This is a genomic window from Commensalibacter melissae (assembly GCF_003691365.1).
Taxonomy (GTDB): Bacteria; Pseudomonadota; Alphaproteobacteria; order Acetobacterales; family Acetobacteraceae; genus Commensalibacter; species Commensalibacter melissae.
On sequence record NZ_CP033087.1, the window covers coordinates 1,885,344 to 2,000,686 of the forward strand.

General features: G+C 39.3%; 102 protein-coding genes and 3 tRNA genes (2 of these 105 cut by a window edge). 41 read left to right on the forward strand and 64 right to left on the reverse strand.

The features are described 5' to 3' along the window. On the forward strand, positions 1 to 2,590 hold the 3' portion of the coding sequence (locus D9V35_RS08565; RefSeq protein WP_231504025.1) for a DNA translocase FtsK. 95 nt of this gene lie to the left of the window's left edge; the window shows 2,590 of its 2,685 coding nt (coding positions 96–2,685); its start codon lies beyond the left edge, outside the window; its stop codon occupies positions 2,588 to 2,590. A gap of 17 nt (positions 2,591 to 2,607) precedes the next feature. Next, a complete protein-coding gene (locus D9V35_RS08570) occupies positions 2,608 to 3,273 on the forward strand; it encodes an RluA family pseudouridine synthase (protein WP_240993367.1) in 666 nt (221 codons plus the stop codon). Positions 3,274 to 3,304: 31 nt separating this feature from the next. Here D9V35_RS08570 and rfbD read toward each other — a convergent pair whose 3' ends face one another. From rfbD to rfbB, 4 genes are read right to left on the reverse strand one after another with little or no spacing between them, the layout of a single operon-like run. Further along, positions 3,305 to 4,183 carry a dTDP-4-dehydrorhamnose reductase gene (rfbD, locus tag D9V35_RS08575; protein ID WP_122124136.1) on the reverse strand — a complete coding sequence of 293 codons (879 nt, stop codon included), beginning with the start codon at positions 4,181 to 4,183 and terminating at the stop codon, positions 3,305 to 3,307. A 12-nt stretch (positions 4,184 to 4,195) separates the two neighbouring features. Continuing rightward, a complete protein-coding gene (rfbC, locus tag D9V35_RS08580) occupies positions 4,196 to 4,756 on the reverse strand; it encodes a dTDP-4-dehydrorhamnose 3,5-epimerase (protein WP_122124137.1) in 561 nt (186 codons plus the stop codon). 29 nt (positions 4,757 to 4,785) lie between these two features. Then, on the reverse strand, positions 4,786 to 5,691 hold the full coding sequence (gene rfbA, locus D9V35_RS08585) for a glucose-1-phosphate thymidylyltransferase RfbA (RefSeq protein WP_122124138.1): 906 nt from the start codon (positions 5,689 to 5,691) through the stop codon (positions 4,786 to 4,788). Further along, entirely contained in the window at positions 5,688 to 6,743 is a 1,056-nt protein-coding gene (gene rfbB, locus D9V35_RS08590; RefSeq protein ID WP_122124139.1) for a dTDP-glucose 4,6-dehydratase, read from the reverse strand. Before rfbB ends, rfbA begins: the two co-directional genes overlap by 4 nt. Positions 6,744 to 6,901: 158 nt before the next feature. Between rfbB and D9V35_RS08595 the strand changes: the two genes are divergently transcribed. Next, positions 6,902 to 7,561, forward strand: coding sequence for a histidine phosphatase family protein (locus D9V35_RS08595; RefSeq protein WP_122124140.1), 660 nt, complete (start codon positions 6,902 to 6,904; stop codon positions 7,559 to 7,561). Between the two features lie 129 nt (positions 7,562 to 7,690). After that, the gene (locus D9V35_RS08600; RefSeq protein ID WP_110439134.1) at positions 7,691 to 9,019 is read left to right on the forward strand and encodes a lipopolysaccharide biosynthesis protein; all 1,329 of its coding nucleotides are present in this window, start codon (positions 7,691 to 7,693) and stop codon (positions 9,017 to 9,019) included. Between the two features lie 194 nt (positions 9,020 to 9,213). Here D9V35_RS08600 and D9V35_RS08605 read toward each other — a convergent pair. After that, positions 9,214 to 9,289, reverse strand: a tRNA-Lys gene (locus D9V35_RS08605). Between the two features lie 77 nt (positions 9,290 to 9,366). Beyond that, on the reverse strand, positions 9,367 to 9,840 hold the full coding sequence (moaC, locus tag D9V35_RS08610) for a cyclic pyranopterin monophosphate synthase MoaC (protein WP_122124141.1): 474 nt from the start codon (positions 9,838 to 9,840) through the stop codon (positions 9,367 to 9,369). Positions 9,841 to 9,896: 56 nt separating this feature from the next. On the opposite strand from moaC, the gene D9V35_RS08615 reads away from it, so the two are divergent. Genes D9V35_RS08615 through mog form a run of 5 tightly spaced genes read left to right on the forward strand, consistent with a single transcriptional unit; the run spans position 9,897 to position 12,995 of the window. After that, entirely contained in the window at positions 9,897 to 10,145 is a 249-nt protein-coding gene (locus D9V35_RS08615; RefSeq protein ID WP_110439136.1) for a MoaD/ThiS family protein, read from the forward strand. Position 10,146: 1 nt separating this feature from the next. Then, a complete protein-coding gene (locus D9V35_RS08620) occupies positions 10,147 to 10,605 on the forward strand; it encodes a molybdenum cofactor biosynthesis protein MoaE (protein ID WP_110439137.1) in 459 nt (152 codons plus the stop codon). Further along, positions 10,598 to 11,212, forward strand: a complete 615-nt coding sequence (mobA, locus tag D9V35_RS08625; RefSeq protein WP_122124142.1) for a molybdenum cofactor guanylyltransferase MobA — start codon at positions 10,598 to 10,600, stop codon at positions 11,210 to 11,212. The genes D9V35_RS08620 and mobA overlap by 8 nt, the downstream gene beginning before the upstream one ends. Beyond that, complete coding sequence (locus D9V35_RS08630; RefSeq protein WP_110439139.1) at positions 11,196 to 12,404, forward strand: molybdopterin molybdotransferase MoeA; 1,209 nt, start codon at positions 11,196 to 11,198, stop codon at positions 12,402 to 12,404. Before mobA ends, D9V35_RS08630 begins: the two co-directional genes overlap by 17 nt. A gap of 24 nt (positions 12,405 to 12,428) precedes the next feature. Further along, a complete protein-coding gene (gene mog, locus D9V35_RS08635) occupies positions 12,429 to 12,995 on the forward strand; it encodes a molybdopterin adenylyltransferase (RefSeq protein ID WP_122124143.1) in 567 nt (188 codons plus the stop codon). A 10-nt stretch (positions 12,996 to 13,005) separates the two neighbouring features. On the opposite strand, the gene moaA is transcribed toward mog, so the two are convergent. The 9 genes from moaA to D9V35_RS08680 form a co-directional block, all read right to left on the reverse strand. After that, positions 13,006 to 13,995, reverse strand: a complete 990-nt coding sequence (moaA, locus tag D9V35_RS08640) for a GTP 3',8-cyclase MoaA (RefSeq protein WP_240993368.1) — start codon at positions 13,993 to 13,995, stop codon at positions 13,006 to 13,008. A gap of 130 nt (positions 13,996 to 14,125) precedes the next feature. Continuing rightward, positions 14,126 to 14,758, reverse strand: coding sequence for an ABC transporter ATP-binding protein (locus D9V35_RS08645; RefSeq protein WP_240993369.1), 633 nt, complete (start codon positions 14,756 to 14,758; stop codon positions 14,126 to 14,128). 32 nt (positions 14,759 to 14,790) lie between these two features. Further along, entirely contained in the window at positions 14,791 to 15,468 is a 678-nt protein-coding gene (gene modB, locus D9V35_RS08650) for a molybdate ABC transporter permease subunit (protein WP_205910300.1), read from the reverse strand. A gap of 6 nt (positions 15,469 to 15,474) precedes the next feature. Next, complete coding sequence (modA, locus tag D9V35_RS08655; protein ID WP_122124146.1) at positions 15,475 to 16,251, reverse strand: molybdate ABC transporter substrate-binding protein; 777 nt, start codon at positions 16,249 to 16,251, stop codon at positions 15,475 to 15,477. Between the two features lie 18 nt (positions 16,252 to 16,269). After that, positions 16,270 to 16,956, reverse strand: coding sequence for a respiratory nitrate reductase subunit gamma (gene narI, locus D9V35_RS08660; RefSeq protein WP_122124147.1), 687 nt, complete (start codon positions 16,954 to 16,956; stop codon positions 16,270 to 16,272). After that, positions 16,940 to 17,596: a nitrate reductase molybdenum cofactor assembly chaperone gene (gene narJ, locus D9V35_RS08665; RefSeq protein ID WP_122124148.1), complete on the reverse strand. Its 657-nt coding sequence runs from the start codon at positions 17,594 to 17,596 to the stop codon at positions 16,940 to 16,942. Before narJ ends, narI begins: the two co-directional genes overlap by 17 nt. Beyond that, positions 17,596 to 19,152, reverse strand: a complete 1,557-nt coding sequence (narH, locus tag D9V35_RS08670) for a nitrate reductase subunit beta (RefSeq protein ID WP_122124149.1) — start codon at positions 19,150 to 19,152, stop codon at positions 17,596 to 17,598. Before narH ends, narJ begins: the two co-directional genes overlap by 1 nt. Positions 19,153 to 19,162: 10 nt before the next feature. After that, positions 19,163 to 22,861, reverse strand: a complete 3,699-nt coding sequence (locus D9V35_RS08675; RefSeq protein WP_122124150.1) for a nitrate reductase subunit alpha — start codon at positions 22,859 to 22,861, stop codon at positions 19,163 to 19,165. Positions 22,862 to 22,893: 32 nt separating this feature from the next. Further along, on the reverse strand, positions 22,894 to 24,276 hold the full coding sequence (locus D9V35_RS08680) for a NarK family nitrate/nitrite MFS transporter (protein WP_122124151.1): 1,383 nt from the start codon (positions 24,274 to 24,276) through the stop codon (positions 22,894 to 22,896). A gap of 276 nt (positions 24,277 to 24,552) precedes the next feature. Between D9V35_RS08680 and D9V35_RS08690 the strand changes: the two genes are divergently transcribed. The 3 genes from D9V35_RS08690 (at position 24,553) to D9V35_RS08700 (ending at position 29,360) form a co-directional block, all read left to right on the forward strand. Next, entirely contained in the window at positions 24,553 to 26,733 is a 2,181-nt protein-coding gene (locus D9V35_RS08690) for a TonB-dependent receptor (protein ID WP_122124153.1), read from the forward strand. A gap of 62 nt (positions 26,734 to 26,795) precedes the next feature. Next, entirely contained in the window at positions 26,796 to 28,685 is a 1,890-nt protein-coding gene (locus D9V35_RS08695) for a histidine kinase (RefSeq protein ID WP_122124154.1), read from the forward strand. An 18-nt stretch (positions 28,686 to 28,703) separates the two neighbouring features. Then, positions 28,704 to 29,360, forward strand: coding sequence for a response regulator (locus tag D9V35_RS08700; RefSeq protein WP_122124155.1), 657 nt, complete (start codon positions 28,704 to 28,706; stop codon positions 29,358 to 29,360). On the opposite strand, the gene D9V35_RS08705 is transcribed toward D9V35_RS08700, so the two are convergent. After that, the gene (locus D9V35_RS08705) at positions 29,357 to 30,109 is read right to left on the reverse strand and encodes a HesA/MoeB/ThiF family protein (RefSeq protein ID WP_122124156.1); all 753 of its coding nucleotides are present in this window, start codon (positions 30,107 to 30,109) and stop codon (positions 29,357 to 29,359) included. The two genes, D9V35_RS08700 and D9V35_RS08705, sit on opposite strands and share 4 nt — an antisense overlap. Before the next feature lie 206 nt (positions 30,110 to 30,315). On the opposite strand from D9V35_RS08705, the gene D9V35_RS08710 reads away from it, so the two are divergent. Then, positions 30,316 to 32,016, forward strand: coding sequence for an alginate export family protein (locus D9V35_RS08710; RefSeq protein ID WP_122124157.1), 1,701 nt, complete (start codon positions 30,316 to 30,318; stop codon positions 32,014 to 32,016). A 97-nt stretch (positions 32,017 to 32,113) separates the two neighbouring features. On the opposite strand, the gene D9V35_RS08715 is transcribed toward D9V35_RS08710, so the two are convergent. The 5 genes from D9V35_RS08715 to mnmE are packed head-to-tail and all read right to left on the reverse strand — an operon-like array spanning position 32,114 to position 37,684. Continuing rightward, a complete protein-coding gene (locus tag D9V35_RS08715) occupies positions 32,114 to 33,016 on the reverse strand; it encodes a ParB/RepB/Spo0J family partition protein (protein ID WP_110439155.1) in 903 nt (300 codons plus the stop codon). A 16-nt stretch (positions 33,017 to 33,032) separates the two neighbouring features. Continuing rightward, positions 33,033 to 33,821, reverse strand: coding sequence for a ParA family protein (locus D9V35_RS08720; RefSeq protein WP_122124312.1), 789 nt, complete (start codon positions 33,819 to 33,821; stop codon positions 33,033 to 33,035). Position 33,822: 1 nt separating this feature from the next. Further along, positions 33,823 to 34,443: a 16S rRNA (guanine(527)-N(7))-methyltransferase RsmG gene (gene rsmG, locus D9V35_RS08725; protein WP_240993370.1), complete on the reverse strand. Its 621-nt coding sequence runs from the start codon at positions 34,441 to 34,443 to the stop codon at positions 33,823 to 33,825. Further along, complete coding sequence (gene mnmG / locus D9V35_RS08730) at positions 34,433 to 36,328, reverse strand: tRNA uridine-5-carboxymethylaminomethyl(34) synthesis enzyme MnmG (RefSeq protein WP_122124158.1); 1,896 nt, start codon at positions 36,326 to 36,328, stop codon at positions 34,433 to 34,435. The genes rsmG and mnmG overlap by 11 nt, the downstream gene beginning before the upstream one ends. 21 nt (positions 36,329 to 36,349) lie before the next feature. Then, positions 36,350 to 37,684: a tRNA uridine-5-carboxymethylaminomethyl(34) synthesis GTPase MnmE gene (mnmE, locus tag D9V35_RS08735; protein ID WP_122124159.1), complete on the reverse strand. Its 1,335-nt coding sequence runs from the start codon at positions 37,682 to 37,684 to the stop codon at positions 36,350 to 36,352. A 199-nt stretch (positions 37,685 to 37,883) separates the two neighbouring features. Between mnmE and D9V35_RS08740 the strand changes: the two genes are divergently transcribed. After that, the gene (locus tag D9V35_RS08740; protein WP_122124160.1) at positions 37,884 to 38,201 is read left to right on the forward strand and encodes a hypothetical protein; all 318 of its coding nucleotides are present in this window, start codon (positions 37,884 to 37,886) and stop codon (positions 38,199 to 38,201) included. Positions 38,202 to 38,322: 121 nt separating this feature from the next. Continuing rightward, a complete protein-coding gene (locus D9V35_RS08745; RefSeq protein WP_110439159.1) occupies positions 38,323 to 38,775 on the forward strand; it encodes a methylated-DNA--[protein]-cysteine S-methyltransferase in 453 nt (150 codons plus the stop codon). A gap of 78 nt (positions 38,776 to 38,853) precedes the next feature. Here D9V35_RS08745 and rho read toward each other — a convergent pair whose 3' ends face one another. Next, positions 38,854 to 40,125 (reverse strand): transcription termination factor Rho, encoded by a 1,272-nt coding sequence (gene rho, locus D9V35_RS08750; protein WP_110439160.1) that lies wholly within the window; start codon positions 40,123 to 40,125, stop codon positions 38,854 to 38,856. 383 nt (positions 40,126 to 40,508) lie between these two features. Between rho and trpB the strand changes: the two genes are divergently transcribed. The 7 genes from trpB to glpK all read left to right on the forward strand — a co-directional run bounded on the left by trpB (position 40,509) and on the right by glpK (position 48,800). Continuing rightward, entirely contained in the window at positions 40,509 to 41,735 is a 1,227-nt protein-coding gene (gene trpB, locus D9V35_RS08760) for a tryptophan synthase subunit beta (RefSeq protein WP_122124162.1), read from the forward strand. Beyond that, entirely contained in the window at positions 41,732 to 42,544 is an 813-nt protein-coding gene (gene trpA / locus D9V35_RS08765; protein ID WP_122124163.1) for a tryptophan synthase subunit alpha, read from the forward strand. Before trpB ends, trpA begins: the two co-directional genes overlap by 4 nt. A 41-nt stretch (positions 42,545 to 42,585) precedes the next feature. Further along, positions 42,586 to 43,446 carry an acetyl-CoA carboxylase, carboxyltransferase subunit beta gene (gene accD, locus D9V35_RS08770; RefSeq protein ID WP_122124164.1) on the forward strand — a complete coding sequence of 287 codons (861 nt, stop codon included), beginning with the start codon at positions 42,586 to 42,588 and terminating at the stop codon, positions 43,444 to 43,446. Positions 43,447 to 43,451: 5 nt separating this feature from the next. Next, the gene (locus D9V35_RS08775) at positions 43,452 to 44,756 is read left to right on the forward strand and encodes a bifunctional folylpolyglutamate synthase/dihydrofolate synthase (RefSeq protein WP_122124165.1); all 1,305 of its coding nucleotides are present in this window, start codon (positions 43,452 to 43,454) and stop codon (positions 44,754 to 44,756) included. A 192-nt stretch (positions 44,757 to 44,948) separates the two neighbouring features. After that, on the forward strand, positions 44,949 to 46,457 hold the full coding sequence (gene glpD / locus D9V35_RS08780; protein WP_122124166.1) for a glycerol-3-phosphate dehydrogenase: 1,509 nt from the start codon (positions 44,949 to 44,951) through the stop codon (positions 46,455 to 46,457). 27 nt (positions 46,458 to 46,484) lie between these two features. Then, positions 46,485 to 47,273 (forward strand): MIP/aquaporin family protein, encoded by a 789-nt coding sequence (locus tag D9V35_RS08785; protein ID WP_110439166.1) that lies wholly within the window; start codon positions 46,485 to 46,487, stop codon positions 47,271 to 47,273. Positions 47,274 to 47,300: 27 nt separating this feature from the next. Continuing rightward, a complete protein-coding gene (glpK, locus tag D9V35_RS08790) occupies positions 47,301 to 48,800 on the forward strand; it encodes a glycerol kinase GlpK (RefSeq protein WP_122124167.1) in 1,500 nt (499 codons plus the stop codon). A 36-nt stretch (positions 48,801 to 48,836) separates the two neighbouring features. Here the strand turns inward: glpK and D9V35_RS08795 are convergent, their stop codons facing one another. The 4 genes from D9V35_RS08795 to D9V35_RS08810 form a co-directional block, all read right to left on the reverse strand. Next, complete coding sequence (locus D9V35_RS08795) at positions 48,837 to 49,694, reverse strand: DMT family transporter (RefSeq protein ID WP_240993371.1); 858 nt, start codon at positions 49,692 to 49,694, stop codon at positions 48,837 to 48,839. 204 nt (positions 49,695 to 49,898) lie between these two features. Beyond that, the gene (locus D9V35_RS08800) at positions 49,899 to 51,428 is read right to left on the reverse strand and encodes an efflux transporter outer membrane subunit (RefSeq protein ID WP_158523887.1); all 1,530 of its coding nucleotides are present in this window, start codon (positions 51,426 to 51,428) and stop codon (positions 49,899 to 49,901) included. A gap of 4 nt (positions 51,429 to 51,432) precedes the next feature. Continuing rightward, on the reverse strand, positions 51,433 to 54,594 hold the full coding sequence (locus tag D9V35_RS08805; protein WP_122124169.1) for an efflux RND transporter permease subunit: 3,162 nt from the start codon (positions 54,592 to 54,594) through the stop codon (positions 51,433 to 51,435). A gap of 23 nt (positions 54,595 to 54,617) precedes the next feature. Next, positions 54,618 to 55,787: an efflux RND transporter periplasmic adaptor subunit gene (locus tag D9V35_RS08810; RefSeq protein ID WP_122124170.1), complete on the reverse strand. Its 1,170-nt coding sequence runs from the start codon at positions 55,785 to 55,787 to the stop codon at positions 54,618 to 54,620. Between the two features lie 379 nt (positions 55,788 to 56,166). Between D9V35_RS08810 and D9V35_RS08815 the strand changes: the two genes are divergently transcribed. Beyond that, positions 56,167 to 56,892: a helix-turn-helix transcriptional regulator gene (locus tag D9V35_RS08815; protein ID WP_122124171.1), complete on the forward strand. Its 726-nt coding sequence runs from the start codon at positions 56,167 to 56,169 to the stop codon at positions 56,890 to 56,892. Positions 56,893 to 56,932: 40 nt separating this feature from the next. Here D9V35_RS08815 and D9V35_RS08820 read toward each other — a convergent pair. Next, positions 56,933 to 57,008 (reverse strand) — tRNA-Ala (locus tag D9V35_RS08820). A 109-nt stretch (positions 57,009 to 57,117) separates the two neighbouring features. Between D9V35_RS08820 and D9V35_RS08825 the strand changes: the two genes are divergently transcribed. After that, positions 57,118 to 57,420 (forward strand): YggT family protein, encoded by a 303-nt coding sequence (locus tag D9V35_RS08825; protein ID WP_110439173.1) that lies wholly within the window; start codon positions 57,118 to 57,120, stop codon positions 57,418 to 57,420. Positions 57,421 to 57,515: 95 nt separating this feature from the next. Here the strand turns inward: D9V35_RS08825 and D9V35_RS08830 are convergent, their stop codons facing one another. The 8 genes from D9V35_RS08830 to D9V35_RS08865 all read right to left on the reverse strand — a co-directional run bounded on the left by D9V35_RS08830 (position 57,516) and on the right by D9V35_RS08865 (position 63,361). Next, positions 57,516 to 59,201, reverse strand: a complete 1,686-nt coding sequence (locus tag D9V35_RS08830; protein ID WP_122124172.1) for an ArnT family glycosyltransferase — start codon at positions 59,199 to 59,201, stop codon at positions 57,516 to 57,518. A gap of 33 nt (positions 59,202 to 59,234) precedes the next feature. After that, on the reverse strand, positions 59,235 to 59,960 hold the full coding sequence (locus D9V35_RS08835; protein WP_122124173.1) for a glycosyltransferase family 2 protein: 726 nt from the start codon (positions 59,958 to 59,960) through the stop codon (positions 59,235 to 59,237). 23 nt (positions 59,961 to 59,983) lie between these two features. After that, positions 59,984 to 60,493: a F0F1 ATP synthase subunit B gene (gene atpF, locus D9V35_RS08840; RefSeq protein ID WP_230873476.1), complete on the reverse strand. Its 510-nt coding sequence runs from the start codon at positions 60,491 to 60,493 to the stop codon at positions 59,984 to 59,986. A 15-nt stretch (positions 60,494 to 60,508) separates the two neighbouring features. Then, on the reverse strand, positions 60,509 to 61,120 hold the full coding sequence (locus D9V35_RS08845) for a F0F1 ATP synthase subunit B family protein (protein WP_122124174.1): 612 nt from the start codon (positions 61,118 to 61,120) through the stop codon (positions 60,509 to 60,511). Between the two features lie 13 nt (positions 61,121 to 61,133). Further along, on the reverse strand, positions 61,134 to 61,367 hold the full coding sequence (locus tag D9V35_RS08850) for an ATP synthase subunit C family protein (RefSeq protein ID WP_110439176.1): 234 nt from the start codon (positions 61,365 to 61,367) through the stop codon (positions 61,134 to 61,136). Positions 61,368 to 61,412: 45 nt separating this feature from the next. Then, positions 61,413 to 62,180 (reverse strand): F0F1 ATP synthase subunit A, encoded by a 768-nt coding sequence (locus D9V35_RS08855; protein WP_110439177.1) that lies wholly within the window; start codon positions 62,178 to 62,180, stop codon positions 61,413 to 61,415. 28 nt (positions 62,181 to 62,208) lie between these two features. After that, entirely contained in the window at positions 62,209 to 62,520 is a 312-nt protein-coding gene (locus tag D9V35_RS08860; RefSeq protein ID WP_122124175.1) for an AtpZ/AtpI family protein, read from the reverse strand. 76 nt (positions 62,521 to 62,596) lie between these two features. Continuing rightward, entirely contained in the window at positions 62,597 to 63,361 is a 765-nt protein-coding gene (locus tag D9V35_RS08865) for a hypothetical protein (protein ID WP_122124176.1), read from the reverse strand. A gap of 145 nt (positions 63,362 to 63,506) precedes the next feature. Here D9V35_RS08865 and D9V35_RS08870 point away from each other — a divergent pair, with 145 nt between their 5' ends. Next, positions 63,507 to 65,000, forward strand: coding sequence for a peptide MFS transporter (locus D9V35_RS08870; protein WP_122124177.1), 1,494 nt, complete (start codon positions 63,507 to 63,509; stop codon positions 64,998 to 65,000). A 9-nt stretch (positions 65,001 to 65,009) separates the two neighbouring features. Here D9V35_RS08870 and D9V35_RS08875 read toward each other — a convergent pair whose 3' ends face one another. Together D9V35_RS08875 and D9V35_RS08880 are read right to left on the reverse strand one after the other, a co-directional pair. Continuing rightward, the gene (locus tag D9V35_RS08875) at positions 65,010 to 66,311 is read right to left on the reverse strand and encodes an MATE family efflux transporter (RefSeq protein ID WP_122124314.1); all 1,302 of its coding nucleotides are present in this window, start codon (positions 66,309 to 66,311) and stop codon (positions 65,010 to 65,012) included. 131 nt (positions 66,312 to 66,442) lie between these two features. Next, the gene (locus tag D9V35_RS08880; RefSeq protein ID WP_240993372.1) at positions 66,443 to 67,243 is read right to left on the reverse strand and encodes an SDR family NAD(P)-dependent oxidoreductase; all 801 of its coding nucleotides are present in this window, start codon (positions 67,241 to 67,243) and stop codon (positions 66,443 to 66,445) included. Positions 67,244 to 67,310: 67 nt separating this feature from the next. Between D9V35_RS08880 and gmk the strand changes: the two genes are divergently transcribed. From gmk to D9V35_RS08900, 4 genes are read left to right on the forward strand one after another with little or no spacing between them, the layout of a single operon-like run. Next, positions 67,311 to 67,967, forward strand: a complete 657-nt coding sequence (gene gmk, locus D9V35_RS08885) for a guanylate kinase (RefSeq protein WP_122124179.1) — start codon at positions 67,311 to 67,313, stop codon at positions 67,965 to 67,967. A gap of 7 nt (positions 67,968 to 67,974) precedes the next feature. Continuing rightward, the gene (gene rfaE1 / locus D9V35_RS08890) at positions 67,975 to 69,420 is read left to right on the forward strand and encodes a D-glycero-beta-D-manno-heptose-7-phosphate kinase (RefSeq protein ID WP_122124180.1); all 1,446 of its coding nucleotides are present in this window, start codon (positions 67,975 to 67,977) and stop codon (positions 69,418 to 69,420) included. Between the two features lie 34 nt (positions 69,421 to 69,454). Then, positions 69,455 to 70,666: an AGE family epimerase/isomerase gene (locus tag D9V35_RS08895; protein WP_122124181.1), complete on the forward strand. Its 1,212-nt coding sequence runs from the start codon at positions 69,455 to 69,457 to the stop codon at positions 70,664 to 70,666. 49 nt (positions 70,667 to 70,715) lie between these two features. After that, a complete protein-coding gene (locus D9V35_RS08900; RefSeq protein WP_122124182.1) occupies positions 70,716 to 72,176 on the forward strand; it encodes a replicative DNA helicase in 1,461 nt (486 codons plus the stop codon). Between the two features lie 29 nt (positions 72,177 to 72,205). Here D9V35_RS08900 and D9V35_RS08905 read toward each other — a convergent pair whose 3' ends face one another. The 15 genes from D9V35_RS08905 to D9V35_RS08970 form a co-directional block, all read right to left on the reverse strand. Next, a complete protein-coding gene (locus tag D9V35_RS08905) occupies positions 72,206 to 72,751 on the reverse strand; it encodes a hypothetical protein (RefSeq protein WP_122124183.1) in 546 nt (181 codons plus the stop codon). A 14-nt stretch (positions 72,752 to 72,765) separates the two neighbouring features. Then, positions 72,766 to 74,340: a bifunctional phosphoribosylaminoimidazolecarboxamide formyltransferase/IMP cyclohydrolase gene (gene purH / locus D9V35_RS08910; protein WP_122124184.1), complete on the reverse strand. Its 1,575-nt coding sequence runs from the start codon at positions 74,338 to 74,340 to the stop codon at positions 72,766 to 72,768. Between the two features lie 49 nt (positions 74,341 to 74,389). After that, positions 74,390 to 75,316, reverse strand: a complete 927-nt coding sequence (gene rapZ, locus D9V35_RS08915) for an RNase adapter RapZ (protein WP_122124185.1) — start codon at positions 75,314 to 75,316, stop codon at positions 74,390 to 74,392. A 90-nt stretch (positions 75,317 to 75,406) separates the two neighbouring features. Next, positions 75,407 to 76,216, reverse strand: coding sequence for a metal ABC transporter permease (locus tag D9V35_RS08920; protein ID WP_162988619.1), 810 nt, complete (start codon positions 76,214 to 76,216; stop codon positions 75,407 to 75,409). Between the two features lie 23 nt (positions 76,217 to 76,239). After that, a complete protein-coding gene (locus D9V35_RS08925) occupies positions 76,240 to 76,998 on the reverse strand; it encodes a metal ABC transporter ATP-binding protein (RefSeq protein WP_110439190.1) in 759 nt (252 codons plus the stop codon). Further along, complete coding sequence (locus D9V35_RS08930) at positions 76,998 to 77,900, reverse strand: metal ABC transporter solute-binding protein, Zn/Mn family (protein ID WP_122124186.1); 903 nt, start codon at positions 77,898 to 77,900, stop codon at positions 76,998 to 77,000. Before D9V35_RS08930 ends, D9V35_RS08925 begins: the two co-directional genes overlap by 1 nt. Positions 77,901 to 77,948: 48 nt before the next feature. Beyond that, complete coding sequence (locus D9V35_RS09510) at positions 77,949 to 78,080, reverse strand: hypothetical protein (RefSeq protein ID WP_255412377.1); 132 nt, start codon at positions 78,078 to 78,080, stop codon at positions 77,949 to 77,951. 97 nt (positions 78,081 to 78,177) lie between these two features. Then, positions 78,178 to 79,125 carry an electron transfer flavoprotein subunit alpha/FixB family protein gene (locus D9V35_RS08935; RefSeq protein WP_122124187.1) on the reverse strand — a complete coding sequence of 316 codons (948 nt, stop codon included), beginning with the start codon at positions 79,123 to 79,125 and terminating at the stop codon, positions 78,178 to 78,180. A gap of 2 nt (positions 79,126 to 79,127) precedes the next feature. Beyond that, on the reverse strand, positions 79,128 to 79,877 hold the full coding sequence (locus tag D9V35_RS08940; protein ID WP_122124188.1) for an electron transfer flavoprotein subunit beta/FixA family protein: 750 nt from the start codon (positions 79,875 to 79,877) through the stop codon (positions 79,128 to 79,130). Positions 79,878 to 79,916: 39 nt separating this feature from the next. Next, on the reverse strand, positions 79,917 to 81,563 hold the full coding sequence (locus D9V35_RS08945; protein ID WP_122124189.1) for an electron transfer flavoprotein-ubiquinone oxidoreductase: 1,647 nt from the start codon (positions 81,561 to 81,563) through the stop codon (positions 79,917 to 79,919). 84 nt (positions 81,564 to 81,647) lie between these two features. Then, complete coding sequence (locus D9V35_RS08950) at positions 81,648 to 82,304, reverse strand: 2OG-Fe(II) oxygenase (RefSeq protein ID WP_122124190.1); 657 nt, start codon at positions 82,302 to 82,304, stop codon at positions 81,648 to 81,650. A 14-nt stretch (positions 82,305 to 82,318) separates the two neighbouring features. After that, complete coding sequence (gene hemN / locus D9V35_RS08955; protein ID WP_122124191.1) at positions 82,319 to 83,683, reverse strand: oxygen-independent coproporphyrinogen III oxidase; 1,365 nt, start codon at positions 83,681 to 83,683, stop codon at positions 82,319 to 82,321. Positions 83,684 to 83,701: 18 nt separating this feature from the next. After that, positions 83,702 to 84,568, reverse strand: a complete 867-nt coding sequence (locus D9V35_RS08960) for an OmpW/AlkL family protein (RefSeq protein ID WP_122124192.1) — start codon at positions 84,566 to 84,568, stop codon at positions 83,702 to 83,704. 367 nt (positions 84,569 to 84,935) lie between these two features. Next, positions 84,936 to 86,639 (reverse strand): ATP-binding protein, encoded by a 1,704-nt coding sequence (locus D9V35_RS08965; RefSeq protein ID WP_240993373.1) that lies wholly within the window; start codon positions 86,637 to 86,639, stop codon positions 84,936 to 84,938. A 100-nt stretch (positions 86,640 to 86,739) separates the two neighbouring features. After that, a complete protein-coding gene (locus tag D9V35_RS08970; RefSeq protein ID WP_240993417.1) occupies positions 86,740 to 87,384 on the reverse strand; it encodes a response regulator transcription factor in 645 nt (214 codons plus the stop codon). Between the two features lie 325 nt (positions 87,385 to 87,709). On the opposite strand from D9V35_RS08970, the gene D9V35_RS08975 reads away from it, so the two are divergent. The 6 genes from D9V35_RS08975 to trmB all read left to right on the forward strand — a co-directional run bounded on the left by D9V35_RS08975 (position 87,710) and on the right by trmB (position 94,647). Beyond that, on the forward strand, positions 87,710 to 88,327 hold the full coding sequence (locus D9V35_RS08975) for a nucleotide exchange factor GrpE (protein WP_122124195.1): 618 nt from the start codon (positions 87,710 to 87,712) through the stop codon (positions 88,325 to 88,327). A 235-nt stretch (positions 88,328 to 88,562) separates the two neighbouring features. Beyond that, complete coding sequence (dnaK, locus tag D9V35_RS08980; protein ID WP_122124196.1) at positions 88,563 to 90,500, forward strand: molecular chaperone DnaK; 1,938 nt, start codon at positions 88,563 to 88,565, stop codon at positions 90,498 to 90,500. 129 nt (positions 90,501 to 90,629) lie between these two features. Next, positions 90,630 to 91,766 (forward strand): molecular chaperone DnaJ, encoded by a 1,137-nt coding sequence (gene dnaJ, locus D9V35_RS08985; protein WP_122124197.1) that lies wholly within the window; start codon positions 90,630 to 90,632, stop codon positions 91,764 to 91,766. Between the two features lie 34 nt (positions 91,767 to 91,800). Continuing rightward, entirely contained in the window at positions 91,801 to 92,598 is a 798-nt protein-coding gene (gene dapB / locus D9V35_RS08990; protein ID WP_122124198.1) for a 4-hydroxy-tetrahydrodipicolinate reductase, read from the forward strand. 97 nt (positions 92,599 to 92,695) lie between these two features. Beyond that, a complete protein-coding gene (gene metK, locus D9V35_RS08995; RefSeq protein WP_122124199.1) occupies positions 92,696 to 93,883 on the forward strand; it encodes a methionine adenosyltransferase in 1,188 nt (395 codons plus the stop codon). 11 nt (positions 93,884 to 93,894) lie between these two features. Further along, the gene (gene trmB, locus D9V35_RS09000; RefSeq protein ID WP_122124200.1) at positions 93,895 to 94,647 is read left to right on the forward strand and encodes a tRNA (guanine(46)-N(7))-methyltransferase TrmB; all 753 of its coding nucleotides are present in this window, start codon (positions 93,895 to 93,897) and stop codon (positions 94,645 to 94,647) included. Here trmB and D9V35_RS09005 read toward each other — a convergent pair. Further along, on the reverse strand, positions 94,642 to 95,220 hold the full coding sequence (locus D9V35_RS09005; RefSeq protein WP_205910301.1) for a DedA family protein: 579 nt from the start codon (positions 95,218 to 95,220) through the stop codon (positions 94,642 to 94,644). The two genes, trmB and D9V35_RS09005, sit on opposite strands and share 6 nt — an antisense overlap. A 168-nt stretch (positions 95,221 to 95,388) precedes the next feature. Here D9V35_RS09005 and D9V35_RS09010 point away from each other — a divergent pair, with 168 nt between their 5' ends. Further along, on the forward strand, positions 95,389 to 97,320 hold the full coding sequence (locus D9V35_RS09010; RefSeq protein WP_122124202.1) for an alpha/beta hydrolase family protein: 1,932 nt from the start codon (positions 95,389 to 95,391) through the stop codon (positions 97,318 to 97,320). A 50-nt stretch (positions 97,321 to 97,370) separates the two neighbouring features. Here D9V35_RS09010 and D9V35_RS09015 read toward each other — a convergent pair whose 3' ends face one another. The 8 genes from D9V35_RS09015 to dalD form a co-directional block, all read right to left on the reverse strand. Then, positions 97,371 to 98,063 carry a pirin family protein gene (locus D9V35_RS09015; RefSeq protein WP_122124203.1) on the reverse strand — a complete coding sequence of 231 codons (693 nt, stop codon included), beginning with the start codon at positions 98,061 to 98,063 and terminating at the stop codon, positions 97,371 to 97,373. Between the two features lie 74 nt (positions 98,064 to 98,137). After that, positions 98,138 to 98,407, reverse strand: coding sequence for a putative hemolysin (locus D9V35_RS09435; protein WP_197037451.1), 270 nt, complete (start codon positions 98,405 to 98,407; stop codon positions 98,138 to 98,140). A gap of 159 nt (positions 98,408 to 98,566) precedes the next feature. Then, positions 98,567 to 99,682, reverse strand: coding sequence for an N-acetylglucosamine-6-phosphate deacetylase (gene nagA / locus D9V35_RS09025; protein ID WP_122124204.1), 1,116 nt, complete (start codon positions 99,680 to 99,682; stop codon positions 98,567 to 98,569). Positions 99,683 to 99,684: 2 nt separating this feature from the next. Continuing rightward, entirely contained in the window at positions 99,685 to 100,986 is a 1,302-nt protein-coding gene (locus D9V35_RS09030; RefSeq protein WP_122124205.1) for a sugar MFS transporter, read from the reverse strand. A gap of 36 nt (positions 100,987 to 101,022) precedes the next feature. Then, on the reverse strand, positions 101,023 to 101,811 hold the full coding sequence (gene nagB / locus D9V35_RS09035; protein ID WP_122124206.1) for a glucosamine-6-phosphate deaminase: 789 nt from the start codon (positions 101,809 to 101,811) through the stop codon (positions 101,023 to 101,025). Beyond that, complete coding sequence (locus D9V35_RS09040) at positions 101,811 to 102,704, reverse strand: BadF/BadG/BcrA/BcrD ATPase family protein (protein WP_122124207.1); 894 nt, start codon at positions 102,702 to 102,704, stop codon at positions 101,811 to 101,813. Before D9V35_RS09040 ends, nagB begins: the two co-directional genes overlap by 1 nt. 142 nt (positions 102,705 to 102,846) lie before the next feature. Continuing rightward, positions 102,847 to 103,749 carry a glycosyltransferase family 2 protein gene (locus D9V35_RS09045; RefSeq protein ID WP_122124208.1) on the reverse strand — a complete coding sequence of 301 codons (903 nt, stop codon included), beginning with the start codon at positions 103,747 to 103,749 and terminating at the stop codon, positions 102,847 to 102,849. Between the two features lie 99 nt (positions 103,750 to 103,848). Next, positions 103,849 to 105,225 (reverse strand): D-arabinitol 4-dehydrogenase, encoded by a 1,377-nt coding sequence (dalD, locus tag D9V35_RS09050; RefSeq protein ID WP_162988620.1) that lies wholly within the window; start codon positions 105,223 to 105,225, stop codon positions 103,849 to 103,851. A 278-nt stretch (positions 105,226 to 105,503) separates the two neighbouring features. Here dalD and D9V35_RS09055 point away from each other — a divergent pair, with 278 nt between their 5' ends. Further along, positions 105,504 to 110,483: a DEAD/DEAH box helicase gene (locus D9V35_RS09055; RefSeq protein ID WP_122124209.1), complete on the forward strand. Its 4,980-nt coding sequence runs from the start codon at positions 105,504 to 105,506 to the stop codon at positions 110,481 to 110,483. 257 nt (positions 110,484 to 110,740) lie between these two features. Here the strand turns inward: D9V35_RS09055 and D9V35_RS09060 are convergent. Then, positions 110,741 to 110,816, reverse strand: a tRNA-Ala gene (locus tag D9V35_RS09060). 216 nt (positions 110,817 to 111,032) lie between these two features. After that, positions 111,033 to 111,473, reverse strand: coding sequence for a carboxymuconolactone decarboxylase family protein (locus D9V35_RS09065; RefSeq protein ID WP_110439215.1), 441 nt, complete (start codon positions 111,471 to 111,473; stop codon positions 111,033 to 111,035). Between the two features lie 468 nt (positions 111,474 to 111,941). Here D9V35_RS09065 and hemE point away from each other — a divergent pair, with 468 nt between their 5' ends. From hemE to hemJ, 3 genes are read left to right on the forward strand one after another with little or no spacing between them, the layout of a single operon-like run. Then, positions 111,942 to 113,006: a uroporphyrinogen decarboxylase gene (hemE, locus tag D9V35_RS09070; protein WP_122124210.1), complete on the forward strand. Its 1,065-nt coding sequence runs from the start codon at positions 111,942 to 111,944 to the stop codon at positions 113,004 to 113,006. Positions 113,007 to 113,020: 14 nt separating this feature from the next. After that, entirely contained in the window at positions 113,021 to 113,755 is a 735-nt protein-coding gene (locus D9V35_RS09075; protein WP_122124211.1) for an HAD family hydrolase, read from the forward strand. Positions 113,756 to 113,757: 2 nt separating this feature from the next. Then, entirely contained in the window at positions 113,758 to 114,207 is a 450-nt protein-coding gene (hemJ, locus tag D9V35_RS09080; RefSeq protein ID WP_110439218.1) for a protoporphyrinogen oxidase HemJ, read from the forward strand. A gap of 78 nt (positions 114,208 to 114,285) precedes the next feature. On the opposite strand, the gene D9V35_RS09085 is transcribed toward hemJ, so the two are convergent. Beyond that, complete coding sequence (locus tag D9V35_RS09085) at positions 114,286 to 115,065, reverse strand: hypothetical protein (RefSeq protein WP_122124212.1); 780 nt, start codon at positions 115,063 to 115,065, stop codon at positions 114,286 to 114,288. A 225-nt stretch (positions 115,066 to 115,290) separates the two neighbouring features. On the opposite strand from D9V35_RS09085, the gene D9V35_RS09090 reads away from it, so the two are divergent. Continuing rightward, positions 115,291 to 115,343, forward strand: partial view of a hypothetical protein gene (locus D9V35_RS09090; protein WP_110439220.1) — the beginning only. 220 nt of this gene lie beyond the right edge of the window; only the first 53 of its 273 coding nucleotides appear in the window; the start codon lies at positions 115,291 to 115,293; its stop codon lies off the right edge, out of view.

Sequence of the window (115,343 nt, forward strand, 5' to 3'; positions counted from 1 at the left end):
GATATTTGCCTTGTTACTTATGCTGGCATTGATCAGTTACAATCCTTATGACCCTTCATTCAATACCTCGTCAAACCAGCCTCCCAGCAACTTGCTCGGTTATATTGGATCCCATTTGTCAGATATTTTAATTCAATGGGTTGGAATAGCCAGTTTTTTCCCGGTGCTCGTTTTTATTGCATGGGGTTGGCGCATCATACGATTTCAATATTTAAAAGGGATAATTATCCGTTTTATAGCCATGATTATTGCCATACCAGTCATGGCTGCGCTAATTGTGGCAACCATCCTACTATTTTCAGGCAACAAAGTTCCTACGCTTGTTATTCCACCTGGATTGGGGGGATCAATTGGTTACGTGATCGCGAGAACATCTTTGATAGCGGCTCAGGATACACTTGGCATTATGGGAAAAATCTTGATCTGGGTTTTAAGCGCCATATTTTGTTTGCTGTTAATCCCTCTAACAATGGGATTGTCAAAACAGGAATGGAAAAAAATCATAGGTTTTTTCAAAAAGATCTTTCAATTTTTCTATTATACTTTACTCAGGAAATCTAAACCTGCCGAACCAGAAACTGATCATTATATCAATAATTCTTATAATGTCCCTCCACGAACCTACAACCATTCGCCTTTTAAATCCAATCCAGATATCCTGAAGGAAGAACAAACCTATACCCCTCCCGCCTATCAGGATTCTGTCAGGGAAACAACCCATGCCATTCAGCCTTATGCAAAAAAACAGAAACCCTCTTCACTGGCACCAGACAACACACCTATTTTCAACCCGGAGGACGATCAGGAAGATGCCCAGAATAATTATCGGCCGGCATCGCAGTCCTTGATAACAAAGCAAGAAACAACAGTATCCACCACAGTTAATAAAAATGAGCAACCTCTGAGAGAATTAACAAAACCCACCGAATCAATAGAATATGGAGATACCCGGCAACCTGACAAACCTTATGAAAAAAGGGAAACTACGCCCATAAAAAATAAAGGTATTTTTTCCCTGCTCCATAAACCTCTTAAGGAACACTTTGTATCTTCCAATAATGCATCTGAATCTCACCCTCCCTCATTTGAAGAACAATCAGGAAACAGTTGGTCTTTTCCTTCCCTTTCCCTGTTAAAACCCAATTTAAATCACGAAAGCAATAAACCTACACCTGAAATGCTTCATGCCAATGCTCGCATGCTGGAAACCATTTTGGATGATTACGGGGTAAAAGGCACTATAGGTAATATTCTACATGGCCCAGTAGTAACTTTATATGAATTGGAACCGGCTCCAGGTATCCGGTCTGCTCGTGTCATTGGCCTGTCCGATGATATCGCCCGCTCTCTTTCCGTTATATCAGTGCGCATTGCCACCGTTCCAGGCAGAAATATCATCGGGATTGAGGTTCCCAATAATATTCGTGAAATTGTATATTTTTCCGAACTGCTTAATACAGAAAACTGGTACAGAAATTCTGCACGTTTATGTCTGGCTTTGGGGAAAAACATTTTTGGTGAGCCAATTTATGCAAATCTTGCAAAAATGCCACATCTATTAATTGCTGGAACCACCGGTTCAGGGAAATCAGTGGGCGTTAATGCCATGATTCTATCCTTATTATATCGCCTGTCTCCTGATGAATGCCGTTTGATCCTAATTGATCCAAAAATGCTAGAGCTTTCTGTATATGAAGGTATTCCCCATCTTTTGACCCCTGTTGTCACCGATCCGCACAAAGCCTTGTCTGCCTTGAAATGGGCGGTAAGGGAGATGGAAAGACGTTATCGTCTTATGTCCCAGCTTGGAGTCAGGAATATTGATGGTTATAACCAGCGCATAACCAATGCAAAAAATCAAAGCAAGGTCATGACAAGACGCATACAAACAGGCTTTGATCCTGAAACTGGTAAACCAACATTTGAGGAACAGCAAATTCCCCTTGAACATTTTCCCTATATCGTTATCGTCATTGATGAAATGGCTGATCTCATGATGGTGGCCGGCAAAGATATCGAAGCTGCCGTTCAACGTCTTGCGCAAATGGCTCGAGCTGCCGGAATACATGTTATCATGGCAACACAGCGTCCTTCCGTTGATGTAATTACCGGGACCATTAAGGCCAATTTCCCCACTCGTATCTCTTTTCAGGTAATCAGCAAATTTGACAGCCGAACTATTCTTGGTGAACAAGGAGCCGAACAATTATTGGGACAGGGAGACATGTTATTCATGCAGGCGGGTGGACGTATTGAACGCATTCATGGTCCCTTTGTCTCTGATGAAGAAGTTGAACGGGTTGTTCAGCATTTACGCACACAGGGTGAACCGATTTATGTTGAAGATGTTACCGTTGACCCTGTGGAAGATAATAATGGACGTTCAGGCGGTAATAATGATGAATTATATAACCAGGCAATCAATCTTGTTTTAAGAGAGGGAAAGGCTTCCACCTCATTTATTCAACGTCATTTATCCATCGGGTATAATCGAGCAGCCAAAATTATTGAACAAATGGAAAAAGAACGGATTGTCAGTCCTGCCAACCATGTTGGTAAACGTGAGATCCTTATTAAAAGATCAGAATAAGGGGAAGATTCTTTACCTTGCTTCCTTTTAGAATTCTTTATCAAGATAACTATTATATTATCATTGACAAACCTGCTGGAATGCCTGTGTATTCGAGCGATAAAAATGATTCCATTCCCTCTGTCGAAAAATTTTTTCCCCTGTTATCAAGACGAAAGGAAGGGCCATGGCTAGTGCACCGTTTAGACCAGGATACAGCTGGATGTTTATTAATAGCCCTACGCAAGCAAGCCCTAATCAAGGCCCAAGCCTGTTTTGCGCAACATAAAGTAAATAAAGTCTATTGGGCCATTGTTCAGGGTAGACCGAAAAAATATTCCGGTATCATTACATCACCCCTTTTAAAAATAACACAAAAGGGCCAATGGAAAATGATACAAGATAATAAGGGTCAGAATGCACTGACAAAATGGAAATTTTTGAAAGGCGATAATACATGCAGTTTAATTGAACTTAATTTACAAACGGGTAGAACCCATCAGGCCAGAGCCCATTGTTCCATTATGGGACATCCAATTATCGGTGATACAATATATGGTGCCAAGAAATATTCATCCATTCCATTATCATTATTGAGTCGAACCCTAACGCTTCAATTGGAAACAGCCATTTCTGCTACGGCTCAGCCACCACAACATATGCTACATTACATAAATAAATTCAGCATATATAAAAAGTCTTAACCCTCAAGATCAAGACTTTTATATTTAAATTCTATGTCGAGAAAATTTTTTTAATGACATTATCAACACTTTTATGCCAATCCGGTAACCGTATGGCAAAAGTTTTATAAAGCTTGTCCGTATTCAACCTTGAATCCTGCGGTCTTTTTGCAGGAGTTGGCCAATCTTCAGTTTTTATAGAAGTAATGGAAGGCATTTTTTGTCCATAACGCTCTGCCTGTCTCAATGCATATACAGCCAAATCATACCAGGTCGCATCACCCGTTCCAACAGCATGATAAATACCGCTCCAATTATCCTGCCATTTTTGACCGACAATCCGATCTGCTATTTTCATAATCGTCCAAGCCAAATCATCAGAACAGGTTGGATTTCCCTTCTGATCCCCTACAACACGAAGCGCTGGATTTTTGGCTCCCGCATTAATGATAGTACGAACAAAATTTTTTCCGTGTTCCGAATAAACCCAAGCTGTCCTCAATATAATTGCATGAGGATGAGCCTGTAAAATAGCCTTCTCTCCTGCAACCTTACTTGCCCCATATACTGTTTCGGGAGAAATTGGATCCGTTTCAACATAAGGAGTCCCCTTTTCACCAGAAAATACATAATCTGTTGAAATATGAATCATGGGAATATTACATCCTGCACATAATTCAGCTAAATAGGCAGGCCCATCGCTATTGACCAAATAGGCTTCATCTCGATGATCCTCTGCCGCGTCAACAGCCGTCCATGCTGCCGTATTTACAACAAGGTCAGGTCTATCTTGCTCAAAAACTCCGCAAATCGTATTATGTTGTGTAAAATCAAACTGTGGACGGCCGATGAACTTTAAGCGTTTATCATGCAAATTCCGTAAAGATTCTGCCAATTGTCCATTTTTCCCGCCAATTACTAGAATTGTCACCAGTTTATCCTTTTATGAATATGAAAACCAATTCTTTGCTGCTGAAAATGATGGATTTTGCATATCTTTTTCTGATAAAATCGCATCATTTCCAGCGATTGGCCATTCAATGCCAATTTCTTTACAATTCCATAAAACAGCACGCTCACTGGCTTTATTATATAAATTTGTACATTTATATTGTACCATAACGTTTTCTGTTAACGTACAAAAACCATGTAAAAATCCTGGTGGTATCCACAATTGAGACCAATTGTCAGCTGATAATTCCGCAGCAACCCATTTCCCATATGTCGGAGAACCCGTTCGCGCATCAATAGCCACATCCCAAATCGAACCTTGCGTACATCTTACCAACTTCCCTTGTTCATAAGGGCCTAACTGACAATGCAAACCCCTCACAACACCTTTCTGAACAGAAAGGCTTTGATTATCCTGCACAAAAGGCAAATCAATCCCGACTTCTTTTAATCGCTGTGCATTATAGGTTTCTGAAAAAAATCCGCGATTATCCTGAAAGCGAGGAGGTGTTATCAATAATACTTCTGAAATGGCTAATTTTTCTATTTTCATGACAAATATTTCTTACTTTTAATAATTAATTACTTTTGATTAAAACCTTCGTTTGCAACATCCATCAACATTCTCCCAAGGTCTGTTTTATTCAATTTTTTTGCAATTGCACGTAATTGCTCCGCATTAATAAATCCTCTATGATAGGCCACCTCAGCAGGAGATCCCACCAAAATCCCTTGTCTTGCCTGAATCATTTGCACAAAATTTCCCGCCTGCATCAAACTGGCGGGAATACCGGCATCCAACCAAGCACAACCCCGACCCAGACGCTCTACATGTAAATTGTTATTTTCAAAATAAATTTTATTTAAATCCGTGATTTCATATTCACCACGTGCTGATGGTTTAATTTTTTTTGCATATTCTGTAACCCTTGAATCATAAAAATACAGTCCTGTCACAGCCCAGTTTGAAGGAGGATCTTTCGGTTTCTCTACAATCTGGGTTACCTTGCCATTTTCATCAAATGTCACAACACCATACCGTTCAGGATCACTAACCTGATAACTGAATATCGTTGCACCGGATTTTCGTTGAACCGCCTTTTGCAACAGCTGACTTAAATGTGAAGCAAAGATCAAGTTATCCCCCAGCACCAGGGCACAAGGGGAAGCATCCAACCACTCTTCAGCTAAAACAAAGGCTTGTGCAATACCTTCAGGTTTGGGTTGAACACAATAGTCAAATTTCATTCCAATATCAGAACCGTTTCCCAATAATCTTTTGATTTGTGGTATATCATGAGGGGTAGAAATAATCATGATTTCCCGAATACCCGCCAGCATTAATGTTGTCAGCGGATAATAAATCATGGGTTTGTCATATATAGGCAATAACTGTTTACTGGAAACAGCTGTCAAAGGATATAACCTTGTACCTGATCCACCAGCCAGTAATATACCCTTTATTGATTTTTCATGCTGATTTGTCATTGTTTTATTCCCAACCGTTGTCCAGCATAATGTTTTTGACGAATATTTTTCCACCAATCCTCATGATTCAAATACCATTGAATCGTTTTACGAATTCCTTCTTCAAAATTGTGTTTTGCTTTCCATTTTAATTCGGTTTGTGCATGGACTGGATTTATTTCATATCTAAAATCATGACCTGGACGATCCGTCACAAAATGAATCAACCGCTCATATTTTCCCTGAGGATCAGGCTTCAGTTCATCAAGAATATGACAAATCGTTTGCACAACCTCCAGATTAGTTCTGGGTTGTTGGGCACCAATTGCATAAGTTTCTCCCGGAATTCCAAGCTCTATAGCTTTTACAAGCGCTTCAGCATGATCCTCAACATACAGCCAGTCTCTTATATTATCTCCCTTACCATAAACTGGTAGAGCCTTGCCTTCCAAGGCATTGATAATCATTAACGGGATTAACTTTTCTGGAAAATGCCAAATGCCATAATTATTTGTTGTGTTTGTCACAAAAGTTGGAAGTCCATATGTATGAAACCAAGCCCTAACCAGATGATCTGAAGCTGCTTTTGAAGCAGAATAAGGACTGCGCGGATCATAAGGGGTTTGTTCTGTAAATGGGGGATCTCCAGACTGTAAAGTACCAAAAACTTCATCTGTTGAAATGTGATGGAAACGGAATTTTCTTTGTCTATCTACTGACATTGCTCTCCAATATTCATAAGCAGCCTGTAATAAACAATATGTTCCATGAATATTGGTCCGAATAAACACTTCAGGCCCATCAATCGAACGATCTACATGAGATTCTGCAGCCAGGTGCATTACTGCATCAGGCTTGAATTGGTTAAATATTTTTTTTAATGAAATAAAATCAGTAATATCAGTTTTGCAAAAAGAATACCGGCTATTTCCAGCTATTTCTGCCACATTATCAAGAGAAGCCGAATACGTTAGGATATCGATATTAACCACTTCATGCTGCGTATTTTTTATAAGATGTCGAATCACAGCTGAACCAATAAAACCACATCCTCCAGTGACTAAAATCAACATTATTAATGTACCTTAAATAATTTTTTTGTATTTTATATTATAAATTTATTGAATATCTTCAAAATATCTTAAAAATTTATAATAATTAAATCAAACCAATTTGCAATTTATGATATAAATACCCATATTTTTTGACTATATAAAGTATATCATTGCTTATGTCTAACAATAATTTTAGTTTCATAGACCATCCTGATTCTATTGGTGATACGACACGTTTCTGGTTTATTCGTCATGCAATTGTTAATGAAAAGGATCGTTCTTATCTTTATGGTACTAAAGATGTTCCAATCTGTCCTACACATTTAAAAAAACAACAAACATACTATCAGTTTCTGGCCAAGAAATTACCCAAGACACAACTTTGGTTCATTACCAGCCTTTCCCGTACAAGAGATACGGCCTTACAAATTCAAAAGGCGGGTTATGGATCTGAGAATTTACAAATCGAAAATGCTTTTCTGGAACAGAATCTTGGAGCCTGGCAGGGTCTATCACATGTTACAGTTGAAAAACACCGAAAATTTTCTGCGCATCCTTTTTGGCCCTTCTCAGCCGAAGAAACTCCACCCAAAGGTGAAAACATGAATGATGTCCATCAAAGAGTCAGTTGCAAAATGGAGGAATTTAGCAGAATATACACAAATAAAGATATTATTGTCATATCTCATGGCGGGGCTATTCGGGCTGCCCTTGCCTATGCTTCAAAAATCCCGGTTAATTCAGCATTATCCTTTGCCATTTATAACCTTTCCATTACTCTGATAGAAAAAACACGTGAACATTGGCATATTATTACGGTAAATGATATGATTTAGCCTTTTATTTTTCTAAAAAAAATTACTATATATTTTAACTTAAAAAAAAATTGCTAAGGCATTATCTCTTTAATGCCCTGAAAAACTGAAAATAACAAAATCTGTTTACTTGAAACTATGGAATAAAGAGTGCCAAAGAATAAAATCCCTTCCTATAGAGGCAGTTTAAGGCGGTCAGGATATAACGTATTAAAATTATTAAGCGGAAAGATCATCAATGTTCCTCTTGGTTTAGCCCAAATTTATTTAACAACCCGACTCATTGGTGATAAAGGATACGGTTTTCTGGTTCTTATATACGCTTTTGGCCAGCTTGTGGGCGATGTGGCAGAATTTCAATCATGGCAGACTGTCTTGCATTACGGTCTTAAACCCTATCAAAATAAAGATCTTCCCCTTTTTCAACGAGTGTTGCGATTTTCTTTTTTACTTGATGCATGCAGTGCTACCTTTGCCTTGGTCGTCAGTGTTCTGATTGCCATAAATTTCAGCAATATTTTGGGGTGGCCACCTGAATGGCATTATCTGGGTATCATTTTCAGTTTTTCTGTTTTATTTACGACAAGTGCAACAGCCAATGGCGTTTTATTATTATTGAACCGTTATGATTTACTGGCCATTCAAGGGACAACAACAACAACAGTTCGGTTCTTGGGCATCGCTTTTCTTACCCTTATTCATGGTGGTATGTTGGGAGCAGTTATTGTCTGGACTTTTGCCACTTTCATGAATTTCATTACTATTTTGGTCACCGCTTTGTACCAACTTTACAAGCAAGGTTTTTTAAAAGGATTTTTCAATCGTATTAATGATGGGCTTACCAAAGATTTACCCGGGATATGGAAATTTGCCTGGAATACCAATATAAACATGACTTTTTCCCTTGTTTCCGCCCATATAACCGCTCAAATTATTGGAAGTATGCTTGGTACTGTTCAAAATGCACGCTATTCGATTGCCAATAAAATTTCAGAAGCGATTGCAAAACCTGTCATTATGCTACAATCTACATTATATCCGGAAATGACCCGCTCATGGCAGGGCAGCAAACCATCGCACCTTTATAAAATGGCCTTGCAAATCACTCTTTTAACCGGCGGTATCATTTCCGTTATTTTTCTCATTCTACCTTATATTGCACCATATATCATTTCATTATTACTTCATAAATCCACCACACCTGAAACCCTTCATTTACTATATTGGTTGGCTGGTGCAAAAGCAGTTATCCTATGGGGGATTTCCTTGGAACCCATTTTAATCACAACAGGAAATACCAAAGGGGCATCCATTTCTCGTGGAATAAACAGTTTCATTTATATACCAATGTTGATTATTTTTATTCAAAAATGGGGGATACAGGGGATTGGACCAGCCACCCTAATTTCATCTGTATTACTGGTTATTTCCCAAATCCTTTTTGTTATAAAATATAAAAAGAAAACTATAACACAATAATAAATCCTGCATTATTATGAATAATATTTTTATTAAATATTATAATATTGTTTAATGCTCATTAATTTTTTTATTATTTAAATAACCAAAATTCTAAAACATGAATTTTAAACTCATAATATGGGGCTTTTAACTTAAAAATACATATTTCTCAAAATTATATTTGATAAATAAAAATTTCTGTATCAAGAAAATGGTGGGCGCACAAGGGTTCGAACCTTGGGCCCGCTGATTAAGAGTCAGCTGCTCTACCAACTGAGCTATGCGCCCCACACAGAACTTTTATCAAGAAGCGATCAAAAATACAAGATGAATTCAGTAATTAGACTGAACTTTCCTTATAAAATTTAAAAATTAAATTCTCCGCTTTTCCCACCCTTTTTAAAAACAAGATGAATGTTATGCATGACCATTCTTTTATCTACCGCTTTAAGCATATCATAAACGGTTAACAATCCTACAGAAACCCCTGTCAACGCTTCCATTTCAACTCCTGTTTTGCCCTCTGTATCAACAGTAACCCGCATATGCACAATATGTTTGCTTTCTTCCAATTCAAATTCCACTTTTAGATGATTTAGCGATAATGGATGACATAAAGGGATCAAATTTGAAGTCTGTTTGCTGCCCTGTATGGCGGCAATTCTTGCTATACCTAGTATGTCACCCTTATGACTGTTTCCTTTTTTCAAAAGTTCAAAAGCTTCCTGAGACATCTGGATTGACCCCCCAGCCATGGCAGTTCTTTTCGAGATTTTCTTATCTGCGACATCAACCATGTGAGCTTGCCCAGACTCATCAAAATGCGTCAATTTACTCATGATATTCTTCCTATATTAATCTTTAAACTCATTCTAGCAGATGCTATATATATAATATGATAAAAATCCGTTATTTTGGTTTTCTTAAAGATATTTTACAAATTGAAGAGGAAGAAATTACCTGGGACAACGGTAATTCACAAGATTTACTCAATTTTTTAAGAAGCCGCAATGCCTCTTGGTCGGACGCCTTGGCAGAAGAAAACATTTTCCGCCTGGCCATTAATCAACGCATTATCTATCAACCCACTCCCCTTCATCCTGATGATGAAGTTGCCATTCTACCTCCTGTTACAGGAGGTTGAATTGTTCTCTGTCAAAATACAGACCCAACCTTTTTCACAAGAGGAATTTCGAAAAAAGATTCACGCTTTCAATTGCGGCGCAATTGTCAGCTTTACCGGTATCGTCAGGGGGTTTGATGAAAAAGAACCGCTTGATTATCTTTATCTTGAACATTTTCCGTCTGTAACTGAACAAGAAATTGAACGAATAATTCATTTGGCAAAAAAACGATGGGATATACAGGGTTGTCAGGTTATACACCGCGTGGGGAATTTACGGGTAGGAGAAGAAATCGTTTTGGTTCTGACAGCGGCCAGTCATAGAAAGGCTGCATTTGAATCTGCTGAATTCATAATGGATTATTTAAAATCAGAAGCTCCATTCTGGAAAAAAGAATTTTTTAGAAACGGACAGTCAAGATGGGTCAGGGCCAAATCATACGATTTAAAAGAAAAAGAACGATGGTCCAGTCATGAATGATAAAAATATTGCCGCCTTTATTCTGGCAGGTGGGGAAGGTCGGCGTGTAGGACGTCAAAACAAAGGATTGCTTTCTCTTAATGGTCATCCCCTTGTCAATCATGTTATCCAACGTATTCAACCACATGTTCAAAACATTTTGATAAGCGCAAACAATCATATTGAAACTTATCAATCTTTTGGTTTTCCAGTCTACCAGGATCTCCCCCAATGGAAAGGAAAAGGTCCCCTGGCTGGCATTGTCAGTCTTTATTCCTTTATTCCCGCTCATACAGATTACATATTGGTTGTTCCCTGCGACACTCCCTTTTTACCCGCGAATCTAGTTTCCTCACTTTATCACGCATTGATATCAAATCCAGACTTGCTAATTGCGTACGCAGCGACACCAAAACAGATTCATCCAAGTATCTTCTTATGCAAACCCTGTACGAATGACTATCTTGCCAATCATTTAAATCATCAGCATTATAGCCTTAAATCATGGATATCTGCACACCCAAATATAAAAGTGAATTTTCATGATGAACATGAATTTACCAATATTAACGACCTTGACACATTAACCCGTTATCAACAAGGCAGGCACCATGCTAAAAAACTATGATGAGGCCCTTGAAGAACTTCTGCAAAGAACCTCTATTAAACAACCCATAGAAGATTATCCCCTTTTAAAGGCAAATCATCTAGTTCTTGCTGAAAATATTTATGTTCAATATGACACACCTTTTTTCAGCAATAGTGCCATGGATGGCTATGCTCTGGGTGGTGATCCTTGTCAATGTTCTGAATGGCAAATTACAAACCGGATTGCAGCAGGAGATCCCCTGTCCAATGCCACCCTTCAAACTGGTGAAGCCGCCCGAATTTTTACCGGAGCTCCAATTCCCCCCGGAACCAGCGCTGTAATCCAGCAAGAAAATACAAAAATTGAAAACAACACCCTAACTCTTACCTCGCAGATCAAAAAAGGACAAAATATACGCTATCAAGGGGAAGAACTAAAAAAAGGTGATATACTGCTTACACAAGGCCATAGGCTTACGCCCGCAAGTGTTGCCTTACTGGCAAGTCAAGGCTATCAAAATGTCAAAATATATAAACCTTTAACCATTTGGGTTTATTCCACAGGAAATGAATTGATCAATCCAGGTCAGCCTCTATCTTCTGGCAAGATTTTTGATGCAAACCGTTATCTTTTGATAACCTGGCTTCAAAAAACCAGACATCATGTCATTGATGCAGGCATTCTTCCCGATAATCGGGATAAAACTGAAATCGCATTAAAAAAAGCCGCTAAAGAAGCAGACATCATTATCTCATCTGGTGGAGTTTCGGTTGGTGAAGAGGATCACGTTCATGCCGCCTTACAACAGCTTGGCCAACTCATTTTCTGGAAACTTGCCATTAAACCCGGCAAACCTTTTGCCTGGGGACAAATCAATAGCAAAATATTCTTTATGTTACCCGGTAATCCTGTCAGCACCCTTGTCACCTTTCAACAACTTGTTATTCCCGCTTTACGACATCTTGCCGGCGAAACATTACAGAATTGCCTGCCAAAAACTATTCTTGCTCAAGCCCAATTTGAAAAAAGGAAAACCCAAGCAAGACGGGAGTTTTTACGGGTGCGGGTTGATTATTCTCAATCACCTGCTCATGTTAGTCTTTTAAATAATCAGGGTTCTGCCATGTTGGCAACATTTTCCCAGGCAAATGGATTGGCAGAAATTCCGGAAAATACCCCTGTTCATAAAGGAGACTTTATAAAAATTTATCCACTTGACTATTCTCTTTAGACTTTATTGATAGGAAAATATAAAATGACAGCAATAAAAATTGGTTTGGTTTCTGTCAGTGATAGAGCCAGTCAGGGTATATATGAAGATAAAGGTTTACCTGCCTTGAAAAATTGGCTGAATAAAGCGGTTCTTAACGAAAAACAATATATTGAGCATTTAATTCCTGATGAACAGGATCTGATTGAAAAAACATTAATTGATCTGGTCGATCATCAAGATTGTCCCCTTGTTTTAACCACGGGCGGTACAGGGCCTTACATCCGAGATGTGACACCTGATGCAACTCTGGCCATCGCAGATAAGGTTATGCCCGGTTTTGGTGAGCAAATGCGTCAAGTCAGTTTATATTTCGTGCCAACCGCCATTCTGTCACGACAAGTGGGCGTAATCCGTAAAAAAAGCCTGATACTAAACCTGCCCGGACGTCCGAATGCCATTCGTGAAACGTTGGAAGGGGTAAAAGATCAAGATGGCAAGGTTCTTATACATGGAGTATTTGCCGCGGTTCCAATGTGTATCGATGTAATTGGTGGACCCAGGATTGAAACAGATGAAAAAGTCGTAAAAGCTTTTTTACCTAAAAAATAGGACTGTCAACCTATCCTCCTGTCTTTGACATAATACGCATAATTTTATTGGGCTGTTTTAAAAAATCATGTTCTTTTGGCTTTAGTTCTATCGCTTCTTGAATGACCTGATCCAGTTCTTTATCACTACAATGATTTCTTAATAACGGCCTTAACGCAAAGTTGTTATCCTGTCCCAAACACATATAAAGGGTTCCATCAACCGACAATCTAACCCGATTGCATGTCGCACAAAAATGCTGTGATAACGGTGTAATTAATCCCAGACATACATTACCTGTTGATGTTTCCCAGTAACGCGCCGGACCATTTCCTATTATCTTCATCGTTGAACGCAAATCGTAATGTTTCCTTAATTCTTGTATAATGGGTTGTAGCGAGACAGTTGTCATATTTTGCCCGGTTTTTCCCATTGGCATGACTTCAATCAAACACAGAATAAACCCGTGTTCAATACAAAATTCGAGCATTCGTTCAATTTCTGCCATATTCTTGTCTGGCAATACAACCATGTTAATCTTTATTTTATGAAAACCCAGTTGTTTTGCTGTTCGCAGACCCTCCATAACCTGCTCTAGACAATCCAGACCTGTAATATCCTCTATATTTTTACGATTCAAGGAGTCAAGACTTATGTTCAAACGATCTAAGCCAGCCTCAAACAATGATTTGGCATGGGATGTCAGCAAGGTTCCATTCGTTGTAATGGATAAATCCTCCACCTCATCAATTTTTTTAATTCGATGCACCAGATCTGTTAGGTTTTTGCGAACCAACGGTTCACCACCAGTCAAGCGAAAACGTTTTGTACCTAATCTTACAAACGCACGAACAACACGCATTAATTCATCAAAAGTGAGCCAATGGTCTGGAGTTTCAAAATCATTAAATCCTTTCGGAATACAATAAGAACATCTTAAATTACAGCGATCCGTAACAGAAATTCTTAAATAATCAATTGTTCTACCAAATTTATCAATCAGCATCAGAAGCTCAGCCACGTCATAATTGCAATAAAGACTTTGTAGTTATGAATTTTATATATGTGTTTAAAAATCAAAAAAAAGACTTAAATATTTCTAAAAAATCATTATAGATAAAATACAATCAAACTATTATTTATTAATTCATCTAATAATTACTATTTTTTCCCAAATGTAAGATATCCTCACCAAAACACTCTACATCCTCATCATCGTGCGATATAACCATCATCAAGCATTGTAACCGTTGTTGAATATCTCTTATTTCATACCGCAATTTGCGTCGCAAGCGACTATCAAGCATTGAAAACGGTTCATCTAGTAACAACAAATCGGGTTGCGCAACCAATGCCCTGGCCAATGCAACCCGCTGTTGTTGCCCCCCCGACAATTGATATGGATAATATTCAGCATAGTTCAGGATTTCCAAGCGATTCATCCAGTCCTTAACAATTGCAAAATCCTGACTGACACGGGGATTAAATATTCCCTTGACAAGTGAGAAGGAAATATTCTGTTTGACTGTTAAATGCGGAAAAAGACTATAACCTTGGAAAAGATAAGCAAGTTTTCTCTCCTGAGGGGCCAGATTGATTTTACGTTTCTGATCAAAAAAGATTTTATTATTAATTTTTATCAACCCGCAATCTGGTGAATTTAATCCCGCTATTATTTTAAGCAATGTTGTTTTTCCAGATCCAGATGGGCCAAATATCACCACTGAACGATTTTGAGAATAAAAATCAACATTGAGCTGAAACATATGATGATGATTTTTCATTATTTTTTTGAGATTTATTTGAAATATCATGATCAATAAATTGAATTATGCATAACATTCAGCCGTTTAGCCATAAATAAAACAAAAATGCAAACAGCGGATAAAATCAAGACGGATATATTTGCGGCATGATCCTGTCCCGCTTCAACGGCTTCATAGATTGCCAAAGATAGGGTTTGCGTTTTTCCGGGAATATTTCCGGCAATCATCAGGGTTGCACCAAATTCACCCAAAGCTCTGGCAAATGCCAGTAATAAACCTGCCATAATACCACGCCAAGCCAAAGGTAAGGTTATACGGAAAAAAATCGCCATATCAGAAATAGTCAATACCCGTGCAGCCTGTTCATAACAAGGATTGATTGATTCAAAGGCACTTCTGGCGGGTTTGAATATCAAAGGAAAAGTCACGACAATAGCGGCTAAAACAGCCCCCTGCCACGTAAATATAAGACTAAGATGAAAATATTTTCCCAATATTTGTCCTATCCAACCATGCTGTCCAAACAATACTAACAAATAGTATCCCAATACAGTCGGCGGCATAACCATTGGCAATGTAAAGACAATATCTAAAAATTCCTTACCATAAAAACGATACCGAGCAATAAAATATCCTGCAGGTATTGCCAGAAACATATTGATCGAGACTGCGAAAACTGCAATTTTCAAGGATAGAAAAAGAGCCGTCCAGGTAAAATTTATTCCCATGAACAATTACCGAACAGCAAATCCGTATTGTCTAAAAATTCTCTGACCTTTAACTGAAAATAACAGGTCCATGAACGCCTTAGCCTGATTCGGGTTTTGAGTATTTTTAACCAAGGCAACTGGGTACTGAACGGGTTTTGGCAAAGGAACCCGATAAAGTATTTTAACTTTATCTGAAAAAAGTTTTGCATCACTTTCATAAACAAAACCGACATCCACTTCATTACGGGCAACATAATCCAGAACCTGACGGACATTTTGCGCAGGAATGAATTTACCTTGTAATTTTTGCCATAAACCTGCAGCCTGCAATGCATGTTTTGTATAACGACCCGCTGGAACAGTTACAACTTGTCCCAACGCGATCCACTTAATCAAGGGTTTATCTAAATCTGCCAGTTCACGTATCTGTAACTTGCTATGAATAAAAGTCACAAGAACCAAATGATTATTAATAAAATCCTGTCTTGATCCAGGAAAAATCAATCCTTTTTGCTCTGCCATATCCATTGTGCTTTCATCGGCACATGCAAAAAGATCAACCGGGGCACCCTGTGCTATTTGATTCAACAGACTGCCCGAAGAACCAAAATTAAATAAAATTTTATCCTGAGGGTGCGATGTTTCATAGATTTTAGCTATATCTTTAAAAGCATCGCTTAAACTAGCCGCCGCAGAAACAACAATCTCTTTTGCCTGAACGGAATGAAAAAATCCAAAACAAGCCAGAACAACAGCCAATAGTTTAAGCAATCTTAATTCCAGTATTTTGGGATTTTTCATCAATTCACATCTTCACGTTCATGAACGTGGTCTTACCAACTGCCAGCGTCGAGTTACATAACTGACCATGGCAAAGCCACTAAATACATGAACCAAACGAGTAAATGGGAAAATAGCAAATACTGTCATTCCCATAAAAAGATGGAATTTGAAGATTGATGACGCATTCATGATATAGGCCACGGCATCACCTTGAAAGGTAATTGTATGCTGTACCCATGTCATAAGTTGAACCATTTCATGACCGTCCGTATGCTGAGCCGAAACAAAAATTGTTGATAAACCAAGTAACAAAGTCAATAATAACCAGACTAACAACAATTTATCACGCCAGGTACTATTTGCCAATATACGGGCTGAAACAAATCTTCTGTGAATAAGGATCAAAATCCCAACCAAACAGATACTACCCATGATGCCGCCAGCCATCATGGCGAAAATCTGTTTTGCTGAATGGGTAACTCCCAGTGTATCCCAAACCCAGATGGGTGTTAAAAGACCGAAAAGATGCCCAAAAAACAGACCTAAAATACCAATATGAAAACAGATATTTCCAAATCTTAATTGTCCACGATATAAAATCTGGCTGGAATCACTTTTCCATGAATATTGTTCACGTTCAAAACGTACCAAGCATCCAACAACAAAAATTGTTAATACGATATACGGATAAATTCCAAAAATAAATTTATCGAGATAATGCATGACTTGCCCCTTTATTTTCATTGTCTACAGAACAGAGATTACAGGCATTCGTTTGTAAAAGAGGTTCAACTCCCTCAATATTTGGACCAAATTTCTCCATTGCCTCCTCCATATCTTTAACTGGGGGAACTTTTAAAGGTTGAGGTTGAACAGAAGAATAATTGACAAGTAAAGTGAAAATACCCGTATAGACAGACTGACTTTCCCGCAATTTTGACCCGATGTGATCAATCACGTCAATTGATGCCGCCAGTAAATCCTTTGCTTCACCTTCATTACAGACAGATAAAAACTCTAAAAATAAAGGCAAATAATCTGGTAACTCATCAATTACTGAAATATCATAACCGTTTGCCTTATATTCTGACATGAGATTGACCAGGGCTTGCCCCCTTAGACGGTCCTCACCGTGAATATGCTCAAATAAATGCAATGAACATGATGGATTACGATCGAAAAGTGAAACATACTCTTCTTGCAAATCAATCAAATCTTTTTCTTGCAAATGTTCCAATAAGGGAGAAAGCAAGCTCCATTCAACCTCAAGCGTTTTTAAACGTCCCAGGATTGAAGGGAGTGCATCAACCAATTCTTGCTCTGGATAACATAATAAAACTGAAAGTATCTTGAAAATTTCCATCAGCTATTGCTTTCTTTTGCCTTGTTCTGTTCACGATCCTCTACAGCGTCGTGAAAGATAATTGGAGAAACCTTTTTGCCAAAAAGACTTGCCTTATTCACCCCGTCAGAACATCCATTCCCGAAAGTAAATCCACAAGAAGCCTTATCCTGGAATGCGTTTTCAACCATTTCCTTGTGGGATGATGGAATGACAAAACGATCTTCATAATTCGCAATCGCCATAATCTGATACATTTCTTCAATCTGGACTTCAGTCAAAGCCGTATCTTTCAAGACAGAACGATCAGGACGTTGATCAACAGACTTGCTACGCATATAACGACGCATCGCGATCATGTTTTCCAAGGCGTTAATAATGGGTTCTTCTTTCCCCGCCGTAAGCAAATTAGCCAAATAGCGAATTGGAATACGTAAATCCTTAATACCAGGAATAATTCCATTCTTGCCAATCATGCCATTCGCTACTGCAGACTGAATAGGCGATAAAGGTGGAATATACCAAACCATTGGTAAGGTGCGGTATTCTGGATGCAGGGGGAAAGCAACTTTCCATTCTACTGCCATTTTATAGACCGGTGAATTTCTTGCCGCATCCAACCAGCTTTGGGGTATACCCTGTTTGAGAGCTTCCGCAATAATTGCCGGATCATTGGGATCTAAAAAAACATCCAGTTGGGATTCATACAAATCCTGGGTATCTTCCGTAGATGCAGCCTCTTTAATTTTATCTGCATTATAGAGTAAAACGCCCAGGTAACGAATACGCCCTACACATGTTTCGGAACAAACGGTTGGCTGTCCACCTTCAATACGTGGATAACAGAATATACATTTTTCTGCTTTACCAGAAACCCAGTTAAAATATATCTTTTTGTAGGGACAACCCGAGACACACATCCTCCAGCCGCGACATTTATCCTGATCTATCAGGACAATACCGTCATCCTCACGTTTATAAATTGAACCTGAAGGACAACTTGCAACACAGGCTGGATTTAAACAATGCTCGCACAATCTTGGTAAATACATAAGAAACGTATTTTCAAAAGTTGACAGCATATCCTTTTGAATACCATCAAAAAGCTTGTCTTTTGCACGCTTTGAAAATTCTCCACCAAGATCATCCTCCCAGTTTGGTCCCCAGTGTATTTTTTCCATTTTTTGTCCGGTTAGGACCGAAACTGGTCGGGCAACAGGGGGGGTTTTTACATCCGGAGAATTTTGCAAACGTTCATAATCATATGTAAAGGGTTCATAATAATCATCAATTTGCGGAAGATTGGGATTGGCAAATATATTTGCCATAATGTGCAACTTGCCACCCTGACGGGGACGCAACTTGCCACCTTTTAAAACCCATCCACCATTATATTTATCCTGGTTTTCCCATTCCTTGGGATATCCAACCCCTGGTTTTGATTCAACGTTATTGAACCATGCATATTCAACACCATCTCGACTGGTCCATACATTTTTACATGTCACGGAACAAGTATGGCATCCTATGCATTTATCCAGATTCAATACCATGCCAATTTGAGCTCTAATTTTCATTGGTAATCTCTTATGCCTCAACTTTTGGGTAATTAACGCTAACAGTCTCTTCAAGCCAATCGACATGCTTCATTTTACGTACAACAACAAATTCATCACGATTTGAACCAACTGTTCCATAATAGTTAAAACCATAGGAATATTGCGCATAACCGCCAATCATATGTGTCGGTTTTAAGACTGTTCTTGTTACCGAATTATGAATGCCGCCGCGTTTTTTTGAAACTTCTGCACCGGGAACATTGATGATCTTTTCCTGAGCATGATACATCAAGGTCATTCCTTCTGGAACACGCTGACTTACAATTGCTCTGGCCGTTAAAGTTCCATTTAGATTGAAAACCTCAATCCAGTCATTATCAATGATACCAGCCTTTTGTGCATCAATTTCGGAAAGCCAGACATGTGGCCCGCCACGGGATAATGTCAACATCCGTAAATTATCGGAATAAGTACTGTGGATGCCCCATTTTTGATGTGGTGTGATAAAATTCAGGACTATTTCTGGATTTCCGTTACCATGCTGTCCCAAAACCTTTTGAGTTGTTTTCAAGTCAACCGCTGGACGATAGACACACAACATTTCACCAAATGCACGCATCCATTGATGATCCTGATAAAACTGCTGTCGACCAGTCAGGGTTCTCCAAGGAATCAATTCATGAACATTTGTATAACCAGCATTGTAACTTACCGTTTCACTTTCCAGGCCAGACCAGGTTGGGGAAGATATAATCTTACGTGGCTGAACTTGTATATCACGAAAACGAATGGAATCATGTTCACGAGGGGTGGCCAAATACGTATGGTCAATACCTGTTACTTTTGATAATGCCCCCCATGCCTTGACAGCGATATGACCATTTGTTTCAGGAGCAAGATTCAGGATCATTTCAGCCGCATCAATAGCAGTATCAAGTCTCGGCTGTCCCTTTGCAATACCCTGACCAATAACCTTGTTTAAATTACGTAATTGATCAACCTCATGCTTGGTATCCCAACTTATACCTTTACCACCATTACCGAGTTTTTCAAGTAAAGGACCAATTGATGTAAACTGTTCATAAATTGCTCCATAATTTCGCTCGATAACTTTCATGGCTGGCATTGTTTTACCAGGAATAGGATCACATTCACCCTTTTTCCAGTCTTTAACGTCAAAAGGCTGTCCCAACTCTTGTGGAGTGTCATGCATTAAGGGTGTCAAGACAAGATCTTTTTGATTTCCAAGATATCCTGCGGCGAGTTCAGAAAATTTTCCAGCCAGTCCTTTGAAAATTTCCCAATCACTTTTACTTTGCCATAAAGGTTGTACAGCCTCGCTTAAAGGATGAATAAAGGGATGCATATCCGATGTATTCAAGTCATTTTTCTCGTACCAGGTGGCCGTCGGAAGAATTACATCTGCATATAAACAAGTCGTTGACATACGGAAATCCAAGACGACCAAAAGATCCAGTTTACCTTCTGCGGCTTCTCTTACCTTGATTTCCTTCGGTTTAATACAATTTTGCTCTTCACTTAAAACTGCATTCTGAGTACCCAAAAGATATTTAAGGAAATATTCATGTCCCTTACCTGAAGAACCAAGAATATTGGAACGCCATACAAACATGTTACGTGGAAAGTTCACTGGATTATCAGGGTCATTACAAGACATGTCAATTGCACCTGATTTCAATCCTTCAACCGCATAGTCAATGGGATCTTTATTTTGAGCAATTGCATTTTGTGTCAACGTCAACGGATTCATTGACAATTGCGGTGCAGAAGGTAACCATCCCATCCGTTCAGCCTTGGCATTACAATCAATCAGCGCCATACCTTCAAATTCACTCAGGCTATTTTGTGAAGCAACTTCATTGATAGCCAGCTTTTCATGACGCCATTGACTTGTATGATTGTAAAAAAAGGATGTTCCGTTCATCTGACGAGATGGACGATTCCAATCCAATCCAAATGCCAATGGAGCCCAACCGGTTTGTGGCCTCAGTTTTTCCTGACCAACATAATGGCACCAGCCACCTCCACTTTGACCTATACATCCACAAAGCATTAACATGTTGATAATGCCACGATAGGACATATCCATATGATACCAGTGGTTTAATCCGGCACCCACTATGACCATGCTTTTACCATGAGTTTTATCGGCATTTTGGGCAAATTCACGAGCAACCTGAATAACCAATTCTGGTTTTACACCAGTATGTTTTTCCTGCCATTTAGGAGTATAGGGAACATCATCCATATAATCCATAGCGCCATCACCTAGACCACGGTCAATACTGTAATTGGCAGCCATTAAATCAAAAACTGTAGTAACCTTTACCTGATTACCATCAGCCAAGGTAATGGTTTTAACCGGAACCTTTCGGAGCATCTGCTCATTTTTGCTTTCTCCAGCAAAATAATTGAACACAACCTCCGCAACATTATCATGCTTACCCAGCAGACTAAGTTGGGCCTTAACGGTCTGTCCTTTGCTATCCTGTTCCTTAAGATTCCATTGACCTGTTTCACCCCAGCGAAAACCAATTGATCCTTTGGGGGTTACAATCTGTCCCGTCAATTCATCAATAACAAGCGTTTTCCATTCAGGATTGTTTTTTTCATCAAGCTGATCTGCCAAATGACTGGCACGCAAGAAATATCCGGGAAACAGTTGGCCATTCTTTTCATCAAGCATAACCAGCATTGGCATATCTGTATATTGACGGCAATATGACGTAAAATATTCAGAGGGACGATCCAGATGAAATTCTTTGAAGATTACGTGTCCCATCGCCATGGATAAGGCAGCATCCGTACCTTGTTTAGGAGAGAGCCATATATCACTGAATTTTACCATTTCACCATAATCTGATGAAACAGCGACCGTTTTTGTACCTTTATAACGAACTTCGGCATAAAAATGAGCGTCTGGCGTACGAGTCATGGGGATATTTGATCCCCACACTAGTAAATAGGTTGAATTATACCAATCTGCTGATTCCGGAACATCGGTTTGCTCGCCCCATACTTGTGGGCTTGCTGGTGGCAGATCACAATACCAATCATAAAAAGATAGCGGAACACCCCCAATAAGAGAAAGATAACGAGATCCGGAAGCGTAGCTGACCATCGACATAGCCGGAATAGGAGAAAATCCAATAATACGGTCGGGACCATATTTTTTGATGGTAAAGTTATTTGCCGCGGCAACAAGCTCGTTGACTTCCCGCCAGGTTGATCGGACAAATCCGCCCAATCCACGTCTTTTCTTGTAAGAACTGGCCAATTCTGATGTTTGACTGATATATTCCCAGGCGGATATCGGATCCATCTTCTGACGTGCATCACGCCATAATCTAGCCAGCTGTCCACGCAGCATTGGATATTTAACACGTTGGGCAGAATAAACATACCAGCTGTAAGATGCCCCGCGAGGACATCCCCTGGGTTCATGATTAGGTAGATCCGCACGAGTTCTTGGATAATTTGTCTGTTGGGTTTCCCAGGTAATCAATCCACTTTTAACATAGATTTTCCAACTGCAGGATCCGGTGCAATTCACACCGTGAGTTGATCTTACGATTTTATCCTGTTGCCAACGTTGTCTATACGCGTCTTCCCATTTTCTGTCCTCGTTAACAACAGCGCCATGCCCGTCAGCAAAACTGCTTTTCGTTTTTTTAAAAAAGTTTAAACGATCTAATATATGGCTCATAATCAATTTCCAAATTCTAAATCAAATTTGTCTTAACAACGTATTTCCGCATTTTTGCGAAGGTAGTACCAACGATTTATCAAAAGGCAAAATACGTAAAATCCAACAAAAATATAAAAAGCTAAATTATACGATCCGGTATAACTTAAAGAGGTTCCATACAGTTTTGGAATTATAAATCCACCATAGGCACCAATAGCCCCCATAAAACCAAGAACCGCACCGGTTTCCTTGGCAGCATCCTCATTCATCTGCTCTTCAGATTCAGCTTTTTGTTTTTTAAGGTATTTCTGGTAAAATATTGTAAATATTCCGGGAACCTGGGCAAATACAGATCCATTTCCCAATCCAACAAAAATGAACAGGATCATAAAACTTATCAGGAAGCCGACAAAACTTCTTGATTCTTCCGGGGCTGAGATGAAAAAAACGATACATAAGGAAAAAACAATCATACCCAGGAAACTGATTTGAGTTACCCGTGTCGCCTTGAATTTGTCAGAGGCAATTCCCCCAACAACTCTAAATATGGACCCCAGCAAAGGACCTAAAAAAGCGTATTTTATAGGATTAACATTAACGAATTCATGCTTTATCAACAGGGGCAATGCCGCTGAAAAACCGATAAAGGATCCAAATGTACCCAGATAAAGCAAACAGGCAACCCAGGTATGTTTACGCTTGAAAATTATTGATTGCTCTGAAAAAGATGCCTTGACCGTGGCAAGGTCATTCATCCCAAACCAGGCAGCGATAACGGTTACCGCAATAAAAGGTACCCAAATATAGGTGATATTCTGTAACCAGACAAGACTCTGCTGACCGTTATGAATACGTGTTTCTGGTCCACCCCCCAAAACACCAAAGATACTGATGCCAATGACCCACAAGGTAACAAATTGTACAAACGGTACACCAAGATTTCCCAGTCCAGCATTTACCCCCGTGGCAAATCCCTTTCTTGATTTAGGGAAAAAATATCCGATATTTGCCATAGAGGAGCTGAAATTTGCCCCACCAAATCCACACAACAGGGCCAAGATCACCATTGTTGCAAAACTGGTATTTGGATTTTGTATGCATATACCAAAACCAATGGTTGGAATCAAAAGGGTGGCTGTTGAAAAAACCGTCCATCTTCTTCCACCAAAAATGGGAACCATAAAGGCATAGATGATTCTCAGGGTTGCCCCTGACAATGCAGACAATGCCGTTAAAAGCATTAGTTGATTTTGAGTATATTTAAACCCAACTTCTGGTAGATAGACAACAACGACACTCCATAATTGCCATACAACGAAAGCAAGTAAAAGAGCAGGAACGGAAATCCATAAATTCCGTAAAGCAATAACACGTCCTTGCTTTTCCCAAAACTGTTGATTTTCCGGTTCCCATTTTGTTAGTAAATGAGACATTTTTTTTCCTTGGTTGATGAACCAATACGTTTATATCTGTATTGTTTTTGATCTTTATTGTATAAGTTAAATAAAACGCATAATTGTTTTAATAATATTTACATCTTCCGCAAGATCGAACCAATTAGTCAAAAGCTTATAGAAATCTGGAGTAATGGCTAGGTTGTTTATAGCCATTTGGCTAAGTATAATTAGTCGTTTTCCTACTATTAATATATCATATTCATTTCCATTATTAGAATAATTTCTTGAATTATTAATCCATGAAGAATTTGCATGAATAGAAAACAAAAATATATTCTACCTCTGCTTCTTCTTTTCCCTCTTCAAACAATGGCACAAAAGATTTCAACCTCGACCAATATGGAAAGAGATGATGAAAAATCCGAAAAAATTACAGTAAGGGGGCAAAGAAGGGCTGACGGATCAGTTGCGGTAATGAGTACTTCAGACGTTACCTTGGGCCCCTTGGGTTCCATGAAATCTGAAGACGCGCCTTTTTCAATCATGTCAGTTCCTCATGACGTTATTGCCAATCAACAGGCAAGAAACGTTAATGATCTAATGAAATACCTTCCTTCCGTACAACTCGAGGCCCGTGGATCTGCAGGCATGGCCAGGCCGCAATCCAGGGGGTTTGAGGGGGACGTGACAGCAAACAGCCGTATTGACGGGCTCAATATGACAACCACCACCCCCTATCCAACTGAAATGTTTGAAAATTTGCAGGTTCTGAACGGGTTGGCCGGGGCTATGTATGGCCCACAAAATCCAGCCGGCATTTTCAGTTACCAGCTCAAACGTCCCACTGACCGTCGTACGGAACATCTTTCAATCAATTACGATTCAATTGGTGCCGTGACGGAATATGCGGATGTGTCTGGTCGAGTCGGTAAAAATGGGTGGTTTGGATATCGTTTAAACCTTCTGCATGATGAAGGTACCGCCTATGTGGAACACAGTCAGTTAAAACGTAATCTGGTCAGTGGTGATTTTGATATTCATCTTTCCTCCAAAACCGTTATTGAGATAGATGCCAGCCATTATACCTATAATGAAAGGGGAACAGCGACGAATTTTTCGTTTGATAATTCCATTAAACTGCCTTCCGCACCCAATATGGGCAAGGCCTATCTTGGGCAAAAATATGCCGGCTTTAATACGGAAACAAATACCTTTCTCGGAAAAATCAAACACCAAATCAATAAAAAATGGAGATTTACTGCGGGAGGGCTCTATCAGGATGCCAAACGAGAGATGTTCAACAACAGCAATCGACTCCTAAACAGCAAGGGTGATTATCAACAATCTATTTCGGTAGCCGGTCAGGCAAACGTTTTTCAGGTAGGGAGCAATTTTGCCTATGTGAATGGAGAAGTAAATACAGATTTTGTAAAACATGAACTTGTTTTGGGCACCAATGGATATATGAGAGGTAATTACAACCCCACTCATACTGAAACAATCAATCTTGGAACCAGCAACATACACAATCCTCGTCCATTACCGGGTCATAGACCAAAAGGATGGGGACGTTATCAATCGGCCTTGATCCAGCAACAAGCCCTGATTGCAGGCGATACAATCCATTTTAATCAACAATGGGCCATTATGGGTGTTTTCAGTTGGAGCTGGTTAAGCAATGACAGCTGGAACATGAAGGGAAAGAAAACCGCACACAATTCACATGATGCGGCATTTAGTCCAACAACAAGCCTGATTTATCATCCTCTTGAAGGTCATACCGCCTATTTCACTTGGGCAAGAAGTCTGCAGGCGGGAGATATTGCCCCAGCGACGGGAGTAATTAATCCAAACCAGATCATGGCTCCCTATCGTAGTGAAGAATATGAAGTGGGCTATAAGGTCAAATTCAACCGCCTGTGGTTAAATGTTGCGGCATTCCGTATGACACGTCCATATGCATTTATCAATCCAACAACCCATATTTTTGCCGTCGCAGGACAACAACGCAATTATGGGGTTGAATTTCAGGTCGCAGGACAGATATGGGATAGTCTGTCTATTCTTGGAGGTGTTACATGGCTTGATGCACAACTGGGAAAAACAGGAAATATTGCCACCTCTCATAAACAAATTGTTGGTGTCCCCCCTGTTCAGGCCAACCTGCTGATTGACTACCAATTACCTGTCGCAAAAGATCACATCCTGTATGGTATGGCATTCAACATCAATCTTCACTATACAGATCGTCGGGCTGCCAATAATTACAACACCACTTTTGCCAAGGGTTATTTTACGACAGATGTCGGGATGCGCTACGCCTTCAATGTCTTTAACACCCCACTTGCGGCACGATTTAATGTCAATAATGTAACCAATAAACATTATTGGATGTCTGTATATCCATCCTCAATTAACGGAGGCACCGCAAATAACAGTGCTTATGCTGGATTACCCAGAACATATCAATTTTCATTGGCAGTTGATTTCTAATATTTAATTCAAATATATGTTAAAATAATCTTATCATAATATTTACGAACAATTATCAAATAATGAAAATCACGCGGTATTTTAACAAGCTTTCAACCAAACTGCTTACCTGTACTATCGCATGGGTTGTATGTGCCATATTCTTTACGGGATATGCACTCTCCCTGCTTTGGCAGCTTGAAAATGCTGGAATTGCCATCAATTATACAGGCAGTTTGCGCATGCGTGTCTATTACATGATGTTACTTTCTAATCAAAACGATTATGTAAACCTGCAGCATGAACAAACGAAATTTATTACAATCCTTAATAAATTAAAAAAATACGATAATAATACCCTGATTTTTTCAAATAATAAAAAAATAAACCTGCAAATAAAATATATTGAAAAAACCTATAATAACCAGATATTGCCGCTTATAAACCAGTCCTCTGGATATCATAGACTAACTGACAAAAATTATTATCATCTCAACACATTCGTAGAAGACATTGATCTTTTAGTCAAACTGATCGAAAACCAAAATACGCAAGACATCATTTGGCTTCGATACATAATCACAACAATTATCCTGATGATACTGATAACTGCCTTTTCGAGCATATCCCTGTTATATAAATCAGTCATCAATCCGTTGAAACATCTTGAATCAAGTATCAAAGCCCTAAGTCAGGGTAATCTATCCAGACGTATTCCTGTAAATGGCAATAGTGAATTTGATATTGTCTCCTCCGGTTTTAACCAGATGGCACATAATTTGCAGGACTTATACAATAACCTTGAACATAAAGTTTCAGATAAAACACTTGCATTAAAGAAAAAGAATCATGAATTAACTATTCTTTATGACATGATCACCTTTTTACATACCTGCCTGACTCCCAATATGGCAACCGAGAGATTCCTTGAAAAAATTATTGATTTAAGTCAAGCGGATGCCGGATTTATCGGCTTTCTTAACGAAGAGAAAGACGCCATGAATTTTATTTGTAGCCAAGGTTTTCCAGCACAATTAAACACCATTGAACAATGTTATTTTTCTGCCAACTGTTTTTTTGATATTTCTTCCCTGCCCAAAAATTCCTATCCTATTTGCGTCAAAACTGATCAGCAGGAAAACTGTCTTATACCCTCGTGCGTTAAAAAATTATTTAGTCATTTTATCATTTTTCCTATTTGGCATAATAAAAATGAAATAGGGTTAATGGTTCTATATTTTAAAAAAAGGGAATCTACTTTTTCTCCAGAAACCTATCACTTGATTGAAACATTGACCTGTCAACTTGGTGTATCCATTGAAAATTACCAATTAACCGCCAAAGAAAAACAGCTTGCCATTATGGAGGAACGCAACTTAATTGCACAGGGGTTGCATGATAGCATAGCACAAGCATTGTCCTTTCTTAACTTGCAAGCTCAAATGCTTGAAAAGGCAATCAATAAGAATGACCTTGACAAAGCCAAGCAAAATCTGGATTTTATTCAGCGTGGCGTGCAAGAATCCTATGACGATGTTCGTGAACTGTTGATGAATTTTCGAACCAAGATTGGCAAGGAAGATTTTGAGACTGTTGTTAAGAAAGTCGTGAACCGTTTCAAAACCCAGACAAAAATACCTGTAAAATTAATTAATCTGCAAAAATTTTTATTTATTACAAAACAACAGCAATTACAGATCATTTTTATTCTTCAAGAAGCTTTATCCAATATTCGTAAACATTCAAAATGCAAGCTTGCAACAATTGAATTTAGTTATAATAATTCTTTCATGATGCGTATTCATGATGATGGTGTCGGATTTGACCTTAATACCTTGCAAAAAAAACAACAGAACCATATCGGTTTATCAATTATCCAAGAGAGGGCAGAAAATATTTCCGGAAAAATAAACATTACCTCAACACCTAATCATGGTACAACCTTGGAACTGACTATTCCGATAAACTTATAGAACGGTAGTATAAAGAAAATGCAAACAAAAATTAAAATTCTGCTTATTGACGATCATTCTTTATTTCGTTCAGGATTGAAATTTCTTCTTAACAATCAGGAAGATATAGAGGTTATTGGAGAGGCGCAAAATGGATCAGAAGGTATAAAACTGGCCCAGAAACTTAACCCTGATATCATCCTCCTTGATCTGGATATGCCAAGAATGGGTGGAAAGGAAACACTCCAAAACCTTTTAAATATTAATCCGGACCTTAATGTCCTAATTTTAACTGTTTCGGAAGATAATGATGACCTTATTCAATGTATGACACTTGGAGCAAAAGGCTATCTTTTGAAAAATATCAATACCGATTTCCTATTGGACAGTATTCACAAAGTTTATGAAGGGAATAATATTCTCTCCCCAGCCATGATATCAACCCTTATCGATCAATTCCGACCCAATGAAAAGGAAAAGGACGAAGATCTCTATGATTCTTTAACACCAAGGGAAAAAGAAATATTGGCTTGGCTGACCAAGGGAATAAGTAATAAAGAAATTGCCCGTTTTTTGAGCGTGTCAGAAAGTACAATCAAGTTGCATGTTCAGAACATATTACGAAAACTTAATTTACACAGCAGGGTTCAGGCAGCAATTTATGCCCTAGAACATGGTTTTGACAAAACACCCTAGTTCCTCGAACAACCACACACGTTACAATGCGGATTGCGATCACATTCCAGCATATGAAAAGAAAAATTCAAAGCATTATAATGCAGTATCCTGCCCGTAAGAGCTTGACCCATCCTGGATATTACCTTCAAAGCCTCTGAAGCCTGCATAGCTGCCATTGTATTGACCAATGGGGCGTAAACACCGGTAAATGAACAAAGGTCCTGTTCTGTTTCCGCTCCATCAAATAGACAGGCGTAACATGGTGATCGATCATTATTCGAGTCAAATACACTTAATTGCCCTTCAAACCGTATGGCCGAGGCATAAATTAAAGGTATTTTACTAGAATATGCAACCCGCCCGATCATTTGTCGGGTTTTTAAATTGTCACTACAATCCAAAATCACATCATAATCATGAATTGATGAAGATAATTCATCCTCGGATAAACGGTAAGGCACAGTATCAACAGTAATATCCGGATTTTGTCTATGAATGAAATCAGCCATTACATGATTTTTGAATTTACCAATATCATCAGGTGTATAGTATGTCTGTCGTTGTAAATTGGACAGTTCGATCCTGTCATTATCAACCAGCATTAAACTGCCAATACCCGCAGCAGCAAGAATAGGAATTGCTGCACAGCCCAGTCCCCCACATCCTATAACCATAACACGGCTATTTAAAAACCGTTTTTGTCCATCCAAATCAATTTGCGGCAAAAGGATATGGCGACTGTATCTTACCAATTGATCTTCATGCATTATTTGAAATAACCCAAATAAATAACCATATAATGATAAACGTCATAAAGAATACTAGCCATAAGACTAGCAACAAAATATTCACAAAGATTAATATAATCTTATTCTTAATATAAATAATACTATACATGTGGATAATATAAATTCTTTCCTTAAAAGAATAATATAATTAAATAAAACAATAATATTAGTATGAATGATAAACTATGAATAAATCAACTATTCTGGCTAGTTTAAAAGTAGTTAATCATATTTGTTTCTCATTACTACTTTTAACTTCAATACATACTTACGCTAAAGATCAAACAAAACAAACATTACTTCCAACAGATTCAAAAATTCAAAATAAAACCGATTCTACATTTACTGATTACTCAAATCTTAATAACCGTTGTGCAAAAGTTGTCACAGCGGCTGGTAAATATGGAAATACACGACATCCGGATTGGGGTGTCTTCAACAAACACAGCGGTTTTGGACCTGTTGGTAATTATTCTTGGTATGCTTTTGGACAATATGCCCCATACGCACAAGCAAGATGGGCAGAAGACTGGAGCGGATTATGCAATGATCCCCATAAAAATGATGACTGGTTTAACCGACTCAAGTACATTCCCCTGAATGATTCTGGGGATATCTGGCTGAGTTTAAACGGCAATGAGCGGTTTCGTCATGTTTTCGACAGCAAACCATATATGGGATTTGGAGCCAAAACAAATTCCAACCGTTTATTGATTCGTAGCGTTTATGGTGCTGATTTGCATATTGGTTCCCACGTAAGAGCTTATGCCGAACTCATTAATGGTGTTGCTGGTGGCAGCAACACTTTTGGCTATCAAACAGGTTTTCAACGTAAACGACTTGATATGCAGCAAGGTTTTTTAGAAATAAAGGGGAACGTGCTTGGTGCAAAAATGGGGGCAATGGGAGGACGTCAATATTTTGTTGATGCACCACTCTCCATGACTTCCGCACGGGAACTGACTAATATTCGTTACAGTTGGGATGGATTCCGAGGCTATGCTTTCTGGAAAAATTTCAGGGTCGACATTTTTGACTTCTGGCAAACTGACTTTTCCAAAGATCATGTTTTTGGTGCAGGGCCAAGTTATAATGCTCGCATGTTTGGTGGTTTGGCCAGTTATGCTCTTCCCAGCTTTAAAGTGCAGAATGTGAATAGCCAATTATTTCTTGATGCCTTTTATATTGGTTACCTTTATAACGGTAATGCTGCAGGTCTTCCCACACCAACACCCGGAAAAAACCGTCAAGGATCTACAAGACGTGATAATATCGGCGGAAGGTTGAACGGAAATATTGGCAATTTCACCATTGATGTTACAGGTATATATCAGGGTGGTGAATTCCGTCCCGCAAATTCTGGTAGTAAAACACGTCCAGTCAGAGCCTATGCATTTGATGCGATTTTTGCTTATAACTTTAAAAACGTGCCGGGAAATTTGTCATTGGGCTTGCAAAGCGACTATTTTTCTGGTGGTAACTATCACAAAGATCACGGTGCGGTCAGAAATTTTGCTGTTCCCTATTTTACAACAGCAAATTATCAGGATATGACGCTATATCTGGCAACTTCCAATACAGTCAGTACAGGTCCTTTAATCACTTACAATCCAACAAAAAAAGCACTTGTCAAATTGCACGCACCTGTAATTTGGAGAGCCAATACCAATGATACGATTTACGGTGTCGGATTCAACTACCCTTTGCGTGACAATTATTCTGGTGGATTTGTTGGTGCAATTCCCCAGTTTACTCTCGCTTATGCAATTGCTCCCCATCTTGTTTTAACTGGAGACTTTGGCGGTGTTCTAGCCTCACAATCTATTAAAAAAGCTGGTGGCAATGACAGCGCTTTCCTTATGGAAACACTCGACTTCAGGTTTTAACCTTTTTCATTCTATACTTTACTTATTATTTTGTCGCTTATTTTTAATAATAAGCGACTTTTTTTATGTATGGGTCTATAAAGTATCAATATTTCATTTAATTTTTTAACAGCGTCAAAATCTCATCAAACTGTTCAAGGGATTTATAAAATATTTTTAAGGACCCACCTTTACCATCAAATTGAATTTTGACATTAAACCCTAATCTGCCACGCAAATCTTTTTCAAGTGACTCTATCTCAGGATCGATTGGCTTTTTTTTCAAGTGTAAATTTTTATTAACCGCTTTGGCATTTTTAACTAGGGCTTCTGTTTGTCTTACCGTTAAGTCATCTTGAATAATTTCTTTTGCTGCTGATACAGGATCGGGATGCATAAGCAGGGCTCTTGCATGTCCCGGGGTTAATATCCCGTTTTTCAAATAATTTATAATCTCATCCGGCAATTGTAATAGACGGATTATATTTGCAATATGTGAACGTGATTTACCCAATGCAGAAGATAATTCATCCTGAGTAAGATTGAACTCATTTAATAATCTTGAAAAACCTTCAGCCTCTTCAATAATATTTAAATCAGTACGCTGTAAATTTTCCACTAATGCGACAGCCATTGCATCCTTGTCAGTGAAAGAGCAGATCCTAACCGGCACCTCATCAATCATGGCCAGTTGGGCAGCACGCCAGCGACGTTCCCCAGCAACAATTTGGTATTGACCCTTTTGGGTATCTTTTTCCTTAACCAGCAGAGGTTGTAAAATACCATGTTGTCTGATTGAGTCCGCCAGCTCTTGTAAAGCTTCAGGCTGCATAATTTGTCGAGGTTGAAAAGGACCAGGCTCAATTATGTCAATAGGTAAAATCTGCATTTTCAAATCTGAAATCCCAAGATCGGATCCGATATCTTTCTGATTATCCTCATCTTTAACCGACTCCCCCAATAAAGCGGCAAGTCCTCTTCCCAAACGAATTTTACCCTGATCCCTTTTCTTACCCTTCATATTTCCTACCCTCAAATTAAGCAAATCGACGATTCAATTCCTTAGCCAAGTTTATATAGGCTTGCGCTCCAGTTGATTTAGGATCATACACCATTATTGGCTTTCCATAACTTTGTGCCTCTGAAATACGGATATTGCGTGGAATAACTGTTTTACAGACCTTATCCCCAAAAAAATTCCTGGTATCTTCAGCAACAAGCTCTGAAAGTCTGTTGCGTTTGTCATACATCGTTAAAACAATTGCCTTTATATCCAGATCAGGATTTACCTTTTTCTGCAAATGTGTAACCGTTTTAACCAGATGACTTATTCCTTCAAGTGCCAGAAATTCACATTGCAACGGAACAATAACACCAGTAGCAGCCGCCAAGGCATTTACCGTTAACAGTCCTAGGCTTGGAGGACAGTCAATCAAAATATAATCATATATACCTATAAATTGCTTAATTGCCTCCTTGAGCCGAAATTCACGTTTTTCAATATCAATCAACTCAAGCTCTGCAGCCGCAAGGTTGCCATCAGCTGTAATCAACGATAATCCTGGAATCATGGACTCCTTGATCATTCCATCAACCACTTTGCCATTAATTAATAAATGATAGGTTCCTTTATCACGATCTCCATATTCAATTCCCAATGCAGTTGAACTATTTCCTTGAGAATCAAGATCAATTAATAGAACCTTCTTTTTTTCAGCGAATGCGGTGGCAAGATTAATTGCTGTCGTTGTTTTACCCACCCCACCTTTTTGGTTTGCAATTGCCAAAATATAAGTATTTTTTGATTTTGTCTTTTTAAGCGCCATTTTATTCAACACGTTCAAATTGATTAATCTTAACTATTACCCCATCGGCATTCGTTTGACTGGAAAAGGTTTTATAATTTATTTTCCAATTCTTTTGTGCCTCTTCAATTTCCAGATTAACAGACCGGCCTTTCAAAAATAAACAATAACCATTTTTATTTAAAATATTTTTTGAAAATTCTAAAAGCTGAGTCAATGAAGTCAATGCCCTTGCCGTCACAACATCTACACTGATAGCATTCACATTTTCAATCCTCTGGCAAAGCACAGTTGCTTGTGTTTTGGTCTGTCGCAGAACTTCTCTTAAAAAAATTGTCTTTCTCATATCGGATTCAATCAATATTACAGGAATATCTGTTGACAATGCTAGGATCAGGCCGGGAAATCCTCCACCTGATCCAAGATCAGCAATAGATTTTACAGATGAATCAAGATACCGAATCAATTGAAAGCTGTCATGCACATGACGTTTCCAGACCTGATCCATACCCTGTTGCGATACCAAATTTATTTTTTTGTTCCATTGCTGAAGCAAAGAGATATAAATTTCCATTTTCTCTATTGTTTCACGTGAAACACTCTTCAAAAACGGATAATTTTTCATATAACCGTCAAGATTCATAACTATTATCCTTTTCCCCTTTTTGCGGGGTTCGGATATATGCCAATATGGCCATCAATGCAGAGGGTGTTACCCCCGGTATCCTTTGGGCAGCACCAAAAGAAACAGGGCGAACCGCTTCTAGACGTTCCTGCATTTCACGACTTAATCCGCCAATTTTCCTATAATCAAGATCCAATGGCAAATTGATTCTGGACTCCTGGTCAAGCTGCCTGATTTCCCTGGCCTGTCTAACAAGGTAACCTTCATAACGGGCCTCGGTACGAATATATTGTTGAACTCTTGATGTTAATTGATGAAACCAAGGAGCGACTTTCTCAATTACCTCCTCAGAAGGGCATAATGATAAAATTTCAAATAATGACCGCCAGCGTCCATCGGACGAAATCTGCATTCCATAACCATTCAGGGTTTTAGGCAGGTATTTCTCTCCCTTCGCTCTCTGAACAGAATTTTTGATATGATCTATATCCTGAAGATATAAAGCCAATCGTTCAGCCCCCAAACACCCCAACTGTTCAGCCAAAGGGGTTAATCGTATATCTGCATTATCTGCCCGTAAAGTCAAGCGATATTCTGCCCGTGAGGTAAACATACGATAAGGTTCAGTCACCCCTTGCGTTGTCAGGTCATCTATCATGACACCAATATAACCTTGGCTACGATCAATTATAATTTTTTCTGATCCAGAAGCATGATTTGCGGCATTAATTCCAGCCAACAAACCCTGAGCTGCGGCTTCCTCATACCCTGTTGTACCATTGATTTGTCCGGCAAGAAACAATCCGGAAAAATTTGGCAATTCCAAGGTCGGATTCAAGGATCTCGGATCAATATAATCATATTCCACGGCATAACCTGGCCTGACAATCACGGCATTTTCCAGACCTGGAATTGAATGAACCATTCGTTCCTGAACATCTTCTGCAAGACTGGTTGATATTCCATTCGGATAAACCAAATCCCCACCTTCATGTCCAGGCAATGCTTCAGGCTCAATAAAAATCTGATGACGCTCCCGATCAGCAAAACGAACAATTTTATCCTCGATTGACGGACAGTAACGAGGTCCTTTTCCAGTAATTGCACCCCCATAGACTGCAGAAGTATGAATATTATCCCTTATTATCCGATGAGTTTCAGGAGTGGTCGCAGTTATCCGGCAGGAAACAAATTCATTAAAAGCGTTATCAGTCAATCGGCTAAAAAACTCGGGAGATTCATCCCCCTTATCTTCTGTCAACCGCTCCATATCGATACTTGATCGCAACAGCCTTGGAGGGGTTCCTGTTTTTAAGCGACCCATACGCAGTCCCATCGCCTCCAATCGGTTTCCCAATATTGTGGCAGGTTTATCTCCAACTCTTCCAGCTGGCTGACTTTTATTGCCAACATGGATAACTCCACGCAAAAAAGTTCCCGTCGTTAAGACAACCGCTCCTGACAGAAATTCACGACCATCCTCGCAAATAACACCACATATTTTATTGCCAATATCGACATTGAGATCAGCAACCGCACCCTCCACAATAGTCAGATTACTTAATTCTTTTAAAAATTGTTGAACCGCATTACGATATAACATCCGATCAGCCTGAGCCCTAGGTCCATGTACTGCTGGACCTTTGGAACGATTAAGCAGCTTGAAATGAATACCCGCCCGATCCGCTGCTTTTGACATGATACCATCAAAAGCATCAATCTCCCGAACAAGATGTCCCTTGCCTATTCCACCAATTGCCGGATTACATGACATGATCCCAATCGTGTTAAGAGAATGGGTCAGCAATAAAGTTCTTGCCCCCATCCGGGCAGAAACTGCAGCCGCTTCACTTCCAGCATGTCCTCCACCAACGACAATTACATCGTATTTTACATTTATCATTAATCTTTTCTCAACTCGACCTTACTTACCGATACAAAATTGACCAAATATGGTATCCAACAGATCCTCCACACCTACAGCACCAGTTAGTCTACCCAAACTCTGCATAGCTAACCGCAATTCTTCACCACGCAATTCAGCCCATTCCATTTCTTGAGCTTTTTGCAAATGTTGAACACATTCTGTTATACCTAATCGATGTCTTACCCGTGTTAAAGGGGGTGGCCCCTGACGGGATATTAATTCTTTGGTTTTCTGAATCAACAAACTTTTGAATTTATCCATCCCCTCACCCGATTTGACGCTGATTAACACGGTTTTATCTGACTGACTTAATAATGTTTCACGTGAAACATTTAAATCAATTTTTGTTCGAACCAACAGATCACAAGATAATTCAGGGCAATCATTTTTATCCGCAGCATCCATCAAACACATTACATAATCTGCATTTTGAGCGATCTTGTAGGCTCGCTTTATCCCCTCTTTTTCAATTTCATCTTCTGTTTCACGTAACCCTGCGGTATCCACCAAGGTTACAGGAACATCACCCAATACTACCCTGACCTCAATAACATCGCGTGTTGTTCCAGCCTGTTCGGTCACAATCGCTGCATCACGGTCAGCCAAATAATTCAATAAACTAGATTTTCCAGCATTTGGTGGCCCCACAATTGCAAAGGTCAGTCCTTTTCTCAAACGTTCCCCTCGTCCTTGATCATTCAGATGGTCAATCATTTCAGAATGCAAATCAACGATTATCCTCTTCACATTCTCCTCAATCTCTTGCGGCAAATCCTCATCTGGGAAATCAATTAATGCCTCTTGAAATGCCAGCACTTCGCGCAATTGTTTTGCCCAGCCATGATACAGGTCACTTAATCCACCTTCCGTTTGTTCCAAAGCCTGTTTTCTTTGCGCCTGCGTTTCCGCCTCAACAAGATCGGCAATACCTTCCGCCTGTAATAAATCAATTCGGCCATTCAAAAACGCTCGCTTGGTGAATTCACCTGCCTGGGCAGGAATGGCACCATAAGAAACCAATACCTCCGCAACAGCATCAACCACAGCAGGACCTGCATGCAAGTGCAGTTCTGCACTATCTTCACCCGTATAACTATTAGGCCCCGGGAACCACAGCAGCAAAGCCTCGTCCAGTAATTCTTTCTGACCCTCCTGAATTTTCCATAATTTACGAACCGACGCAAAACGTGGTTGCGGCACTTGATGACACATTCTGTGTAAAATAGAATAAGTTAAAGGCCCACTCAAACGCATGATCGCAACAGCACCCCTGCCCATTGCAGTTGCCAAGGCAAAAATTGTCGTATTTGAATTTAATGAAATATTTTCCATACAATATTAACTTATCTACTTAAGATATATATTTTTTATATGGTCGTAACATAAAAAAATCTTTTAATACATACGAAAAGATAAATTCATTCATATAAAATCAATTTTCTTCAAATCAATAAACTAAATATTACTACACACATCATTGTACGCTACCTATAATAATTATAATTATGCAACTAAATTGAAGGGATATAATATGCGTGACCTAACAGATAATGAAATTAACAATGTATCAGGTGCCGCTTCATTTACCGCAATTGGTTCGTTAATTGGTTCTCGAATTGGTAATGGACTAAATCAGCTAAGTAAAAATATCTCTGGAAAAGAACCAGAGAAATCATATATAACAGGTGCAATAAATATAGGTTATGGAATCGGTGAATTTCTGGATAATCTTAATAATCGATCTGTTTGGGGGGATGCATGGAATAACACTCAAACAGGTATCACTCAACTTATTAATGCAGCCGTGACGAATAGTCTTAATGATCTGAAGATTTTACTTCCCGCTTAAATTTTAGAGACAATCCCCAATAGAATAAATTGATAAATAAAATAAAATAAAATAAAATAAATTATCTTAATTTTGTAAATTGCTACATTTACAGAAATAAATTTCAGATTTTTATAACACCATGGGTTTTATATCTTTTCATTCTCCAGTCGGTGATCTTAGTATCGCTGAAAATGATAATCTTATCGTCTCAATTGATTGGGGCTGGGGTAGTCTTGAAGAAAAAACACCCTTATTGGAGGAGGCAAAAAACCAGATTGCCGCGTATTTCAATGGTAAACTAAAAAAATTTGATTTACCCATTCTATCGCCTGGAACAGCCTATCAACAACAAGTCTGGGAATTTTTGCAAACTATTCCCTTTGGTACGACAAAATCCTATTCCGAACTCGCCAAAATAATAGGAGGAAGTGCCCGTTCCATTGGAAATGCAAACGCCGCAAATCCAATTCCCATTATCATTCCATGTCATCGTGTCATTGGTAAACGAACTTTAGGTGGATATTCTGGAGGGGAAGGGATTAAAACCAAAGAATATTTATTGAATATTGAAAAATTATTTAACACACCTTAATCAATATCTCTATAATTCAGGAAATATAATAAATACATAGGATTTATTATATTTCCTAATGTTCAATACTTTTTACGATCAAGTATTCATAGCATCAAAAAAATCTTGATTGTTTTTGCTGTATTTCAACTTATCAAGCAAGAAATCCATTGCATCCATCGTTCCCATTGGCGCCAAGATACGACGAAGCACCCAAATTTTTGACAAGCTCGAACGATCCACCAATAGCTCCTCCTTACGGGTACCGCTTTTAGTAATATCAATCGCAGGAAAGGTTCGTTTATCAGCAAGCTTACGATCAAGAACAAGTTCAGCGTTACCGGTTCCCTTAAATTCCTCAAAAATAACCTCATCCATACGACTACCCGTATCGATCAGTGCCGTTGCGATAATGGTTAAGGAACCACCCTCTTCAACATTACGCGCTGCACCAAAGAAACGTTTTGGACGTTGCAACGCATTGGCATCCACACCGCCAGTCAGAACTTTACCTGATGAAGGAACAACAGTATTGTAAGCCCGAGCCAATCGCGTAATGGAATCAAGCAAAATCACAACATCGCGTTTATGTTCAACCAGTCTTTTTGCTTTCTCCAAAACCATTTCCGTAACCTGAACATGACGATGCGCAGGTTCGTCAAAGGTTGAGGAAACAACCTCACCTTTAACTGAACGAATCATATCCGTAACCTCTTCCGGACGTTCATCAATCAGAAGAACAATTAAGACAACCTCGGGATGATTGGTTGAAATTGCTGTTGCTATATTCTGCAACATCACGGTTTTACCCGTTCTCGGCGGGGCAACGATAAGCGCACGCTGCCCCTTACCAATGGGTGTTACCAAATCAATAACTCTGGGTGTAAAATCCTTATTTGGATTCTTGCTTTCCATTAATGATGGAATTTCCATCTGTAACCGTTCATTTGGAAATAGGGGGGTCAAATCATCAAAATTGATACGATGACGAACCACTTCCGGATCCTGATAATTGATTGTATCAACTTTCAGCAAGGAAAAATAACGCTCCCCATCTTTTGGAGCGCGTATTTCACCAGAAACAGTATCCCCTGTCCGCAAACTAAAACGGCGTAACTGTGCGGGAGAAACATAAATATCATCCGGTCCTGGCAGATAATTGGATTCAGAGGAACGTAAATATCCAAAACCATCTGGTAGAATTTCCAGAGTTCCCTCTCCATAAATAGCTTGATTGTTCTCAGCAAGCTTTTTAAGGATGGCAAACATCATATCTTGTTTACGGAGTGAGGACGCGTTTTCAATCTGCAAACTTTCTGCATAATTGAGCAGTTCTGCTGGAGATTGCGCCTTGAGTTCGGCAAGTTGCATAGATGGAGGCTCTATATAATAGAAAATTAAATCATATAAATAAGGAAAGGAAATATGGCGATCAAATACTTAAACATTTACCAAATTGTATATTGATCCTTTATTCATACATTTCAAAACAAAAACGTAAAAATAAAATACACATTTCATACGAAGGAAATTTTGATATATATATCAAATATAAGATTGGATTTATAGATAAAAAGATCAAAAACGTCAAGAACTTTAATTTTTAAATAAAATTGAAAAATAACTATTTTTTTTTCAAAAAGCCATTTAAGTTACAATTCCATTTATTTGCTGTAAAATCCAGAATCATTTAAACTCAACCAAACGATAATTTTGTTGATTTTTTATTTCAATCAAGTTTTTAGGAGAGAAACGTGGGGTCCCAAACAGGTTCATCCTTTAATAGTTTAAGACAGGGTCCTGATGAACATGGACATTTTGGAAAATATGGGGGAATGTTTATTGCCGAAACACTTGTCCCTTTAATCCTTGATTTGCAAAAAGCTTATCAATCCATTCAGAAAGATCCTGGATTCCAAAATGAATTGACCTACTATTTAAAAAACTATGTTGGAAGACCCAGCCCATTATGGTTTGCAAAACAATTAACAAATCTTGCCAATGGTGCAAAAATCTACCTGAAACGTGAGGATCTCAACCATACGGGGGCCCATAAAATTAATAATGTCATGGGTCAAATCTTGCTGGCCAGACGCATGGGCAAAACACGCATAATCGCTGAAACCGGAGCTGGCCAACATGGCGTTGCAACAGCCACAGTCTGTGCACTATTTAATATGGAATGTGTAATCTATATGGGCAAGCTTGACATTGAGCGTCAGAAACCAAATGTTTTCCGCATGGAACTGTTGGGCGCAAAAATCATTCCTGTCACCGCTGGCAATGCCACATTAAAAGACGCCATCAATGAGGGGTTAAGAGACTGGGTAACAAATGTTCATAACAGCTATTATCTTATGGGTACAGCTGCCGGACCTCATCCTTATCCCATGATGGTCAGAGATTTTCAATGCATTATTGGCAATGAAGCCAAAAAACAGATTTTGGAAGCGGAAGGGAAGTTACCCAATAAAATTATTGCTGCAATAGGCGGCGGATCAAATGCAATTGGTATTTTTCACCCTTTTCTGGATGATCCTACCGTATCCCTAATTGGTGTTGAAGCGGGAGGAAAGGGGCTGGATAGTGGAAAAACCGCAGCCTCTATTGAACGGGGATCATCAGGGGTATTGCATGGTAACCGTACGTATCTGTTACAAGATGATGATGGTCAAATTACTGAGCCTTACAGTATCAGTGCCGGACTGGATTATCCCGGAGTGGGTCCTGAACATTCCTGGTTACATGATCTGAAACGAGTGGAATATGTTGCCATCAATGATGATGAAGCAGTTGACGCATTTCAGAAATGCACAACCAAAGAGGGAATCATCCCGGCCCTAGAAAGCTCTCACGCTCTTGCTCATGCATTGAAAATTGCTCCTGCCATGAAGTCAGAAGATATCATCATTGTCAATCTATCGGGTCGAGGCGATAAGGATATTGATAATATCGCAAATTATTTAGGAGTAAAATTATGAGCCGTATTGCCGCCTGTTTCAAAACTGTTAGACAAAAAAAACGTGGAGCTTTTATTCCTTATATAGAATCTGGTGACCCTGATTACCAAACCGCCTTAAATATTCTAAAGGCCATGCCACATGCAGGTGCGGATCTGATTGAAATTGGCATCCCCTTTAGTGATCCCATGGCAGATGGTCCAACAGTTCAGGCAGCTGCCAACCGTTCGTTAAAAGCTGGAACCAATATGCAAAAAACATTGCAAATGGTTCGGGATTTTCGTCAGGACAACCAAACAACCCCTATCATTTTAATGGGATATGTTAATCCAATCGAACATTATGGATACGAACGTTTTTGTCAGGATGCCGAACAGGCTGGTGTTGACGGTCTAATCATTGTTGATATGCCTCATGAGGAATTAGGCTGTATTCTACCATATGCGGGAAAACATCATCTTGATGTTATTCGACTGGTAACCCCGGTCACTCCCAAAAACCGTTTGGAAAAAATTCTTAAAGATGCCAGTGGTTTTATCTATTATGTCAGTATTACGGGAGTGACAGGCACCAAAACCGCGTCCCAGAAAGATCTGGAAAAAACCATTCCCATCATTCGTTCCGTTTCCGACCTCCCTATCGCAATCGGGTTTGGAATTTCAACAGCTGAACATGTTCAAAACGCTATAAAACATGCAGATGCTGCCGTTGTTGCCTCAGCTTTATTAAAAACACTGGAATCAACCTTAAATCAGGACTATCATTCTACTGATACAACCATTGAAAAAGTTATCCAGCATGTTGCGCTCCTGTCAGCGAATACCCTGTAAAACAGGTTTATAAATTAATCATCATCAATGAAAGATCAGTTATGAGTTGGCTTACGGAATATGTACGTCCCAGAATTCAAGGATTTTTAAAAAAAGATATACCTGATAATCTGTGGACCAATTGCGATGCCTGTGACCAAATGCTGTTAATCAAAGATTTACAAAAAAACATGAATATCTGTCCACATTGTGGACATCATATGCGTGCATCTGTGAAACAGCGTTTGGAATGGACTTTTGACCAGGATTCCTATACTTGCATAGAGCTCCCCAAAATGCCTGTAGACCCCTTAAATTTCAGGGATAAAAAACGTTATACCGATCGACTAAAGGAAAACCGCACAAAATCACAACTTGAAGAATCAATTGCCGTCGCACATGGTACCATTCTGGAACAAAAAGCAGTGGTGGCCGTTATGGCCTTTGAATTTATGGCAGGCACAATGGGGGCCGCCTTTGGTGAGGGTTTCCTTGCGGCAACCCGTCTTGCCCTTTTACAACAATCCCCTTTAATCATATTTACCGCATCAGGGGGGGCCAGAATGCAAGAGGGAATGATTAGCCTTATGCAGATGCCCCGTACCGTCATCGCTGTTGAAATGCTGAAAGAGGCCAAAATTCCCTATATCGTCGTCTTTACCAATCCAACAACAGGCGGGGTGACTGCTTCCTTTGCAATGTTGGGGGATATCCACATCGCAGAACCCAATGCATTAATCGGATTTGCAGGTCCACGTGTTATTGAAAATACTGTTCATGAAAAATTGCCAGAAGGATTTCAACGGTCAGAATATCTTCTTGATCACGGCATGATTGACATGGTTGTTAAAAGAACAGATATGCGAGAAACGCTTGCCAATCTCATCAGCCTGTTATGTAACACAAATACACAAACATCCTAGCTTTTATGAATTCTCCTGTTTTAACCGAATTTACTGGACGCTCAGGCCAAATACTCGAGCGACTTAACAAACTATATCCCTCTTTGATTGATCTATCCCTCAATCGATTGAAACGGTTGCTAAACGATCTGGGAAATCCAGAGCGGCATCTTCCCCCAACAATTCATGTGGCCGGTACGAATGGAAAAGGCAGCACCTGTTCCTTTTTGCGTGCCATAGGCGAAAAAGCGGGATTGAATGTTCATGTTTCAACTTCACCCCATCTGGTCAATGTCACAGAACGTTTTCGAATTTCAGGCCATCTGGTTGATGAAACAGAATTATCAGATACCTTATCCTACATTGAAAAGGTTAATAATCAACAACCCATCACGGTTTTTGAAGTTCTAACAGCCGCCACTTTTTGTCTATTCGCGAAATATCCAGCTGATCTGGCAATTATTGAAGTAGGCTTGGGTGGGCGCTTTGATGCAACAAATGTCATATATCCCATTGCCAGCACCATCACCTCCATCTCAATGGATCATGAAGCTTTTCTTGGCAACAGTCTGGTAAAAATTGCTAGAGAAAAGTCTGGAATCATCAAAAAATCCATACCTGTTATAACTTATAATCAATCCCCAGAAGTATTGAACATTTTACAGGAAGAAGCTCAAGCCAAGAATGCCCCACTTTTTATCCAGGGAAAAAACTGGACTATTGAAAGACAAGGGGATTATCTAGTTTATAATGATTCCAAAGGAACGCTTCAATTACCTCTACCCAGTCTAATGGGATTTCATCAGGTTAATAATGCAGGTTTGGCGATTGCCACTTTACGTGCAACCCAACTTGCCTTACCAGAATATGCATGGCAAGGTATTGCAGAGGCACAATGGCCGGCACGTTTACAACGCTTACAAGGAACATTGACCAAGTATATCACTCCAGAAACAGAGTTGTGGCTGGATGGAGGACATAATGCCGATGCCGGGCAAATCCTTGCCCGATTTATAAAGTCTAAATGGCAGGATAGACCCCTTCATCTCATTGTTGGCATGAAAAACAATAAAGATTCCAATGCATTTCTTGCCCCTCTTATCCCGTTATGCACCTCTATACAGGCTGTAATTGAACCTGATCAACATATGGCCATGTCGATTGATAATATTATCCAGGCTTCTAAAAATCATGCCATTAGCGGTGGAACGATTAAGAATGCTTTAATTCATCTTCAACAAACAGAAAAAAAACCTTACAGAGTCCTTATTTGTGGAAGTCTTTACTTAGCAGGAAGTGTTTTACGTCAAGATGGATGGAAACCTGTTTAAGGTTTATTTATATAACTATTTATAATTAAACTTTTATTTTCTTTTAAATATATGATTTTTACTTTTAGTACAACTATACTTTACCAGAAATAGCCCAAATAGGGCCATTTCTTGCTTGATATTTCATATCTCCTGAAACCATATTAAAAAAATAAAATTAAATAAATAAAATATTCTTTCAGGAGATTACTAATGAACACCCAGCCTACAACCTATGATCTTTTAATTGTTGGTGGTGGCGTCAATGGAACAGGTATTGCTCGCGATGCAGCAGGACGAGGATTAAAAGTTTTACTCGTTGAGAAAGATGATCTTGCAAGCCATACTTCTTCTGCAAGCACAAAACTAATTCATGGCGGATTGCGTTATCTTGAATATTATGAATTTCGCCTGGTTCGGGAGGCCTTACAGGAACGTGAACGTCTTCTTAACCTGGCCTCTCATATTATACGTCCTCTTGAATTTGTTCTTCCTCATCGAAATTCCATTCGACCAGCCTGGATGATTCGAATCGGATTATTTTTATATGATCATTTGGCAAGCCACCCAAAATTGCCTAACTCCAAATTAATCTCATTACAAACCTCTCCATATGGACAACCTTTACGAAATGACATCAAAAAAGGCTTCACCTATGCAGATTGCGCGGTTGATGATAGCCGCCTTGTTGTATTAAATGCAAAAGGGGCCTCTATGCTGGGTGCCGACATTCGTACTCAAACAAAATTTGTGGATGCCAAACGCTCAACAAATGAATGGAGTGCAACAATCCAAGATAATAAAACCCAGAAAAAAACAACCATAACAGCAAAAGTAATTGTGAACGCAGCCGGACCATGGGTTGCAGAACTTTTACAAGACAAACTGCATGTTCAAAGTAAAATGAATGTTCGGCTTGTCAAGGGCAGTCATATTGTTGTCAAAAAACTTTATGAAGGTCCTCAAGCCTATATTCTACAAAATGATGACAAACGGATTGTATTTGCCATTCCCTACCACGAAGAATTCACATTGATTGGCACAACAGATATTTCCTGGGATCAATCTCCAGATATTTTACCTGGGATTGATGAAAATGAAACCGAATATCTATGTAAATCGGTGAACGATTATTTCAATAAGAACATTGCTCCAAAAGATGTAATCTGGAATTATTCTGGCGTTCGTCCATTATATGACGATGCTTCCAGCAATGCTTCAGCAGTAACCAGAGATTATCACCTCGATTTGAATGAGGAAAACAGTCAGGCACCTTTACTCTCAATCTTTGGCGGGAAAATTACAACCTATCGCCGTCTTGCAGAACATAGCATGGAAAAACTAGCCAAGTTTTTCAAATATACCCGCCAAAATTGGACGGACAAAGAACCTTTGCCAGGTGGAAATATTACCGATGGCAATTTTGATTTATTTTATAAAGATTTTCGCAATACTGTTTCCTTCCTTGATGAAATCACTGCCAAACGCATTGCACACAGTTATGGAACAGATGCCATAAACATTATTCACAATGCCAAAAGCAAGACGGATATGGGTATTGATTTTGGCCATGGTTTGACACAGCATGAAGTTGATTACCTTGTCGAAAAGGAATGGGCCATGACTGTAGAAGACATTTTATGGAGAAGAACAAAACTGGGATTATATTTCACCCAAGAAGAGCAAGGAAAACTGGCTCAATATTTGCAAAAGTCTCAATAACCTCCCTCCCCAGAAAGTCAATAACATATGCAAAATACAAAAAATCTTATAGGAGAGCTCATTTCTGAAGCGATTGCAGTTACAATTATCATATTTATTGGTTGTTCAGCAGCAGCAATGCTTCTTATGTATGATCCAAGTCCTTATCAAAATGCCTATTGGGGTGTTGCGATTTCCTGGGGATTAAGTGTAACTTTCGCGATCTATGTTACTGGCAGCATAAGTGGCACCCATGCCAATCCTGCTGTAACACTAGCCCTTGCCTTATTCCGGAATTTTTCCTGGAAAAAAGTCCCCGCCTATATAATCGCCCAGGTTTTTGGCGGTATTTGCGGTGCAGTTCTTGTTTATTGCATGTATTATTCAGTTATTGACCATTATAATGTTGTCCATCACCTGACCCGCCCATTGGGCGGTGGGGCCGGTGTTTTTGTTACATCACCCGGATTAACAGTCACACCTATCCATGCTTTTTTTAACGAAATCCTTTTAACTGCATTTTTGGTTTTCAGTATTTTTGCCATTACTGATGAATACAATACCATTGCCCCACAAGCAAACAGTGGTGCACTGATTATCGGTTTTGTAGTTGCTGCTATTGGTGCATCGGCAGGATATCTTGAAGGATGGGCGATCAATCCTGCACGTGATCTTGGTCCTAGAATATTCATCTATTTGGCTGGCTGGGGACCTTCTGCCTTTCCTGGTTTACCCTCTTATTGGTGGGGTCCTATTTTCGGCCCACTCCTAGGCGGTGTCATGGGTGGAGGTGCCTATCAATTATTCATTAAACCCTTTTTATCTCGTACATCATAACCTAATTACAAAGCGGATATAATTTCCATGAATAAAGCTCATTATATTATTGCCCTTGACCAGGGCACAACATCTACACGTTCAATTATCTTCAACACACGGGGCCAAGAAATATCGCTCAGCCGACATGAATTTACCCAGCATTATCCTCAACTTGGATGGGTTGAACATAATCCGGAAGACATCTGGAGTGATACTGTATATACAATTAAAAACGCCATTGCCAAAGCTTCCCTTGAAGGTAAAACCAGTGAAATTGCCGCCATAGGCATTACCAACCAACGTGAAACAGTTGTTATCTGGAACCGTAAGACGGGCAAACCTGTTTACAATGCCATCGTATGGCAGGATCGACGGACAGCAAATTCATGCAGAGCTTTAAAGGAAGAAGGGCTGGAAAAAACAATCTATAAAAAAACAGGCTTACTTCTTGACCCCTACTTCTCCGCGACAAAAATTGCCTGGATATTGGATAACATCCCAAATGTAAGATCTGAAGCAGAACGCGGTGAACTGGCTTTTGGTACAATTGACAGTTTCCTTTTATGGCGTCTAACTGGAGGCAAGGTTCACGCAACAGATGCAACCAATGCCAGTCGAACCCTGCTATTTAACATACAGACACAATCATGGGATCCAGAACTACTCAAAATCTTTAATATTCCCGCCTCTATTTTACCTGAGGTAAAAGATAACAGTACTTTGTTCGGCACGACAGACCCTGCCTTGTTTGGTAATTCAATTCCCATTATGGGAATGGCGGGGGATCAGCAAGCCGCATTAATCGGTCAAGCCTGTTTTGAACCCGGCATGGTTAAGGCAACCTATGGCACGGGATGCTTTATGCTGTTAAACACAGGGGACAAAATCGTAACCTCCCAAAACCGCATGCTCACAACAACAGCCTATCGCCTAAATGGTAAACCAACCTATGCACTTGAAGGATCCATCTTTGTTGCTGGTGCTGCAATCAAATGGTTAAGGGATGGTATCGGAATCATCACCCATGCCTCACAAACCAATGATATGGCAACCAAGGTTAACGACAACCATGAAGTATATATGGTTCCAGCCTTTGTCGGATTGGGTGCCCCCCATTGGGAACCTGATGTCAAGGCAATCATTACTGGATTAACCTTCAATGCGACGGCTGCCCATATAGCCCGTGCCGCACTAGAATCAATTGCCTATCAGACCTATGATCTTGCCGAGGCAATGAAAAAGGACAGTCTTGAAGAAATTTCATCCATCCGTGTTGATGGCGGAATGTCAGCGAATGACTGGTATTGTCAATTCCTGGCCAGTATTATGAATACAACCGTCGAACGACCCGCTTATATTGAAACAACCGCAATGGGAGCTGCCTATCTTGCTGGTCTTGGGTGCGGTATATGGAACAATATCGAAGATATTACGACCAACTGGTCCGAAGGTAGCACTTTCAAACCGGCAATGGAACAAGCAGAACGGGAAAGAAAACTCAAAGGTTGGCGACTAGCCTTTAAAAAAGCTTTACTGAAAGAATAATTTTTTCTCATGCCTTTATCCTTATAAAGGCATTTTTCATTTTTTATTATTGGGAATTGAGATACAAACCAGACATAAAAAAATTAAACCAATTCCTAACCAGCCAAAACCTGAAAATTTTTCCCCTACAATTATTACGGCAAGAAATGTTGCAATAACAGGTTCTAACAAGGTTATCAAAGTTGCCATGCTTGTTGGAACAAAGGACAAACCGTAACCAAAACAAAGATAACCAATAAACATGGGAATAGTCGCCATATAAATTCCAACAGATAAATTGCTCCATGAATTCAAATATGTTCCGCCCGTTATCAATAAAACTGGTAACAGCAAAAGACCACCAACCCCGAAAATACTTCCCATCGCTGCCTTTGATGGAATTTCATGATGTATCAAATGTCTTGCAACCCATGTATAGAATGCATAGGTAAACCCTGCCAATAATCCCAATAAAATACCCAGACTGATTCTTGCAAAGGATATTGGGCTATATAGGGTATGTTGGGCAGAAAAACAGAGCAAGATGATACCCGATACTCCCATAAAGGCACCAATGACCCATTGTAGGGTGACTTTGATATGATCCATTATGTTTTCAATTACAGCGGAAAAAAATGGTGCTGAACCAATTGAAACAACTGTTCCAACCGTAATACTGGCAACCCGCATCGAACCATAAAAAGCCAAAGGGTAAAACATAACGGCAAGGGCACCCAATATAATCCAACCTTTTTGACTATATAATTTCCCCTGATAATTTTTTAGACATGGCAAGGCAATCACTGATTGCAACAACCCACCGATACCCATAGCACCTGACCCAATCGCAAGCGCACTCACTTCAGGTGCAAATTGAGCGGCAACCCCTGTTGTCCCCCATAAAACAGAAGCCATTAAAATAGAGATTATCCCTATATATTTTTTTCCAATATTCATATCCGTTTTTTTACCGATAACTGATTGATTTTACTATCCATTGCAATTCGGCACCTGTTCAATACAATTTTTCAAAATAAAAATAAAATTCATATGGATAAAAAAAGAGATTATCCTCTTCAGATAATCTCTAATCGCAAACCGATTTAATTCATAATAAATTTATTGTTTGCTCTTATCTACCTGAGTGTTCAATTTCTTTCCATTGGATTGATAGGTCTGAAAAGCATTTTCTGCACTCCATCCTCCTCCCAACGTTCTGTACAAAGTTGAAAGACTCTGCATATATTGAAGACGTGCCTGAATAGATGAAACTTGGGCGGTCAATAATGTTCTTTGCGCTGTTAATGTGCTGATATAACTATCAATTCCATTTCTGAACCGGGCATAGGACAAACGGTAATCTGTCTGGCTTGCCTTGACATTGTCAGATTCAGCTTTCCACTTTTCTTTTAATGTTGTTCTGGCTGCCAAAGCATCAGCAACTTCCTTAAAAGAAGATTGTATCACTTTCTGATAATGAGCGGCGGCGGCACGTACTTTAGCTTTTGCTGTTCTCAATTGTGCCAGATTTTGCCCCTCATCAATTACAGGTACGGTAATTTTCGGCATAAATGTATAAGCCGCAGAATAAGGCCCAAACATTTGTGCAAAAGTTGCTCCTGCCGTACTGCCTGATGTTGTTAGCTGAATGGATGGAAAAAAAGCGGCTCTGGCATATCCAACATTCGCATTGGCTTCTTTAAGCTGATGTTCTGCCAATAAAATATCCGGACGACGTTCGAGAAGATCCGATGGCATACCCGACGCCACCTCTGGCATTGAAACAAAATTATCCAGAGAGGGATTAGGACCGGCCTTTTGCAAGACAGATTGTGGAATAGGCTGACCAATCAACAAAGTAAGGCTGTTCAGATCATTGGCAACCGTTTTTTGATAAACCTGCTCCTGACTTCGGGCTTCTTGCAACAATTCTGTTGCTTGTGCCACAGCCTGGGCATTTTGTTGACCATAGGTATGCATTCCTTGAATTAATTGTAAATTCCTTTCACGATTATGCAAGCTTTCCTGAACAGTACGAAGACTGTCACAATCCGCAAGCCAGGCCATATATGTATTAGCAACCTCGCTAATCAACGAAATTTGCACAGATAAAGTACTCTCTACCTGCTGCAAGTAACTTTCCCTGGCCGCTTTCGTCAAACTCCGAACATGATCGAATATATCAATTTCATAATTTGATACACCAAATCCCGTTGATAATTGGTTCCAATGCGTATAGCCCCGCATACCGCCCAAGGTTTTTCCCGGACTCGTTTGATAGGAAGCCCCCGCAGAATAATTTACTGTTGGAAATAAATCACCTCTTTGACGCATGTAACTGGCATGGGAAGCCGTAATATTCTCGATTGCCTCACGTAAATCACGATTATTAGCCAAAGCCATGGAAATCAATTCGCTCAAGACTGGATCCCGGAAAAAAACCTTCCAACCGACATTATAGGCTTGTGGCAAATTTGAATCCTTGGGCAAGGGAGCCCCATAAGCGGGTCCCATTGGCCATTGCTGGGAAATTGATGCATCTGGGCGTTTATAATCTGGAACAAGATTACAGGAGGTCGTTGAAAATATCATTAAAGCTAAAGTCATGGATTTAAGCGTTGACCGAAATGACTTTCTTATTTTCATCATTATTTTACTCTCCTGTCTGTCCAGCGGTTGCATCAACATTCTTATTATTTAATGGATGAGGACGCACCTTGAATAATCCCAGAACGACAATAAAAAATACAGGGACAAAATAGAGGGCCAACAAAGTGGCTGTAATAACACCACCCACCACGCTTGTACCAATGGCCACGTGACTTGCAGCACCCGCCCCTTTTGCAATTGCCAGAGGAACAGTTCCGATCACAAATGCCAGCGAGGTCATCAAAATAGGCCGAATACGTTCACGTGCAGCCATTATCGCTGATTCCTCCAATGTTTTTGTACCAGTATCATAATGTTCCTTAGCAAATTCAACAATCAGGATAGCATTCTTGGCCGCAAGCCCCACGGTTGTTAACAACCCAACCTGGAAATAAATATCATTATCTATTCCACGCAGATAAACCGCTGCCGCCGCTCCAATAATTCCCAAGGGAACCACCAGGATAACGGAAAAAGGTATAGCCCAACTTTCATACAAAGCCGCCAATGATAAAAAGACTGCCAAAATAGAAACAGCATATAGTTTTCCGGCTTGTCCAGAGGACTTTTCCTGTTCATATGACATGCCCGTCCATTCATAGCCTATTCCCTTGCCAAGCTCATTTGCATAACCCTCAATGATTTTCATCGCTGTACCATTACTGATACCAGGAGCTCCCTGCCCCATGATTTCAAAAGATGGATAACCGTTATAGGTCTCCACTTTCTGAGGAGCCATTTTCCATTCACCATCAACAAACGAGGTCAAGGGAACCATCTTGCCATTGCTATTCCGGACAAACCAACGCCTTAGATCATCAGGCTTCATTCGCGACTTGACATCTCCTTGTACAAACACGTGTTTTACACGGTCACGCAAGTTAAATAATCCCGCATCAGAAGATCCCAGAGCAATGGATAACGTTTGATTGATACTGTCAATACTAACCCCCTGGGCATGTGCTTTATCACGATCAATATTGAAATAATATTGCGGGGCAATAGGCAACCCATTCGGGCGAACGGCAACGAGACGATGATCCGCACTGGCCTTTTTTAACAAAGCGTCCCTTGCCTTCATAAAGGTAATGGTATCCAGATGTCCACGATTTTGCAATTCAAAGTCAAACCCGGTTGACGATCCTAAATCCATAACGGGAGGCGGAAGAAATGCCAACACATTGGCGCCAGGGATAGAAGACAATGCATGCATCGCCCTTGTTGCGATAGCTTGAGCGGTTGCCCTGGAATCGCTGCCCCTTTCATCAAATTCTTTCAAACGGGCAACACCAAAAGCTGCACTCTGGGCCTGACCACCAAAATTGAACCCAATCGCCGTAAAAACAAACTTGATATATTTATTCTCATGCTTAACAAAATAATCTGTCATTTTCCGGGTGACATTCGATGTCATTGCGGCTGAAGATCCAGGACTCAATGTTGCCTGCATGTAAACAACCCCTTGATCTTCATCAGGTAAAAACCCTTCGGGTAAAATATAAAAAACACATAATCCGGCAACCGTAATGAATACATAAATAATCATGGTTATACGTGAATGGTGAATCATATGCTTCACCCCTCGAATATACCCATCGACCATTTTATCAAACCCGTTATTAAATTTCGTAAAGAACCAACCGTGCTGTTCCTTTTTTTCCTTAGGTTTTAAAACCGTTGCACACAAAGCGGGGGTAAAAATCAATGCAATGACAACAGAAAGAGCCATCGCTGCAACAATGCTAATTGAGAATTGCCGATAAACCACCCCGGCAGAACCGCTGAAAAAAGCCATGGGAATAAAAACAATGGATAGAACAAGCGCAATACCAACCAGGGCCCCACTAATCTGATCCATGGAAATTTGAGTAGCCTTTTTAGGAGAACAATGTTCCTCCTCCATAACACGCTCAACATTTTCCACGACCACAATCGCATCATCCACAAGCAATCCGATGGCAAGCACCATAGCCAACATTGTCAAGGTATTGATCGAAAATCCAGCAAAAAACAGGATTGCGAATGTCCCCAGCAAAACTACGGGAACGGCAATTGCAGGTACAAACGTCGCCCTAAAATTTTGCAAGAAAACATACATCACAACAATAACCAGCAAAATCGCAATAACAAGAGTTTCAACAACCTCTTCCATTGATTCAATAATATATGTCGAGGTATCTTGTGGATATAAATAGGTTGTATTTGCTGGAAAATACTTGGATAATTCTGCAATCTTATTATGAATATCTTTTGACAGCGCCAACTGGTTAGCCCCAGAAGCAAGCTTAACACCAAAAGCAGCAACAGGCTGATTGTTAATCATACCAATTGGCTGATAAGTCATTGGTCCCAATTCAACCCTGGCAACATCTTTTAATCGGATACGTGCACCGTTTACCTGTGTTTTAACAACTATATTCTGAAATTCTTCTGGTGTGACCAAACGTCTTACACCACCTGTATAAATATCAGAACGCTGGTTAGGCAAAGCTGGCAATTTTCCAAATTCACCCAAAGGCTGTTCCGAGTTCTGGGAACCAATTTCATTCATCACATCCGTTGCATTAAGCTGATAATCATGCAGCTTATCTGGATCCAACCAGACACGCATCGCATATTCTGATGAAAAGGCTGTATAATCTCCCAACCCGTTCAATCGGGTAACGGGGTTCTGTATATCACTTGCCAATAAATCTCCCAGAGCTCCCTCATCCATGGATTGATCAGAAGATTGAACGGCAAAAAACATCATGTAACTTTTATTGGATTTCGAAATACGAATTCCTTGCAACGCAACCGTTGATGGTAACAATGAACGGGCAACATCAATACGGTTCAATACTTGAACCTGTGCAATATCCGGACTGGTACCCTGTGCAAAGGTGAGGGTAACTAATGCGGTTCCATCAGCATTAGCGGAAGTGGAAATATATTCTAGGTTATCCAAACCGTATAGATTTTGACTGATTGGATCAACAACCGTTCTTTGAACCGTATCTGCGGTAGCACCTGGATAGGTAAAACTTAATGTAATTGGTGGAGGGGCGATTGAAGGCCATTGTGCAATAGGCAGGCTTATAATAGAAATTGTTCCAATCAGTGAAACAAGAATAGCAATAACCCAAGCAAAAATCGGCCTGTCAATAAAAAAACGCGACAATGACATGTAAAAATTCCAATTATAACACTTTAATTAGGGACCTCTGCCGTAATCGTCCGTCCTTCTTTAGGAACGACTTTTTGACCTGGCCTGTATGAAGTTGGATTACTAACAAGAAGACGATCACCATCTACTGGACCTTTTGTAACAACCCAGTATGTATCCTGAATACGTTGTAATTCTACATTACGTCTTTCAATAACATTGTCCTTGTTAATAATATAAATATAGGGAGCATTATCCAAACCACGCATAATAGCTTCCTGAGGGATTAAAAAGGCCCCTTTCTCATATCCTTCATGCATAACAGCACGAACATACATGCCTGATAACAATAATTTATCAGGATTACGTATGATTGCCCGCTGAATAACAGATCCTGTTTCCTGATCCGTCACAACTTCGGTAAATAATAAATTCGCCTGTAAGGGATAACGAGAACCATCTTCTAAAATCAAATCAATAGGAACATGGGCTGCCCCACGTAAGGTCTGTAATTTTCCATTTTCCTGTCTTGAACGTAAACGCAACTGTTCTGCGGTAGGTTCAATAATATCAACAAAAATTGGATCAAGTTGCGTAATGACAGCGACTGGATCGGCCTGATTAACAGACATTAATGCGCCCTGCGTTTGGATAGAACGACTTATCCTTCCAGAAATGGTGGCATTAATTCCCGTATATTCAAGATTCAGTTCAGCCTGTCTTACTGTTGCTTTATCACTTTCAATATCAGCCTTAGTTGCTTCTTGTGCAGCAAGTGTATCATCATAATCCTGACGACTGACAGCATCCATATTTTTCAATGGGCCATATCTTTTTAACTTCAAAGTCTGGGTGCGTAATGTCGCCAAATCACGGTTAAGCTTACCCCGCGCCTCATTTAAAGCGGCTTGATAGGGTCGAGGATCAACCTCATAAAGCTGTTGTCCCTTAATAACATCCGTACCTTCTTCAAATAACCTTTTATAAAGATATCCATTTACCTGAGGACGAACCTGTGAAACGCGCATCGGAGAAACACGTCCAGTCAGCTCAACTAAATTCTCAACTTCTTGAGTATGAACCGTTACAAAATTCGCACTAGGTATGGGTCGAGCAGGTTGCTGTTTTTTACATGCATTAAGTGGCAATAATAAAGCAAATAATAAAGCATATTCTTTATGCCATTTTGTAAAGAAAGAATCTGTTATTGTCACTTCTCTTCCCTATTTCCTTAAAAATCAAGATAAATTTACTGTTGATTATCTATAAATAAAGTAAATTTTAAATTATAATATGAACAATTTAAGCTTATTCACTTAATAATATACATAATATTGTATATTCTTATTAAAAGCCTTCCCATAATATCGGTATGCTTCGAATAAACAACAGTTATTTTTCAACAAACAAAAAAATTGAATCCAAATTTTTCATTTTCAGCAAATTATTGGAAAACTTAACCAATAAATTTAACTATTAAAAATAATCTTATTTACCGTATATTTTTATAAGCTATATAGCCAGTTTTGATTTTAATATTAAAACTTATAAAGTAAAAATATACAACTCCAACATTTTATTTTAAAAAAAAGAATGACCACCATTGGTAACAACGTCAAAAAAATTAGAAAATATTTAAAACTTTCTCAGTCCCAATTAGCAGAAAGAGTCAGAAAGCTAACGGGTCGATGCTCCCAACAAACCATAGCGAATATTGAAAATGGCAATATTCGTGAAAGCTCTCTTTTACCTTATGTTGCACTTGCTCTGAATGTTAAACTCGACCATCTAAACCCAAATATCGGCAAGGGGAAATTAAAAAGTCAGATTAAACTTACCCCAAAAATAACTCAATTTTTCAATTCAAATTTTAAAGTTAACTCAAAAAAAGATAACTCTGATTTTAGTGATCATTCTTTTGATAACTTTAAACTGGATGAAGAAATACCTGTTTTCGGTACAATGAACTTGATCCATGATGATTTTATTCTGACGGATACGCCCATTGAATATGTTAAACGTCCCCATGTTGTAACATTTGAAAAAGATGCTTTCGGTATTTCAATTGCAAACCGTAATATTGAACCTATCTTTAAAATTGGCGACATTATAATTTTACATCCCCGTAAAATTGCCAAGAAAGGAAATATCTGTCTTTTTTTAAAGGTGGATAATAATCTCCACATCTATACAATGGGAGAATTAATAGAGGATCACCAGAATTTCTGGTTAATAAAATATTACAATCCTGAAAAGGAAAGAAAAATCTGTAAAAAAACATGGCAGAATTATTTTACCGTCGTTGCAAGATTTCTTTGATTCATTGAAAACAGAGAATCAATTCAGGTCTTAACATCTATGGTGGAGCCAAGGGGAATCGAACCCCTGACCTTCTCATTGCGAACGAGACGCTCTCCCAACTGAGCTATAACCCCCTAAAGTAAAATCTAATTCATTGATACTATTCCTAGAAAAACTGTCAAGAAAGAATTATATAATTCATACCATAATTTACCATCAGAATCCGTTATCAAGGAATTAGATATGTTTGAACTATATCAATTACTTCAAACCTTATTAAGCCTTTATTCTTTCATCCTGCTTGCCTATTGTATTTTCAGTTTTTTATTTGCACTTAACATCATTAATCCTAACGCACGGGCCGTTTATGTAATCGGCACTTTCCTAAGCAGGCTTTGCGAACCGATTTTACGACCCATTCAAAGAATTTTACCGGATCTTGGTGGTATAGATATCAGTCCTATCATTGTGTTTTTAATTATTGATTATCTTATTCGTCCATTATTGTTTCGTATTTTTTTTAACTTATCAATTTTTACCCATTAAATTAAAAAATGCCGTTATTCAAAATTAAACAATACCCAATAATGAATCATTATCTTTGCTTTTCAAAAACAGCATTTCGTATCAATCTCTTTTAATTACCATGAATGAACTTTATACAGACCTAAATTCAATTTTTTTCCAGTCGAATAATTTAATCCTTTGATTTCTCCCAATAAATCGACGGAAATATTATCTTTATCCAAATACTCTTTAAATGCTTTCTGATCTTTCCGATCAACCAAAGCCATTCCACACACCTTATTCTTTTCAAGAAATGCAGCTGTTTTCATCACGTTGATCAGCTGTGTTTCTTTCCCAACTAAAAAAACCAGGCTTGGTTCTGAATAAGAGGCCGAGGCCAAAACCGTTTCCTGACAGGGTTTAAGAAAATGAACAGTACGTGCGATTTTATAACTCAACCATTCTGGTTGTAAAGAAGGAATCAAGATTACGAATAGTTGAATATAAACAATTAGAGCAGCCAATATGGAAAAAAGAGAAGCCCTTTGAACATTTCGTTTGTAGAAACAGTAAATAACATACCCAATCAGACATAATACAGTGACTGCCCCGATCATCGCGGCATAATACCATTCTCCCGTCATGAAATGTGCCCAGATAACACTTCCAACAGCCAGAATGACTCCAACCAAACACCATAAAATCATATAAAAATAAAACAGCCCCTTTCCCAAGAAAGAAATTGGACCATGCCACCTTTCAGAAATTTTCCATAATGCAGCAGATGTAAGAATTGCAATTGCAGGATATGTAGGCAATACATAATGGGGAAGTTTGGTTGCAATAACCTCAAAGACCATCCAATGGGGAATAATCCAACATAACAAAAATTTTACTGATTCAGTTTTTCTTTCCATCCATATAAAAGGTAACGACCATGCCGTAAACAGGGAACCCGGCCAAAATGCAATTAGAAAAACCAGAAGATAATACCCTGGTGGTAATCCGTGCGCCTGTTGTCCTGACGCAACCTTCCCTAAAAAATTCGTACCAACTGCATTTGTGAAAAACTGTCCATGACTTATCAAGGCAATGGCAATACACCAGGGTAGGGCAATCATTACAGAAATTAACCAGCCATAGCCGGGCCTTAATTGTTTCCACCATGATTTATCCTTTTGAACCCAGGCTAGAGTCAAGGGAGTCAATAAGGTTGGGATGAGAATAACTGGCCCCTTCAACATCAATCCACACCCAATTGCGCCCCAATAGATTGCGGCAATGTGAAAAGGTGATTTTTCCACAGATAAACGGGATAACCACGCTTTTGCAACACTCGTTTGGGCAAGCAAAATGAAAAACAGTAAAGTCGTATCTATTGTGGCCATACGACCTTCCGCAGTAAGTATTACCGAAACTGCCAGAAAAATACCCGCCAATAAACCAACACATGAATCAAATAATAGACTGCCTATCCATACAGTCAGTAAAACAGATCCAACCGCAGCAAAGAGGGAAGGAATGCGATATGGCCAAACCTCTTTATGACTGATGGAATATGCCGCCTTAACAGAAAACGCTTCCAACCAGTAAATTCCGGCAGGTTGCAGATAACGAGGCTTGTCCTGAAACCGAACATCAACATAATTACCGCTCTCCAGCATTTGAGATGTTGCCTGCATATACCGGGCCTCATCCCTATCCAGTGGTGGAAGGCTTGCTCTACCAGGTAAAAACAACACAAAAACAAACAAGGCAAGCCACAAATAATGACTTGCCTTCAAACGAAAAGACGGTTCCGAGAGATGAGAAATACTCATGCTTATCCCTTTTTATCTTGATCTGTTTCGGTCTTAAGACTTTCTAATATTACCAGGCAAATGAATACGATTTAACAACCACATTACCCCCAGTAAATCCCTTATTCCCACAAGGGCACGATTTAAATTGGTATATTTAGAAAATCCATTCAGTCTTTGCCTGTGATGGACAGGATAACATAATAGAGGAACACCATAATGGGCAAATAAAGCCGGTAAAAAACGATGTAACCCTTCAAACTGCGGTAAGGAAAGAAAATCGTTTTTCATAAACAATTTCATTGGCGCACCCGTATCTGGACAGCCATCATTCAACAAACGGCGTCTTAACCCATTTGCAAACCGCGTTGCAAACCGACGGGAAAAATTATCATGTCTCTTTAATCTTACCCCTACAACTAACGGGGGTTTTCCTTGATGTCGCTGCATTACATCCCACATTGCAACAATATCAATGGGATCATCCTGACCATCCCCATCCAGAGTTGCAATCCATTCCCCCTTTGCAACTTTGATTGCAGTCAATAATGCAGCTGATTTACCGCAACATTTGGGATGAGATAAAATAACAAGCCCGGGAAGAATCGTTTTTTTTATTTCGATTAACTGATCCAGCGTATGATCAGTACTTCCATCATTAACAAAAATAACTTCACTATCAGGCAACTTTGGCAAAACAGAAGCAATTTCCTGACAGACAGGTAAAATATTATCCGCCTCGTTTAAAACAGCAACTACAATTGAAAGTTTATAATTCATGTGCATGAACGAGACGAATAAAATTAGGCATTATATTGGTCTTTGGCCAACATCTTGGGAACTTCAGCAATTGCATGATCAATTAAGGACTTATCTTTTTCCTCAGTCATAACAGATGCAATTACTTCTCTTGCAGCTTTTACAGCAATTTCAGCAGCCTCTTTACGAACAACTGAAATGGCTTCTTGTTCAGAAGCAGCCATTCTTTGACGAATAAGCTGTTCATGACGTTCAGCCGCAAATTCTGCATCCTTTTTTGCTTTGGCAGCAATACGGGCTGCAATTTCCTTGGAATTTTGCAGCATTCTCTCTGCCTCTTCTTTGGCAGCCTCATGCTCTTTTCTGGCATTCGTATATATTTCTTCAGCTTCCCGACGCAAACGGCTGGCCTCTTCCAGTGCCGCCTGTATCTGTGCAGACCGTTTATCCATCATTGCAGCCAAGGGACGCCAAATCTTTTTACCAAACAGGACAAAGAATAAAATAAATGCAATAGCAGCCCAAAAACGTGGTTCTTGTAAAAAAAGCATCATACTCTCTCTGCTTGTTTAATGTGAAGACGAAGGGACAAACTGTCTGATCTTTTGATCAATAACGCCGCTATCTATCTCTTCATTCAGCATTTTCTTCACCAAAAGATACGCAACCTCTTTTGACATTTGATCAACCTGGGTCAGGGCTTTATTTCGAGCTTCAATGATGCGTTTTTCAGTAATCTTCATTTCCTGATCAAGCTTACCTTGCAATTCCTGCATTTTTTTCGCAGAATCCGCTTTGGTTTCCTGTAAAATAGCATCAACATGTCTTTGCGCTTCCAAAGCAGCATCATGACGTGTTTTATTTAATGCAGCGACAGCTTTATCAGCCTGTGCCTTAGCCTGACGTGCGGAATTCAAGTCTTGATCAATTTTTGAACGACGATGGGAAATAACATTTTCAACCTGAGGAATTGAAAAATATTTCACCACCAGAAATAAACAAAAGAAAATAATCAATACCCAAAAAAATTGACCCATTACCAATGGGTTTTTAAAGTCCATCTGGGGCATGCCAGCAGCTCTGGCATTCGTAGCAAAAACAGGTGCCAGCAACAGGCTTGCACATCCCCCCGCCACGAGAGACGCCGCCAGACGGGTAAAAAAGACTGAAAAGCGTCTCATATAAAAGAACCCTTTACATGAACAGAATAAGAAAGGCGATCAGGAGTGCGTAAAGAGCCACAGCTTCTGTAAGAGCAAAGCCCAACATTCCCAAACCAAATACATGAGAACGTGAAGCTGGATTGCGAGCAATACTGCTTACCAGAGTTGCAAAAATATTACCAATACCAATACCAACACCGGAAAGAGCGATAACAGCGAGGCCGGCACCAATCTGTTTTGCAGCCAAAAGAAGCGAATGATCCATTTGTTTTTTCCTTGTTATTAAAAATAAAGTAAACGAAACCCAAAGTTAATGATGAACGGCTTCTTGTAAATACATACAGGTAAGGATTGTAAATACATAAGCTTGCAATGCACCAACCAATAGTTCAAGGGCAAATAAGGCTATATTGAGCAAAATAGGAAATATACCTAAAAAACCGCCAACAGCCAATCCCAATCCAGCAGCCAACATAATCGTGAAAGCAGCAAACATTTCCAACATGACGTGACCAGCAACCATATTCGCAAACAAACGAATAGACAGGCTGACAGGTCTCGACAAATAGGACAGAATTTCAATAGGCACCAATAACGGGGCCATTAAAATTGGCGCTCCAGCAGGCATGAAATGGGCAAAAAATTTCAGTCCCTGATTTTTGAGGGAAACAATGATTGCCAAGACAAACACCATCAAGGCTAAGCTGACCGTTACAACGATATGACTGGTAAAAGCGAAAGAAAAAGGCAAAAGCCCAAGATAGTTCCCCGTCAGGATGAAGAAAAACAATGCGAATATAAATGGGAAAAATCCTTTGCCCTTTTCACCCATGGTTCCCACAGCCATACTATATACAAATTCATATAGTATCTCTGTTGCCGCCTGATAACGACCGGGAACCACTGCCTTACGACGCATGCCAAAATAAATAGCGACCGGGACAATTACTGCTGCAATCACCATCATTAATTCTGACTGGCTGAAACGGATTGTTTCACCCAAGGTTCCAAAAACTGGATGCAACTCAAATTGACCGAGCGCGTCTATATTATGACCGGCCACTAATTTTCTCCCAATATAAACCGAATCTTACCAAAAATAGCATTTATTTTAACCTTATATCATTAGGTTTAACAAGATGCCAGATATTAAAAATGCCCGCAATCATTCCTAAAACTGAAAATATAAGAATAAAAACTGGTTTTGTTGATAACCAATAATCCAATCCATATCCTATTACAAGACCGACAATAAAGGCAGATACTACTTCTACACCAGCACGACAGGCAAAAAACCAAGGATTATTGCCATATTCTGTTTTTTTTTCTCGTTTTTTTGAAGAGCGTGGATTTAATCGATCTTCAAAACCATTCAATTTCTGATCAAAGGCATCAAGCTGATTCTTTTCCTGATTCATTGTTATAGCTTCAAACCTCCAAACCGAAATCAATAACTGATACAAACACTTCTCCAAAAACCAGTTTCAAAGAAAATTACTGCGGAATATAATCATACGATGGACTTCCTGCAGGGGCACCAGCTGGTGGAACATTAAATTGCGACAATTCCACCATGGTATTTCCCGTCTTACCGATTATCCTTGCCTGTAACGCTTTACCCAGAGAATTGACATTTCCCATCCCGCTAACATAAATTTTCTGACCTACACTCAAAATAAAATCAAGTTTTTTAACATCGGAAGAGCGAATATAAATAACTGTTCCATCCTTTAAAACAACACCCATTTTTTCACCTTGCAAATTATATAAAACTTGCTTGACTGTACCATTTACAGACAAATCTGGTCCAGTAATAGGTACAGGTGAAAAGTTTGCCTCGGGACTATCCTCCTCAATCTGTTCTCCACGTTGATTGATAATCTCAAAAGCCTGGACAAAAGGTAATGAATAGGCTTTCAACCCACGAATCACCACGTCCTGACCCGGATGAACAAAGGATTTCACAATTTCCCCAAACATTGTGGAAAACATGATTTGCGTTCCATCCGTTAATAACAATCCACCCAAATTGCCATAAGGGGTAGGAAGATATTGTGCAACATTTCCCTTAACAACAGGCAATACTGAAAAATCCAGAACAGTTTTTGCAACCCGATTATTTTTCTGAACCGAATCAACCTTCCGTATATGATGTATATTTCCATTTTCTGGCCTGGCCTGGCTTTCTGACAGATTGGCATTAACAAAGACAGAACTTACCAAAAAACAGCCGGCTAATTTCCATTGATTGTTTTTCATAAACGATCACAAACCTAAATAAATCTAATAAATTTAATACGAATATACACATATTTGTGGTTTTCTGTAATTATATACTGTTTACTTCAAAATGAGAAACAATCAATTTTTTTATAATGATATCCTTTTTTAGACCGAGACACATGTGCATACCTCTTCTGTAACCATCCATCCTTTCAGGGAGAAAAATAGAGCTTTCTCCGTTGTCCTTTTCATCGAATTATGGGAGCGCTTTGGCTATTACGGTATGCTAAGCATTTTAGTGCTGTTCCTCATTAACAGAATGCATTTCAATGATCAGAACGCCAATCTTCTAATCGGTGCATTTTCAGCGATGACTTATGCCGCACCAGTACTTGGGGGATGGATTGGCGATAAAATCATTGGAAACAGAAGAGCGATGCTTTATGGCAGCATAATTCTTGCAATGGGCTATCTTTTATTGGCAGAGGCAACCCATGATACAGCCATTCTATATCTTACCATGGCTGTCATCAGTACAGGAAACGGTCTTTTTAAACCCAATGCGGCAACGCTGGTTCGACGCATTTATGATCAAAACGATGATCAACTGGACATTGCCTTTACCCTTTATTATATGGCAGTCAATGTTGGCTCGACCGTTTCCATGCTTCTCTGTCCAATTCTTAAAGACCATTATGGATGGTCCGCTGCCTTCATCACCTGTTTTATAGGACTTGTCCTTGGCATTCTCAATTATTTTGCCACACATAAAAGATTAAATCCCTATTTGCCCAAGAAAGATCAGGATCCATTATCCTGGCCGGTTCAAGGTCTGATTTTTCTAGGGATTGTCACCTTTATTTCCGGAATGACCTTTCTGATTCAATCGGCAACCTTGATTGCTGCATGTATGTGGGCTGCGGCTATACTGATCTTTCTTTTATGGATCATCATGTATTACAGGATTGATTCATCAAATCGTTATGGTCTAAAAATAATGTATATCCTAACTCTGGAAGGAATGCTTTACTTTATTTTCTATCAACAAATGTCAACATCTTTGACCTTGTTCGCGCAACGGAATATAAATCCCGCTTTTTATATCGGATCATATCATCTTTTCAATTGGTCTTCGGGACAGTTTCAGGCGCTCAATCCCATTGCGATTATCATTCTCAGCCCCATTCTGGCAAAACTATATGACTATATAAACAGGCAATCATATGATATTTCCATTGCCACAAAATTCATTACCGGTTTCAGTTTTGTCGCCTTCGCCTTTGGTATTTGGTGGTTTGCCTGTTTTAGAAGCACAACTCCACAATTATCCTCCTGGGTTATGATATATGGTTATTTTTTCCTTTCTCTGGGAGAACTTTTAACCAGTGGTCTCGGTTTGGCGGTCATTGCCCGCTATGTCCCGGCATCCATGAATGGGTTTATGACCGGATCTTATTTCATGGCTTCAGGTATCTCCCTTTACATAGGCAGTAAAATCGCAAATCTTGCAGCCTCAAAAAATATCAATACAGCAACTGACCATCTTACACTTCAATTATATCAAAATTTATTTTTAAATCTTTTTATCGCTGCCATTATTGTCTTGATTTTGCTGGTTGTTTTATATCCCCTTATTCAAAAATGGGATCGTAATTTTAAAACCAATCAAATATGAAATGAGATTTCATTGATACGAAACCATGTTTATTTTAATATTACGCAAGACATAAAAAGCGCATAAAACCGCAAAAAATCCAAAAGGCATAACCCCAATTGCCTGACCAACCAATATTCCTTTCGGGCCATAGGTTGCACCAAACCAGACAAAGGGAATTGTCCCCAACGTGGCTCTACCCCAATTAAACAGGGTCGACAATAAGGGATATCCCAAATTGTTAAAAGCCGTATTGGAAACAAATAACATCCCCAAAAATAAATTGCTTAAAATAACCCAGTGACAAAATAACCGCATCAGTTCAATACCTGCCGCCTTTAACGCAAACATTTTGACGATCCATTCCTCTCCAACAAAAAAAAGGATCCATGCACATAAAACACATAAACATACCAATTTTAGCGAGACCATCAAAGTTTCACACATCCGATCCCTAAACCCGGCACCAAAGTTTTGCGAAATAATCGGCCCCACCGAACCTGTCAAAGCAAATACAAACGCAAATGCTACAGGAACGATACGATCAATCGCGGTTTGTCCCGCAATTGCATCGCTTCCAAAAGATGCCATTGTTTTGATAACAAAAGTGTTTCCTGCTGGTGTCGCTAGATTGGTTAAAATCGCAGGAAATGCAATTACAAAAACAGGATAAGAATCAGAAAAGATCTTTTTCCAAACTGGCTTATGAATTAATTGATACTTCCTCAAACTATAAAAACCAAAAACGGCAACAGCCGCTCGTGAAAAAACGGTACTTACTGCCGCTCCTTCCAATCCCCAACCAAAATATAAAATGAACAAAGGATCCAAAACCGCCGTAACCAGGGCTCCTGCAATTGTGATATACATGGATCCTTTTGCATCACCCACCGCCCTTAACAATCCAGACAATGCCATTCCCAACCCTATAAAACATAAAAAAGGGGAAGTAATAGCTATAAACTGACCGGCTTGTTCAAGCACTAAATCCTGTGCCCCTAACAAAGATAAAACTGGATATCGGAAAACCATGATCGCAATACCAATTACAATCATAATTACCGTCATCAATAATAAAAACGAATTTATAATCTGACCTGCCAAATCATGTTTTTTGGCCCCAATCAGCCGTGCAGTCACGACCGTGATTCCAATAGACATACCAATACAGATCGCCACCTGCAAAAAGTTAATTACATTGGCAAAACCAATAGCTGCTGTGTAACGTGTATCCCCCAATCTGGAAATATAAAAAAGATTCAGAAAATCAACCAGAAAAACAGCCATTAACCCAATTGTGCCGGTTCCGGCCATAACGATCACATGCCGCATAATAGACCCTTCACAAAAACGGGGTTTATGTATTGATGGATCTTTGGCAGAAATTATCATAATAAATCACGGTCTTAATTTTAAAGAAATAATAGAAACTTTTACACACAGATCATTGATTCATAAATCTTTTATTTATGACGATCCTGTTCCTGAAGATAAGGCAAATAGATTTTTTCCAAAAAAGAAACAGGAAACAAATCAAGGATTCTTGCGATAATGGCAAGCCAAACTGGAAAAATAACACGCCTCTTTCGCCCTTCTATCCCTTCCAATATCAATTGTGCCGCCTTATCCGCCGATATTTTCCCTGGCATATAAAATTTGTTTTTTTGTGTCATCGGTGTTTCAACAAAACCACAACAAACACTCGTTAACTGAATTCTGCATTTTTTCCACCAACCCATACCACTCGCCACCATAAACCGATCCACAGCCGCTTTTGACGCACAATAAGATGGAGCCCAGGCCGAAGTGAAAAAGCTTGCAATTGAGGCAATAGCAGCTATTCTTCCTCGTATATGTTCTGAATTGCATTCCTGTCTTTGCATCACCTCAATTGCGGGAAGAACTGTATTGAGGACACCATTCATATTGGTCTGCATGATTTTATAGCACTGTGCAATTGGTTCTGGAATAACATGCGCATGGGTCTCAACATGGGGAACGAAAGAAATTCCTGCACAAGCCAATACAAGATCAAGCTGTCCAACAGATTTAATCCATTTATCCATTTCCTGATGATTGCAGACATCAATAATTTTCGTATGAACATTGGCACCCAGTTGACAACATTTTTCAGCCAATACTACCAAAGCATCCGAACGCCGGCCTGATAAATGCAATGTGACCCCCGGTTTGGCAAGCCGAATAGCCAAGGCATACCCAATACCTGATGATGCCCCCGTGATTAGAACTGATCGTAATTTCATATACATATATTGTTTACTTTTCTGTTATAAGCTTGAATAATTACTGCTTATCAAGGAATATCAAGGTATGTCTGAATCTAAAGCCAAATCAACATCAACTCCAAGAAAAAGAGGAATCTGTTTTGTTCTTTCCGCTCCTTCTGGTGCTGGAAAATCAACAATTGCCAATGCTCTCCGGGCGACTCAACCCAATTTGTTTCCTTCGATCTCAGTAACAACCCGTGACCCTCGACCCGGTGAGGAACACGGTGTTCATTATCATTTTATCAGTCAAGAAGAATTTGAAAAACAAGCAGAAAATGATGAGTTACTGGAATGGGCAACCGTCTTTGGTCGAGGTTATGGTACACCCAGGGCTCCGGTCGAAAAACTATTGTCGGAAGGCAAAGACCTTATCTTTGACATAGATTGGCAAGGACATCAACAGATTCGTAAGGCTTTACCCCATGATGTTGTAGGTGTCTTTATCTTGCCCCCCTCACTTAATGAACTAAAAAATCGCCTTCAACTGAGAGGGTCAGACCATATTGACGAAATTAACAATAGAATGAACAAGGCAATGGATGAAATATCCCATTGGAATGAATTCGATTATGTTATTATTAATCATCAATTAAACAAGGCTATTGAAGAAATTGAATCTATTTTAGCCAGCGAACGATTAAAAACAGACAGACAATTATTTTTAGACCCTTTCATTCAAAATTTTCAACATGAGCGATAATACTAAAATGGATTTTTCAGCCTTAACCATCCTGTGCATAGGCGACATTATGCTGGACCGCTTTATTTACGGAAATGTCCAGCGTATTTCACCCGAGGCACCAGTACCTGTTCTTCATTTAAACAGCCAAAAAGAAATGCTGGGCGGTGTTGGAAATGTTGCCAATAATATTTTATCCCTAAATGGTAAGGCTGTTCTGGTTGGATTAGTCGGAAATGATGAATATGCATTGAAAATAAAAAAAATAATGCGTTCGAAATATATTCCCGAAGATTCCATTATTTCCTCTCCCTATCGCCCAACTATCTGTAAATCGCGCTTTATCGCTGCAAATCAACAAATCATTCGTGCAGATGAAGAAAGTCTTATTCCCCTTCATTCCGAAGAAATCACCCTATTGATTGAAAATATTGAAAAAAATATTTCATCTGTTCAGGCTGTTATCATATCTGATTACGGAAAGGGAGTCTGTCACCCTGAGATTATTCAGTTTATCACACAAAGGGCCAAGCATTACAGCCTGCCTGTATTTGTTGATCCTAAATCCAGGGATTTTTCCCTTTATAGACATGCAACCTGTATCACACCCAATATTGCTGAAGCAAGCCAGGCCGTGCAGATGTCCCTGAAAACTGATACCGATTTTGAAAAGGCAGGACAGGAACTCTTAGATATCACCCAGGGACAAGCCATTCTGATCACGCGATCAGAAAAGGGAATGACATTAGTTGAAAAAAACAGAAACACCCAACATATACCCTCCCGAGCTAGGGAGGTATTTGATGTTTCTGGCGCGGGCGATACAGTTATTGCAACCTTGGCATTGGGGGTCGCCTCGGGATTATGCATAAAGGAATCAATGCATATTGCAAATGCAGCTGCTGGTGTCGTAATCGGAAAAGCGGGAACCTCCACCGCCACCATTGCAGAAGTTAAAAATGAACTGAAAGCACAATCCTCAGAAGAGACTTTTCCTCTTGTTACACCTGAACTGATTTCACTGAATGATTTGACCCTTCAAGTCAATAAATGGAAAAAACAGAGGCTTACTATTGGTTTTACCAATGGATGTTTTGACATCCTCCATACAGGTCATATATCGCTTTTGCAATCAGCACGCACACAATGTGACCGGCTTATCGTTGCACTGAATTCAGATACAAGTATTCAACGTTTAAAAGGACCCAAAAGACCTATTAATCCGTTAAAAGAACGCGCCAGACTCATTTCTGCCATACGGTATGTCGATGCCGTTGTTGCCTTTGACGACGATACCCCCCTTAATCTTATTCAACATATAAAACCTGATATTCTAATCAAAGGGGCAGATTATATTGGAAAAGAAGTTGTTGGACAGAATATCGTTGAACAATATAACGGCAAAGTTATTTTGACAGAATTGCAGAAAGGTTTTTCAACCACCAATATTATTGATAAAATAAAACATTTATAAATCAATGTAATTTGAGTCTAAAAAGTCAAGTATTATGCCTATCTCCCAAAATATAACCCGATACTATATCCTCTTTACTTCCTGGTTATTTGATAAGGCCTTACCATATTGGGGAACAATAGGATGTGATGGAACCGCAGAAAACCCTTTTCTCTACGGAGTTCATGAACAACTAAAGCTTGATGGACAACCTGATTTTCCTGGATACAAACGAATGCGTGTTCAGGCACGTCAACTTTATACCTTTAGTCAAGCAGGACTTTTGGGATGGACAAAGGGCAACATAATTGCTGAAAGAATATATGTTTTTATGCAAAATGCTCTTCAAGGTGAGGGACATTGGGCAAAATCCCTAACACGAAATGGAAAGATTCTTGATAAAGCTTCTGATTTATATGATCTAGCCTTTATCATTTTCTCTCTGGCCTGGTATGGAAAATTAAGTAATAATCCCAGACCCATTCAACAGGCCCGCCAGACCATACAATGGATCCTGCAATTTATGGCTTATCCTGAGGGTGGTTTTAAAAATATTCTCCCCTTGACTGCCGGATATCGTCAACAAAACCCGCATATGCATCTTCTGGAAGCAACGCTGGCCTTGTTCGAAGTTACCCAAAATGAACGAGATCTTCTTTTAGCCCACAAACTTATTTCTCTATTTAAAAATCATTTTTTTGATCATCAAGCTGGTGTTTTAGGTGAATATTATACTGAAGGGTGGTTTAATGCTCCTTGCATGGCTCGGGAAAGTATCGAGCCGGGACATCAATATGAATGGATTTGGCTACTTTACGAATATCAACGCTTGACTGGAATCAGTTATAAAAAAGAAATTGACCGTCTATTTCTTTTTAACCGTTTACATGCCATTGATCAAAAAACCGGACTCGTTGCGGATAAAGTAAGAAGAGACGGGACGCTAACCCATAAATCTGCCCGATTATGGGTTCAGACAGAAGCTTTACGGGCGACAATTCATAATCAAGATGAAACGAATTGCCACCATCTTGTCCAAATTCTTCATAACTTATTATATCGTTATTTTACCCACTGCCCGTCAGGCACATGGCAAGATCAATTAGATGATCACTATCATTATAGAAACGATAAAATTCCAACCAGTTCATTTTATCATATCATGAGTGCCTATATACAACTTCATAAAACAATCAACTTATCCACATTATCCACAGATTTCCCCACAATTAACAACCCCATTAATCAACAAAAAGTGATACAATAAAAACGTGAGTAATAAAGAATCCAGTTCTAATAAATCATCTTTGTTGGAAATGTCTCAAAGACTGCCTCCAACCAATATTCAAGCAGAACAGGCATTGCTTGGTGCTTTACTGACCAACAATAAAGCTTATGATAAAATCGCCGATTTTTTGATTGGTGAACATTTTTCAGATCCCATCAATAAAGAAATCTACGATGCTATTGTAAAGCGTATTGAAGCCGGTCAAATAGCGGATGCCGTTACTTTGAAAGCTGAGTTTGAACATTCGGGAAAATTAGATCAGGTTGGCGGAGTAGCTTATCTAGGACAATTATTACAATCCATGGTGGGAATTATTAATGCCAAGGATTATGGTAAAATTATTCATGATGCCTGGATAAGAAGACAGTTAATTGATATTGGCGAGGATATTGTCAACGAAGCTTTTCAATCAAATACTGAAATAAATGGCACTGATCAGATTTCTTTAGGCGAAGAAAAGCTTTTCCAGCTTGCCACGCATAAAGGGCAAGAGGGTGGTTTCGTCACCTTTGAAAATGCATTAACAGAAGCCATTACAATTGCTGAAAAGGCTTTTACAAACAGTAGCGGAATCGCCGGACTCACGACAGGATTACGTGACTTGGACAAAAGAACTGGGGGATTGCATCCTTCTGACTTAATTATTCTGGCTGGTCGACCTGCCATGGGGAAAACTGCCCTGGCAACTAAAATCGCTTTTAATGCGGCACGCAATCTTTTACAAGAATCACAAATTCAATCGGATACAAATCATCATAAAATAGGAACTGTTGCCATTTTTTCTTTGGAAATGTCTTCTGAACAATTGGCCACCCGTTTACTTTCCGAGGAATCACGTGTTTCAAGTGAACGCATCCGTCGTGGAGAAATTGGACAAAGGGAATTTGATCGCTTTGTTCAAGTCAGCCGAGAATTATCACAGCTTCCTCTCTACATTGATGATACACCTGCAATCAGTCTATCCGTCATGCGAACACGCTGCCGAAGATTATCTCGAACAAAAGGGTTGCGATTGGTTGTCGTCGACTATTTACAACTGATGCGTCCATCCGTTGGCAGTAAACCTGAAAGTCGGGTCTTGGAAATTTCACAAATTACCCAAGGATTAAAAGCTCTGGCAAAAGAATTTAATATTCCCGTTATTGCACTTTCACAACTTTCAAGACAGGTCGAAAGCCGAGAAGATAAACGTCCACAACTTTCAGACCTACGAGAATCTGGCTCAATTGAACAGGATGCAGATAGCGTCATGTTTGTCTATCGTGATGAATACTACTTACAGCAACGCATGCCAAAACCAACCACATTTGAAAATGAGGATAAATATCAAATTGCCTTGGAAAAATGGCAAGCAGATATGAATAAGGTTCATAATAAAGCAGAACTCATTCTTGAAAAGCAACGTCACGGCCCAACCTGTAAAATTGACCTCTTTTTTGAAGGAGAATTTACACGCTTTACCGATCTTGACGAAATTCACGATTATTAATTCAATAAAAATTAACAAAACCATTCATGTTAATGGCTGTTAACATCCCCCTGAATCAAGGGAACCTGCGTGACTTTTTGAGGGGTAAGGGTTACAATCCGATAAATAATGCCATTCCCTTCCCCAGCGACACCACTTAAATCTGATTCTTGATTGTAAGAAGAATAGTCTTCATCATTTTTAACCACAGGAATATTCATTACAAAAATCCATTTTCCTGCCGGCAAATAGGCAATGTGAAAATCACCTTCTTGATCACAAGTTACGGAAAAACGGTATTGAACAGACTGTGGATTTAAATTCTTGATATTGGTAATACCTCGCATTCTAAACTGCAACTGTTCCATTACATAATCAGAATAGGGATAATAATAGACGGTTTGTCCTGCACAACTTTTCATCGTACCATCGGATAATCGATAGATACCCATACCTGCGACCGCTGCATTTCCTGTTTTTTTAGACCATTGAACCGAAGCTGGATCAAATTGACTTTTCAAGCGATATTCTTTCGCATAAACAAACTGCACAAACAGAAATAAAGAAGAAATACAGAACAAACCTATCCGTTTCATTTTCCCTTGACCTTTTAATGACGGAAATGGCGCATTCCCGTAAAAACCATTGCAATTCCAGCCTCATCTGCGGCCGCAATCACCTCATTGTCACGCATTGAACCACCTGGCTGAATAACCGCAGTGGCTCCTGCCGCTACGGCAGCCTGCAAACCGTCTGCAAATGGAAAAAAGGCATCTGAAGCAACAACACTTCCCCGGGTCATGGGTTTTTCTAAACCGGCTGCTTGAGCTGCTTCCGCACTTTTGTGGGCAGCAATCCTAGCTGAATCGACACGACTCATTTGACCCGCACCTATCCCTACAGTCGCTTTATCTTTAACATAAATAATTGCATTTGATTTAACATGCTTGCCAATCGTAAAGGCAAAAATCAGATCTTCCATTTCCTTTTCAGTAGGTTCGCGTTTAGTTACAACCTTAAAATCGTAAGGTCGTCCATTATCACGATTTTGTAAAAGATACCCACCAGCCAAAGTACGAACCGTCATACCTTGTGCCAATGGATCAGGCATTGCCCCTGTTTCTAAAACCCTTACATTCTTTTTCTTTGAAAGGATCTCCAATGCATCTGAATTGACCTTTGGAGCAATAATCACTTCACTAAATATAGTTATAATTTTTTGTGCGATTTCTTTATCTAATGGACGATTGACCGCAATAATTCCTCCAAAAGCAGAAACAGGATCACACCGTAAAGCCAAATCCCAAGCCTCTGATAAAGAGGATGCGCTTGCTGCACCACAAGGGTTTGCATGTTTGACAATAACAACAGATGGTTTATCAAATTCAGCCACCGCTTCAAAAGCTGCATCTGTATCGTTAAGATTATTATAGGAAAGCTCTTTACCCTGTAATTGTTGGGCTGTTGCAACACCCGGACGTTGTTCATCATTCGTATAAAAAGCAGCCTGTTGATGAGGGTTTTCCCCGTATCGCAAAATCTGTTTCCGTTGGCCACTTAAATTTAGGCGTTCTGGAAATATATCTTTTGCTTGACCTGCAAACCAACAGGCAATCGCAGCATCATATGCAGCGGTCCGGGCATAAGCCGCCTGGGCCCATTTTCGCCGCTGCTGTATTGTTGTTCCACCATTCTGCTTCATCTCTTCTTTAAAAGCAGCATATTGATGAACATCCGTCAACACCGCGACATGACTATAGTTTTTAGATGCAGCCCTGATTAAAGCTGGACCACCGATATCAATATTTTCTATAATATCTTCTTTACCGGCGCCTGACGCGACTGTTTCCTCAAAAGGGTATAAATTGACACACAACAAATCAATCGGCAAAATATTATGCTGTTTCATTTGTTCCTGATGACTGGCCAGATCACGTCGTCCCAATAACCCACCATGAATTTGAGGCACCAGTGTTTTAACTCGACCATCCAGAATTTCCGGAAATCCTGTAAAATCCGAAACCTCTACCACTTTTATTCCGGCATCCCGAAGTGCATTGGCTGTCCCACCTGTTGACAAGATTTCCACGCTGTTTTCAGCCAATAACTTGGCCAAATCAATTAAACCTGTTTTATCAGAAACAGAAATCAAAGCCCGACGAACAGGAATAATCTGTTGATCCATATTAATATTCCAAACCTAATATTCTAACAATTTACACTTATTATAATTTTTATTGAGGATGGGCAACCCATCGCCATGTCTGAATTCCCTGCCGCGCCAGTTCACGATGGATAACCAATGCAGGGAAACGCATTTCTTTATCTTTAGAATTAACAATACGACGTGCAAGGTCCTCTATAACGGTAACTGAACGATGACGTCCACCAGAACATCCTACCGCAATTGTGACGTATTTTTTTCCTTCTATCGCAAAACGGGGAAAAATCAAACTTAGCATCTGATAAATCTGATCAACAAATTTCTCATAATCAGGATCACTTTTAACATAATCCTGGATCGACATATCCAGCCCCGTCAGTGCTGATAATTCTGATATATAATAAGGATTATGCAAAAACCGTGCATCGAATACCATGTCCGCCTCTCTCGGAATTCCAACAGGAAAGGCAAAAGACATCAAGGTTAGGGTAAAGCGGTTTTTAGTATCCAGATGATTAAAGTTATACCTTGTTTCCACAAGCAACCTTAATTCCATAGGGGGAAGATCCGATGTATCAATAACCAGATCAGCAACATTTCGTAATGGATTCATCAAGGCTATTTCAGCATTAATCCCGTCCTTAACCGTACCATTGGCAGCCATTGGATGACGACGACGGGTTGCTGTATAACGTCGCAACAAAACGTCCAACTCTGCCGTGGCATAAATTAGTTCAACCTTAAGGGATGAATTCTGCTTTAAACTATTTAAAACCTCTAGAAATGCATTCACCTCAAACCCATTGGTTCTGGAATCAATGCCTATTGCAATGGGCCCCTGAACACGCCCAACAACATCCGCAATAAGCTGTAAAGGCGCATTATCAACCAGTTCATATCCAAGATCCTCAAAAACCCGAAGAATGGACGCTTTACCAGCTCCTGATAATCCCGTTACAAAAATTACCAATTTCTTACTTGACGTGAAATCATGCATTCTGAAGAAATCAACTTTTTAAATAAAAATTTTCAAATACCCCATAAAGGGTTATGTTAAGCAATCCTTACTCTTTATACAATATGATATTTATAAATACTTTCGAAATGATATTTTTCTTTTGAAAAAAAGCAAACTTATTGAATAAATGACAAAACTAAAAAAGCTGATCCAAAAAGATACTGGCAAGTCTGTATACCAAGAAGCCACTATACCACTCCAGGCCTCAAATACAGCCAGGAAAACCGAAACCATAAGTGCCCGCCATATTGTCTTACCCCATTGCCTGGCAACAGCAGCAGGTCCAATCATCAAAGAAAAGGTCAAAAGAATACCGGTCACTTGAACACAAGCAACAGTTATGCAGGCAACCAGCATTAGAAAGACTATCGAAACCCATCGTAAAGAGATTCCTCTTGTCTCGGCCAAATCTGGTTGCAAGGTGGCAAATAACAAAGGTCGCATAAAAAACAGCATAACAGCCAGGCAAAATAATGAGAGACCGACAAGATCATATAAAATGACTGTATCAACCGCAAAAATATTGCCGAATAACAAGCTCGTAACTTGTGTCGCGTAATGGGTATAAAAATGAAGAAATAACAGACCTAAACCCATTGATGCTGACAGAACCAGGCCAATAGCGATATCACGATCCCTCAACTGTGGGCCTATAAAACCGATCAATCCACCAGCAAATAAACTGAAAACAAGCAGTCCGGCAAAAGGGGATATTCCCAACAGTCCCGCTCCTGTCGCCCCAGCGAACCCTATATGCGATAATGCATGTCCTGCAAAGGCCTCTCTTCTCAATAAAAGAAAATAACCAATAAACCCTGTCAATAAAGCCACAATCCCTGCAGCGGCAAAAGCATGATACATAAATTCAAGGGTAAGCATCCAAGAATATACTTTCGAATTTCTTAATTAAAGGATGTTGTTACAAAACACGTATTATTTGCCTTTATCACCTGTATTGGGAAACCATAAAGCTTCGTTAAAGTCTTTGCTGTAATGACATCCTGAACCTTGCCCAGAATTGCTGATTGATTACCAATACATAATACCTGATTCATAACATGAATTAACGGATTTAAATCATGCGTTGACAATAAGACAGAAATTTTTCTTTCCTGCTGTATATTTTTTATCAGGGCTAAAATAACTTTTACCCATTTGGGATCCAAGTTATTAAAAGGTTCGTCCAGTATAATAAATCTTGGCTCCCCCAAAAGGGCTTGTGCCAATAAAATTCTCTGTTTTTGGCCTCCCGACATTTCCATCAAGGATAGATCAGCCAGATCCCTTGCCTCCACATCATCCAGAACCCGATCTATTTCCTGATGGTCTTTTCTTGCTAGAAACGGTAAACCCAAACGATTCCCATGGACAGAACTTGCAATGAATGATCTTCCCGTCAAATGAAAGCTATCCATATTTTGATACTGAGGGATATAGGCTATTTCTTTCCTTACCTGTCTTGGATGTTTTCCAAAAATTTTTAAGGTTCCTTGCTGAACAGGTAAAATACCTAAAATTGTTTTCATAAAACTTGTTTTGCCCGCCCCATTAGGACCGAAAACCCCTATAAACTGGGGCTCATCAATGCTAAAGGTTAAATCTGACAAAACAAGCCGGTTACCAAACTGAATACGCAGCTTATTGCAAGCGAGGATTGTCATCAGGGAATGCTCTGTGTTACCGCCTCAATTTTATCTAATGTCTGGTTAATCCATGTTTGATAAGAAAGAGAAACAGGCATAATCTCTTCAACACCAATTACAGGAATTTTATATATTGACGCCATTTTTTTCAAACGCTCTGTTGCGCCGTTACTGACCTGATTATTATAAAACAAGATTTTTATTTTATGGGTTTTAAAATCCTGGATAAATTGAGCTGTTTGCTGGGGGGTCGGTTCTCCACCGTTCATAATTACCCATTGATAGGATTCTTCCAATACCCTAAAGCCCATATGTTTGGCCATCAACCCAAAAACAGGTTCCGTAGCAGCCACGCTTAAATCAGGATGCTGAACACGAATTTTATGAATACGCTGATCTATACTGTCGATTTCATGCAAAAAATGATCACGATTATGCAAAAAAGAATTCTTGTGTTCAGGATCCTGAACGGATAATTTTTGCTCCAAATACCCAGCCAATTTCTTGACTGATTGGAGATCATACCATAAATGTGGATTACTACCATCAGAACGATTTAACAAATCCTGAATGGAGATAACCTTTCCGTTTTTTATTTCAACACGGGAAATTAGCCGATTGATCCAGTCATCATACCCTAAACCATTCATGATGATTAAATCAGCTTGACTTGTCATTCTGCTGATATGCGGGGTCAATTCAAATAGATGCGGATCTTGATCAGGATTATTTAAAATCACGTCAACCTTGACGTTATCACCCCCTATTTGTTGGGCTATGTCCCCGTACATATTTTCAGCAGCAACAATATGAACAACTTTGGCTTTTACATCATCATGACAAGCATAAAATAACAAAGCAAAAATACTTAATAAAATACTGAAAAAAAAATTGCCCTTGATTATGTCACCATTTTTCATTATTTAGAATGCCATTCCCCAACTTAAAATTAAACTGCTCACCAATTCCTATAATTCCCAGGCACCAATAATCATAATACTAAGCAATACAATTAGGGCCAGATGAAGAATCAACAACCATTTAATGGTTATAACTGGAACATAATACTTATCTCTTGGTTGCTGTAATTCCCATTTCATCGCCCTAATCCTAACCTTATTAATATTATTATTTCAACTTAACCTTATTCATTCAATTGAAACATTGTTAAAAAATCATGCCTCAATTGAAAATCTTTTATCTTAATGCTTTAAGTTTTTCCTCTAATTGAGGGAGAATTTCAAATAAGTCGCCAACAATACCATAATCTGAAGCCTTGAAAATTGGAGCATCGGGATCTTTGTTAATTGCAACCACGATCTTACTGTCTTTCATACCCGCAAGATGCTGAATGGCACCAGAAATGGCTACTGCGATATATAATTCCGGAGCAACAATTTTCCCTGTTTGGCCAACCTGACAATCATTATTGATAAATCCGGCATCAACTGCAGCACGAGATGCCCCAATGGCGGCATTTAATTGATCCGCCACCTTTTCAATTAACACAAAGTTTTCACCGCTTTGCATACCCCGTCCGCCTGAAATAACAACACGGGCAGATTCCAATTCTGGTCTGTCCGATTGGGAAATTTGCAGTTCACAGAATTTGGATAATAATTTTTCTGAACCGGGAAAATTACCCAGAATCTCAATCTCGGCACTCCCCCCATCTTCAGCAACAGGAGCAAAAGCCGTTCCACGAACAGATAAAAGCTTTTTGGAATCATGAGACTTAACTGTTGCCAAAATGCTCCCAGCATAAATAGGTCTCACAAAGGTGGAGGCATCAATAATTTCGATAACATCAGATACAGGCTGCATATCCAACAACCCAGCAACGCGAGGCAAAATATCTTTTCCTTCAGCATTTGCAGGAACAATAACCGTATCATAAGAATCGGCCAGAGATGCAATCAGATCTGCGGTTGGCTCTGCCAACATATGGGCATACACCTCATGATCGGCAACCAGCACCTTTGAAACACCAGCCAGCGCCACAGCCTTTTTCGTTATTGCTTCTAGGTTTTTCCCAGCTAATAGAACATGAACTTCCCCTAGTTTGGATGCGGCTGTAATCGCTGATCGGGTAATAGAACGAATTTGATCACCTTTTTCATAACTTGCCAAAACTAAAACGGTCATTCTTAAATTACCTTTGCTTCATTTTTAAGTTTATCAAGTAATGCATCAACGGAATCAACAATGACGCTTTCACGAGACGAAGAGGATTCTTTTACTGAAATAACTTCCAAATGTTTTTTTGCCTCAATTCCCAATTCACATAAAGCGACCGTTTCCAAAGGCTTTTTACGTGCTTTCATAATATTGGGTAATGATGCATAACGAGGTTCGTTCAACCGTAAATCGGTTGTAATAACTGCTGGCAATGTTAGCTCGAGAATTTCCTGTCCATCATCGACTTCCCTGGCAATTTTTGCGTGTCCATTAGATAACTCCAGTTTACTGACAAAAGTACCCTGTCCCCATCCAAGTTTGGCAGCTAATATCTGCCCTGTCGCATTCATATCATCATCAGAGGCCTGTTTACCCATTAACACAAGGTCGGGTTTTTCCCTATCCACTAAATGTTGCAAAATTTTTGCAACGGTCAGAGACTCCACAGCCTTATCCGTTGTCACCAGAATTCCCCGATCCGCCCCCATTGCCATAGCTGTTCGCAATGTATCTTGGCATTTCGCTTCTCCTATGGAAACAACCACAATTTCCGAGACAATTTTTTTCTCCTTTAAACGAACAGCCTCCTCAACAGCTGTTTCATCAAAAGGATTCATGGACATTTTTACACCATTAATCTCAACATCAGATCCATCTGATTTTATCAGCGGTTTTATATTGGAATCAACAACCCTTTTAACCGGAACAATTACTTTCATAATGACCTTTCTCTATAATTACACATAATTAAATGATTTCTACATTCCCCCTGAATAATTGGGACCACTGCCGCCTTCAGGTGTTTCCCAATCGATATTCTGTGTTGGATCCTTGATATCACAAGTCTTACAATGAATACAATTTTGCGCATTAATCTGTAATTTGGGTTCTTGATTCTCATGATGAGCATCAACAACCTCGTAAACACCGGCCGGACAATATCTTGTTTCAGGAGCCTTGAAAATATCCCAATTAACCGTTTTCCAAATTGAGGGATTTTTTAATTTCAGATGAACAGGCTGATCATCACGATGATCAATATTCGCCAAAAATACGGAAGATTCACGACTGAATGTCAATTTGTCATCGGGCTTTGGATAATCAGGTTTAACACATAAAGAAGCCGCTTTTAATTTATCGTTATCAGCCAAACGATGGCGAAAGGTCCAAGGCACTTTCCCCCGAACCAAGGAATCAAATCCCGTATACAATGTTGCAAACTTTGCACCAAATTTTGCAAATGCGGGACGAATATTCCTCACTTGATACAATTCATCATAAACCCAGGATTTACGGATACGAAATTGATAAATCATAGGTTCTGCTTGTTGTGTATTTAATGCCTCAACAATCGACTCAGCGGCAATCATTCCTGATTTCATTGCAGTATGCGTTCCCTTAATTTTTGGAACATTCAAAAAGCCTGCTGCATCTCCGATTAATAGACCACCAGGAAAGGTCAGTTTTGGAATGGATTGGTATCCACCTTCAGATAATGCACGGGCAGAGTATCCTATTCTTCTGCCTCCCTCTAAATATTTGCGGATAATGGGATGTTTTTTTACACGCTGCATTTCATCAAATGGAGAAAGCCAGGTATTTTCGTAATCCAATCCCAAAACAAAACCACATGAAACCAAATTACTGCCAAAATGATAAAGCCATGAACCACCATAAGTGCGATTGTCCAAGGGCCAACCAAAGCTATGCTGTATATATCCAGCCGAAAATTTTTCCTGTGGAATTTCCCATAATTCCTTAATTCCAATTCCGTATGTTTGTGGGTCAACACCTTGACGTAAATTGAAAAAGCCCATGAGCTTTTTGGATAAGGAACCACGACAGCCTTCTGCAAATAACGTATATTTTGCCCTTAGCTCCATACCTGGAACATAATTGCCTCCCTGGCTGCCATCTTTTTCAAGTCCCATATCACCAGTCACTACACCCATAACTCGATTATTTTCAATTATGAGATCACTACCAGCAAATCCTGGAAAAATTTGAATGTCCATTGCTTCAGCTTCTGCGGCCAGCCACCGACAAAAATCACCCAAACTTCCCACATAATTTCCCTCATTGTCCATTTGAGGCATAATAGATTTAATAATGGGGATATTTATAGACTTGTCTTCATTCGGCAGATAAAAAAATGCCTCATGCTGAACCGACGTGTCTAAAGGGGCGTTTTTTTGCTGCCAATCTGGGATCAACTCATTAAGCGCTGTCGGTTCGATCACCACTCCTGAAACAATATGGGCACCAATTTCAGAAGCCTTTTCAATCAAACAGATCTCAAGAGATGGAAGTAATTGCTTTAATCGTATTGCCGCTGAAAGACCGGCAGGTCCTCCACCAACGATTAAAATATCGAATTCCATTTGCTCTCGCACAACCTCACCCATAATTCCTTAATCTCTCTTCTGCTGATATTTATCAAGTTGCAAATTATATATATCTTTAATCTTAATTAAAAAGACTTTATTCAATTACGAGGGAAATGCCAATTCATGTTTTGCACGCCAACTTGAATCTACATAATTTAAAATAAGGGTACGACGCACTCCCTTGATAGGTCGCTTTTCAAAACCATGCCAGGTATTTTTAGCGGGAATAAATAAAAATGCTGAATTGAAAACGCCTGAGCTTCTTCCCAAAGACTGACCTTCCTCATTCATGATATCGGTCCCCCATCCCTCGGCCCCTTCTGCAGTGGATAAAGAAAGCAAAAAGGTTAATTTCTTTGCCCCAATATCTGTATGTGGTTCCAACCAGAACCCATCAGTATCAAGGCATAATTCCAATCTTAACCAAGTATTGGAAAGATCACCACCTGTTAAATGAGAGAAAGCAGAACGAATTTCCTCTGAATCAAAAACTTGCGCCAAAACCGCACAGGCGGGATCCTCCCTCTGTTTTTGCTGGGTTACAAATACACGATCTTTATTATGATTTTCCCTTTTGCCCTTCACATCACCGGCAATAGATCTTGAATCAGGCATCCAATTCAACAGAGAGTCACAAATAAATGAAGGCAAAACATTCGTCATTGTCCAATAGGAATATGGCAGCGAATGATAATCAGCATGATCAATTACGTTTTTGATATCTTGTTTAGTTTGCTTTATCTCTTCTACAAGTTGCATAATTTTTCTTTCACCTAAATCGCCTGCGCATGGCGATGGGGAGCTGCACGGTAATAAGCATCAAAAACCACGGCAATATTTCGTAAAAAGGGACGACCTTCTTCTGTCACTGTAATTTCATTATTACGAATAATAACCAGACCATCCTCTTCAAAACTGCGTAGCTTTGTAAGAAACTCACCTAATAAAGACGGATCTTGTTTATATTGACCAATCATTTTCTTTAAATCAACATGTAAGTCACACATTAACCGCTCAATTATTTCCCAACGGAACAAATCTGCTGTACTACGCTGTACCCCCCTTACAACGGGCAAGATATCGGACTGCTGCATTGCCTTTTGATAGCCATAGGAAGATGGCTGATTTTGAAAAATACCTTGCGGTAAAATTGAAATTGATGAAGCACCAACCCCTAACAGTGCTTTGGCTTGGTCTACGGTATATCCCTGGAAGTTGCGATGAAGTGCGCCTTTTTCCATTGCCTTACTCATGGAATCATGAGGCAAAGCATAATGATCAAATCCGATAACTCGATAACCCGCTTTTTTTAAAACTTCATCAATAATCTGTCTCTGCTCAAAACGTTCAGCCGGATTGGGTAAGATTTCCCCCTCCAACAAAGTTTGGCGTTTAAATTTCCATGGGACATGTGCATAACCAAAAACAGCCAAACGATCAGGCCTTAACGTCACAATAGCTTCTATCGTTTCTCGAACACTGGCAGCTGTTTGATTGGGCAGACCAAAAATCAAATCACAATTAACCGATTTTATATTTTTCTGCCTGACACGATCAATACAATCAGAAATCATTTCAAAACTCTGGATTCGACCGCAAGCCTTTTGCACTTCAGGAGCAATATCCTGAACTCCAAGGCTAACCCGTGTAAACCCAACAGAGGGTAATAATACAAGATAATCCTCGGAGATATGTCTTGGATCTAATTCTATCGAAATATCGGCATCTTGCTGAACATAAAATAAAGATCGTATTGTTGACATCACCTTTTTCATCGCTTCAATCGGTAATGTTGTAGGAGTACCACCACCAAAATGAACAAAACTTACTTTACGACGCGATTTTAAAAGGGTTGCCAATCGTTTCAATTCATCACATAGAAGATTACCATAAGCAACCCGCACATTAACTTGATGAACGACTTGTGTGTTACAGGCACAAAATTTACACAACTCATCACAAAAAGGAACATGGATATACAAAGAAACAGGCTCTTCTTCAGGAAAAGCCTGCAACCAATGTTTATACTCATTAAACCCAACACGTTTTTCAAACTGTACAGCTGTTGGGTAACTTGTATAACGCGGCACGTTTCCTTCATACCGCGCAAGACGGTCAAAGGAAACTTCGGGTTTCATGCCAATCTCCGCAATGAATTAAAAGCGATATCCAATACCCATACTTACAACGGTTGGATTCAAAGAAGTACGAGCATCAATTCTGTTGGGACTGTCATTAATGTGGGCACGTTGTTGTAAAAGAATCTGTTTTACGTCAGCATTATAGAACCAGTTTCCAACAATCTGATAATCAAACCCGAAATTGAAAGATGGACCAACTGCTGTTTCCAACCCCACTTTTTTGACAATACCCCCTGCAGGAGAAATATTATGCCAGAAAGCTACTGTCAAGCCAACACCTACATAAGGATTAAAGGCCTTATGAGGACGGAAATGCCATTGTGCTGTCAAGGTAGGAGGTAAAATCCATCCACTGCCCACATCCACCTTACCAAGACCCGGGACACCCTGAGCCTTGATTTCATGACGTGTACTTGCCGCAATTAATTCAAATGACAAATTATCCGTGACAAAATAATCAAAACTTAATTCAGGCATAACCTGGTTGGTTGCATTGACATGCCCTCCAACGGATGTTTTAGAACTTGTATTATTCGTGATAACACCCAATGCACTTAATCTGATGATAAAATCACCTTTACCCAAACCAATTCTGGTTACACCAGGACATGTTTTAAATAATCCACAATGAGGTTTTGGTTTTTTAGGTGGAGCATACATTGGAACTTCACGGTACTGGATTTTTCCACTCCAGCCAGAAGCCCAGATTTCTTCTCTTCTCATAGGAATTGCCGTTGCTGGGGCAGTTGTATTTGAAGCTGGAGCCAATGCCGGATTGGCAGCAGGAGTCAGATTAGGAGAAGCATAATGTTGTTGTGCATAGCCTGCGACTGGCGTAAACAAAAATGCACAGGTAAGAATACGACTTAATGATTTTTTCATTGTGGTGAAACCTTACTGATCAAAGTAAAGATGAAATGATCAAATTAAATAGTTAAATGTTCTTTTTTATTAAGATCATAACCATTGATCAGGCAACCAGTTTCTAACAATATATACTTAAACAATACATAATGTGACCAAATAACAACAAATAAATATGTAATCTTTCGCAAAAAAAATTAATTAGTTCCTGATAAAGCTTAACAAATTAGGATAATCATTATTTTAATAAGTATTTTTTTTACATATTATATTACAAATATATATTTGTAATATATCTTTAATTGTAATTAAATATTCGAAAATTCTTTGAGCGAATCGGTTTTTGTTTGATTAAATTTTTAAATTTAAAACAAAATCCTATCAGTTATTTTGCCCTTGGTAAAGAAACCACAAAAGAGGCGCCAATAACTTTTCCTGCATCATCATACCGGTTATAGGCACGAATTGACCCTTTCAAGGCAACCACAATTTGCCGACAAATTGATAATCCAAGACCTGAATGTTGGCCAAAATTTTCTCCTTGAGGTCGCTCTGTATAGAACCGTTCAAAGATATTGTTTAATTTGTTTTCAGGAATCCCCGGCCCCTCATCACTGACCATGATCTCCACGTTATCTTTGACTGCAACAGCCGACAAAATAATTCTTCCCTTTGATGGAGAAAAAGAAGATGCGTTTCCAATTAAATTCCTTAAAACCTGTACCAGTCTATCTTCAATTGCCAAAACAGAAAGCGGATATTTAGTATCGTCATTTTTCAGATCCACGACAATATAAGGATCATCTTCTTTCTGTGTGGCTGCATTGATATCAGCAAGCAAACGAAAAATAGGTGCTACAGCAACAGCTTTTGGAGCCACCCTTGACATTTCAGATTCAATACGACTTGAATTGGCAATATCCGTTATTAAACGATCCAAACGTTTAACATCATCGGTAATGATAAATAATAACTGTTGACGATGTTTATCGTCTTTTATTCTTGGCAACAATTCAATTGCAGAACGAATGGAAGACAAAGGATTTTTTAGCTCATGACTGACATCAGCCGCAAAACGCTCAATTGCATCCATCTTGGCCCATAACTCTCTTGCACTATCCTGAATTGCCCTTGCCAGATCACCGATAACATCTTTTCGGATCAAAAGGGAATCAGGAACCATTCTGTTTCGTCCCGTAGATTTATGAATCCTGTAAGCGGAATTAGCCAAACTCAGTAAAGGTTTTGCAATAGTCAAAGACAAATACCAAGATAATAGGACCGTTATTGCCAAGGCAACTAAAAATAGAATCAAAATTGATGCACGCACAGAAAATAGCGCCTGATCGATATCCTGTGCCTCTCTTGTCAGTTCAATAATACCTACAAGCTGGTTCTGATGGATGATAGGTTCAGATACGGTAATCAACAGACGATAATCAACTGTTCTACGAATATAAGGGGGAGCTTCATAATTATTTGATAATTCATGCAGCTTAAATGTCTGATTATCATAAGGTACACTATCTGGATCGGCACCCATTTCAAGAAACTCAATTCTTCTTGCATTCGTATAGGGAAGCCAACTTAAAAGATGATCATAAATCTGTTCTAAAAAGCCGTCATAATTTAAATATTTATTTTTATTACTCTCACCAAATACGGTTATTTTTTTCTGTGTATCTTGTTCTGTATTAGAAAAAATCGAATTATCAAGTCGATTATCTTTATGAGATCTATATATTTTTTTTCTTTCATTTTGACTGTCAATAACCAGTTTCCCATTAACGGCATAAACACGTGCACGTACACGTGGACTGGGGTTTGTTAGGCTTAACAAAAGAGGTCTGGCCAATTCAACAGATAAAGATTGATTATTCCGCTGTTCTGGCACCAGAGCATAAAAATCCAAGGATCGAAAAAAAACATCATCCTTGATCTTCTTGATTGCGCTTTGGCTAAGTGCTCCAGCATAAATTTTTGCCTGCTCCCGTAAAACATTGATTTCTGTTTCCAACAGGCTATTCTGAAATTGATTCAAATAAAGAAGTGTAACAACCAAAACCACAAGAGGAAGCGTATTAACCAATAATATCCTCTTCATCAGAGGAGAGAAAAAAAGTTTCCTGAATCTTCTATCCTCCAAAGGGTAATGACGATAAAAAAAACCAAAGAGTTTATATACTTTTCTAATCTTCTTTGTAACGATATCCAATGCCATACAACGTTTCTATTTTATTAAATTCAGGATCAATCTGACGAAATTTCTTGCGGATACGTTTAATATGACTATCTATTGTTCTATCATCAACATAAATATTTTCACCATAGGCAGCATCAATCAACTGATCCCTTGATTTTACGAGGCCGGGCCGTGTTGCCAATGCTTTGGTTAATAAAAATTCAGTTACTGTCAATTGAATATCCTGGTCATGCCAACGACATTGATGGCGCATATCATCCAAGGTTAAAGCACCACGAACAACCATACCGTTATTGATCCCACCATCATTTTCAGCCTTATTAACCTCATGACGCCTTAACAAAGCACGGATACGCTCCAGAAGAAGACGCTGGGAAAAAGGTTTAGTGATATAATCATCTGCCCCAAGGCGCAACCCCATTAACTGGTCAATTTCCTCATCCTTGGAAGATAATATTATCACGGGCATTTGGGAACGGTTACGCAGTCTCTGCAACAATTCTATTCCATCCATCCGAGGCATCTTAATATCCAAAACCACCAGATCAACAGGACGTGATAAAAGACCTTGCAACGCACTTTCACCATCCGTATAAGTCTGAACAATAAAACCGTCAGCTTCCAACATCATAAAAACAGAGGTTAAAATATTACGGTCATCATCAACCAGTGCTATGACATGTTTCCCTGCTTCCACCTGTTACACTCCACCAATCCATTAAAAATAAATCAAAATCTTATATAAATATGCTAAAATAAAGTTAAATAGAATATAAATTATAAAATTAATTCCAAAGGTTAATTTCTATATCTTATTTGCTATATTTCATTCGTATTTCTTGTAACTTTCAAAAAGTTTATTAAAATAGATCTGTCTTAAATTTTGTAAGGATACCGATCTTACTACCTAATATCTTTTACAATCTTTTTAACAGAATAAAACAAATTTGGTTATTATGACAAAAGAAGAAAATTTACACGCCAATCCAGAAAATAGCTCTGTTCCTGATCAGGAACAAGATTCACGGGGTCATGAAACTATTTTCCCACAAGAGGAAAACGGCACGGAACCTTCAGATTCCTCTTCCAGCCAGAATAGTGAAGTTGACAAGTTGAAAAATGAACTGCAAACTATGAAAGATCAGTGGATGCGTTCAGAAGCTGAAAATCAGAATCTGCGCAATCGCCATAAAAAAGAGCTTGAAGATACACGCCTGTATACTGTACAGAAATTTGCTCGTGACATCGTAGAGACAGCCGAAAACCTGCGTCGCGGCATCGATAGCTTGCCAAAACCAGCTGAGAATGAAGATCCCATGATTACAAAAATGCGTGAAGGTTTTGAAAGTACTGAACGTTCATTTTTAAAAATTCTGGAAAAAAATGGTATCAAATGCGAAGATCCGACAGGCAGTCCATTTGATGCAAATAAACATCAAGCTATGGCAGAACAACCATCTGATGAACACCCTCAGGGAACCATTATTCAAAGCTGGACACCAACATGGACCCTAAACGACCGTCTGTTAAAACCAGCCATGGTTGTCGTGGCCAAATCTCCTGAAAACACATAATGCAGATATTAAATAACTAAATTAATTAGCTGACTTCCATTAATTAAATGTGTATAATGGAGCTGTTCAAAAACGTTTCTTGAAGATTTCACTAAAGAAACTTATATAATGGTAACAAGTCATAACTGTAACCTCGCCATTATTGGGGGTTAATGTTTAATGACCATGATTTTTAAAAAAGGACTTTTAGAAGGCGCTTCGGGTCTTGTGAAAGTTGCTATTAGGAGATGAATTAATGAGTAAAGTTATTGGTATTGACCTTGGTACAACAAACTCCTGTGTTGCTATCCGTGAAGGTAATGAAACCAAAGTAATAGAAAATAGTGAGGGGGCCCGTACTACCCCTTCGATGGTTGCTTTCACTGAAAACAATGAAATGCTTGTTGGTCAGTCAGCAAAAAGACAGGCTGTCACTAATCCAACAAATACATTTTACGCCGTAAAACGGTTAATTGGTCGTCGGTTTGACGATCCGACTGTAAGCCGTGACAAGGGGTTGGTTCCCTATTCTATTGTCAAAGGTGAAAATGGCGATGCATGGGTTGAAGCCAGAGATAAAAAATACGCCCCTTCACAAATTTCTGCATTCATTTTAGGTAAAATGAAAGAAACAGCAGAAGCATATCTGGGCGAAAAAGTAACACAGGCTGTCATTACTGTTCCAGCTTATTTTAATGACGCGCAACGTCAGGCAACCAAGGATGCCGGTAAAATTGCTGGACTTGATGTTCTTCGTATTATCAACGAACCAACAGCCGCCGCGCTGGCCTACGGTTTGGAAAAGAAAAATAGCGGCACCATTGCTGTATATGACCTGGGTGGTGGTACTTTTGATATTTCTGTTCTAGAAATATCTGATGGTGTAATTGAAGTTAAATCAACCAACGGTGATACTTTCCTTGGTGGTGAGGATTTTGATGCTCGAATCATTGATTTCTTGGCTGATGAATTCAAAAAAGAACAAGGAATTGACCTTCGCAGTGATAAACTTGCCTTACAACGTTTGAAAGAGGCAGCTGAAAAAGCAAAAATCGAACTTTCCTCTTCAAAAGAAACGGAAATTAACCTTCCATTTATAACCGCTGATGCTTCCGGTCCAAAACACTTGGTCATTAAACTAAGCCGTGCAAAACTAGAAAGCTTGGTTGATGATCTAATCACCAAAACCCTAGAACCTTGTAAGGCAGCGATCAAGGATGCCGGATTATCAGCAAATAATATTGATGAAGTTATTTTGGTAGGTGGAATGACCCGTATGCCAAAAGTCATCGAGGTCGTCAAAAGCTTCTTCGGCAAGGAACCCGCCCGTAACGTTAACCCTGATGAAGTCGTTGCAATTGGTGCTGCCATTCAAGGTGCTGTTCTTAAGGGGGATGTTAAAGACGTACTGTTGCTTGACGTTACTCCTTTATCCCTTGGAATTGAAACACTCGGGGGTGTTTTCACACGTTTAATCGATAGAAACACAACCATTCCTACAAAGAAAAGCCAAACGTTCTCTACAGCAGAAGACAACCAAAGTGCTGTTACCATCAAGGTTTACCAAGGTGAACGTGAAATGGCGGCAGACAACAAGTTGCTTGGCAACTTTGACCTGACAGGAATCGCACCTGCACCACGTGGAGTTCCACAAATTGAAGTAACATTCGATATTGATGCAAACGGTATCGTTTCTGTATCCGCCAAGGATAAAGCAACCGGTAAAGAGCAGCAAATTCGTATTCAGGCTTCTGGTGGTCTGTCAGATGCCGATATCGAAAAAATGGTTAAAGATGCTGAAGCGAATGCTGAGGCAGACAAGCAGAAGAAAGAAATGGTTGAAAGCAGAAATCAGGCAGATATGATGGTCGCCCAGGTAGAGAAAAACCTGCAAGAGCATGGTGACAAGATTGATGCCTCAACAAAATCAGATATTGAAGCTGCCGTAGCCGATGTTAAAAGCAAAAAAGAAGGTGATGATTTGGAAGCCCTAAAATCATCAACTGAAAAACTTTCCCAGCTTTTGATGAAAATCGGTGAAACCATTTACAAAGCAACCAATGATGCAAATGCAGCCGCAGGGGCTGCTGGAGCAGAAACTGCAGATCAAGCAGGTTCCTCTGCAAAACCAGAAGAAGACATTGTTGATGCTGATTTTGAAGATGTCAATCATAATGACAAAAAATCTAGCTAATGGGTCAATGCCTATTAAATAAGATATATTAACCAATTTGATATGTCGTAAGAAGTCAAGCCCGTCCTTTCAACAAAGGCGGGCTGCTTTTTGTTACGATATCTATTTGAAGATAATTTGAGGACATCAATGTCTAAACGAGATTATTATGAAATTCTAGAGATTAGTCGCACGTCAAGTAGCGAAGAAATTAAAAAAGCCTATCGCAAGAAAGCAATGCAATACCATCCTGATCGTAATCCTGGCGATCAGGAGGCGGAAGCCAAATTTAAAGAAATCAATGAGGCCTATGATGTTCTAAAAGATGAACAGAAAAAAGCCGCTTATGACCGTTTTGGTCACGATGCTTTTCAAAATGGCGGGGCCGGTAATGGTTTCGGCGGTGGTTTTGGAGCTGGTGGCTTCAGCGATATCTTTGACATGTTCGGCGATATGATGGGTATGAACCGTGGCGGTAACAGTCGCAAACGTTCTGGTGCTGATATCCAAATTCAAACCGAAATCCAGTTAACTGAAGCTTTTACAGGCATTAAGAAAAAGGTAAAATATAAAACAAAAAAACCTTGCCAAAGCTGTGATGGATCAGGATCAACAGACAAAACCAATGGAAATAAAACCTGTCCGACCTGTCATGGTTCTGGAAAAATCCGTGCTCAACAGGGATTTTTTCTGGTAGAACGCCCTTGTAATACCTGTCATGGAACAGGCCAGGTCATCAGTAACCCATGTAAAAAATGTCATGGTACCGGGCTTGAAAATCAAGATAAAGAGTTGGAAATCGATATACCTTCTGGAATTGAAGATGGAACCCGTATAAGGATTTCGGGGGAAGGGGAGGCCGGCAGCAATGGAAATCCACCTGGGGATTTATACGTATATGTTTCTGTTTTACCCCATGATCTATTTCATAGAGAAGGGGCAAATATATTCTGTCGTATCCCCATTCGAATCACGCAGGCTGCTTTGGGAACAGAACTTGAAGTACCTATCATAGATGGTGGCAGATCAAAAGTGAAAATTCCTGCCGGTACCCAAACAGGTAAACAATTCCGTTTACGGGGTAAGGGTTTTTCTGTTCTACGCTCTTCATCACGTGGTGATATGTATATTGAAGTCAAAGTCGAGATTCCTCAACATTTGACAAAACGCCAGAAAGAGCTGCTTGAAGAATTCGAGGCAGAAGCACAAAATAAAGAAAATGAGGGAAATCCGGAAACAACAAGTTTTTTTAAGAAAGTCAAAGATTTCTTTGAAGGAAAATCCTGATTAATCTATTCTTTGATAAATGAAAGTGTTTAGAATGAATACATCTGTTTTACGTATTGGTATTGCTGGCATAACCGGACGTGTTGGACGTCTTTTAATGGAAGAAATTACCTCTAGAGATAATGCTGTTTTATCTGGAGGTACATCACTTTCAAAAGACATTCATGATATACCAGATTCTGTTCAAATCTTCTCTGACATTGCAAGTCTGGTCGAAAAAAGTGATGTAATTATCGATTTTACAAATGCTACAACAACGGAAACACATGCAAAAGCATTAAATAATAGTAAAACAGCATGGATTTTAGGAACAACAGGCATATCTGAATCCGTCCAAAAACTTATCAAAGAAACCGCAAAAACCATTCCCATTGTTCAGGCGGCTAATTTTTCACCTGGTGTAACCTTGATAACCCGACTGGCTTTTGAACTGGCGAAAGCTTTGCCTGCCGATCAGTATGATGCTGAAATTGTGGAAACACACCATCGTCAAAAAGTTGACGCTCCATCTGGAACAGCCCTGGCAATCGGGGAATCCATTGCAAAAGCAAGAAAGGTGGATTTAGGATCTGTTGCAGAAATTGGCAGAAAAGGATTTACAGGGGCGCGGAAAAAAGATGCCATCGGATTTTCTTCCTTAAGGGGTGGGCAAATTGTTGGTGAACATAGTGCCATATTTCTCTCCGATGTCGAGGAAATTGTTCTTACACATAAAGCTTTTGATCGTCGCATTTTTGCAAAAGGTGCCGTTCGATCAGCTTTTTGGTGTATCAATAAACCCGCAGGTTTATATGACATGAACCATGTTTTGGGACTGGATCCGGTCAAATAATAATTTTTTTTAAATTAATACTTGACGGATAGACCACAAAAGGGTCTGTTTACAATACTTGTGTTTTTTTATTTATTAGTGAGATAGCAGAAAAATTATGCGAAACAATAGCGATTTTCTGTTCGCTTCGGAATCGGTATCAGAAGGTCATCCAGATAAAGTTGCCGATCGTATCAGCGACACCATTTTGGATACCTACCTTGCCGCAGATCCAGAAGCGCGCGTAGCTTGTGAGACTCTTGTTACAACCAATCAGGTAATTTTGGCTGGAGAACTGCGTGGCCCGAAAAGCATTACCAAAGAAATGCTCAATGAAAAAGCCCGTGAAACCATACGTGAAATTGGATACGACCAGGACGGTTTTTCTTGGAAAACCGCAAATATATTAAACCTGTTACATGCACAGTCTCCCCATATCGCAGTCGGGGTTGACAGTAATGAAAGTAAAGATGAAGGCGCTGGCGATCAGGGAATCATGTTCGGTTTTGCAACGTCTGAAACCGAAACCTTAATGCCTGCCCCAATTTATTATGCTCATAAGATCCTAAAAAATCTCAATGACCTACGTAAATCAAGTGATCATAAGGGTAAAGGATTTCTTCCGGACGCAAAAAGTCAGGTAACCTTGCGTTATGTTCACGGTAAACCTGTTGGCGCAACCTCTGTTGTTTTATCAACCCAACATGAGGAATCCATGCCACAGGAAAACATTCGTGACGTTTTAAAAGAACTGATTACGAATACATTGCCAGAAGGCTGGATGTGTCCTGACAAAGAATTTTATGTCAATCCTACAGGAATTTTTGTTATTGGAGGTCCTGATGGCGATTGTGGCCTGACAGGTCGTAAAATCATCGTCGATACTTATGGTGGGGCTGCCCCTCATGGTGGTGGAGCTTTCTCGGGTAAGGATCCAACCAAAGTTGATCGCTCAGCAGCATATGCCTGTCGTTATCTTGCCAAAAATATTGTAGCTTCCGGTCTTGCAGATCTTTGTACCCTGCAAATTTCATATGCGATTGGAGTTTCCCATCCTCTCTCTGTTTATGTTGATTTACATGGAACAGGCAAAGACATTGATGAAGCAAAACTTGAAAAAGTTTTACGTGAATTAATGGATCTTTCTCCAAGAGGTATCCGTAAACATTTACGATTAAATCGTCCCATATACAAACAAACTTCAGCCTACGGTCATTTTGGACGCCATCCAGACCCGGTAAAAGATGATTTTACATGGGAAAAAACTGATCTTGTTGATGCTTTGCGAAATGCTTTTAATCGTTAAAACTTAAGTATATGACCATAATTCAAAAAGGCTCTTGTGGAGAAAGTGCTCAAGAGCCTTTTTCCAAAACAGATTCATCCCTACCCAAAGACCGTTTGTACGGACGTCGTCGTGGTCATCCTTTACGCGACAGACAAAAACGGCTTCTTTCAGACTATCTTCCCCGAATCAAATTCCCAACCAGAAATATCAAACACCCCTTTGAGGCTTTTGAAAGTCAGCCCAGGGCACTATGGCTGGAAATTGGGTTTGGGGGAGGTGAGCACAGTCTTGCCCAGCACCAAATACATTCTGATATTGGTTATATTGCATGTGAGGTATTCGAAAACGGAATTTGTTCCCTATTATCCAATCTTGTTCAGGAAGATGTTAAGGAAACAGAAGCAACTGTTCCAAATATGCTTCGGATATGGAATGAAGATGCACGTATCTTGATCCGTGCATTACCGGAAAATTCAATTGAAAAGGTTTTTCTGCTTTTTCCTGACCCTTGGCCAAAAACGAGACATGCAAAAAGACGATTTGTCCATCCAGAACGTCTGCCTTTGCTTCATCGTATTCTAACCCCAAAAGGACAATGGCATATTGCAAGTGATGATCCAACCTATCAGGCATGGGTTGAAGAAACCATGGAGAATCAACCCTATTTCAAGAAAATCATGCAAACGAACAAACGTCCTGAAAACTGGCCATCAACCCGTTACGAACAAAAAGCCTACAAGGCTGGAAGATCACCAATTTTCTGGATATTTGAAAAATCATGATTTTTTATTATTATCAACTTTTAGTTCCTGTTCTGCACGTTTGACAAGCCTATGCTCGTTATTACGTAAAAATATAAACACCAGAACAGCAACTACAACAAAGATAATCCCTATAACAAGGCCTATAGTCCCTTTTAGTCTAAGAAATTCCTGACCCAGGAAATATGCGGTATATGTAAAGGTACCTGCCCAACACATACCCCCCAAAGCGTTATAGATTAAAAAATCCTTCCAATGCATATGTGTTGCACCCGCCAATAAAGCCGTAAAAAACCTTAAAATGGCAACAAAACGTCCAAAAAAAACAGCTTTACCCCCATGATGCTTAAACAAATATTGTCCTAATAATAGACGATCTGGGGTCAATTTGAATTTAGGACCATATTTTTTCAATACTGGATATCCAACAATACGACCAATAAGATATCCAAAATTATCCCCCATAATCGCACCGACAATCGCGAATAAGGCAATATAATTAATATTGAGGCTACTGTAATGAGAGGCACAGTAAATGGATATGGTAATCAGCAAGCTTTCAGCTGGTAGGATTAATCCCATACTTTCCAACATAATGATAAGACCAACAATATAATAGGCATGGGATTCATAATGATGAACAAATTGTAAAATATAATCTAACAGTGTTTAAAATCCATATTGTTTCATTTCTAAAAATCTTACTATCTTTATGACCGATTCTAACCAATTAAGAAAGATTTAATTTTTATCGAGTTTGTTATGAATATGTTCAAAAAAAATGGCCCTTGTGGAAGTTGGCCCTCCCCTTTCACAACGGAAACTGTTGCAGGGAAGAACGTTATTTTTTCCGAATTACAAATAGATGAGGAAAACATATATTGGCTTGAAAGACGTCCACAGGAACAAAATAGAACCGTTCTTGTCCAATGGAATAAAAACAAGGGTATAAAAGATATAACCACACCATCATTTTCTGTTGGAAATAAGGTACATGAATATGGTGGAGGATCCTATAGAGTTCATAAAAACAGTATTGTTTTTAGCGATCTTTATACAGGTGGGATTTGGACTGTTTCACAAGATCGGCAGGCTACTTGTCTGTATCAGGACAAAGCCTTGCGTTTTGCCAGCTTTAACTTGATTGATAAACATGTTTTCTGTGTTTGTGAAGATCATTCAACAAATAATGTTAAAAACAGTCTTGTTCTATTTTCATTGGATAATCCAAATATAATGATAACACTGGATGAAAAGGCTGATTTTTATAGCACACCAACATTATCAAAGGATCAAGCGAAGCTCGCCTGGATTGAATGGTATCATCCTTTCATGCCATGGGAATCAACGTATTTATGTTGTGCAGATTTTGATATTAAGGATAAAGCGATTAAAAATAAAAGGATCTTGGCTGGTAATAAACAAATTGAATCTCTGATTGAACCAGGCTGGACAGAAAATAATCAGCTCTATGTTTGCAGTGACCGTGAAAATTGGTGGAATCTTTACCATGTAAATTTACACACTGACGAAGCTGATAACTTAAGAGCCATTACCCAGATGAATGCCGAAATTGGTAAACCACATTGGATTTTTGGCCAAAAAAACTGGTATCCGGCTTCAAATAATAATTTTGTTGTCCAGGCTATTCATCAGGGATTTCCTGAAACATTTGTCATAAGTCATAATAAAATCAAAAAAATCTCCCTAGATCAACCTGAATATTGTCCTGTTCCCATAAAAAATAATGAATTTGCCTGGATAAATTGCTCAACTTCCCGACCAACGGAAATCATTTACCAGGATAATCATCACAATAGACAGGTTATTCAAATATCAAGTCTAGTTCATATACACAAGGAAGACATTTCCCTTGGACATACTATATGTTTCCCAACACATGACCATCAACATGCTTATGGTTTTTTCTATCTACCAACCAATCGGTATTTTCAACCAAATAAAAATGAATTACCTCCCTTGATGGTCATTGCTCATGGTGGACCAACAGGTCAAACTGTTAACAGTTACAATCCAAAGATACAATTCTGGACCAGTCGAGGTTTCGCGGTTGTTGATGTTAATTATCGAGGATCTACGGGTTTTGGAAAAACCTACCGGAATGCATTACAAAAAAAATGGGGAATCCTGGATGTCCAGGATTGTATTGATGCCTGTAACTATCTGATCAAGCAACAAAAGGTTGACCCAAAAAAAATCGTCATAAAAGGCAGTAGCGCAGGAGGCTTTACCGTATTATCAGCCCTAGTCAAGTCCAAGATTTTTGCTGCAGGATCATGTTTATATGGTGTGGGGGATTTAACAGCCCTGGCTGAGGAAACACATAAATTTGAATCCAACTATTTAAATGGTCTTATCGGATCTTATCCAGAAGAAAAAGAGCTTTATCATGAACGCTCCCCTTTGACCCATATTCATCAAATTGCATGTCCCCTTATTCTTTTTCAAGGCCTTAAAGATATGGTGGTCCCTCCATCACAGGCAGAAAATATTATTAAAGTTTTAAAAAACAACCATATTCCCCATGCATATTATACATTTAAAGAAGAAGGACATGGATTTAAACAAGAGGCAACCGTAAAAAAAGTTCTTGAGCTGGAGCTGGCTTTTTTTGGTAAAATTCTTGGGTTTAAACCGGATAGTATTTCTGAAAAGGTAACATTACACACTTAGATAAAAAAGCAAATCCTTTTTTTGGATTTGTTTTAATGGGTTACAAACATTTACAATAATTCAAAAAGCAATATTTCAGCAGCTTTAACTGTTGTGATCTGAATATTTTCCTCATCAAAAACAGCAACGCCATCACTTGTTTGAATCAATTGTCCATTTACTCTCAATTCACCAGTAACAACTTGAATCCATACATTTCCGTATCTTTTTAAAATTGTATATTCATGATCTTCTTGTGCCTTAAATCGCCAACGCCAAAGATTCATGTCTTGGTAAATCTTTAGGGAATTTTCACGTGCGTCTGATGATAAAATGAGTTGTCTACCCTCAACCTCAGGAAAATATCTTGTTTCATACCGTGGCTTAATATTTGTTTCATTTGGTTTAATCCATATCTGATAAAAATGTAACGTTTCCTGATCAGAGGGATTATATTCTGAATGATGAATTCCGGTACCGGCACTCATGATCTGAAACTCGCCGGCTTTTACCCGTTCCCTAAAACCCATACTATCTTGATGTTCAATGGTTCCTTCCAATACATAGGAAAGAATTTCCATATTCTTGTGTGGGTGCTGACCAAACCCTTTACCCACCTGTACACGATCTTCATTAATTACCCTTAAATCTGAAAACCCCATAAAATCCGGATCATAGTAATTTGCAAACGAAAAACTGTGATAGGTTTCAAGCCAGCCATGGTTGGCATGCCCTCTTGCATTTGCCTTACGTACATAAATCATTCTATAAACTTTCAAATATTCAAGATAATGGAATCGATATTAATCAAGAATGTTTCATAAATACCATTGGTTTCCTAATTCTTAACGGAATGGTCTCTGCGAAATAATGTCCATTCCTCAATAACCTGTCCACCAGGTAAAAGACAATCATTATATTCTCCAAGATCATTTTGTCTTTTGATCAGCTTTCCCTTCAACTCTAGACAATAAACAGAGGCAGGATTGGGCATCCCTATTTTTTTGGAGGAAAATGAGGTTTTATGATTACTTTTATTGGCCGCCTGGCAATTGGACAGGGTAAAAACCGATAATAATATTCCAATATTAACAAAATATTTATTCAAGTTTTACCCCTTTTGAATGTATTTACTATTTTATAATACTATGTTTCAGATAATTTCAGAACAAATTATTTACCTCCATTCTCTCATCAAATATCAAATAAAAAAACCTAACCTCAAACAAGGTTAGGCTCCATATCAGAATTTAAACCCAATTTATAGCTAGACTCTTCTTTTGCCTGCAATCCAAACCTGTTCAACCTGCATATTGGCATTCATCACAACAAAATCTGCCCTTTTTCCAAGTGTGATCTCACCACGATCAGTCAATCCCTGATATTGGGCTGCATTTGTACTTACCAAACGTGTCGCTTCCGGTAGTGTTGCCCCATGAACCAAAGCGTTACGAAAGGCTTGATCAAGCGTTAGGACACTTCCTGCAAGATGTCCATTCATTCCCATCACACAACCATTTTTAATGATCACTTTCTGTCCACCCAATTCACTTTCACCCTCAGGCATTCCAGCTCCACGCATCGCATCTGTCACAAACAGCAAATGATCTGGTTTTTGACGATGTGCCAATCGAAAATTGACAGGATGAACATGATGGGTATCAAAAATCATCTCAGCGTATGCCTTATCATCATCTAATATGGCCCCAGCAAGGCCTGGAGCGCGTCCTTCAATCCCACCCATTGCATTAAATAAATGGGTTCCCCCTACAACACCATGATGTGTATAAGTTATTTGCAAAGCATGTTGGGCTTGGCTATAGCTGCATGCCGTATGTCCCAAACTGACACGAATTCCAGCCTTGGTTAATAAAGGAACAGCCTGTTCAATATATTCAACTTCAGGGGCAATGGTAATGACTCTGACAATATCCAAGTCTATCATTTCCTGAAGCACTTCTGCCTTTGGCATGATATTAAATGGAGGCTGGGCACCCAGTTTTTTGCTACTGATAAAAGGACCTTCCAAATGGGCACCTCGAATATCGGGAAGATCCGCCAATCCCTTTTGTCGCACCTCTTTAACTGCCCGAAGTGAATCAAGAATTTCTTTCCATGGCCGTGTTATGGTTGTTGGTAGAATGGTTGTCGTGCCATGATGCATATGAAATCTTGAAAGCTTTTCAATTGCTTCCGCACCATCCATTGTATCCGCGCCATCTCCACCATGAACATGACCATCAATAAAACCCGGCAGAATATAGTATTGTGGATCTTTATTGGATAAATTTCCAGCCTCTATATCAGAAATTATCTCACCAAAAGATATATTACCTGTAACAACCCGATCACGTAATACAATACGTCCTTGTAAATTGGTCATCCCTATGCACCCTCATTAATAATGACAGGTCGAGATGCTTTGCTTCTTTTCAGGTCAAAATAACCATAAATGCCATATAAACCCATAATCGTGTAACAAATAATGGCTATACTTGCAAAAACCGTTTGAAAATCAATAAATTTCGTATAATAACTGTAAATTTGCGGAATAACAGCACCTCCACAAATCCCCATTACCATTAAAGCTGCACCACTAGCTGTTCGTTCACCCAAACCACGTATGGCAATTGGAAAAATAGCGGGCCACATCATTGAATTGGCAAATCCCAATAGAGCGATAAAAGTAATTGAAATATATCCGGTGGTCAACCATGCACCAATAGCAAAAATAATGCCTAAAACATTGGATACAACCAGATAACTTTCTTGAGAAAGAATTTTAGGGGTAATAATAATTCCTGCAAAATAACCGGCCAACATTGCAGAAAGGGTAAAAGAAGAAAAAAACTTGGTAATATCGAGAGAAATATGAAAATCTGATCCATAAGTACCGATGGCACTTCCAGCCAAAACTTCCATACCTACATAGGTAAAGATACACAAAACACCAAACCATAAACGAGGAGAGGTAGGAATTCCTCCACTATTTCCTTTTTGCTGGCCATCATCTTCATTGTTGATTTCTGGTAAAGTCGAACGATAAATTCCAAAAGCAACCAAAAGCAAAATCAATGCCATTCCCATATATGGATAATAAACTTTATCAGCAAAAACAGATACAATTTGCGTTTTCTCACTAATGGATCTGGCGGCATCAATACGTTCCTGGATGCCACTGATATTTGTAACAAACATTCCAAAGATTACAGGGGCAAGAATACCAGCACCCTTATTGCAAATACCCATTATTGCCTGTCTTTGGGCACCTTTTTCAATAGGCCCCAAAATACTAACATAAGGATTTACAGCGGTTTGTAGACACGACAATCCAACCCCAATAATAAATAAACCTATTAAAACCCCAATATACCAATGAGATTTTATAAACTGGCCAAAAATTAATGCACCTATTGCCATGACAATTAATGCAATACACAAGCCATTTTTCATGCCTGTCTTTTTTAACACCCATGAGGCGGGAAGTGAAAAAACAAAAAAGGATATGTAAAAAGCAGATAAAACAAAAAAAGCATTGAAATCATCAAGCGAAAAAGCAACTTTTACAAAAGGGATTAGAGGGCTATTAATCCAAGTAAAAAATCCAATAACAAAAAAAAGAACACCTACAATAATAAGAGGTTTTGTCGTATTCTGAGGAACATTAGGCGATATCTGATTAGACATATATTTTCCTTTTATCCACGCCTTGAACTGTTATTTTTAACGATATTGGGCATATTCAGGTTCGTTTTGGAAAACCCAATCATAATATTGGCGACCTGACAATTGAGAGGCTGCCGCTTCATCAACCAGAATCCTACATGCAGAATGAAGCTGTAGTGCAGACGCACTAATCATCGAAGTGATAGGTCCCTCAACTGCCTTTGCCAGAATTGATGCTTTGCTTTCTCCTAAGGCAACCAATAGGATTGACCGCGCTTCCAAAATCGTGCCAACACCCATGGTCATTGCACGGCTGGGAACCTTTTCCGGATCTCCTCCAAACATTTCTGCATTTTGTCGACGTGTATGAGGGGTTAAGCTTTTATCCCTGGTTCGTGACATTAACGCGGACAAGGGTTCATTAAAACCAATATGACCGGTTTCACCAATACCTAATAATTGAAGATCTATTCCGCCCACTTTACGAATTTCTTCTTCATAGCGTTTACCTTCAGAATGCACATCCTGTGCCATACCGTTTGGAATATGTGTATTTTTCAAATCAATATTTACATGCCTGAATAAATGATAATCCATATAGCTACGATAAGAATTGAGGTCTTCTGCAGACAATCCAATATATTCATCTAGATTGAAAGAATGACATCCGGAAAAGTCCAGCCCTTCATTTTTATGCATCTGGACCAAAATTGCATAAATCCGTTCCATGGTTCGACCCGTTGCCAGTCCTAAAACAATCTTTTGTTTTTCTTTGATTTTCTGGGCAATAAAAGTTGCCGCCAACTGTGCTGTTTTCTCTGCATCTGGGCGAATAATAACTTCCATTAATGTACTTCCTTATTTTTATATGCTTGAAGCGCCAGATAATAGGCACCATCTAAAGATTGACCTTGAGCAGGAATAATATGTTCACGCACTTTTGGAGATAATCGAGATAAGAAAATATTCGCCAGTCCCCCTAATAAACACAAAGGAAGATCCGCATATTCATCTTTTAGTAATGCCAAAGCCAAATCAGATATAATTTCCGCTGCTTTATCCAAGAATAAACTTGCGTCAGAACATCCTGTTTCCGCTTGCTCAATCAGCCATGGAACCAAAGAACCAAATTTTTGTGGTTGCGCTCTTACTGCCCACAACATTGGATCCTCTCCCTGCCGCTTTAAATGGTTATATAATTTTCTGCTTAAATCGGTTTCTGGCTTACGTCCCTCTATACGTTGCAACATGTCAGATATCAATTGCAATCCCAGCCAGGCTCCACCTCCTTGATCATCCTGAGGAAAACCCCAGCCGCTTAATTTTTTATGTTTATCATTGAAAATGGCATAGGCCACTGTCCCTGTTCCAATGGCAATTACCGCGCCATTTTTACCTTTATGTGCACCTAGACATGATGTATGAGCATCTGTTTCAAAAATAAATTTTTCAAAACCTGTGCATAATTTCCTAAAATTTTCACGGGCAACAGGAACCTCTGCACCGGCCAGACCAGCACCTCCATATAAATTAACATCCTCTGGTGTAATATCCAATTGTTTTAAACTGTTATCCAGAGTTTCTTTAATAGAAAACCAGCTTTCTTGCGTGTTACTCGCAATATTCGCTGGCCCCCCTTTATTTTCTAATAAAAATTTTCCATCAGCTGTAAAAATTTGTATGATGGATTTAGTGGCTCCACCATCAATACTGATTAATAAATCTTGTTTTTTTTTCATAGTCACCCAATCTAGATTATTCGTCGATTAAGCAAATAAAAAATTTAACAAATAAAAAAAATTTATTTACTTTATAAGCACCTCATTTATTAATTAATTATTAACTTTTAAAATTCCAATAGAAGATAATAAATACGTTTCATTATTCTGGTTTAATTTTCCGATTTTCTTTACATCCATAAAGAATATAATGCTGAACAGGGTTAATACCTGCCGCTTTTACATCCGGATAGGTTTCCAGATAAAAATTCTGATCAAATTCACGAATAATGTCCCATTCTTTTAAATGAACTATTTGACTTTTATCTTTTAAATCATTCAGGAATTCCTGTTTTTGATTTCGTGAAAACCAAGGATACCGGAAAAGCGGCTCCTCTTTTAGGTCATTTAGCGTTTTTTCATTATTTCTTGCTTCTTCTGGGGAACCTGTTGAGGAAATGGGCATCAATTTTAATCCACTATCCATAACCGCATAAACGATGGAATTATCTTCCCTGATAATTCCCCCAAATCCAGATTTAACATATCTTGTTGAATAATCCGTATGTTCATGTCCATAACGCCCAAAACGGTTATCCATATAACCAACCAGGGGAAAAACCTCCCTGCTGACCGTGATACATGAACCCGCAATTAGTGGGGATATGCCCGGATTCTGCGCATTACAATCACCATAAAGCAATTTGTCCTTCCATTCAGGAACGACAAAGGTGACATGTCCATGAATTTGGGCTGCCTTTGCCCATTCCACATCCCAGCCATACATCGTTGGGAAAATATCATCATCCAGTAAAATAAACATATCGGCTTGCGTATAGTTGGCCAAGTAGTAAATCCCCCTGTTTTTGTTCCAAGCGATACCCTTGTTTTTTCCCGTAATGTAATTTATTTTTTCCCTGTTTAAAACATCAACCGTTTCATCTGTTGAACCATCGTCACATACAATCAGTTCATATTCATTCAAGGAAAACTTTTGGATCAGGCGTATTTGTTCTATTAAATATTCAATCCGGTTAAATGTAGTTATTGCAATACCAATTTTCATAAAATTATCAACTTCACAAAATTAAATTCATTAAAATAACCCTCAATTCTAATGTAATTGACACTCAACAGACTTTAATGCTGGTTAAGGGTTTCATAACTAATTATTAACTTTTTTCTGCCAATCTCTCAAATAATTAATTTTGTTGTGTAATAATTTTACAAATTCTGGTTTGCCTGCCAATTTCCCGAACAGCATTTTGTCTCCCGCATATTCCGCAACGGGGTCCCCTGCCTTGAACATTTCGTGAACAGCTTGCTGATCCATAATACCATCCTGATATTGATAGGGAATTAGATCCTTTACATAATTTTCCAGGAAAACAAAAAATAATGCCGGTAAAACGGCAGTTGCATCAGGTGTTTTACCCCGATCGTAACATTCGGTTAAGGTGGGTGTAATAAACCCCGGGATTTTGGAAAAACTGTCTGCAGCCACGCGTTGATTCGTATCTTTTATATACGGATTACTAAAACGATCCAATACAACATCCCTGTATCTGGCCAAATCAAGGGGACTTGGTGTCAGACAAGGGATAACGTCCTCTGTAACATAATTCCATGCCATTTTCCTGATCTCAGCATTGGCCACATCCTCATGAATAAAGGAGAGCCCTGCCAAGGTTCCCGCCCAAGCGACACAACTGTGACTTGAATTCAGGATACGAATTTTTGCCTCTTCCCATGGATCAACCGATTTTACCATTTCAACCCCGACTTTTTCAAGTTCGGGGCGACCATCGATAAAATGATCCTCGATAACCCATTGAATGAATGATTCTGCCATAACGGGGGCGGCATCCCTGAAATGCGTGGCCCCATATACCCGTTCCGGTAAATCGGCTGAGGGACGGGGGGTGATACGATCCACCATAGTATTTGGAGAGGAAGTGTTTTTCCTTACCCATTCCAGCAACTGGTCTTCCCGAGACAGTTTCAGAAATTCGATAAACCCGTTTCTGAAACGTTCCCCATTGTGACGTAAATTATCACAACTTAACAGGGTGACAGGTTGGCCACCCTTTCTAATTCTTTCCTTTAGAATTGCCTTTAAGGCACCATAAATCGTGCAGATTTCACCCTTGAGTTCAGACTGGATATCCCTGCTGCTCTTATCAAGCTGATGATTGGTATCCAGGTAATATCCACCTTCTGTAACGGTAAAAGCAATAATTTTTGTTTCAGGCCTGATCCCCTGTTCAACAAGGCCTTGCATTTTATCATCATAGGGCAGGATTTTTTGAATAGATGTGATTTTTTCATAATCCCGTTCACCTTTTGGGGTGACGGTTTCCAATATATACTGACCATCCTGTTTTGACAGGGCGTCCAACAACGGAGCCGTATCCTTGCGTATCCCCCCAGCCGCCACAATCCATTTTTCCCTGGTATTTTCCTGTAACAAACGATGAAGATACCATGCCTGATGGGCACGCTGAAAAGAACCAATACCAATATGCATCCATATATTTGTCATGATTGAACCCCTTGAGATAATTGTACCTATATTGCAGGATCATTGTGAATGAGATTATGTTCTGTATTAAAACATATTATATAACCAATTGAAATAATTAATAAATATTTTAAACAATGCGAATCATAATCAATTGACAAATTATTAATAAATTAATGATTTATCAAAATAATTTGATGAAGTGGAACGATATTTAACAACAATGTTATTTCAAAAAGATAAGCAAATTTAATAATTTGAATTATTTGTTAATTTCTTTTTAGTATTCATCATTTAAAATGACCTCGACATTACAGAGTTTACTGGAACAATTCCGTCATGCAACGCAAACGGAACGGGATAAAGGAACCAGTTTTGAAAACCTGATGATCAAGTATTTTAAAACTGAACCGGCTTATAAAAATAAATACAAGGATATTTTACCCTATTCTGACTGGGTGTCCTGTTATGGAAAGCTCCTGAACATCACAGATAAAAAGGACACGGGTATTGATTTGGTCGGGGTCACTTTGAATAATGAACTTCATGCCTTTCAATGCAAAAACTATGATCCGGACAGGACAATCAGCAAAAATGACATAGACAGCTTCTTTACCGCTTCGGGCAAGAAATATTTTACCTATCGCTATATCATATCCACGACTGACAAATGGACAGAAAATGCTGAAAATGCCCTGGAAAACCAGAATCCCCCGGTCAGCAAGATCGATCTGCATCACTTGGAACAGAGTGTTATTGACTGGTCAAAATACTTGCATGAAGAAAAACCGGTTTTAAAACCCAAGAAAAAGCTGCTTGATCATCAGGCGTCCGCCCTGGAAGCCGTGCAACACGGCCTGAAAACCGCGGATCGCGGCAAACTGATCATGGCATGTGGTACAGGAAAAACATTTACCTCGCTAAAAATTGCCGAGACCATGGCAGGTAAGGGGAAAACCGTATTATTTCTGGTTCCAAGCCTTTCCCTGCTCAGTCAGAGCCTTACAGAATGGACGCAAGAGAGTGCCATTGAAATAAACAGTTTCGCGGTATGTTCAGACAGTGATGTAGGCAAGAAACATGCCAGGGAGGATGACCGTGTCATTGCGGGAATCAGTGATTTGCAATATCCGGCAACAACCCATGCCGAAAGTTTGAAAAAAGCGTTTCACGTGGCCCTTGATAATAATCCCGAAGCCATGACGGTCATTTTTTCAACCTATCATTCCATCGAGGTTCTTAACCAGGCGCAACAGGGTGAAAACGCCATTCCGGCATTCGATCTGGTCATCTGTGATGAAGCGCACCGTACGACGGGTGCAACCTATGAGGGGGATGATGAATCCGCATTTGTCAGAATTCATGACAATGAATATATTCTTGGAAAAAAACGTTTATACATGACCGCAACCCCCCGGATTTATGCCGAAGCCAGCAAGAAAAAGGCCAAGGATGAATCTATTGTCGTCTATTCAATGGATGATCCGGCTATCTATGGTGAGGATTTATATGTCATCACATTTTCCCAGGCCGTATCACGAAACTTGCTGGTTGATTACAAAGTCATCGTTCTGGCCGTGGAGGAAAGCCACATCAACAGACGCCTGCAAGAATTGCTGAAGGATCAGGATAATGCATTGAAGGTTGATGATGCGGCAAAAATCGTTGGTTGCTGGAAAGCCCTGTCTAAACAGGGGCTGTATGAAAATCTCGATAATTCGGCGGATCCCATGCAACGCGCCGTTGCCTTTTGCCAGGTCATTGAGGCAACCTATAAAGGCAGGACACACAAAGTCAGTTCCAAACTAATCGCCGAGATGTTTGGCAAGGTTGTTGAACAATATCAACATCACGAAACCGAAGAACGTTCAAAAGAAAATCCTGACGCACTTCCGGACAGGGCCTTGAGCATGACTTGCGAGGCAGAACATATTGATGGGGGAATGAACGCGGGGGAAAAGGAAACGAAACTGGAATGGCTGAAATCCGAAATACCAGAAAATACCTGTCGCATACTGTCAAATGTCCGGTGCCTGTCCGAAGGGGTAGATGTTCCGGCACTGGATGCCGTTCTTTTCCTGACAGCCCGTTCATCCCAGGTGGACGTGGTTCAATCCGTCGGTCGGGTTATGCGCAAGGCCCCCGGGAAAAAATTGGGATATGTCATACTGCCCATTGTCATACCGGCAGGCATTGAGCCTGAAAAGGCACTGGATGACAATCAGACCTATCGTGTTGTATGGCAGGTTCTTAATGCCCTCCGTTCCCATGATGACCGTTTTGACGCAACCATCAACAAGCTGGAATTCAATGGAAAGGCCCCCTCAAGAATAGAGGTGATCGCTGTTGCCGACAAGATCGGCCCCAAAAGACAAAAGCAAACCAGATCTCAGGAATTAGTGGCAAGGGCGAGGAAAAGCCATATTATTGGCCAGGCTTCCCAATCCGCATCGAACCGGCAGGGAGACCTGGTCTTCGAGGTTGGGGAAATTGAACGGGCCCTCTATGCCAAAATCGTTAAAAAATGTGGAAACCGGCATCACTGGGAGGACTGGGCAAATGATGTCGCCAAAATTGCCCAAACCCATATCGATCGCATCCAGCACATTCTGGACAACCCGAAAAATCATCAGGCCATTCATCTTTTCAACGAATTTGCCAAAGAGTTGCGGGACGATATCAACCAAAATCTCGATGATCAAGAAATCATTGAAATGCTGGCCCAGCATATGGTCACAAAACCTGTCTTTGACGCCCTGTTCGGACATTACCGGTTTACCGAGCACAATCCCATCTCAAAGGGAATGCAGAAAATCCTTGAACAGCTGGACAGGGAAAAACTGGACAAGGAACGTGCAACCCTGCAGTCCTTTTACGAATCCGTAAAAATGCGTGCCACGGGCATTGACAGCGTACAGGGCAGACAGCGCGTCATCATCGAGCTATATGACAAATTCTTTCGCAATGCCTTTCCTCGCATGACCGAAAGATTGGGAATTGTCTATACACCGGTTGAGGTGGTGGATTTCATCATCCACAGCATCGAGCATGTCCTGAAAACCGAATTTGGCAGCAGTCTCGCCGAACCCAATGTCCATATTCTTGACCCATTCACAGGTACCGGAACCTTCATCACAAGGATGCTGCAAAGCGGCATTATCACAAAGGACAAACTACCCCACAAATATAAACGTGAAATCCATGCCAATGAGATTGTCCTGCTGGCCTATTATATCGCCACGATCAATATTGAATCAACCTATCACAGTATAATGACGCAACAAAACGATACTGGCAAAACAGAAAAGGAGGAAGGGGAATATACATCCTTTGCCGGAATCTGTCTGACCGACACGTTCGGAATGGCGAAAGGCAGGCAAAAGGATATCGGAAAGGATATCCTGCTAAGGGAAAACAATGAACGGGTTTCTCGCCAGCAGGCCCTTGACATTCAGGTTATCATGAGCAATCCACCCTATTCCGCGGGGCAGGAATCCGCCAATGACAATAATGCCAATCTTTCCTATCCAGACCTGGATGAAAGAATTGACGAAACCTATGCCAAATATTCAACGGCAACCTATAAAAACGCGTTGTATGACAGTTACGTAAGAGCCATCCGCTGGGCATCGGATCGAATCAGGGAATGCGGTGTTCTCGGTTTTGTCAGCAATGCCAGCTTTATCGACAGCAACACTTGTGATGGTTTGAGAAAATGTCTGGCTGAAGAATTCACCAGCCTTTATATTTTTCATTTACGCGGCAATACAAGAACTGCAGGTGAAACAGCACGAAAAGAAGGAGGACAAATTTTTGGTTCAGGCAGTCGTGCCCCCATTGCCATTTCAATTCTGGTTAAAAACCCCAATCAAAACCAGAGGGGACAAATATATTTCCATGATATTGGAGATTACCTCACCCGTCAGCAAAAACTGGAAACAATACGGAAATTCGGCAATATCGATGGAATCACCCGACACAACGGCTGGAGCAATATTGTTCCTGACCGGTTCAATGACTGGATCAATCAGCGCGATCCAGATTTCAATGCCTATATCTCCATGGGTGATAAAAAGGATAGGCAGACAATAAGCATATTTGACAACTATTCTCGTGGCGTTGCAACAAGTAGAGATGCCTGGGCTTATAATGCCTCATCCAAAAAATTGATTGCCAATATCCAAAAATCCATTCAGTTCTACAATGACGAGGTTGATCGCTATCTTGCCCAACCCCAATCCACCAAAATTATAAAGGCTGAAGATTTCGTCATTTTTGATTCAACCAGGTTTTCATGGGATTTTGCCAATAAACAAGATTTAACTAAAGGAAAAAAATATCAGTTCAATGCTTCCTCCCTGTATAAATCCCTATATCGTCCTTTCACGAAATCTTACTTGTATTTTAACAAAGATTTAAATAATCGACGTTATCAAATGCCACGAATTTTTCCAACTGCACAGACTGATAATCGAGTTATTTGTGTTACAGGTCGCGGATCAACCAAAGAATTTTCTTGTATGATTACCAATAAGATTCCTGATCTTGAAATGATTTCTAAAGGTCAGTGTTTTCCCCTATATCTCTACGACATTTCCCTCCGTGAAAATGATTTGTTGGAAAAGGAAACACCCAAAAGACGGGACGCCATCACCAATGATGCCCTAAAACATTTTCAGGCCGCCTATCCCGATCATGCCATCACCAGGGAGGATATTTTCTATTACATTTACGGCCTGCTTCACAGTGAAGATTACCGCAGCCGTTATGAGGACAATCTGACCAAGGAACTTCCCCGTATTCCCCGTGTCAAGTCATTTGATGATTTTACCGCCTTCACACAGGCGGGACGCATGCTTGCCGACCTGCACCTGAATTATGAAACTGTTGACTGTTACACCGGGGTTGAAATTGATGGGTTAACCCTTACCCCATCAGGAATTGTCGGGGGGAAAGACCTTGAATTTCACGTTACCAAAATGAGATTTCCCCAAAGAAACCAAAAAACGGAAGTCATTTACAATGACTGTTTCACCATCAGAAACATACCTGAGGAGGCCTATGACTATATCGTAAATGGAAAATCGGCCCTGGAATGGGTTATGGAACGCCAATCCGTTACAACAGACAAAAAAACAGGCATTACCAATGATGCCAACGACTGGGCCATTGAAACCATGCATGATCCAAAATATCCGCTTGAACTCTTTCTTCGTGTCATCACTGTCAGTCTGGCAACAAGTAAAATTGTCAATGCCTTGCCTAAACTGAAACTGTAACAGTCAACAGAAATGATATTCAAGGAACTATCCTCATATATCATTCCGAAACCAATTGTTATAAAGACAGAATATTATCGTTGAAACTTGTCTCTTAAGAAAGCGAATTTAATAATTCAAAATATTGTACCCATTTTTGTAACCACTTTTTATCGCATAATCTGTCATGAACTGGCAAGAACATGATAGGAAAAAAATGATTTTTTTGGGAAAAACAAGGTATCTGTCAGGAATTGGCAATATCCAACCCGTTTAAATGGTGGAGCCAAGGGGAATCGAACCCCTGACCTTCTGAATGCCATTCAGACGCTCTCCCAACTGAGCTATGGCCCCTTTTGAAAAAAATATATAACGGTTAAACCTGTAGATGGCAAGTTAAAAATGGTAACTTTTAATTTTTATCAAATGATGAAAAATTCAGACAATATTCCGGCTTTCTTTGATTAATCTCCACTTCAGGAAAGATATTCAAAACAAAATCCGAAAATATCTATCATCCGAACAGCAATTATTGATTGAACCAACAACAAACATCCCGGATTTCATCAATTATTCAGGTTTGGTCGCAAAAGCGATCGCGAAACGGTTCCAGGCATTGATAACATTAATGGTAACCGTCAACTCGACAATTTCCTGATCATCAAAATGTTTTCTGACCTGACTGTAAATTTCATCAGGGGCATGTTTTTCCGATACAAGCGTCAGTGTTTCCGTCCATAATAAGGCTGCCTGTTCCCGTTCATTGAAATAGGATGTCTCCCGCCAGGCACTGAGGGTCAAGATCCGTTTCAAATCCTCGCCTGCAGCTAGGGCATCCCTGGTATGCATATCAATACAGAAAGCGCAGCCATTAATCTGGGAAGCCCTTATCTTTACCAATTCCCTCAATGAAACGGGAAGAATTGACTTTTTTGAAGCCTCTTCCAAATTCCACATGGCCTTCATCATTTCAGGAGCGGCCTTAAAATAATTCAGTCGTTTTTCTACCATCTCAAATTCCCTTTCTAAAATAAATTTTGGTTTCCCATAATAAAAAATACCTATTATAAGATGTATTTACAATGAATTTTATTCTCGGTTTTTCCAAATCGATTCCGACAATTTTTCATCTGATTTTATAATTGGGGTACAATGAGGTACATGGGGATTAAATTTCAAGAAAAACAGTCAGGTACTGAGTACCGGGGATTGTACCCTTTTTTATTTTTCAGTGAGTTGTACACAGGTTTGGTTTAACAATATCTGGATAACCTAAATTTATTAAATAAATTCAACCTATTAAAAACTGTACACTTTGTTGGAAAAATGGGGTACATTTTTTAAATAACGGGTACCACAGTACTAACAGGATTTATAAACAAACATTAAAAAATTTAAATTTTCTTTTTATTTTAAAGGACATGAAAAAGAAAAAAAATTTTGATACTGTTTTATCAAGACGAAAAAGAAAGAATATGAATGTTAAAATCTGAAAAAAAATTGATGAAAGTTCTGAAAGGGGAAAAAATATGGCCACCCCCTTTATGGATGATGCGACAGGCAGGAAGATTTTTACCTGAATTTCGAAAATTAAGGGAACAGGCTGATTTTCTTACACGTTGTCTGACACCTGATCTTGCCATTGAAATAACATTGCAACCCATAAGACGTTTTGCTTTTGACACCGCCATCCTTTTTTCAGATATTTTAATCCTGCCATGGGCGATGGGACAAAAATTACAGTTTGTTGAAGGAAAAGGCCCCATTTTACACCCTATTCATTCGGAGGAGGATCTTAAAAAACTTCATCCGGAACAGATTGATGAAAAAATTGAACCGGTCCTGATCACCCTGCAAAATCTGAATAAATTGCTTAATAATGGTGAATCGATTGGAAAAGCCTCACCTGGATCGGTAACCCTGATGGGATTTACAGGATCGCCTTTTACAGTTGCCTGTTACATGGTTGAAGGTAAATCCTCGAAAGATTTTTCAACTGTGTTTAAAATGATTTATCAAAATCCTGACTTGTTTGATAAGATCATTGATCTTCTTGCAGAAACAACAGCAACCTATCTTTGTCATCAAGTAAGGGCCGGTGCCGAAGCCATTATGCTTTTTGACAGTTGGGCAGGTCTGCTCCCTTCAACCCTGTTTCAGCGTTATGTCATTGATCCCACCCGACAAATCATTGACAGAATCAGACAGGTCTATCCTCTGGTCCCGATTATCGGTTTTCCGCGGTTGGCCGGGGCACAACTGCTAACCTATATTGAACGGACAGGTTTAAATACGGTTGGAGTGGATCAATATAACGATATATCCTTTTTAAACCGTCAGGTATCCCCCACAGTTGGATTTCAGGGTAATCTTGATCCCTTGTGTCTGTTATATGGCGGGAACATGCTTCAGAAGGAAATTCATCGCTTATGTAATGAATTGAAAAACAGGCCGCATATTTTTAATCTAGGTCATGGAATATTACCTGCAACCCCTATTGAACATGTCGAAGAATTGGTTAACACTGTACATAATTTGAAATAATTGGGAGATTGGGAATGGACGATAGAATAAAACAGGTCATTCAACAGGCACCGCAGGCAGTTCATACTAATGGATCTTTAAAACTGGTTATTTTTGATTGCGATGGTGTTCTGGTTGAAAGTGAGCATATTGTCGCAGAAATTATGGGAAAGGAAGCTCGTCAATATGGATGGAACATAACCGATAAACAGGCCCGTGAAGAATTTACCGGGGTGCAAATGGTGGATATCGGAAAAAAGATAGCCAAGCATGCAAAAAGGAATTTACCGGATAACTGGGCTGAGGAAGCACATAAAAAGGTTGTCGAGGGCATGTTCGGCAATGTGGAAAAAATTCCTGGCGTTGAATCAATTCTGCAAACCCTACATGATTTGAAAATACCTTATCGTGTCGGTTCGAATTCCTCACAGGAGGAAATGAAAACAAAATTTGAGAAAACCGGATTGATGAAGTGGTTTCCCAAGGATCGTATTCATTCTGCTTATGAGGTTAGAAATTCAAAGCCTTTTCCTGACCTTTATTTGTATGCTGCTGAAAAAGAGGAGGTTAACCCTGATGAATGTCTGGTTATCGAGGATTCTGATACAGGTTTAAAAGCTGCTTATGATGCGGGGATGGCCTGTATGTTATTGAGGGATTTAAATAAAGCAGCACCAAATTATAAAGGGGTCATCCGTGTTGATTCTCTTCAGAAAGCTACTGATATCATAAAGGAAATTGTTCAATCTCAGCATAACAGGGAACATTAGTAATGATGTCCTCTCTATTGCCTTATGTCCTGTGGATAAAAGCTTTGCATGTCATTTCAGTTATTGCCTGGATGGCAGGTCAGTTTTACTTGCCCCGGTTATTTGTCTATCATTGTCAGGTAAACAAAGAAACAGATGAAAATGAAAGATTTAAAATAATGGAGTATAAATTGCTTCGTTATATTATTAATCCTGCAATGATGGCGGCTTTTTTATTTGGAATTTTATTGGCCTTGACTCCTGGGATCATTGATTGGCATGCAAAATGGTGGGTGGTTAAGCTGGTGGCTTTATTGATCTTAACAGGATATCATGGGTTTTGTTCACGTTGGCGTCGGCAATTTGCTGCAAATAACAATCATCATTCTGAAAAATTTTATCGCTGGATGAATGAGATTCCTACAATATTAATGATTATTATTGTTATCATGGTTATTGTGCAGCCTTTTTAATATTTTAAAAATATTCATAATTACAGCAATTGTTACAATTTATATTTGTAACAATTGCTGTTCATACAGGATCAGTCCTTAATCGTTATCTTTCTGGGAAGCGTTACAACTGACCCATTGATAGGATTTTGGAGAGGATTTGTTATAGGATAACATGAACTGATTTTTTTCTTTTTGACAGATATTGTTTTGTTTTAGCAAACCAAGAACAGTTGAATATTCTTTCTCGCAGGTTTCCCTATCATTTTTTTCCTCTTTGCATTTTCTAGCCAGTGCAGCCTGTTGTCTGAATAAGGGATATAGATCTGGAGGAACGATATTGGGTATATCCATTGTCGTGAATTCGTCAATATTTGAGGAAAATGGAGGGGGAAGAATAATGTAATGATCTTTGGCGAAATTCTCCATTTCATTTATTGCCTTATTGATTCCTGCCAAGGGAATGGTATAATTTTTTTGTTCATCAACAATTAATGTGAATATTTTTTGTTGTTTCAGATTATTGATAAATTGAACGGTACTAATAGGTTCTAGGACAGTTTTGTAAGTGCCTGTTTCCTCTTTCTTTAATTCACAGGTAAAATCACCAACATCTAGTTCAATAACTGGTTGATTACTCCGTAATTTGTTAAGGGTAATGGAAATTCTTAATGAATAGCTGTAAGGATGCAATTTTATTGTAAGATCATTATTCTGCCCGGTGGAAGTTAACCAGGTTCGAGTGTAATTTTTGGTTAGCGACCAGTTTTCATAATGATCTTCTTGAATAAAAAAAGGATCCTTTGCATTGGTTTTTGCAATGAAGCTATTGCAAATAATCATAAGAAATATAAAAATGTATAAAAATTTTTTTAACATAGAATTTCCTTTAAAAAATAACAAAAAGAATGAAATATATCAGGATTTTAATAATATTAAAAAAAATATAGAGTAATTAATCTTTATATTTTAAAAAATATTTGTTAATTAAAGTTATTATTGTAATATAAATTAATGTTATTAATTGTTTTTTCTTTCCTTCGTAAATATATAAAGGTGAATACTACGATACAATTCTAAACTTATTATTGAGAAAGTTGCAAAATGACCAATACACGAATTCCCACATATTTACATATTGTAAGCACAATCGGAAT

Coding starts and splice junctions, on each gene's coding strand:
- D9V35_RS09075 (WP_122124211.1), top strand. CDS start 113,021: ATGGACGATAGAATAAAACAGGTCATTCAACAGGCACCGCAGGCAGTT.
- D9V35_RS08845 (WP_122124174.1), bottom strand. CDS start 61,120: ATGAGACGCTTTTCAGTCTTTTTTACCCGTCTGGCGGCGTCTCTCGTG.
- D9V35_RS08825 (WP_110439173.1), top strand. CDS start 57,118: ATGTTTGAACTATATCAATTACTTCAAACCTTATTAAGCCTTTATTCT.
- mog (WP_122124143.1), top strand. CDS start 12,429: ATGACAGCAATAAAAATTGGTTTGGTTTCTGTCAGTGATAGAGCCAGT.
- modA (WP_122124146.1), bottom strand. CDS start 16,251: ATGAAAAATCCCAAAATACTGGAATTAAGATTGCTTAAACTATTGGCT.
- D9V35_RS08740 (WP_122124160.1), top strand. CDS start 37,884: ATGCGTGACCTAACAGATAATGAAATTAACAATGTATCAGGTGCCGCT.
- glpK (WP_122124167.1), top strand. CDS start 47,301: ATGAATAAAGCTCATTATATTATTGCCCTTGACCAGGGCACAACATCT.
- rfaE1 (WP_122124180.1), top strand. CDS start 67,975: ATGGATTTTTCAGCCTTAACCATCCTGTGCATAGGCGACATTATGCTG.
- D9V35_RS09040 (WP_122124207.1), bottom strand. CDS start 102,704: ATGAAAAAAAAACAAGATTTATTAATCAGTATTGATGGTGGAGCCACT.
- D9V35_RS08875 (WP_122124314.1), bottom strand. CDS start 66,311: ATGCGGCATGTGATCGTTATGGCCGGAACCGGCACAATTGGGTTAATG.
- trmB (WP_122124200.1), top strand. CDS start 93,895: ATGACCATAATTCAAAAAGGCTCTTGTGGAGAAAGTGCTCAAGAGCCT.
- D9V35_RS08930 (WP_122124186.1), bottom strand. CDS start 77,900: ATGAAAAATGGTGACATAATCAAGGGCAATTTTTTTTTCAGTATTTTA.
- D9V35_RS08720 (WP_122124312.1), bottom strand. CDS start 33,821: ATGGCGCTTAAAAAGACAAAATCAAAAAATACTTATATTTTGGCAATT.
- D9V35_RS09005 (WP_205910301.1), bottom strand. CDS start 95,220: ATGTTGGAAAGTATGGGATTAATCCTACCAGCTGAAAGCTTGCTGATT.
- D9V35_RS08785 (WP_110439166.1), top strand. CDS start 46,485: ATGCAAAATACAAAAAATCTTATAGGAGAGCTCATTTCTGAAGCGATT.
- D9V35_RS09510 (WP_255412377.1), bottom strand. CDS start 78,080: ATGAAATGGGAATTACAGCAACCAAGAGATAAGTATTATGTTCCAGTT.
- D9V35_RS08975 (WP_122124195.1), top strand. CDS start 87,710: ATGACAAAAGAAGAAAATTTACACGCCAATCCAGAAAATAGCTCTGTT.
- D9V35_RS08905 (WP_122124183.1), bottom strand. CDS start 72,751: ATGAAACGGATAGGTTTGTTCTGTATTTCTTCTTTATTTCTGTTTGTG.
- D9V35_RS08895 (WP_122124181.1), top strand. CDS start 69,455: ATGCCTATCTCCCAAAATATAACCCGATACTATATCCTCTTTACTTCC.
- D9V35_RS09065 (WP_110439215.1), bottom strand. CDS start 111,473: ATGGTAGAAAAACGACTGAATTATTTTAAGGCCGCTCCTGAAATGATG.
- D9V35_RS08680 (WP_122124151.1), bottom strand. CDS start 24,276: ATGTCTCATTTACTAACAAAATGGGAACCGGAAAATCAACAGTTTTGG.
- nagA (WP_122124204.1), bottom strand. CDS start 99,682: ATGACCAATTTACAAGGACGTATTGTATTACGTGATCGGGTTGTTACA.
- D9V35_RS09055 (WP_122124209.1), top strand. CDS start 105,504: ATGACCTCGACATTACAGAGTTTACTGGAACAATTCCGTCATGCAACG.
- D9V35_RS08925 (WP_110439190.1), bottom strand. CDS start 76,998: ATGACAATCCTCGCTTGCAATAAGCTGCGTATTCAGTTTGGTAACCGG.
- D9V35_RS08630 (WP_110439139.1), top strand. CDS start 11,196: ATGCTAAAAAACTATGATGAGGCCCTTGAAGAACTTCTGCAAAGAACC.
- D9V35_RS08880 (WP_240993372.1), bottom strand. CDS start 67,243: ATGAAATTACGATCAGTTCTAATCACGGGGGCATCATCAGGTATTGGG.
- D9V35_RS09015 (WP_122124203.1), bottom strand. CDS start 98,063: ATGATTTATGTACGTAAGGCAAATGCAAGAGGGCATGCCAACCATGGC.
- glpD (WP_122124166.1), top strand. CDS start 44,949: ATGAACACCCAGCCTACAACCTATGATCTTTTAATTGTTGGTGGTGGC.
- mobA (WP_122124142.1), top strand. CDS start 10,598: ATGAATGATAAAAATATTGCCGCCTTTATTCTGGCAGGTGGGGAAGGT.
- narJ (WP_122124148.1), bottom strand. CDS start 17,596: ATGGAAATTTTCAAGATACTTTCAGTTTTATTATGTTATCCAGAGCAA.
- D9V35_RS08960 (WP_122124192.1), bottom strand. CDS start 84,568: ATGAAAAAATCATTAAGTCGTATTCTTACCTGTGCATTTTTGTTTACG.
- D9V35_RS08950 (WP_122124190.1), bottom strand. CDS start 82,304: ATGCAACTTGTAGAAGAGATAAAGCAAACTAAACAAGATATCAAAAAC.
- D9V35_RS09045 (WP_122124208.1), bottom strand. CDS start 103,749: ATGAAAATTGGTATTGCAATAACTACATTTAACCGGATTGAATATTTA.
- hemJ (WP_110439218.1), top strand. CDS start 113,758: ATGATGTCCTCTCTATTGCCTTATGTCCTGTGGATAAAAGCTTTGCAT.
- D9V35_RS08615 (WP_110439136.1), top strand. CDS start 9,897: ATGATAAAAATCCGTTATTTTGGTTTTCTTAAAGATATTTTACAAATT.
- D9V35_RS09085 (WP_122124212.1), bottom strand. CDS start 115,065: ATGTTAAAAAAATTTTTATACATTTTTATATTTCTTATGATTATTTGC.
- dnaK (WP_122124196.1), top strand. CDS start 88,563: ATGAGTAAAGTTATTGGTATTGACCTTGGTACAACAAACTCCTGTGTT.
- D9V35_RS09010 (WP_122124202.1), top strand. CDS start 95,389: ATGAATATGTTCAAAAAAAATGGCCCTTGTGGAAGTTGGCCCTCCCCT.
- rho (WP_110439160.1), bottom strand. CDS start 40,125: ATGCAACTTGCCGAACTCAAGGCGCAATCTCCAGCAGAACTGCTCAAT.
- rfbC (WP_122124137.1), bottom strand. CDS start 4,756: ATGAAAATAGAAAAATTAGCCATTTCAGAAGTATTATTGATAACACCT.
- nagB (WP_122124206.1), bottom strand. CDS start 101,811: ATGGAAGTTATTATTCGCCCAGATGCAGAGAAAACAGCACAGTTGGCG.
- D9V35_RS08815 (WP_122124171.1), top strand. CDS start 56,167: ATGACCACCATTGGTAACAACGTCAAAAAAATTAGAAAATATTTAAAA.
- D9V35_RS08645 (WP_240993369.1), bottom strand. CDS start 14,758: ATGAAAAATCATCATCATATGTTTCAGCTCAATGTTGATTTTTATTCT.
- narH (WP_122124149.1), bottom strand. CDS start 19,152: ATGAAAATTAGAGCTCAAATTGGCATGGTATTGAATCTGGATAAATGC.
- D9V35_RS08920 (WP_162988619.1), bottom strand. CDS start 76,216: ATGCTTACCCTTGAATTTATGTATCATGCTTTTGCCGCTGCAGGGATT.
- D9V35_RS08805 (WP_122124169.1), bottom strand. CDS start 54,594: ATGTCATTGTCGCGTTTTTTTATTGACAGGCCGATTTTTGCTTGGGTT.
- mnmG (WP_122124158.1), bottom strand. CDS start 36,328: ATGATAAATGTAAAATACGATGTAATTGTCGTTGGTGGAGGACATGCT.
- D9V35_RS08690 (WP_122124153.1), top strand. CDS start 24,553: ATGAATAGAAAACAAAAATATATTCTACCTCTGCTTCTTCTTTTCCCT.
- narI (WP_122124147.1), bottom strand. CDS start 16,956: ATGCATTATCTCGATAAATTTATTTTTGGAATTTATCCGTATATCGTA.
- D9V35_RS08795 (WP_240993371.1), bottom strand. CDS start 49,694: ATGGCTTCTGTTTTATGGGGGACAACAGGGGTTGCCGCTCAATTTGCA.
- D9V35_RS08900 (WP_122124182.1), top strand. CDS start 70,716: ATGTCTCAAAGACTGCCTCCAACCAATATTCAAGCAGAACAGGCATTG.
- D9V35_RS08745 (WP_110439159.1), top strand. CDS start 38,323: ATGGGTTTTATATCTTTTCATTCTCCAGTCGGTGATCTTAGTATCGCT.
- D9V35_RS08945 (WP_122124189.1), bottom strand. CDS start 81,563: ATGGGTGAGGTTGTGCGAGAGCAAATGGAATTCGATATTTTAATCGTT.
- modB (WP_205910300.1), bottom strand. CDS start 15,468: ATGGGAATAAATTTTACCTGGACGGCTCTTTTTCTATCCTTGAAAATT.
- atpF (WP_230873476.1), bottom strand. CDS start 60,493: ATGATGCTTTTTTTACAAGAACCACGTTTTTGGGCTGCTATTGCATTT.
- moaC (WP_122124141.1), bottom strand. CDS start 9,840: ATGAGTAAATTGACGCATTTTGATGAGTCTGGGCAAGCTCACATGGTT.
- D9V35_RS08710 (WP_122124157.1), top strand. CDS start 30,316: ATGAATAAATCAACTATTCTGGCTAGTTTAAAAGTAGTTAATCATATT.
- D9V35_RS08705 (WP_122124156.1), bottom strand. CDS start 30,109: ATGCATGAAGATCAATTGGTAAGATACAGTCGCCATATCCTTTTGCCG.
- hemE (WP_122124210.1), top strand. CDS start 111,942: ATGTTAAAATCTGAAAAAAAATTGATGAAAGTTCTGAAAGGGGAAAAA.
- D9V35_RS08830 (WP_122124172.1), bottom strand. CDS start 59,201: ATGAGTATTTCTCATCTCTCGGAACCGTCTTTTCGTTTGAAGGCAAGT.
- D9V35_RS08695 (WP_122124154.1), top strand. CDS start 26,796: ATGAAAATCACGCGGTATTTTAACAAGCTTTCAACCAAACTGCTTACC.
- rfbA (WP_122124138.1), bottom strand. CDS start 5,691: ATGACAAATCAGCATGAAAAATCAATAAAGGGTATATTACTGGCTGGT.
- dnaJ (WP_122124197.1), top strand. CDS start 90,630: ATGTCTAAACGAGATTATTATGAAATTCTAGAGATTAGTCGCACGTCA.
- D9V35_RS08835 (WP_122124173.1), bottom strand. CDS start 59,960: ATGAATTATAAACTTTCAATTGTAGTTGCTGTTTTAAACGAGGCGGAT.
- trpA (WP_122124163.1), top strand. CDS start 41,732: ATGAGCCGTATTGCCGCCTGTTTCAAAACTGTTAGACAAAAAAAACGT.
- gmk (WP_122124179.1), top strand. CDS start 67,311: ATGTCTGAATCTAAAGCCAAATCAACATCAACTCCAAGAAAAAGAGGA.
- D9V35_RS08865 (WP_122124176.1), bottom strand. CDS start 63,361: ATGAAAAACAATCAATGGAAATTAGCCGGCTGTTTTTTGGTAAGTTCT.
- D9V35_RS08700 (WP_122124155.1), top strand. CDS start 28,704: ATGCAAACAAAAATTAAAATTCTGCTTATTGACGATCATTCTTTATTT.
- D9V35_RS09030 (WP_122124205.1), bottom strand. CDS start 100,986: ATGTCTAATCAGATATCGCCTAATGTTCCTCAGAATACGACAAAACCT.
- rapZ (WP_122124185.1), bottom strand. CDS start 75,316: ATGCATGATTTCACGTCAAGTAAGAAATTGGTAATTTTTGTAACGGGA.
- D9V35_RS08935 (WP_122124187.1), bottom strand. CDS start 79,125: ATGACCGTTTTAGTTTTGGCAAGTTATGAAAAAGGTGATCAAATTCGT.
- hemN (WP_122124191.1), bottom strand. CDS start 83,683: ATGAAACCCGAAGTTTCCTTTGACCGTCTTGCGCGGTATGAAGGAAAC.
- D9V35_RS08715 (WP_110439155.1), bottom strand. CDS start 33,016: ATGAAGGGTAAGAAAAGGGATCAGGGTAAAATTCGTTTGGGAAGAGGA.
- D9V35_RS08850 (WP_110439176.1), bottom strand. CDS start 61,367: ATGGATCATTCGCTTCTTTTGGCTGCAAAACAGATTGGTGCCGGCCTC.
- rsmG (WP_240993370.1), bottom strand. CDS start 34,443: ATGAATCTTGACGGTTATATGAAAAATTATCCGTTTTTGAAGAGTGTT.
- purH (WP_122124184.1), bottom strand. CDS start 74,340: ATGGATCAACAGATTATTCCTGTTCGTCGGGCTTTGATTTCTGTTTCT.
- D9V35_RS08595 (WP_122124140.1), top strand. CDS start 6,902: ATGTCTAACAATAATTTTAGTTTCATAGACCATCCTGATTCTATTGGT.
- dalD (WP_162988620.1), bottom strand. CDS start 105,225: ATGACAAATATATGGATGCATATTGGTATTGGTTCTTTTCAGCGTGCC.
- D9V35_RS08800 (WP_158523887.1), bottom strand. CDS start 51,428: ATGATGAAAATAAGAAAGTCATTTCGGTCAACGCTTAAATCCATGACT.
- D9V35_RS08940 (WP_122124188.1), bottom strand. CDS start 79,877: ATGAAAGTAATTGTTCCGGTTAAAAGGGTTGTTGATTCCAATATAAAA.
- mnmE (WP_122124159.1), bottom strand. CDS start 37,684: ATGGAAAATATTTCATTAAATTCAAATACGACAATTTTTGCCTTGGCA.
- D9V35_RS08860 (WP_122124175.1), bottom strand. CDS start 62,520: ATGAATCAGGAAAAGAATCAGCTTGATGCCTTTGATCAGAAATTGAAT.
- D9V35_RS08775 (WP_122124165.1), top strand. CDS start 43,452: ATGAATTCTCCTGTTTTAACCGAATTTACTGGACGCTCAGGCCAAATA.
- metK (WP_122124199.1), top strand. CDS start 92,696: ATGCGAAACAATAGCGATTTTCTGTTCGCTTCGGAATCGGTATCAGAA.
- D9V35_RS08675 (WP_122124150.1), bottom strand. CDS start 22,861: ATGAGCCATATATTAGATCGTTTAAACTTTTTTAAAAAAACGAAAAGC.
- accD (WP_122124164.1), top strand. CDS start 42,586: ATGAGTTGGCTTACGGAATATGTACGTCCCAGAATTCAAGGATTTTTA.
- dapB (WP_122124198.1), top strand. CDS start 91,801: ATGAATACATCTGTTTTACGTATTGGTATTGCTGGCATAACCGGACGT.
- rfbB (WP_122124139.1), bottom strand. CDS start 6,743: ATGTTGATTTTAGTCACTGGAGGATGTGGTTTTATTGGTTCAGCTGTG.
- D9V35_RS08970 (WP_240993417.1), bottom strand. CDS start 87,384: ATGATGTTGGAAGCTGACGGTTTTATTGTTCAGACTTATACGGATGGT.